Raw genomic sequence first — 93,422 nt, forward strand, 5'->3', positions numbered from 1 at the left:
GGCGGAGGCCCGCCGGGCCGCGTTCGCGGCGCGCGCCGCGCTGTCCGGGCTTGACCCCACCGAACGCAGCCGTATCGCCCGCTGGCTGGCCTGGCTGGAGGTCGCGGCACAGAGCCGCGGCAGCCTCTCGCCCCGGGCCCGTGTTCAGCGCCTTGACGCATCCTTGCATCAGGCCATGCAAGATGCACTCACGCGACTCCCTGGTCAGACGGTGGTCGCGCGTACGGGGAAGCATCGACGTAGTGCGTAACCTTGGCATGGCGAAGTGTCCGCGGACACCGCGCCACGCATGACTTCCGTCAACCAAGCGCGATGACTTCCGGCACTTCGTGTCGTTGGTACGAACCCGCAGGCTTTGCACATTGTCGGAAGATGGCTAAGCGCTTATCCTTTTTAGCCTTTTTCCCGATTCGCATTAGGACCTAAGCAACATGGCGATGAACTTCGAACAGGCGCGAGTGAACATGGTGGAAAACCAGGTGCGCCCCTGGGAGGTGCTGGATGCCCGCGTGCTCGACGTGCTGGGCAGCGTGCGCCGCGAGGACTTCGTTGCCCCTGAGCACCGCAAGCTGGCCTTTGCCGACCTGTGCCTGCCGCTGGGTCACGGCGAAGTGATGATGAAGCCGGTGGTCGAGGGCCGGGTGCTGCAGGCGCTGGAACTCACCCCGAGCGACCAGGTGCTGGAAATCGGCACGGGTTCGGGTTTCCTGACGGCCTGCATGGCCAAGCTCGCTGGTCACGTCACCAGCCTGGACATCCATGCCGATTTCGTCACTGCAGCGGGCCAGCGCCTGGCTGGCGCAGGCATCGCCAACGTGACGCTGGAAGCCGGCGAAGCGGTGAATGGCTGGCAGCCGAACGGATTGTTCGACGCACTGGTTGTCACCGGCGCGGTGTACCAGATCCCGCAGCGCTTCCTGGGCTGGCTCAAGCCCGGTGGCCGCCTGCTGGTGGTGCGCGGCGAGTCGCCGGTGCAGCACGTGCTGCTGCTCACCCACGAGGGCAATGGTCGCTACCGCGAAGAATCGCTGTTTGAGACCGACCTGCCCTATTTGAAGCACGCCGAGCCGCCGCGTCGCTTCGTTTTCTGACCTATTTCCCCATACATGAGGCAACCCATGCGCTTGAAGCTTCTGACCCTCGCCCTGGCCCTGTCGGCATTGCCGCTGGCCGGCCACAGCGAGGACTTGCTGGATGCATACCGAGAAGCCCGCGCCAATGACCCGGTGCTGTCGCAGGCGGAAGCCACGCGCCTTGCTACCGGTGAAGGCGTTGATCAGGCGCGTGCGTTGATGCTGCCGCAGCTCAATGGCAGTTACGGGCTGCAACAGCAGTCGGCGGGCAACAACCTTGCCAACGGCACGGTCACCGGCTCCTCTTTCGGCCATTCGCGCACGCGTGATCTTTCGGCCACGCTGACCCAGACGATTGTCGACCTCAGCCAATGGGCCAACCTCGCGGCAGCGCGATCCGCCGCGCATTCTCAGGACGCCACCTACGACGCCGCGGCGCAGAACCTGTATGTCCGTGTCACCACGGCCTACTTCGGCGTATTGACCAGCCAGGATGCGCTGATATTCGCCAAGGCCAGCGAGGACTCCTTCAAGCAGGCCTACGACCAGGCCGATCAGCGCTTCAAGGTGGGCCTGTCGGCCATCACCGACGTCTACCAGGCCAAGTCGGAATACGAACTGGCCAAGGCCCAGACTGTGGCCGCGCAGAACACCCTCAACGACGCCAAGGAAGCGCTCACCCAGATCACCGGCAAGCCGGTGGGCGAGCTCAAGAAGCTGCGCGAGGATCTGCCGCTGACGCCGCCGAACCCGGCAGACCCGAACGCCTGGGTGCAGGCTGCATTGCAGTCCAACGCCAGCATCCATGCCAGCCAGTACACCGTGCAGGCGGCCGAGCACGACATCGACGCGGCTCGCGCCGGCCACTTGCCGACGATCAACGCCTCGGTGTCGCGCGGCAAGGACACCACCTGGCTCGAGCACGGCAACTACAACGTGCCCGGCAATGGCGCCTATGGCACCACGGTCGGCATCTCGATGAATATTCCGATCTTCTCCGGCGGCGCCACGCAGTCCCGCGTTCGTCAGTCGATCTACCAGCGCGACGAAGCCCAGGACTCGCTGGAGTCGACGCGTCGCCAGGTAGTCCGCGACACGCTGAACTTCTATCGCTCGGTCGCCGCCGGCATCAGCCAGGTGGAGGCGAACAAGGCCTCGGTCGACTCCGGCCAGAAGGCACTGGAAGCCACCCGCGCCGGCTTCGACGTGGGTACGCAGACCATGCTGAACGTGCTCAATGCGATTCAGACCCTGACCCAGGCCGAGAGCAGCTACTCGCAGTCGYGCCACCAGCTGGTGCTCGACCAGCTGCAGCTCAAGCAGTCGGCAGGCTCGATCGACGTGAAAGACGTGGAAATGGTCAATTCGATGCTGCAGTAACGCGCATCGCATAAGCTGCAACCGACAAGGCCGGGCAAGTCCCGGCCTTGTTGYGTCTTGGCCCTGCAGACGTCTGGACGTCTATTCCTGCAGCAGGTCGTCGATCATGCCCATCACGCGCTTGACGGCGCCGCGCTCGCTGTCGAACACGATGCGCGCCGCGTCGCCCATGCGTTGGCGCTGCGGCGGATCGCGCAACAGCTGCAGCACCACCGGACCCAGTTCCTCGGCGCTGTTCACGCGCGACGCACCGCCCTCGCGGATGAGGGTGAGGGTGATTTCTTCGAAATTGAAGGTGTTCGGGCCAACCAGCACCGGCGTGGAAAGTGCGGCGGGTTCCAGCACATTGTGGCCGCCGATCGGCACCAGGCTGCCGCCCACGAAAGCCAGATCGGAGGCAGCGTAGAACGGCATCAGCTCGCCCATCGCATCGATCACGAAGACCTGATGAGCCGCCGACGGCACGCGGTCGGCGCTGCGCGTACCCACCGTGAAACCCAGGCTGCGCGCGGAGTTTTCCACCAGCTTGAAGCGTTCGGGGTGTCGGGGTGCGATCAGCAACAAGGCGTCGGGCCAGCGCGTGAGCACTTCCAGGTGGGCTTCGAGCACCGGCAGTTCTTCGCCTTCGTGCGTGCTGCCCGCGATCCAGACGGGACGCAGATGGCCCCACTGCTGGCGCAGCTCCTCACCCTTGCGCTCAGCGTCGTAGGGCACCGGCATGTCGAACTTCATATTGCCGGTGACCACGATCTTGTCCGGGTCGGCGCCCAGCGCGCGATAACGCGAGGCATCGGTACGCGACTGGGCGGCGATCTGATACACGCAACGCATGGCCTGCGCCACAAGGTTGCCCAGTGGCTTATAGCCGCGCAGCGAGCGCTCGGACAGGCGCGCGTTGACGATCATCAGCGGGATGCTGCGACGCCGGCAGGCCAGGTAGAGATTCGGCCAGATCTCGGTTTCCACGATGATCGCCAGGCGCGGTCGCACGCGCTTGAGGAAGCGCGATACCGAGAACGGCAGGTCGTAGGGCAGATAGACGTGGAACACGCTGTCGCCGAACAGCTGGCGCACCCGTTCGGAGCCGGTGGGCGTCACCGTGGTCACCACCAGCGGCGCGTTCGGATAGTCCGTCTGCAAGGCCTTGATCAGCGGCTCGGCCGCGTTGACCTCGCCCACCGACACGGCGTGCACCCACAGGCTGCCGGTCACGCCCGAGGCCTCGAAGAAGCCGAAGCGTTCGCGCCAGCGCTTGTGGTAGTCGCCGTAGCGCACGCCACGCGCCATCAGCCGCAACACGATCAGCGGCGTCACCAGGTACATGGCGAGGGTGTAGATGTAGCGCAACGGAGAGCCTTTCGATCGCGGTGCGCCAGTATATCGGCTCGGACGCACGGGCCCTGCCCCACGCCGCGGCTCGCCTCGTTTTGGCTTGTTCCCTACAATGCGGGCGATGCCCGGCATGCCTCGTCCCAGCTTCACCCGCTCCCTGCTCTCGCCCACGCACTGGCCCGCCTGGCTGGGTGCCGGCGTGATCTGGCTGATCGCCCGCCTGCCACGCCCCTGGCTGATGGCCTTTGGTCGCGCACTAGGCTGGCTGGTGCAGCGCGTACCCTCGCCGCGGCGACACGTGGCGGAGGTGAATATCGCGCTGTGCTTTCCCGAACTGTCCCAGCAAGAGCAAGCCAGGCTGGTCGATGCGCATCTGCGCGATATCGGCCTGATGATGGCCGAGTTCGCGCTGGGCTGGATGGGCAGCGAGCGCGCGATCGCCAACGTACCGGTGACCATCGAAGGCCTGGAGCATCTCGAAGCGGCGCGTGCGCAGGGCAAGGGCGTGTTGCTGGTGGGCGGCCATTTCTCGCATCTGGAGCTGTGCGCGCGGCTGGTCTCGCAGCGCATCCGCATTTCCGGCATGTATCGCCGCATGGATTCAGCAGTGTTCGAGTGGGTCGTGCTGCGCGCACGACTCGATTACGCCGAGGCGATGTTCGAGAAAGACGATATCCGCGGCACCGTCAAGCATCTGCGCAACGGCGGCACGCTCTGGTATGCGCCCGACCAGGACATGCGCAGCAAGGACAATGTGTTCGTGCCGTTCTTCGGCGTGCCGGCCGCCACCATCACGGCGACCCATCATCTGGCCCGCATGTCCGGCGCCGTGGTGATTCCGTTCTATCACCGCCGCCTGCCCGGCAACGCGGGCTATGCGCTGAAGCTGGGCGCTCCGCTCGAGGGCTTGCCGAGCAAGGATGTGCTCGATGACACCGCGCGCGTCAATGTGTGCATCGAAGACATGGTGCGCGCCGCGCCCGAGCAATACCTGTGGGTACACAAGCGCTTCAAGACGCGGCCGGAAGGCAGCCCGTCGGTCTACTAAGCCTTGCACGAAGCCGTCCTGTTCGCTGACAGATAAATGACAGTCAGTGCGGGTAAAAAGACGGCCGACCATCCCCACGATCCGCCCACCCAACATGACATTCCGGCTGTTTTTGCGCTCGCTGCGCCAACGCCGCGATTGGAGTGGCTCGCCCTCAAAGCGCCTCGCCGCCGGCCTGAAATACATTGCCCGCAGTGTGCGCATGGCGCGTCGCCAGTCGGCGTGGCTGGCCGAGCTGTACGGGTCGCCACGGCTCACGTCGATCCTGGCGCACGATCCGCGCCTGCATGAGCGTTGGCACCATCACTACATCAATCGTCGGATCGGGCGTGCCGAGCGCATGTCGATTGTCAGCCAGCACTATCGCTTTGTGTTTGGTCAACTGCCTGCGGCGATGGTGGATGCGGTTTATCTGCATGGCCACCATCGATGGGGAACGCTCGCCCTGAAGGACGGCAGCGAGCTGCAGCTGGAATTGCGCCGACCGACCGGTCGCAGCCGCGAAGGCGAGCTGGCGCTATGCCTTAGCAATACGCAGGGCCAGGTGTTGTCGTCGGCCATCTTCAGCATCGCCGACCGGGGCCGCACGCTGTTGATCGGCTGCCTGCAGGGCGCCGCCGCCGAATTGGGGCGCGAGGCCGTGCGCGAACTGACCAAGCAGTGCTACGGATTGCGGCCGAAAAACCTGCTGCATTCGCTGCTGCTCGCCTTTGGTTCGTTTGCCGGCGCCACGCAGATCCGCGGCGTCAGCAACCTGGCGCATCCGTTCGCGGGCGAAGCGGACAAGATCAAGGCCGACTACGACGGCTTCTGGGAAGAGTGCCAGGGCGTGCTGCAACCCGATGGTTTTTTCGCCTTGCCGACCAGCGAGCCCGAGCGCAGCGAACTGCAGGTCGAGAGCAAGCATCGCTCCGCCTTCCGTCGCCGCGAAATGCTGCGTCGCGAAGCGTGTGCCCGCTTACTGGCGGCGCTGCGCGACCAGCCGCTGCCGCTGTCGCAGGCAGCCTGACAACAACATCCCCGGCGCAACGCCGGGGATGTCGAGGGACTCCCCTTACTTCACATTGACGAAGGCCTTCCACGCCTTCAGCAAATTATTGGCGTCGACCGAACCCAGGCCCGACGCAAAACTCCAGCCCGCCTGCGCCGCAAACGCTTCCGTATTGGCGTTGTACTTGTTGGCGTTGCTCGAGGTGAGGCCTACCTGGATCGCACCGAGGTAGGAGTTCGGCAGCGTGCCGTAGTAGTAGCAGTCGGGTGTCACCACATCCGGCAGCTGCTGCACGCACTGCGTGGCGATGCTGCCGCGCGTGACATTGTGGAACACGCATTTGCCGGTGCCCTTGGCGCCATTGTCCGAATTGCAGGTCGCCAGCGTGGCCGGCGGGGCGCCTTTCGGACCACCGTATTCATCGGCGGCCAGCGTGTAGAGCGTCGGTGCGGCATTGCCCTGGTTAGGCGACAAGCCCTTGGCTGCCAGCCCTTGATCGATCAGCGCCTGGATGCCGGCGAACATCGGCGACGACAGCGACGTGCCACCGATCAGCGCCGTGCTACCGGTGAATCCCGGTGTGCAGGGATAGTAGTAAGAGCACACGATCACCCAGGTCGAACCACCGTACGAACCACCGAACAACGCCACGTCGGGCACGTCGCGCGACTGGTCCTTGGCAGTGTTGTAGACCAGACGCTGCCATGCCGGCTTGGCATTCACCGACGACGGACCACCGCTGCCCGATTCGGAAGTGATGTAGTAGCCGTAGGGATCGAACTGCAGATAGGCCTTGCAGAACGCCAGCGACGTCGCATAGCCCAGCGACTTGGCTGCCACTTCATTGCCGCAGGATTCGTTCCACGGAATCTCCGGCACATACGACAGTGCCGAGCCGTACTGCGCGTTGAAGGTCGAGCTGAAATACTTCTTCGTGCTGCCGTCGAGGATGTCGGCCGTATCCGTGCCGCCGACCACGGTGTCGTTCGGCGACGTGCCAAACGCATTGGCATCGATGCCCGCGCCATTGATGAAGAAGCCGTTGAAGCTCGGATTGGAGCCCGAATCGCCGCTCGATACGAACACGGAAATGCCTTCCGCATCTGCCTGCGCCCACATCTGGTCGATGGCCGCTTTGCTCGGTGCATCGACGAAGCCTTCGCCGTATCCATAGCTGGCGCTGATGATGTTGGGACGGTTGCTGCCATTGATCAGGTTGGTCGCCGCCGTGACCACGCCGCCGAAGAAGTTGGTGGCGTTGGAATCGTCACAGCTGGCCAGCCAGATGTTGGCGCCAGGTGCCATCGCGGTCGACCATTCGGCATCGAGCAAGGCCTCGAAGTCGTCTTCGCCGGGGAAGTTGATGGTCGGGTCGATGCAGTTGGTGAAGCCGGTCGCCTGTGGCTGGATTTGCTGGAACGTGCCGCCGTAACTGGTCAGCCCGAACTGGCTGACAAAGTTGGTCCAGTCATCGGGCACCATCGAGCTGTCCTCGACCAGCGCAATGGTGATGCCCGTACCGGTCAGGCCGCTCGCATAGAGCTTGTCGGTGCCATAGATCTTCGCCATGTCGTACGGCACCAGGCCGCGCGAGCCATTGGTGAAGTTGACCGCCTGTGGCGTCATGCCAGCGGCTGCGGTTTTCGCTTGCTGCACCTTGAAGCGCTGCGAGCTCGCATCGAACTGGCCCAGCTTCGGCGCCGTGTGCTGTGCCTGGGGATGGATGTCATTGAGGCCGGCCACGCCCGCCACCACGCTTTGCAGAGCCTGTGGAATGCTGATGTCGCTGGCATTGGCCACGTGCGCTGCCTGGTTGATGGTGTACTGGTTCATCTGCGTGTGGAACGCGCGCTTCACCTGCCCTGCGTTGCCACTGAAGTCGATCTGCATCTTGTTCGGATAGACGCCGTTGACCGTGAAGCCCTGCGATTTCAGCCACGCGGTCGTTGCTGCAATATCGGCGTCGGATACGCCGAAGGTCTGCCCGAACTGATCGGGCGTCACCCACTGGCGGAACTTCGACGAGCTCGGGTCGTGCTGGGCGGAAATCAGTGCATCCAGCGCAGCCTGCCGCTTGGCGCTGCGCTGCAGGATCAGGTTCATGTGATTCATGGCGGCCGCATCGTCCATCGCCTTGGTCGGCGTGGAACGGTCGACCAGGCTCAGATGACTGCGCTGTAGAGTCGATGTCGCGCGGCTATCGACCGTCTGCGTCACCCTGGGCGCTTCGGCCGTGTTGATGCCAGCCAATGCTGCGTTTTGCGCAGTGTTCGATTGTGCCGATGCCACCATCGGCAAGCCTGCGAGGACCAGGGTCATGAMCCCCAGCAGGTTCAGGTRCTCGTGTTTCATGCAATGTCTCCCTGATGCGATCCATTGAGAACAAGCCCCCCGTTTTCGATCAGCCACAGCTTTCCCCCGCATGACCTCCTTTGAGATTCGCGCTGTGCGTAAGACGAAGTCGCCCGTCGCGTCACCGTGTTGGCGACGCGATGCCATTGCAGTAAAAGTCACCCTAGAACGGCGCGAGAGAGAGCCAACAAAATCTGCTCGCGATGACACCCCACGAAAACCAGGCGAGTGTGGAAGGCGATCGGCGACGCCACAACGAGCGCGACGCGAAAACGTGCGCCAGATCGTGACGACTTCATGCACGCCATCAGAATCATCACGTTGCAGCGTACTCGCGCGTTGTATCAGCACGACGCCGAGCATGACCCCGTGCGCGCAATTTCGTTCGTCTAAATCCTGGAATTGACGCACGATTCACGGCGCGATGGTGGCACTGCTAAAACGGGCTTTGCATGCAAGTAATTTCGGCATGCAAGAGTTTGCGCCAGCTCGTACAGCTAGCTAAATCCGCGCTGAATTTTTCCGGCAGGCCAACGCATCAAAAGGCTCGCGTCGCGCGACTAATGTTCTTCGCCGCGCGATTTGCGCGATGCCTGCTCCCTCGCCTCATGCAACTTCGCGTACTTGAGGAAGGCGTAGAACGCACCAGTGACGCTGGCGATGAAACCAGCCCAGCCGTTGAGGAAGTAGCGCTTGCCGATGTACTGCCGCAGGAAGAACACCGGTGGATAGAACACCATGCGCAGGCCGGTAAAGCGCTGCCGCGTGCGCAGCTTGTAGGCCACCATGCCGGTGGTGTAACGATTGATCTTTTCCACGCGCGTGGCGATATCGCCATCGCCGTCATTGACGAAGTCCGCACGTCGCAGCGTTTTCACCGGGCCGCGCACTTCCACCGCCGCGTGCACTTCGACATCGTTCATGCCGCCGCGACGACGATCGAACAAGCGCAGGTGGCCGTTGCGCCAGCTCCAGCGATGCTGCACGGTCCAGAACATCCGTTCGCGCCGCGGCAGCCGAAAGCCGGCGTGCCGGGGATGCTGCAAGGCACGTTCGATTTCCTCGCGCGTGCCAGGTGAGAGGATCTCGTCCGCATCGAGGTTCAAGATCCAGTCGTGGCTGGCCATGTCATAGGCGCGCTGCTTCTGCGGGCCGTAGTCGTCGAACGGATGCACAGCGACACGCGCGCCGTGTTGGCGTGCAATGTTGACGGTGTCGTCGGTCGAACCCGAATCGAGCACGACGATTTCGTCGGCCCAGTCGACGCGACTCAAGCACGCGTCGAGCGTGTCCGCGTTGTTGAAGGTGATCACGACTACCGACAGCGGCTCGCGCGTCATGCGGCAGCTCCCTGCGACGATGGATGCACGTAGAGCGCCGCACACCACAGGCCCAGCAGCCATGCGAACAACAAACCCCACCAGGCCGAATAGAAGGCCAGATGCGTATTGAGCGGGAACAGCATCGTGCCCAGGGCGAGCGTGGCCGGGAAGGCGCGCGTACGTGCCGCGGCGCCCACCCTGCGCCACACGATCACCGCCCATCCGATCGCCGCCAGCCAGCAGGCCATGCCGAGCGCGCCGGTTTCCGTGAGTACCTCGAGCAGCCATTGATGGGCATGGCAGGCGCCTTCGCCAACGCCACAGCCGTCGGCGGTGACGACAAAACGATCATTGGCTGGCGCATACGCGGGATACGCATAGCGGTACGCGCGCACGCCGACGCCGTTGATCGGGTGCCCCTCGAACATCGCCACGCTGGTGCGCCAGATATCCAGGCGACCGCTCAGCGCCCAATCGAGCGATTTGTCCGAACCTTGCAGCACCTGCAGCGTGCGATCCATGCGCAGCTGGAAGCGCTCGGAGGTTTTCCAGGCGACGCCGCCGGCGAGCAGGATCACCGCGGCCAAGGCACCGGCGGCAGCCACGAATCGCAGGGGCGAGCCCGACACCCGCCACGCAAAGCCCAGTGCCACCACGGCGTAGCAAACCCACGACGCTCGCGATCCCGACATCAGCACCGGCCCCAGCAGCAGCACGAAGGCGATCAGCAGCCCTTTGAGGCCAAAGCGCCGCAGCGCCGCCCACAGCACGAATGGCGACAGCACCGACAGCGACGGGCCGAGTTTCAGATTGGCGGCGCCAAAGATGCCGGAAATGCGCTCGGGCTCGGCGTGCCCACCCAGGCTCCAGCCGGTCAGGGCCTGCACCCAGGCATCAAGCGCCCAGAACGCCACGACCGCAGCCGTGGCCAGGTAAAGCGCGTCGAGCTTGTCTTCGCGACGGATGGCAAAGCAGGCGTACAAGCCCAACGGGGCGTAGCGCAGCAGTGACGCCACCGTGCCCCAGCTCTTGCCAGGCGCCAGCGAGTCCACCGAGGAGATCAGCGCGGCGCCCACATAAGCCGCCAGCAGCCACAGCAACAGCCGTGCACCGGCGTGCTCGCGCAAGGCGGACGGATGGCGTACGAACAGCAACACCACGCCGATCAGACAAAGGAAGGTCCCCAGCTCGGCGCTGCGCCCGAACGGCAGCAGGGCGATCACCAGCCAGAACGGCAGCAAGGGGGAACGCAGGGCGGCCTTCAGGAATGCAGCAATAGGGCTCATGCGTGGATCAATAAGGGTGACCCGCGCATTGTAGGTGAGTCACCGTACGGGCGACGCTCGACGCTGCGTCAGGCCGCAGTGAGCTCGTCGTACAAGGCCAGGGTGGCCTGCTGCATGTCGGTGAGGCGGTAGTTCTGCAGCATCGGGATGGGCGGCGCCACGCGCAGCAGCTCGGCAGCACGTTCCACCAGGCGCTCGCGATCGGCGGGCGGCACGCGGCCTGCCGGATACAGCTCGGCCAGCAACTCGCCCACGCCACCGTGCGCATAGCCCAGCACCGGGCGGCACAGCGACAGCGCCTCGATCACCGTGCGGCCGAACGATTCGGGCTTGTTCGACAACTGCAGCACCAGCGAGGAGACGGCGTAGATGTCACGCACATCGGAACGCGGCGGCGTCATCACCACCTGCGCTTCGAGCCCGCGCGTGCGCACGAGATGGCGCAGCTCCTCGACGTAGGCCTCGCGACCAGGCTCGATCACGCCCAGCAGCAACAGGCGCACATCGATGCCGCGGCGCTTGAGCTCAGCCACCAGTTCGATGGCGTCATGGTGTCCCTTCAGGCGCGTGCCGCGACCCGGCAGGGTCAGCAGCGGGCCGCCGGCAAGCGCCGGAAACTCGGCGAAAAACGCCTTGACCCAGTTGTCGTCCGGTCGATGCCCGTAGGGAAAGGCGTCCGGATCGATGCCGCGCGGGATCACCCGCACGCGAGCCGGTTCCAGCCAGGGGTAATGGCTGAGCATGAAATCGCGCAGGGTCTGCGATACCGCAATGACGCGCTCGCCACGCAGCAGGATGGCGCTGTAGCGGCCGGGCGAATTGAGGCCGTGCACGGTGGTCACGAAATGCGGCGCCGGCTTCATGCCCTTGATGGCCCACCAGCCCAGCCAGGCCGGCAGGCGCGAGCGTGCGTGCACGATGTCGGGCTTGAGCTCGCGCAGCAGCTTGCGCAGCGCGCCCACCTTCATGAAGGTGCCCAGCGACTTGCGGCCGATATCCAGCGTGATGTGACGGCTGCCTTCGGCTTCCAGCTGCGACACCATGCGGCCACCGGCGGAAATCACGATGGACTGATGGCCGGCCTGCACCAGGGCACGGGCAATCTCCAGCGCAGACCGCTCTGCCCCGCCCGATTGCAGGGCAGGGATCAGCTGGACCACGGTCAGAGACCGCGCTGGTGTAGCGATTGCTGACATGATTTGTTCGAAAGGTGCCTTCATTCCTAGAGGCAAGCAGCAATCGTGCCGAAATGCGCGGCCGATATGGTTTCAGTTGTAACTTTCGAGGTCGAAATCAGTCGCGAAGCACGTAATGCGCGCCGCAATAAGGACATGTGGATTCACCACCGTCCTCCACGATCGGCAAATAGACCTTCGGATGGGAGTTCCACAGCGCCATGCCGGGCATCGGACAGGACAGCGGAAGGTCCGAGCGCGTCACTTCGTAACGATTTTCGGCATTCGCCGGGATCAGCGGGGCAGCCGCAGGGGAACGCGACATGGGGTCAAACTCCATCAGGACACCAGACCCACCATGTTAGCAGGCCAACCCCACATCGCGACGCGGCGGGCAGCGGACTGCGACCTAGGGCATAGTGCGGGCGACCAATGTCGGGGGCCTCCCCGGCGGCCGAGAATGCCCTCGCGTACGGGGAACGAACGGCCCGCGATCCAGCGGTCGGTGGATGGCGGGAACAGGCACATCCTGAAGCAGGAGCCGTCATGGACTTCGGAAAGATCTTCAGTCGCATCAAGGCCATCCTCAGTTCGCCACAGACCGAGTGGCCGGTGATCGCTGCCGAGCCCGCCACCGTCGGCGGCCTGTTCCGCAACTACATCTGCATCGTCGCCGCGCTACCGGTGATCGCCTACTTCATTCGCGGCAGCCTGTTCGGTCACGGCGGCTGGGGCATGCATGTGCACACGCCGCTGGGCCTGGGCTTGCTCGGCCTGATCCTGCATTACCTGCTGACCCTGGTGGTGGTCTACCTAGTCGCCCTCATCGTCAATGCGTTCGCGCCGAGTTTTGGCGGCAGCAAGGACCCCGTGCAGGCGCTCAAGACGGTGGCCTATGCCTGGACCGCAGGATGGATCGCCGGCATCGCCGTGATCATTCCGTGGCTCGGTTGGCTGGTGGCGATTGCCGGCGTGATCTACGGCATTTATCTGCTCTATCTCGGACTGCCGCACACCATGCGCTGCCCACCCGAGCGCGCCGGCGGGTACACGGCCGTCATCGTGATCATCGGGATTGTACTGAGCTGGATCGTGGGCTTGATCATGGCCGGCATCATCGGCACGGCGGCGCTCACCGGCGCGTCGATGGCCGGCATCCACGCGACCAGCAGCGATCGAACCACGGTGACTGTCGATCCAGACAGCATGGCAGGCAAGACCGTGGCGGTGTCGCTATCACCGGAAACCTTGCGTGGCTTCCTGCCCGAGGAGCTCGATGGCATGAAGCGCAGTGACTTCAACGCGCAACGCTCCGGCGCGGTAGGCATGCAGATATCCACTGCCTATGCCACTTACAGCGACGGCAAGGATCGCAACATCAAGATCGAGCTGGCCGACACCGGCAATATGCGGGGCATGATGGCGATGGCCAGCGCAGTGGCGCACTCCACCGAACAGCAGACCGACCACGGTTACGAAAAGACCTATACCGAGCACGAGCGGCTGATGCACGAAGCGTGGAATTCGCAGACCAAGACGGGCGAATTTGGCGTGATCGTCGCCAACCGTTTCTCGGTCAAGGCGAGCGGCAGCGGCGCCAGCATGGATGACCTGAAGCAGGCCGTGAACGACATGGACCTGGACAAGCTGACGTCACTGAAAGACGAAGGCGTCAGCAATCGTTGAGCCCAAAAAGAACAGGCCCGCGCCGTGAGCGCAGGCCTGCTCATGCCCAGCGTTGGGCTTACTTGGCGGCGTCGGCCTTCGGCACCGAAGCCTCGGTGGTGATGTGGATCTTGATCTCGTCGCTGACGTTCGGCACGTAGGCGCCCACGCCGAAGTCGGAACGCTTCAGCGTGGCGGTGGCGTCGAAGCCCACCGTCGCCGTCTTCAGCATCGGATGCTCGCCGCTCTTGTTGAGCGTGGCGTCCAGCGTCACCGGCTTGGTCACGCCGTGCACGGTCAGGTCACCCGTGACCTTGTACTTGTTGCCGCCAGCGGCCTGCACCTTGGTGCTCTTGAAGGTGACGGTCGGGTACTTGTCGGCGTCGAAGAAATCCGGCTTCTTCAGGTGCTCGTCGAGCGCGCTCACGTGCGTGTCGAGGTTGGCCAGCGGCAGGGTGACGTCGACGGACGACTTGGCGGCGTCCTTGTCGTCGAACACGATGGTGCCGTTGCCAAGGCCGAGGTTGGCGGTGGGGTTGGAGAAGCCGAAGTGGTTCCAGCTGAACAGGACCATGGTGTGGCCCGGGTCCATCTTGTAGGTGACCGGAGCGGCCTGGACGGACACGGCAGCGCTGATCAGGCCGGCAAGAACGAGGTAACGAAGTGCACGCATGGGTTGAATCTCCATTGGGTTGGGGGTTGCTGGATCGAGGCCGATGAAGGCGTCAGGCGATCTGGCAAGCTTCTTCGAACGAGAGGCGCGGGCTGCGCGGGAACAGGTCGCGGCTGGCATCGCCGTAGCCGATGTTGACCAGGAAGTTGGACTTCACCGTGGTGCCCGCAAAGAAGGCGTTGTCCACGCCGGCATTGTCGAAGCCGGACATGGGGCCGCAATCGAGGCCGACCGCGCGCGCGGCGAGCATCAGGTAAGCGCCCTGCAGCGAACCATTGCGGAAGGCGGTGATATCGATCAGCGGCTGGTTGCCGGCGAACCAGCTGCGCGCATCGGCATGCGGAAACAGATGGGGCAGCTTTTCGTAGAACTCGTGGTCGGTACCGACGATGGCGGTGACCGGCGCGGCCAGGGTCTTGGCGCGATTGCCATCGGAGAGGAACGGCGCCAGCTTGTCCTTGGCCTCCCTGGATTTCACGAAGACCACACGCATCGGCGAGGAGTTGGCGCTGGTGGGGCCGAACTTGGCCAGCTCGTAGATCGCGTGAAGCTGCGCGTCCGTTACTTCTTTCGGCAGCCACGCGTTATACGTGCGCGCCGTGCGAAACAATTGGTCGAAGGTCGCCTCGGAAAGCTTCTCGCTCATGGGTATCCTGTGGACATGGCGCGCCGGCATCGGCGCAACGACCTCAAGTGTAAGCGGGGTCGCAGGCAAACAGGACCCAGGCCAATGGAACGAACTGTACCGTCCAGGGAAACAATGCGGCGGCCAGGACTATGCTGAAGCCGCGCGGCGACTGCTGGGTCATCACCGATGGCGCGGCCGGCAACCAGCGCCAGGCGCTGGCGCTGGCCGAGCTGCTGGAGATGCCTGTGCGGCACCTGCAGCTTGCGCCCGCCGCACCCTGGTCGTGGCTGGCGCCTCATCTCACGCTTGGCGCCCGGCTGGCGCTCGACCCCACCCAGCGCCAGCAGTTCGCCCCACCGTGGCCGGCCGTGGCGATCGGTTGCGGCCGATCCGCCGCGCTCTATACCCGCCTGCTGCGCTCGCTCAGCGGCGGCGCCTGCTACACCGTGCAGATTCTTGATCCGCGGGTCAATCCGGCACACTGGGACACGGTAATCGCGCCTCAGCACGATCGGCTGACCGGCCGCAACGTGATCCGCCCGCTCGGCTCGCTCAATCCGGTGGACGAGGCCTGGCTGCAGGATGGCCGCGAGGCCGATCCTGCCTTTGCGGCATTGCCGCGCCCGCGGATAGGCGTCTTGCTGGGCGGCCCGCGCAAGGGCGTGACCTTCAACGAGGCTTATATCGACCAGTTGATCAGCGGCCTGCATGCGCGGCGTCGCCAGGACGGCGGCAGCCTGATGGTGCTCGCCTCGCGACGCACACCGGCGGACCTGGTGGAGCGCATGCGCCAGGGCCTGGGCGACGTGCCAGGGCTGGTGTGGGCTGGCAATGATGACGGCGGCAATCCCTATCCCGGCGTGCTGGGCTGGGCCGATCGCCTGGTCGTCACGCCGGACTCGGTCAATATGCTGTCCGAAGCCTGCGCCGTGGGCTGCCCGGTGCACACCTTTGTGCTCGGCTCACTGCCCGACAAACTCGAGCGTTTCCATCACGCCTTGCGCGACGCGGGACTGCTGCATTCGCTCGATGCCAGCAATACACCGCCGGTGCCGCCGCTGCGCATCACCGGCACGATTGCCGCAACGCTGCGCGAGCTCATCGTGCGCCGGCAAAACCAGGCGGCGTGAGCTGCATCAGAAGCACAAGCCCAGCTCCGTCGTCACCTCCTGCACACTGCTGCTGAGGCGGTCGAGTTCGCCGTCACGCGGTGCGATGCGCGAGCGCAGGTCGAGCGTACAGGCCAGTGCGCGATGCAGCAGTTCGGCGTGCGCTTCGGCGAATATGCCGGCCTGCCGCCCGTCCAGCAGGCCGGCGTTCCGGCAGGCTTCGATCAAGCCGGCGTTGGCGGTGATATTGAGCAGGGCGGAACGTTCTGACGCGTGCGCCAGCACCAGGCCTTGAAGTGCGAACTCGATATCCAGCAGACCGCCATGACCCTGCTTGAGATCAAACAGCTGCGCATCGGAGCGATCGCGCTCCGCCCGCCAGCGCTGGCGCATGCTGCTGACTTCCTGCAGCACCGGGGCGCGCTCGCGCGGCACCGCCAGCACGTCGCGGCGAACGGTGGCGAGATCGGCGTGCAGCCCTGCGTCGCCCGCGATAGGGCGGGCGCGCAGCAGCGCCTGATGCTCCCAGGTCCATGCGCGGCTCTTCTGGTAGGCCTCAAATGCATCGAGGCTGCTCACCAGCAAGCCTTTGGAGCCGTCGGGCCGCAGCCGCGTATCCACTTCATACAGGCGCCCCGCACGGGTGAGCACGGTCAGCCAATTCATCACGCGCTGGGCGAGGCGCTGATACCAGCGCGAGCCTTCCAGCGGACGCGCACCATCGCTCATCGCGTGCGCGCGCTTGCTGTCGTAGACAAACACCAGGTCCAGGTCGGAGGCGAACCCCAGCTCCTCGCCACCCAGGCTGCCGTAGCCGAGCACCGCAAAACCGATGCCGTCGCCCGGTAGACGGCCGTGCTGTGCAGCGAGTTCGCGCTCGGCCAGCGCGGTGACGGCCAAGACGATGGATTCGGCCAGTACCGCCAGGCGCCGCGCTGTGGCGACGGCATCGGCGCGTCCGTCGCTGAAAGCCAGGCCGAGACGGAACGCCACGCTCGCCTTGAACTCGTTGAGGCGCTCGAGCTCCGCTTCCGCCTCGCGCTCGTCCAGCGTCGCCAGCACGCGGGTGATTTCTGCGCTGATGTCGGCGCGCTTGAGCGGCAACTGATCGATGCGCGGATCGAGCACGTCGTCCAACAGCAAGGGCTGCGCGATCACGCGTTCGGCGAGGAAGGCGTTTTCCGCAAATAATCGCGCCAAGCGCAGTCGCGCCGCGGGCTGCTCTTCGAGCAGGGCGAGATAGGACGAACGTCGCGCCACCGACTGCACCAGCCGGCACAGGCGAAGCAGGCAGGCGACGGGCGCCACGCTGTTGCGTGCCACGGCCAGCAGCTGCGGCATCAGGCGGTCGAGCTGCTCGCGCGAACGCTGCGACATGGCGCGCACGGAAGCGGCCTGACTGAGTTTCAGCAAAGCCTCCGCCGCCTCACCGCCTGGCGTGAAGCCGGACGCTTCCATCACGCCGGCATTCAGTGATTCAGCGCACGCCTGCTGCCACAAGGCCACATCAGCCACCGGCGCGGCTGCCGTTCGCCCTCCCTGCGGCATCAGCACTTCGGCGAACTCCTCGCTGACCTTGGCGCGATGGGCGGCCAGCTGTTCTTCCAGCTCCTCCCAGCTGCCAAGGCCAAGGCCCAGCGCGATGCGCTCACGACTGAGAGCGTCTGCCGGAATATCGTGCGTCTGCGCATCGCGCAACATCTGCACGCGATTTTCCACGCGACGCAGGAACACATAGGCCTCGCGCAATTCGCGCGCACGCGCGGCGCTGATATGGCCACGCGCTTCGCAGGCGGTGAGCGCAGGCAACAGCCCGCGCACGCGCAGGCTGGGTTCGCGCCCGCCTCGTATCAACTGCACCAGCTGCACGATGAATTCGATTTCGCGGATGCCGCCAGGGCCGAGCTTGAGATTGTCCGCCAGATCCTTGCGCGCCACTTCGGCGTCGATCAGCGACTTCATCTCGCGCAGGCCCGCGAAGGCGGTGTAGTCGAGATATTTGCGATAGACAAAGGGACGCAGCAAATCCTGCAGCTCCTTGCCYGCATGGCGATCGCCCGCCACGGGACGCGCCTTGATCCACGCATAGCGCTCCCAGTCGCGACCTTCGCTCTGGTAGTACTGCTCCATCGCCGAGAACGGCAAAGCCAGCCGGCCGGCATTGCCGAATGGACGCAGGCGCAAGTCCACGCGCGCGCAGATGCCATCGACGGTAGGTTCGTTGAGCAGGCGCACCAGCTGGCGCGCCAGGCGCACGAAGTACTCGCTGTTGTCGAGCGTACGCGCGCCATCGCTCTGCCCGCTGTGCGGATAGGCCAGCACCAGGTCGATGTCGGAGGAAAAATTCAGCTCGCTGCCACCGAGCTTGCCAAAGCCCACCACCACCATGCGCTGCAGTTCGCCGTCGTGGCTGCGGCTATGGCCATAACGCGCGGCCAGCGCGCGTTCGGACCACTGCAGCGAGGAGGCCAGCAGGACTTCGTAGAGCACGCTGGTGGCGGACAGGGTCTCGGGCAACTCATCGAGGCCGTTGACATCGCGAAACACCAGACGCAGCGCCTCGGCGTGACGAAAGCGCCGCAACTGCGTCAGGCACGCTGCCTCGTCCTCGGCGAGCTTCAGCGCATCGATGCGTGCGCTGGCATCGCTGCCCGAGCGCAGGCGCTCGAGTCCTTGCGGCGCAAGCAGCTGCGGTTGGCGCAGCCAGGTATCGAAGGCGAAGTCGCTGGCGAGCAAGGTGCGTCGAATGCGCTCGGCCACGCCGGCGTCGTCGTGCAAGGGCACGCCCATCTGGCGGCATCGCGCGATCAGGTCGCGGTAGCGATCGTCGATCAGCGCGCGCAGCGCCGGGGATTCGGTGGGCCTATGGATCACAGTCATCCGATCATTCTGCCGCAGAGTCCTGCGCCTTGCTGCGCGCGCACTCAAGCCAGGGTTCCGCAGTATGACCGGCGCATGACCGGATACCGCACTGTTTACAGACCGCGTGCACGCCGACGACGCATCGGGCGTTGCCATAGAGGCAGTTACGGACACACGCCTGCTCCACCAACAACTGGTTCAGATCCAGGACATTACATTCCCGTTTCCGAGCCATGACAGCCAACCCACAGGGTGCCATGACCACCTCAACGACTCCAGCCGCGCTGCGTGCGCGCTCCCTGCCCGCCCGGCTTGCGTTGGTGTTCGCGCTGGCCATGGTTTTCACGCTGTTGACTGGTGTGGTCGACGGCGGCATCGGCGTTGGCCCGATGCAGGCGCTCAGCCAACCTCTGTTCCTGGTCGCCAACGCCCTGCCCGGCCTGCTGCTGGCGTCGTTGCTGCTGGTGTTGAGCCGCCGGGCATGTCTGTCGTTCGGCCTCGCCTTCCTGCTGCAGACGGTGCTCTACGCGATCAATGCGCTGAAGGTGAGCAACCTCAATACGCCATTGATGCCCGCCGACTTCCGCATGCTGGGCCAGCTGCGACGCGGCGGCCTGAAGTTGCTCGGCAGCTATCTGCCGACCAGTCCCTGGCCGTATCTGGCACTGCTGGCTGCCATGGCCGTCATCGTCGTCGCATGGCGGATCGAACCGCCCATGTTCGCTCGCCGCACGCGCGGCAAGCGTCTGGTATCGGGTGTGGCTTTGCTGCTGCTGATAGGCACGCTGTTCGCGGGCCTGCCCGGCTGGATGAAGCTCTATGGGGGTCACCATCTGTGGATGGAACCGTGGTCCGCCACGGCCACCGCGGAGCATTCGGGCCTGGTCAGCTCGCTGATGATGTTTCACCTGCATCAGGGCCATGCGCGCAAGAAGCCTGACCCGGCGGCCGCGCTGCAGCTGATCGAGCGCTCCGATCTTGCTCTGCGCGCCTATCTGCAGGCGCCGATACGCAACAACGGCGAGGAACCGGACATCGTCGTGGTGCAAAGCGAGTCGTTCTTCGATCCGTCGATCCTGAAGGGATTCGAGCACGCCGACCTCACGCCGAATCTTCACCGCCTTGCTGCACAGGGCGAGAGCGGCCCGCTGCACGTGCCCACTTTTGGCGGGGGCACCATTCGCACCGAGTTCGAAGTGCTGACGGGTTTGTCGTTGCGCTACTTCGACGACATGCAGTTCCCGTATCTGCAGATGAATCACAAGGTGGTGCCGAGCATGGTGCGCGTGCTGCGTTCGCACGGCTACGAGACCATCGCGGTGCATGGCAACGACCCGCGCTTCTGGAATCGCAACACCGCGTTCCAGGCGCTCGGTTTCGACCGCTTCGTGTCACGCTCGTCCTTCCCCACCCATGCCGCGATGGACGGGCAGTACATGGCCGACAGCGCGATGACTGATGAAATCATGGCGCAGCTCAAGAATGCGGGGCCGCCCCAGTTCCTGTTTGCCATCAGCATCGAAGCGCACGGCCCCTATGACGTGCCCCCGGCGCACGCCGCCGAGCGCGACGCGATCGCCGTGCCCGAAGGCGTCACCGGCCAGAACAAGCTCGAGCTGCAGACTTACCTCTACCACATGCGACATGCCGATCAGGAGCTGGGCCGACTGGCGGACCTGCTCGCGCAGCGCGAGCGTCCCACCCTGCTGCTGTTCTATGGCGACCATCTGCCCGCGCTGACCGATACCTACAACACCACCGGGTTTGTCGACGGCAAGGACATGCTCAGCCAGGCCGGCACCTGGCTGCTGGTCAATCCACGCAATCCCGCGGCGCCAAAGCACGAGGCGCTGGCCTCATGGATGCTGCCCGGCCGTCTGCTTGAACAGGCCGGTGTGCGTGACGATGCGTACTTTGCCCTGACCCAGGTGATCGCACCGCAACTGGCCGCCTTGACGCACGCACCTGGCGCACCGCCGGAAGCCGAAGACAACGCCGAGCACCAGGAAGACGACGATATGGCCAACGTCGCCCTGCTGCGCATGAAGGGCAAGCTCGACGCGCTCTGGCCCAAGGCGGAAGCGCAGACGGCAGGTTTGATCGAAGAGACGCCACTCAATCGGGCGGGCGAGGTCGAGTCGGCGGGCGCCCATCAATAACGGCAATCTAACGTCGCCGATTGAATGGACGTCCAAACGAAATGAGCGTGGCGGCTGTTTTCCACGCTTTTCAAGCGGTACGAAAACGCTTTCTCCGCTGCTTCATAACCGCGATTCAGCGATCTGTCTGCGCGCTAAAGGGAGCCTGTTCGGTTCAGCTTCGGTATGGCGATGTGCGTCTAGCTTCGATTCCAGCCACGAAGCAACGCCTTCGCTGGCATTCCCACACTGGAGGTTTACCTCATGCGCAAGACCATGCTCGCCGCTCTCCTCGTCACCGCCGCCTCCGTCCTGACCGTTCCCGCGTTTGCCCAGGACGCCGCTGCAGCGACGAAGACCGAAGCCAGCGCGACCACCGCCGGCGCGGCAGCGAAGGACACGGCCAAGGCTACCGATCAGGCCGCCAGCAAGACCACCGACACTGCGCACAAGGCTGCCAAGCACAGCGGCCACAAGGCCAAGGCTGCGGCGACGGACGCCACCAAGACCGACGCCGGCAAGACCGAGGCAGCCGCGCCGGCCGCCGCCCAGCAGTAAGTCGCTACGCACGATGTAACCCCAAACCCCGGGAGGCGACTCCCGGGGTTTTTCGTGGGCAACGATCAGAAGTCGTACGTGCCCGACAGCATCACGCTGCGATGCGTGCGCAGCGGCACATAGGTTTCGTTGAAGTCGGCCGAATACAAGTCGCGTGCGAACAGGTTCTTGACGCCCAGCGTCATGCGCCAGCGATCGGTGCGATAGGACACATTGGCGTCGACTTCCGCCTGACCCGGCGAATCGTAGTAAGTGGTGTAGTCGACGCTCTGCCCCAACGATCGGCCACGCGCCTGTACGCCACCGGCGATGCCCCAACCCTGCAGCCCGCCCCCCTGGAACCAGTAGCTGGCCCACAGGTTGAAGCGCTGGCGTGGCGCACCGGTCGGCTGCGTGCCGTCGTGGTTGGTGATCTGGGCGTTGGTGTAGCTGCTGCTGATATCCAGACCGGGCGCCAGGCGGCCGGAGAATTCGATTTCCACGCCGCGATTGGTCTGTCCCGGCCCGAAGCTGGCGACGTTCGGCATGGCTTCGAGAAACAGATAGCTGTGGTCGAGCATGATGCGGTACAGCGACACCGTCAGCCATGCCTGCTCGTGGAACAGGTTGAACTTGGCGCCCGTCTCCAGCTGGCGTGACAGTGCCGGCACCAGCGGGCGACCGTTTTCCCCGAGATAGGACAACGGCTGGAAGCCATTGCTGGTGAAACCATAGACGGCGACATCGGGGGTCAGCTTGTAGACAATCCCGGCATTGGGTACCCACTTGATCCGCTTGGGCGTCCACGGATTGCCTTGCGCATCGGTGGTCGACACTTCGTAGGCGGACCGGCGCAACCCCACCAGCATGTCCCAGCGTTCGCCCAGCGCCAGCTGATCCTGCAGGAACAGCCCGTTGTCCACCGACCACGGCGTGCCCGAGAGCGGGACATTGTCTTCCGGCTGCACGACCGCGGAGACACGTGGCAGCGCGGCGTCAGTGAACAGGTTGTAGGCACCGTCGTTGTACGAATGCCAGAAGTCGTCGGTGTGGCCGACGCGCGAACGCGAATAGTCCATGCCGAGTGTCACCGTATGCGTCACCGGACCCATGCCGAACACTCGAATGAAATCGTTCTGCAGCGAGTAGTAGGTGTCGTTGTAGCGATAGGCTTCGGCATACGGTGAGACGTTGCCGATCGGCGTGGGGTTGTAGAGCGTCCAGCTCTGCAGGTCGTTCTGCTGTTGGACGTACTGCCCGCGGCTGCGCCACGTCCAGGCGTTGCCCAGTTGCTGGTCGAGCAGGTAGTAGAGGCGGTTGGTCTGGTAGTTGGCGTAGTCGTACTCATTGCCAGTGAGCAAGCCGAACGGCGTGGCGCTGGACAGTGTGTCGCCAAGCATCACCACATGGTCGGGTATCGGCAGCCGGTTGACGATGCGCTGCGCGCCCACCACCAGCTGCGTGCCACCGCTGGTCCATCCGATCGACGGCGCGAGATAGCCGCTGCGACGATTGCGATAGCCCTGCGGCGTGCGGTCGGCGTAATCGCCCGACATGACCAGCCGATAGGTAAGCCCCGACACGTGGCCGAGCGGCCCAGTCATGTCCAGGCCGGCCTGCACCATGCCCTGCTGGCCCAGCGTGTAGCTGACCTCGTGCACCGGTTCGCTTTGCGGCTGCTTGGTGGTGACGTTGACCAGGCCGCCAAAGCTGTTGCCGGTGGAATCGCCCAGGATGGACTGCGGCCCCTTGATCACTTCCACGCGTTCCAGGCCGATCAAGGGCGGAAAGTCGCCGGAACCGGCATTGCTGTTGGGCATGCCGTCGATGAGGCCGTTGCCGGTATAGAAGCCGCGGATCTGAAACAACGGCAGGCCGTCGGAGCCTTCGACGAAGGCCACGCCCGCTACGTTGCGCACGGCATCTTCCACGGTGAGCGACTGCTGCGAATCCATCAGCTCGCGCGTCACCACGCTCACCGATTGCGGCACGTCGATCAAGTCCGCGTCGTTGCGCGAACCCACGCTGGTGAGCGAGGCCTTGAAGCCCACGTCGCGGCCGAGCAAGGCATTGGCCTCGACCGGCGTCAGCTGCTTGGCGTCCTGTCGCGGTTTCGACGATGCCGTGTTGCCCGCAGGCGTGGGCAAGGTCACCACCACGGTGCCCTGATCAGTGAACTCGTAGACAAGCCCCGTGCCTTCAAGGAGCTTCGAAAGCGCCGCCGGTGCGCTGAGGTTGCCGGTGGCGCCGAGCGAACGAAAACGCGCAATGGTGCAACCTGCCGTGAGCACCTGCACATTGGCCTGCTTGCCAAAGGCGATCAGCGCGGTGGCGAGTGGTTGCGCGGGTATCGAGAAATCGATGGGCGCAGCATCAGACATGACTGACGCGCGCGCGATGCAAGCGCCCGGCACGGCCAGGCACGCAAACATCCACAGGCCGCCCGACAGCAGCAGCTTCGCACGCTTCCTCATAGTCCCCGCTTCATGGCAAGCGAAAACCGCGAGTTTGACACGCGCAGCGGCCCTTGTGCGCTCACGTCACCGRCGTGAACGCAGACTTTCGAGAGGCTGTCCGATCAGCACGCCGGCGTCATCGTTGGGCCGGTTTTCGTCGTGCATCGGACAGCACCGTTTGGCCGCCGCTGTCATTCACCTGCAGCGGCAACACCTGGGGCAGCGCGTTCAACCAGTCGTCGATGGCGTCGGTCTTGACCGTGCCGGTAAACGTCAGCGCTTTCAGATCGGCATCGGCGATCTGCAGCGGCTGCGCGCGATAGCGATTGATATTGGCCACGACGACCGCCAGCGGTTCGTTGTCGAATTCCAGTCGCTCCTGGCGCCAGGCCGCGGCATTGGCCGGGTCGCTGGCAATCAGGTTCATGGCCGCACGCGAGGGATCGTAGATCACCGACTGTCCGGCCACGGCCTCCAGGCTGTTGTGGGCGCCACCGGTGGCGTCAGCTACACGTACGCGCCCTTCTGCCATGGCGACGGTGACGTACTTGCCCGTGCGGCGAACATTGAACGCCGTGCCGATGTCCTCGATGGTCACATCGCCGGCGCGCACCTCAAAGGGCCGCGCGGYGTCGTGCACCACCTCGAAATAGGCCTCGCCCTCGGCCAGCTCCACCAGGCGGCGCCCGCGACTGAAGCGCGTGCTCAGCTGAGTGGCGCCGCCCAGCGTCACGAGGGTACCGTCTTCAAGCGTGACCTTGCGTTGCGCGGCAAGGGCGCTGACATACGTTTGGGGCGTGGCGCCGCCCTGCCAGGCGCCCCAGCCGACGTAGCCGCCAACCGCCAGCACCAGCGCAGCCGCGGCGGCGGCCGGCAACCACCAGCGACGCGTAGCTACACGCGCTTGCGAAAATTCGGCGATCAGTTGCTCGCGCGAGACCTCGCCCAGCGCATGCAGCCGTGCCGCCAGCTCGGTCACGCGTTCGAAGGCCGCCAGGTGCTCGAGGTCTTCTTCGGCCCAGGCCAGCCACTGCTCGGTCGTCCGGTCCGTGGCAGCGGGATCGCGCAGTCGTACCCACCAGTCGGCGGCGACGCGCAAGGTTTGTTCTTTGGAAGTATTGGCCATCATGGCATCTCCGGTTCGTCCACCCGTGCCCGGCAATGAGCCAGGGCGTTGGCGACGTGATAGCGCACCATGCGCTCGCTGATTTTCATGGCCCGCGCGATCGCACTGATCTCGCGGCCATCGATGACGTGCATGACGAAGGCGCGCGCGGTCTTGATCGGCAGCTCGCGCAACGCCTTGTACAGCTGCTGCAATTGCCCCGCGGCGTGCACGTGGCGCTCGGGAATCGGTGCGAGGTGCAGGTCCTCGTCCGGTGCAAGCAGCGGATGATCGGTGCGCACCTGGCGCGCGCGCAGGCGATCCACCGCCAGGTTGGAGGCGATGCGAAACAGGTAGGCGCGCAGCGAATCCACTTGCTCCGGCCGGTCCATGGTCACCAGGCGCACGTAGGCCTCCTGCGCGACTTCCTGGGCATCCGACATCGAGTTGAGGCGGCACTGCAGGAACGCCACGAGCGCGCGGTTGTGATCGCGAAACAGGTCCGCGATGCGCATCGCGAACGCCGGATCAAGGTTCWCGCCCGCGTTGGCAGGCGTGTTGGAGGGTCTATCCACTAGGCTGCCCTGGTTACGTCGGGGAGCGGCGGCAACGATGCCGGATCGGCCGCTGCCTCCGTTGCATCGCGCCACCACGGTACCGGGCGCAATGCGTCATTCAATAGTTTGACCGCTTCCCAGCGCAGCTCCGCGCGGCGCCTGAACATGGCGCGGCGCTTGCTTTCCGTCTCCACTTCCGTGCGGTGGTGCAACCTGGCCGGCAGCAGGAACCAACCGCCCTGCACGGCGACACCACCCTGCTCCAGCCAATAGGCATCGTAATCGGAAAACATCCGCGTGCGTCCCTGCAGCGGGTGCGCCACGTTGCCGACCGCCAGGATCCGGCGCAGGCCGCACTGGCCCGCGAATGCATACGCCAGTACCAGCAAGAGCTGCTTGGGGCGCATGCCGTGCATCTGGCGCGTGAGCTCGCGCACGACCTCGCGCGCATCCACGCCGGCGGGCCCCTGGATGCAGCCGAGGGCCAGCGTGTCGTCATCGATCAGCGTCATCACCAGGCAATAGAGCGTTCGGTCGTACGCATCGGTCAACTCGACGGTGAGCTCGCCCTCGCATGACTTGAGCACACTCGGGCACAGATGCAGGCGCAGTTCGCTGCCGTCCTTGAGTCGCAGGGAACCAAGCGTGGCGCGGCCGCCCACGTACACCGCCTCGAACAGCTCCGCCGACCAGCGCTGCAGCAACAGCCGGTAGTGCGCCTGCACGGCCAGCACGCGATCCACGCGATGCCACTGACGATTGACGAAACGATGCAGGTGTCGCTCCTGCAGCCGCGGATCGCGGTCCACGCAGGCCTGCAACAGCGGGTCCGAYTGCAGGAACGCGAGGTACCACTGGTGCAACACCGGCATCGATAGCGCGCGTGCCACGTATTTCGCCGCTGCCAGCACGCGTTGCCCCAGATGCCCACGCCAGTCGGTGCGTCCCCACAACGAACGCCACCATACGGACAGCCCAGGGTGGCCTTCCTTGGCCGCACTCTCCTTGGGTCCAGTCACCTGCGGGTCGGGCAAGCCCGCCCACCAGAGTTCGCGCTCCAGGGAGCGTTGCGCCGCGTAAGCGCAGCCGCTAGCGGCGAACACCAGATCGGCGTCCAGGGGTTCCTCTCCTGGCTGAAGATTCCGTTCGTTCAAGGCTCGCCGACCCGCATGGTGACTGTGACAAGGACTAAGACGGCCAGGCGAGTCAAAACGGAAATGGCCGGCGCCACTTTTTTGAATTTTCTTTCCGCCAAAAAGAAAAACCCCGCACGAGGCGGGGTTTTCCTTCTGTTGCGATGCCTGGAGGCGAGGACTTAGAAGTCCATGCCGCCCATGCCGCCCATACCGCCCGGCGAGCCGTGCGAATGGCCTTCGTCCTTCTTCGGCACTTCGGTCACGGCCGCTTCGGTCGTGATGATCGAGCCGGCCACCGAGGCGGCGAACTGCAGGGCCGAACGGGTGACCTTGGTCGGGTCCAGGATGCCGAACGCGATCATGTCGCCGAACTCGCCGTTGGCAGCGTTGTAACCGAAGTTGCCGTTGCCTTCCTTCACCTTGTTCAGGACGACGGACGGCTCGTCACCGGCGTTGGAGACGATGGCGCGCAGCGGCGCTTCCAGCGCACGACGGGTGATGGCGATGCCCAGGTCCTGGTCGGTGTTCTGACCCTTCAGGCCTTCCAGCGCCTTCAGCGAACGGATCAGCGCGACGCCGCCGCCCGGGACCACGCCTTCTTCAACGGCTGCGCGCGTGGCGTGCAGGGCGTCTTCGACGCGGGCCTTCTTTTCCTTCATCTCGACTTCGGTCGCAGCGCCAACCTTGATGACGGCCACGCCGCCAGCCAGCTTGGCCACACGCTCCTGCAGCTTCTCGCGGTCGTAGTCCGAAGAGGTCTCTTCGATCTGCGCCTTGATCTGGCCGATGCGCGACTGGATGCGCTCAGCTTCGCCGGCGCCGTCGATGATGGTGGTGTTTTCCTTGGTGATCACCACGCGCTTGGCGCGGCCCAGGTCGGTGATCGTGGCCTTTTCGAGGGCCAGACCCACTTCCTCGGAGATCACCACGCCATTGGTGAGGATGGCGATGTCTTCCAGGATGGCCTTGCGACGGTCGCCGAAGCCCGGCGCCTTCACGGCGGCAACCTTGACGATGCCACGGATGGTGTTGACCACGAGGGTTGCGAGGGCTTCGCCTTCCACTTCCTCGGCCACGATCAGCAGCGGCTTGCCGGCCTTGGCGACGGCTTCCAGCACCGGGAGCAGCTCACGGACGTTGGAGACCTTCTTGTCGTGGATCAGGATGAACGGGTCGTCCAGTTCAACCTGCTGCGACTGCTGGTTGTTGATGAAGTACGGCGACAGGTAGCCGCGGTCGAACTGCATGCCTTCGACGACGTCGAGTTCGTTCTCGAGACCCGAGCCTTCCTCGACCGTGATCACGCCTTCCTTGCCGACCTTCTTCATCGCGGTGGCGATGATGTCGCCGATGTTGGCGTCGGAGTTGGCGGAAATCGTGCCGACCTGGGCAATCGCCTTGTCGTCAGCGGTCGGGTTGGAGAGCTTCTTCAGCTCGGCAACCGCGGCGTTGACGGCCTGGTCGATACCGCGCTTGAGATCCATCGGGTTCATGCCGGCAGCGACGGCCTTGAGGCCTTCCTGGATGAACGCCTGGGCCAGCACGGTGGCGGTGGTGGTGCCGTCGCCGGCGACGTCGGAGGTCTTGGAAGCGGCTTCCTTGACGATCTGCGCGCCGATGTTCTCGTACTTGTCGGCCAGTTCGATTTCCTTGGCGACGGAGACGCCGTCCTTGGTCACGGTCGGTGCGCCGAAGCTCTTCTCGATCACCACGTTGCGGCCCTTCGGACCCAGGGTGACCTTCACAGCGTTGGCCAGGGTATTCACACCCTTGAGCATGCGTGCGCGGACGTCTTCGCCGAAGCGGACTTCTTTAGCTGCCATTTCGTAATTCCTTCAAATGCGTTGAGTAGGTGGGAAGAGGTGCGGGAGAGGCGCTTAGCCTTCGATCACCGCAACGATGTCGTCTTCCTTGAGGAAGACCAGCTCTTCGCCGTCAATCTTGATTTCCTGGCCGGCGTACTTGCCGAACAGCACGGTGTCGCCTTCCTTCACGGACATCGGGCGGACCTTGCCGTCTTCCAGGATGCGGCCGGAGCCGGCAGCGATGACCTTGCCGCGGGTCGGCTTTTCGGTGGCGCTGTCGGGAATGACGATACCGCCAGCGGAGACGCGCTCTTCTTCGAGGCGCTTGACGATGACGCGATCGTGCAGCGGACGCAGTTTGCTCATGGGTGGGCTCCAGCTTCGTTTGGATGGTTGAACAAGATTCGGGACCCCGGAGCGGCGCCTGGGTGGCGCTTGTTAGCACTCCCCGGAGGTGAGTGCCAATTCTAACGACGCAAATGCCCCCTGCAAGAGGCGCCCGTCCGATGGCTGAGTCTTCCAATGGGGGAGCGGCGGGGGCCTTTCAAGGCGCATTGGGCCGAAAAGTCACCGATCGTGCTATCGACAGAGGCCTGCGGACGGCCGACCATGCCGGCCTGCCCCCCACCAGGACCCGCCCGTGAGCGATGAGCCGACGCTGCGCCAGGAGCTCGTGAACCAGGGTGCCAGGCTGGCCGTGAGCGGCCTCAGCCAAGGCACCTCGGGGAACCTAAGTGCCCGCTGCGGCGAGGGTTTTCTGATCACGCCCAGCGGCACGCCGTATGAGGAGATCACGGTGGAGGGTATCGTGTTGGTGGATCGGGACGGCCAGTGGCCGGGCTCGCAGCGACCTTCCAGCGAGTGGCGCTTCCATCGGGACATCTACCTGGCCCGGCCCGACGCCCAGGCCATCGTCCACGTGCACCCGCCCTATGCCACGGCGCTGGCCATGTGCCGCCGGGACATTCCGCCCGCCCACTACATGATCGCCGTGGGTGGCGGGGACTCGATCCGCTGCGCCGGCTACCACACCTATGGCACCCAGGCCCTGTCCGATGCCGTGGTGGCAGCGTTGGAGGGCCGACTGGCCTGCCTGATGGCCAACCACGGCATGATCGCGCTGGGCAGTTCGCTGGCGCAGGCCATGTGGCGCGCCGTGGAGGTGGAAAATCTCGCCCGCCAGTACGCCCTGTCCTTGCAGGTCGGCACGCCGGTCATGCTCACCGATGAGGAGGTGGCCGCGGTGCTGGAGAAATTCGCCCACTACGGACTGATGTCGAGGTCGTGATGTCTGAAACCGTCCTGCTCTGCTATTGCACCTGTCCCGATGTGGCCAGCGCGCAGCACCTGGCCGAGGCCCTGGTGGGCGAACGCCTGGCTGCCTGCGTGAACCGCATCCCCGCGGTGTCGTCCACCTATCGCTGGAAGACCAAGGTGGTCACCGACAATGAAGAACTGCTGCTGATCAAGACCACGGCCGCGCAGTTCGCCGCGCTCAAAGAGCGCCTGCTCAGCCTGCATCCCTATGAGTTGCCCGAGCTGATCGCGGTGCCGGTGACCGAGGGGCATGCGCCTTACCTCGACTGGGTGCGCAATCCAGGCTGATGTTTGGCGTCGCGCGTGACGGGATTCCCACTGCGCCGCATTGACTAGACAGTCGGCGCCGACTGTCGATGTCCGCGTCACCGGCGCGCCATCGCCGCTCGCCAGCATGCCTCTCCATCAAGGGAGGCGATATGACGTTCGAACTGGCGGTTTTCGATATGGCCGGCACCACGGTCTACGATCCGGACCTGGTGGCGCAGGCGCTGCAGGACGCGCTGGCGCAGGCTGGCTGCCACGCGTCGCTGGCGGATCTGCGAGCCCTGATGGGCTACACCAAGCCGGCCGCCATTCGCAGTTTGCTGGCGGCGCACGACCTGCCGGCGGACGACTCACAGGTGGCGCAGGTGCACGCGGATTTCGTCCAGCGCATGCTCGATTGCTACCGGACACACGACGCCGTGCGCCCGATGACCGGGGCAGAAGAGCTGTTCGCCTGGTTGCGGCAGCAGGGCGTGAAGATCGCGCTCAACACGGCGTTTTCGCAAGACATCGCCGAATGCCTGATCGAACGCTTCGGCTGGCGCCAGCGCGGCCTGATCGATGCCGCGATCTCGGCGGATCGCGTTGCCCAGGGTCGGCCCGCGCCCGACATGATCCGCGCGTTGATGGCGACGTGCGGCGTCAGCGATGCCACGCGCGTCATCAAGATGGGCGATACCGAAGTGGATATTCGCGAAGGTCGCGCGGCGGGCTGCGGCCTGGTGGTGGCGGTGACGACGGGCGCTTATCACCGCGACGAGTTGCTGGCCTATCAGCCCGATGCCGTGCTCGACAGCTTGGATGAGCTGCCCGCTTTGCTCGTTCGTGCCGGCCGGCCGAACCCGGCGTGACGCAACCCATGCGCTTGCCTCCATCGCGCCGGGCGTGGTCGCCCTGGTCGCCCTCGATGCTGCCGCTGGTCGCGGGCTTTGCGGCGTTCTGCACCTACTCGTGCATGTATGCCTTCCGCAAACCGTTCAGCGCCGGCAGCTACGAGGGCATGAGCTGGCTGGGCGTCGACTACAAGATCTGGCTGGTGATCGCCCAGGTGATGGGCTACGCACTGAGCAAGGTGTGGGGCATCCGACTCGTGCCCGAGCTGCAGACATCGCGCCGCGCCGTGGCGATTCTGGTGTTGATCGGCCTGTCGTGGCTGGCGCTGCTGGGTTTTGCGCTGGCGCCGCCGGTGCCGGGCATCGTGTTTCTGTTCCTCAATGGCCTGCCGCTGGGCATGGTGTGGGGCCTGGTGTTCGGATACATCGAGGGTCGGCAGGCGACGGAGCTGATGGGCGCCATCCTCGCCTCAAGTTTTATCTTCGCCTCGGGCGTGGTCAAAGGCGTGGGCAAGGCGATGTTGCTGGCCGGCGTCAGCGAGCACTGGATGCCGTTTCTCACCGGCTTGGTGTTCATCCCGCCGCTGCTGTTGTCGCTGCATGTACTCACGCGCCTGCCGCCGCCCAGCGCCGACGACGTTGCCGCCCGCGCACCACGTGGACGCATGGATCGCGAGGCTCGGCACGCCTTCGTGCGCCGCTTTCTGCCGGGCCTGCTGCTGATCGTGCCGCTGTACGTGCTGTTGACCGTGCTGCGCGATTTCCGCGAGAACTTCGACACCGAAATCTTTCGCGACCTGGGCTACGGCCGCAGCGCCATCGTGTTCGGTGAAGTGGATACGCCGATTGGGATCGGCGTGTTGATGCTTACCGCGTCGCTGACCCTCGTACGGGACAACATGCGCGCCTTCATGCTCAACCATGTACTGATCGGCGGCGGCCTGTGCTGCGCGGGCATCAGCACGCTGCTGTTCGCCCACGGCGAACTGCCACCGCTGTTGTGGATGACGCTGGTCGGTTTTGGTCTCTACCTTGGCTACATCCCGCTCAACGGCATGTTCTTCGAGCGGCTGATGGCCACCTTCCGCATCAGCGGCACCGCGTCGTTCGTGATGTATATCGCCGATGCCTCCGGCTACCTGGGCAGCGTCGCGGTATTGCTGGTCCGCCAGTTCCTCGCCTTGCAGCTCAACTGGACGCAGTTTTTCGAACGCGCCGTGCTGGCAAGCAGCCTGCTGGGACTCGTGCTTACCGCGCTGGCTGCGCGCTGGTTCTGGCGGCATGGCCAACAGAACGGACACGCAGCGGCATCGTTGTCACCTCTTGAGATGGAAAGCAGCCGTCTATGAGCAAGTCGGAAACACGCACCGCGATCGTGATCGGTGCAGGCATCGTCGGGTTGGCCATGGCGCGCGCCCTGGCCGAGGACGGCTACCGCGTCACCGTATTCGATCGCCATGAGCGTGCCGTGGGCGCCTCGGTGCGCAACTTCGGCACCATCTGGCCGATCGGCGTGCCGAACGGGCCGCTGTATGCACGTGCCTTGCGTTCGCGCGAGATCTGGCGCGAATTCTGCAACGCCACCGATACCTGGCAGGCGCCGAGCGGCAGCCTGATCGCTGCGTTCCACGAGGACGAGTGGGCGGTGATGAACGAATACGCGGCGATGAACGAGGGGCTGCGACCATGCCGCATGCTCAACGCTGCACAGGTGCGCGAGCAGGCGCCCGGCGTCGTGGCCGCCGACTTGCGTGGCGCATTGCTGAGCACCGATGAGATGGTGGTCGATCCGCGCGAGGCGATCCGCAAACTGCCAGCCTGGCTGGCGGAGCGCCATGGCGTCGAGTTCCACTGGCGACAGGCGATCACGCGCATCGAGCATCCCTATGTGTGGAGCGGTCGCCGGCGCTACACCGCCGACCTGATCTATGTCGCCAGCGGTACGGATTTCGAAACCCTGTATCCGGAACTGTTCGAACGTCTTGCCATCACCAAGTGCAAGCTGCAGATGCTGCGGCTTGAGGCGCAGCCCGCGCCGTTCAAGCTGGGTCCGGTCGTGTGCGGCGGCCTTACCATGGCGCACTACAGCGGCTTCCACGCCACGCCCAGCATTGACCGCCTGCGCGAGCGCCTTGCTGATCAATACGCCGACCTGCTGGCGCTGGGCATCCACGTGATGGCAGCGCAGAACGGGTTGGGCGAAATCACCGTTGGCGACTCGCATGAGTACGGGCATACGTACGAGCCCTTCGACGAAAGCGCCATCAACCACAAGATCGTCGACTATCTGCGCAGCGTGCTGGATCTTCCGAGCTGGCACGTGAAGCAAAGCTGGCACGGCAGCTACGCCAAGCTCACCGATGGGCAGCGCAGCGAGTTGGTGGTCGAAGCGGAGCCGGGCGTCGTCATCGTCAACGGCGTGGGCGGAGGCGGCCTGGGCATGACGCTGTCGTTCGGCCTGGCCGAAGAAGTGGTGAGCGGGCGCTTGCCTGCCGAGCAGGTTGAAATCCCGTCGACCGATGCGCGATGAACCTCAGCGCTCGGCAGTGGACATCACCAGCTGCACGCGTTCCGCCGCAAAACAGGTCAGCCCGTATTGCACGGGCTGATTCTTGTCGTCGACGTTGAGCGATTCCACGACCAGTACGGGCAGGTCGGGCGATTGCTCCAGTACACGTGCGGTGGTCGTCCCGGCCAGTCGCGCGGTCACGCGGGTGTAGCTGCGGAAATAATCGGCGATGCCGAACTCTTCCAGCGTGCGGCTCACCGAGCCGGTGCGTTGAAACACGTCGCCAAGCTTGGGGAAACGTGCCGCCGGGAACCATGCCTGACCGTGATCGAGCACGCGACCCTCCGCGTGCGCGGAGGACTCGATCCACCACGCGCGCTCGCCGCGCGCCAGGGCCAGCGACTCGGCCACGCGCTGCGGTGGCAAGACCAGCGCCGTGGCCAACACCTTGTTGCCCGAGCTGACGTTGAGGTTATGCATGTTGCGGCTGAAGCTGGTGCGACGACCGATCGGATAGTCGTAGCACTCCTCGCGCACGCGCAAGCCGCGACTGGGGTCGGCAAGAATGGCGCCGCGTTGTTCAAGCGAGTCGAGCGCCCGGCGCACGGTGTGCCGATTCACATTGAGGCGCCGGGCGAGTTCCAGTGCCGAAGGGAGCTTTGCGCCTCCTCGAAGTTCGCCGCTGCGGATCTGCTGCAATACCTGTTGTTCGATCTGCCGCCACACGGGCACATCGCATGACCGATCCAGTGGCTCAAAGTGGTTTGCCATCATTCCTGCATGTTCCTGACACAGACTGCATGGGAAGCGGTGATCGAGCAGGGAGTATGGGCAGGCCAGTTTTCGCAGACATGACATCAGGGCAAGAGCATTCATGGCGCATTGCACGCGCGCGACTGGTGCTGCCCGACCAGGTCATCGTCGGCGGCGCGGTTATCGAGGGCGAACGCATCCAATGGCTCGGGCCGGGCGACGAGTGTCCGCACGACGCCATCGATTTCAAGGGCGATTTCCTGCTGCCGGGCCTCATCGAACTGCACACCGACAACCTTGAGAAGCACTTGCTGCCACGCGCCGGCGCGGCATGGCCCGCCCTACCGGCCATGCTGGCGCACGATGCCCAACTGCTCGCAGCCGGCATCACCACCGTGCTCGACGCCATGTCGTTGGGCGATCTGGAGGAAGACGGCGGCCGCATCGACACGCTGCACCGCGCACTGGCCGCGCTCGATGAAACGCGCAGTCACGGCCTGCTGCGTTGCGAGCACTATCTCCATCTGCGCTGCGAACTGAGCTGGCCAGGCCTGCTCGAGCTGGCTGCGCCCCTGGTCTCCCGCAAGGACTTGCGCCTGCTGTCGTTGATGGATCACACGCCTGGCCAGCGCCAGTATCACGACGTGCGCCAGTACCGTACGTACTACAGCCGCAGCGGCATCACCTGGAGCGATGAGGAATTCACCGCCGTGCTCGAACAGCGTCGCCAGCAGCAGGCACGCCATCGCCACCTGCAGCTGGCTGGCGTGATGAAGCTGGCGCGCCGTCACGGCGTACTGGTCGCCAGCCACGACGATACCGACCTTGAACACGTGGACGAAGCGGTTCTCCTCGGTGCGAGGATCTGCGAATTTCCCACGACGCTCATCGCGGCACAGGCTGCGCGCGAACACGGACTCACTATCGTCGCAGGCGCCAGCAACCTGGTGCGCGGTGGCTCGCACGCCGGCAATGTCGCCGCCATGGCGCTGGCGCGTTGCGGATGTCTGGACGTCCTTTCGTCCGACTACATGCCAACCAGCCTGCTTCCCGGCGCCTTCATCCTGCACCGGCAAGCGGGATGGTCCCTCCCGGATGCCATCGCTACAGTCACCACGACGCCCGCCGCTACGCTTGGCTTCGATGACCGCGGCCAACTTGCCGAAGGCTTGCGCGCCGACCTGCTGCGCGTACGCATGCACCAGGACGAGCCCGTGGTGCGCTCGGCGTGGGTGGCGGGCAGGCAACGGTTGTGACGGTCGTCACGCTCCGTCCTCCGCACAGCGGCCCCGGCTCTGGGCCGCCCCTTCGAAAGCATAGACAGCGGGCATTCGTTGCCTAGTCCGAGTCACGGGCATTTCATCGCCCCTCCCTAGCCTCCCGGCCCGAGTAGCCATAAGCCTGCCGACGCTGGTCGGCGACATCAAACCTCGGGGAGTGCGTCTTGAAGATCAATGCCATCACTTGCGCGGTGCTTGCCGCGCTTGCGGTCACCCGCGTGTCCTATGCCGACGACGCGGCGCCGGCCGCGCCCGCACCGGCGGCACAAAATTCTTCGGTGTCCACGCTGGGATCCATCACGGTCACGGCGCAGCATGCCAACGAGGACATGCAAGACGTGCCGATCACCATGCAGGCGTTCACCGGAACGACGCTGCAGCAGCTCAACGTCAGCACGTTCGACGACATCATCAAATACCTGCCCAACGTCACCTTTGCCGCGAACGGCCCGGGCCAGGGCAACATCTATATGCGCGGACTGAGCACGGGCTTCCTCGGCAACCAGTCGAGCGCGTCGATTGCGCCGTTCCCGAATGTGGCGGTGTATCTCGACGACCAGTCGATGCAGTTCCCCGCGCGCAACCTCGACATCTACATGGTCGACATGGAGCGCGTCGAAGTGCTGGAAGGTCCGCAGGGCACGCTGTTCGGCGGCGGTGCACAGGCGGGCGCGGTGCGTTACATCACCAACAAGCCCAACCTGAACAAGGTCGGCGGCAACGTGGAGGCGAGCACCGGCGTCACGGCCGGCGGCGGTCCGAACAACTCGGCCAGCGCGGTATTGAACTTGCCGATCATCCCCGGCACCTTCGCGCTGCGCGGCGTGATCTACAACGACCACCGCGGCGGCTATATCGACAACGTGCCGAGCACGTTCACGCGCAACAACAGCGACGGCGGCAACTTCTACGCCAACATCAAGCCCACCGGCGGCCTGTGCCCGAACGGCCTGCCCACCCGGACCGGCTACTGCACGGTGCCGGGCAGCCCGGTCGCCAACAATAACGCCGTTGCGAGGAAGGACTGGAACCCGGTCGATTACCAGGGCGCGCGCATCTCCGGCCTCTACAAGATCAACGACGACTGGGACGTGCTGATCGCGCAGAGCTACCAGGAGATGGATGCGGAAGGCCAGTCGTCGACCTATCCGATCGGCTCGGACGGCCAGCAGCTGCAACCGCTGCAGACCACCGTGTTCGTACCGGCGTGGGACAAGGACCGTTACTCCAACACGGCCTGGACGGTGAACGGCAAGATCGGCGATCTCTCCGTCGTCTACACCGGTGGCTACACCGACCGCCACATCAGCCAACAGCAGGATTACACCAACTACGCGCGCGCCGTGGGCGGCTGGTACTACAGCTGCACCGGTGGCACGGGCCTTGGTGCTGGCACCACGCCGCGTTGCTATTCGCCGATCGGCTACTGGAACGACCAGGTCAAGAGCACGCACCAGAGCCACGAGCTGCGCTTCAGCACGCCCGAAGACAGCCGCCTGCGCGCCATCGGTGGCCTGTATTTCGAGGACTTCAAGATCCTCGACGACATGAACTTCAACTACAAGACGATCCCGTCGTGCACGCCGACCAATCTCGCCAGCGCCCTCGCCGGCGGTGCGCCGTGCGTGGCGAACGTGGTGCCCTATCCCGGCACGGCGCAGATGGATCCGGGCCAGCGCAGCGACAGCACCGCGTTCGGCGAAGACGAGCAGCGCGGCTATCGCCAGGTCGCGGCCTTCGGTTCGCTGTCGTACGACATCATTCCCGAAGTGCTTACCGCCACGGCCGGCACGCGTTACTACCACTACTCCGAATATCAGCGTGGTTCGCAGTACGGCACCGGTTCCAACTGCGTGAACGTGCCCAACGGACAATGCACGGGCGGCGATGCCACCAATATGACGGCCGAAGGCCTCAACGGTTCGTATCACGGCTTCAAGAGCCGCGCGAACCTGGTGTGGCATATCTCGCCCGATGCGATGGTCTACTACACCTTCTCGCAGGGCTTCCGCCCCGGCGCTTATAACCGCACCACCAAGGCCGTCGCCGCCGGCCCGGACGGCCCGCAGTACAAGAAGCCGCTCAGCTACGCGCCCGACTCGCTGACCAACAACGAAATCGGCTTCAAGACTGAGTTCTTCGACAACCACCTGCTGTTCAACGGCTCGCTGTACCACATGAAGTGGAACAACGTGCAGATGCAGTTCTTCAACCCGCTGGTGCTTGGCAACACGACGTTTGGCGTCAACGGTCCCGACTACAAGGTGGATGGTATCGAGCTGCAGTTCGACGCCCGCATCACGCAAGGCTTCTCGCTGATGGGCTCGGGGTCGTTCAACCGCTCCAAGCAGACCACCTCGCCGTGCCTGGTGGGCAACATCCCCAATACTCCGTCCTACGGCGCGTGCATCACCGAAGTGACCATCGCCGGCCAGGGTCTGCAGCCGTTCGCCAACCCGTTCGGCGAAGAAGGCAGCGTGCCGGCCTTCTCGCCGCGCTCGCAGTTCAACCTGCGCGCCCGCTACGACTGGGACTTCAACGGCGGCTACAAGGCATTCGCCATGGTGGGTGGCAGCCACATGGGTTCGATGTACAACCAGCCGGCGACCTATCCCAGCGGCGAAGGCGTGATCTACCCGACCACGGTGGACCTGCGCTACCTGCAGGAGGGCTATACCACCTACGACGCCTCGCTGGGCATCGCCAAGGACGCGTGGGACCTGTCCCTCTATGGCACCAACCTGAGCAACAGCCACGCCAGCGTGTTCACCTCGTCGGCACAGTTCATCAAGTCCGAAGTGCCGCTGCGCCCGCGCGTGGTGGGCGTGAAGTTTGGCTACAAGTTCTGACATCTGCCCGTCGCGAGTGCGTCGTTAGCATGGGGTGGGCGCAAGCCCACCCCATCTTCCCCGCAGGCCAGGCATGAACGCAGCGCTCACTGATCCGATCACGATGTCCGTCGAACAGCAGGTGGCGCAACTGCGGCAATTGCAGCAAGAGGGGCAGCACCCGCAGGCCTTGCAACTGGCCTTGGGGTTGGCGCGTGAGCTGCCGGAAAACCGCGACGTGATGCATCTGCTCGCCCGCAGCCAACGTCATCTGGGACAGGTCGACGACGCCCTGCAAACTCTGCTCGTGCTCGAGCAGCACCATCCTGCCTTCAGTCGGCTGCATGAAGAGCGCGGCCACTGCCACGTCGTGCGGCGCGATGCGACGCAGGCGATCGATGCCTTGCTTCGTGCGGTGAACATCAATCCTGCGCTGCCCTCAAGCTGGAATCTGCTCGAGGGGCTCTATCGCATGGCTGGTGACCATGCGAACGCGCAACTGGCCGCCGACCACGTGGCGACGCTAAAACGCCTCGCTCCTGCGGTGGTGCACGCCACCAGTCTGTTCTCTGATGGTGATCTGGTGCAGGCCGAATGGGTCATCCGTGGCCATTTGCAGCGTGTGGGCGACGATGTGGAAGGCATGCGCTTGCTAGCGCGTGTGGCCGTGGCCCGCGAGGTGCTCGACGACGCAGACATCCTGCTGGAAGCCGTGCTGCAGCTCGCCCCCGATCACCACGCCGCACGCTTCGACTACGCCAAGGTGCTGTTCGAACGGCATCGGTACAAAGAGGCTTGCGTGCAGATGGAGCGGCTTCTCGCCATCGATCCGCACCACCTCGACTATCGCGCGCTGCATGCCAGTGCCAACGTCGGCCTGGGCGAACACGATCGCGCCATCGGGCTGTACCGCGAACTTCTGCAAATCGTTCCCGAGGCGGCAGACCTGCATCTGTCGCTTGCCCACTCACTGAAAACCCAGGGACGCCGGGCCGAGGCCATCGACGCTTACCGCGCCGCCATCGCCGCGCGGCCCCATTTCGGGGATGCCTACTGGAGCATGGCGAACCTCAAGACCTACCGTTTCACCGACGGAGAAATCGACGGCATGCTCGCGCAGGTCGCGATGCCGTCTACGTCGCTGGTGGATGGTTATCACCTGAACTTTGCGCTCGGCAAGGCCCTGGAGGACCGCGGCGACTATGCCGCCTCTTGGCAGCATTACGCCAAGGGCAACGCGCTCAAGCGATCGGAAAGCCGCTACCGGCCCGAGATCATCGAAACAAATACGCGCCGGCAGATCGAGGTGTGCACCCGCGAGTTCCTCGCCGAACGCGCCGGTGCGGGAGACCCCAGTGCCGATCCCATCTTCATCGTAGGCCTGCCGCGCTCGGGMTCCACGCTGCTGGAGCAGATCCTCGCATCGCATCCACTGGTGGACGGCACGCAGGAGCTGGCGGACATCCCGCGCATCGTGCTGGAACTGCAGGGCCGCGACCCCGATCTCGACGACCCGCGCTATCCGGGCGTGCTTGCGCAGATGTCGCCGGAGCAATTCCGCGGGATGGGCGAGGCCTACCTGCGCGACACGCGCACTTATCGTGGCGCGGCGCCTTATTTCATCGACAAGATGCCCAACAACTTCCGGCACCTGGGGCTGATCCACCTGATGTTCCCCAACGCGAAGATCATCGACGCGCGACGCGAGCCGATGGCCTGCTGCTTCAGCAACCTCAAGCAACTGTTCGCGACGGGCCAGGAGTTCACTTACAGCATCGAGGACATCGCGCGTTATTACCGCACCTACCTCGATGTGATGGAGCACTGGGACCGCGTGCTGCCCGGCCGCGTACTGCGCGTGCATCACGAAGATGTGGTGGACGATCTTGAAGGCAACGTGCGGCGCATCCTGGATTACTGCGGGCTTCCGTTCGATCCCGCGTGCCTGGCATTCCATGAAACGCGGCGCAGCGTGCGCACGGCAAGCTCCGAGCAGGTACGCCAGCCGATCTTCCGCGACGGCATCGACCAGTGGACGCATTACGCGCCGTATCTGGCATCGCTGCGCGAGCAGCTCGGCGACGCGCTCGAACGGTACCGCACGAATCGCTGACTACTTGTGCGGTATCTGCGGCTTGCCGACGAACACCACCAGGATGGTGGCGGGCTCCGTGCTGCTGGCGTTGGCGCTGACGAGATGGCGGGCGCCTGCCGGCTCGAACCAGTTGTCGCCCGTCGCATAGACCCGCAACGGTTGCCCTTCGACCTGGCTGCGCACGTGGCCGCTCACTACGTAAACATAAGCATCGCGGTCATGCGAGTGCGGCTTGGACGCCTCGCCGGGCGCATAGCTTACTCGCAGCGCTTCCAGCGATTTGCCGGGCGCCTGTGTCAACGCTGCTGTGAGCAGGGTATTGTCCTGCGTCGCTCTGGCGGGCACGGCGGCAGCGAGCATCAACATCGCGGCGAGAAACAGGGTCGTCCGCATGATCAACGCCTCGTGGCCGTGGCCGCTGCCTGTATCGGCAGCACGTCATCGACCGTTTCCGTACGACGAATCACTTTACCCTGCGCATCCAGCACGATCAGCGTCGGTACGTGCATCACGCGGAAGCGTCGGAACAGGGCGCCCGTGTCGTCCAGCGCCAGCGGCATCGCGATCTTGTGCTCGCGCTGGTAATCGGCGAGCTCGTCGTGGCTCGCCCACAGACCCGAGGCGATGCCGAGCCAGCGCGCATGGCTGTCGCGCGCCAGCACATCGGCGCGTTCACGCGCGCTGCGGCAGCTCTGCGCAATGGCCGGACGACTCTTGGCCAGATACGACTCGCACCACGGCGACAGGAACAGCAGCACGGTCGGTCGCGTTGCTTCGAATGCCGGCAGCGATTTCCCATCGAGCGTGTGCAGCTCGAATGCGGGCACGCGGTCGCCCACGTCGTAATGCGGTTCGTCCTTCGGCACGGCGGCAGACGCGAGGTTGGCGGTCGCCGGACGACGTGCCTGCGCCAATGCAGCGTCGAGCTTTTCATCGGCCATATGACCCACATACGCAATGCGTCCGTCACGACCGATCACCACGTGCTGCGGCGTCACGCGCAAGTGGAAGGCCTCGCCCAGCGAACCGTCGTCGAACACGATCGGCATGCCGAGCCCCAGCTGCTTCTGCACTTTGCGCACTTCGTCGACGCTATCGTCGAAACCCACATCGATCGCAATCACCGCCATGTCCGGGCCGGCCTGTTCGTAGGTGCGTTCGAAATGCGGCATCTGTTCACGACAGGGCACGCACCAGGTCGCCCAGAACTTCAGGTAGACCGCCTTCTTGCCGTACAGCGCACCCAGGTCAATGGTCTGGCCATCGATGGTCTTGACCACCATGCGCGGCGCTGGCTGCCCGATCAGGCTGCGCCCGGCCGATTCCGCGCGCGACTGGCCGGACTCGGAAGCATGCGTCGACGCGCAGGCCAGGAGCAGGCAAAGAAGGATCAGATAACGCATGGCGATGCATCCCCGGAAAGATAGGGTCATGTTCCGCTGCCCGGTGGTACTTAAACAGATCCAGTTTTCGCGGAAATGAGAGAACCAGTGCTAAGCCGGGCGATGTGCCTGGAGCAACCGGGCCAGCACGCGCGCGGCCTCGTCCATGCGCGTGGCCGGCATGCCTCCCAGGCCGAACACCAGGCCGTTCGGCCGCGTGCTGCCGATGGCGTAATCGCCCAGCGCTTCGATACGCATGTTCACCGCCTGCGCATCCCTGACCAGCTGGCTCGCCGCAACCGGCCAGCGCAGTTGCACGGCGATGTGCAGCCCGGCATCTGAGGCCAGCGACTGCAGGGCGTCGCCCGCGTGCCGCGCCAACGCTTCGAGCAGTGCCTCGCGCCGCTCCGCATAGATGCGTCGCATCTTGCGCACATGCCGCGCGAGATGACCTTCGTTGATGAACAACGCGAGTGTGTCCTGCGCCAGCACGTCGCTGTGCCGGTCGCCGAGCTGCCGCACGCAGGCCAGTGCGGGCATCGCCCACTCGGGCGCCACCACATAGCCAAGCCGCAGTGATGGAAACAGGCTTTTGGAGAACGTGCCGATGTAGAACACCGAGCCGTCGCGATCCAAGGTCTGCAGTGCATCGAGCGGACGCCCGCCGTAGCGGAATTCGCCGTCGTAGTCGTCCTCGATGATCACCGCGTCGTTTCGTCGCGCGAAGTCGAGCAAGGCCGCTCGACGCGCGGGTGACATCGCCATGCCGGACGGAAACTGGTGCGACGGCGTCACGTAGATCACGCGTGCGTTGCGTGGAATCTGCTCGACCACCAGGCCTTCGTCGTCCACCGGCACGGGCACGATCTGCGCGCCAGCGGCTTCGAAGGTCTGACGCAGCGGCGGATAGCCGGGATCTTCCACCGCCACCACCGTGTGCCCTGGCGTGACCAGAATGCGCGCCAGCAGATCGAAGGCCTGCTGCGCTCCGCCGACCACCATGATGTCCGCCGCGCTGCAGGTGACAGCACGGGTGAACGACACATGCCCGGCAATAGCCTCGCGCAATGCCTCGCGCCCGGTAGCCGCGTCATAGAACGACGGCGTGCGCGACAACGAGCGCAGAGCCCTTGCGGACAATTTGCGCCATGCCTCAAAGGGAAAACGGGCGGCATCGGGCAGGCCCACCCGAAGGTCGTAGCGCGCAGGCGGCAAGGCATTCATCGGCGCGGGAAAGATCGCGTCGCGCCATTGCGGTTGCAGACGCTTTTCCTCACCACCGGTCGAGCGCGGTGCCGTCGACTGCGTTGGCCCCGCATGGGCGACCAGATAACCCGCCCCCTGGCGGGCCACGATATAGCCTTCGCTGAGCAGGCGGTCGTAGGCCGCCACAATGGTGTTGCGGGACAGGCCCAGCGAGGTCGCCAGCGCGCGCGTGGAGGGCAAGGGCTGACCCATGCGAAGACGGCCATCCAGGATCGCCGCCCGCAATTGTCCATGCAGCGCCTGCAGTCGGCCTCGCAGGGGAATATCCAGCGGGAAAGCCAGGGGTTGTTCCATGGCGGTGTCCGATAAGGCTGACTGGTCCTAAAGAATTCCCTTGTTCTGGATCTTTTTCAAGACCAGTGAAAACCCGACACTGTCGCCATCCACTCCACGGAGCCCCCGCCATGATCGAGCTGTACTTTGCCGCCACGCCCAATGGGTTGAAGCTCAAGCTATTCCTTGAAGAGGCCGGCCTGCCGTACTTCATCACCCCGGTGAGCCTGAGCAAGGGCGAGCAGTTCAAGCCCGAATTCCTGGCCATTTCGCCCAACAACAAGATCCCGGCCATCGTCGATCACGCTCCCGCCGGGGGCGGCGCGCCGGTGACGGTGTTCGAGTCCGGGGCGATCCTGCTCTATCTGGCGGAGAAGATCGGCCAATTCCTGCCCAACAACAGCCTCGCCCGCATCGAGGTGCTGGAGTGGTTGTTCTGGCAGGTGGCGGGGCTGGGCCCCATGGCCGGCCAGGCGGGGCATTTCAAGGTGTACGCGCCCGAGCCGGTGCCGTATGCGATCGACCGCTACACCCGCGAAGTCGCACGGCTTTACGGCGTGCTGGATCGCAGGCTGGAAGGACGCGAGTTCATTGCGGGCGAGTTTTCCATCGCCGACATCGCCTGCTATCCGTGGATCGTGCCGCATGAGGCGCATGGCCAGAACCTGGCGGATTTCCCGAACCTGGAGCGTTGGTTTATCGCCATCTCGCAGCGGCCGGCCACGGTGCGCACGTATGAAGGTGTCGAGAATGCGTACACGCCGAAACAGCCGCTGTCGGACGAGGAACGCCGCGTGTTGTTTGGCCAGGGTGCAGCGCCCAAGGCCTGAAGACTGCTGACAGGTTCTGACGCAATGGGCGGCTAGACTTCCAAATCGACAGCCACCTCTCATCCCTCGTCATTCCGGCGCAGGCCGGAATCCAGGAGCGATGAGCAGGGCTTTCGCACGAGGAGCCGGTGTGCGCACTCGCGACAACCAAACCTAATCGCTACTGGATTCCGGCCTGCGCCGGAATGACGAGCAAAGAACTGCCATGAAAACCTCCGACATCACTGCACTCGTAGTTCTGGGAGCCCTATGGGGCGCCTCGTTCCTGTTCATGCGCATGGGCGCGAACGAGTTCGGCGGCATGGCACTGGCCGGCATGCGCGCCATCGGCGCGGCGATCTGCTCGGCCCCGCTGCTGACACGCACACGGGTGACCGAGATGCGCACGCACTGGCGCGACATCGCCATCGTCGGCATCGCCAATTCAGCGCTGCCGTTCGTGCTGTTCTCATTCGCTGCGCAGAGTCTGCCGGCAGGCGTTTCGGCCATCTCCGATGCGATTGCGCCGCTGCTGGTCGCGCTGTCGGGCTGGATGCTGCTGGGCGAGAAGCTGAGCCCGATGCAGGCCAGCGGCCTGGTGATCGGCTTTACCGGTGTGGTGTGGCTGGTGGCCGGCACGGTGGGCTTTGGTGGTGGCACGCATGCCATGGGTTGGGCGATGGCCGCCTGCCTGGGTGCCAATGTCTGCTACACCTTTGGCGCGCACTACAGCCATCGCCGCCTGCGCAGCGGCGTCACGCCGCTCAGTGTCGCCACCGGCAGCCAGCTGGCCGCCGCCGTATTGCTGCTGCCCTTTACCGTCTGGATGTGGCCCGTCAGGACCCCGGGGTTGACGGCACGGCTGGCCGTACTGGGCCTGGCGGCCTTGTGCACATCGCTCGCCTACGTCCTGTTCTACGGCTTGATGGCCCGCGTGGGGGCCTCGCGCAGCATGGTGGTGATGTTTCTTATCCCGGTGTTCGGCGTGGTGTGGGGCCTGATCTTCCTGCATGAACCGGTCACCCTGGCGATGGCCGGCGGATGCATCGTTATCCTGCTCGGAGTGGCACTCACCACCGGTTTGCTGCGTCTGCGCCGTAACCGCGGGCCCGCGTCAAGCGAAGTAGTTGTAGAACACTCCTGAGCTCCGGCGGGTTTTCCCCGGCCCGCCGGCAAGCTGAGCCATAATCCCGGTTCACCTGCGCCCCGGCGCGGGTCTCTCCTTGTTGGAGCTGCAATGCGCCTGATCCACCCTGGCCGACTGGCCGCCCGCTTCCTCAGCCTGCTCTGCCTCTTGCTGGTCGCCTTGCCCGCGCTGGCTCAGGATGATCTGGACGGCCTGCTGCCGGTGACCGAGGCCTATAAGCTGACCGCCGACGCTTCCACGCCCGGCGTGGTGAAGCTGCATTGGACGATTGCGCCGGACTACTACCTCTACCGCGGCCGCATGAAGTTCAAGGCGGCGGACGGGGCGACGCTGGGCGAGGCGCAGCTGCCCGACGGCGAGAAGCACCACGATGAGTATCTCGGCGACGTGGAGACTTATCACCACGGCGTCGACGCGACCGTGCCGTACACCGTCGCGGCAGGCGCCACCGAACTGAAGCTCAGCGTGCAGTACCAGGGCTGCCACGAGGTGGATCCCAAGATCTGCTATCCGCCGCATACCGAGCAGCTGAGCCTGCCGGTGCCGGCCGGTGCGGGCGTGGCCGGCGGCGGCGATGCGATGAGCGCGGCGCTGGGCAAGCTCGGTTCCAGCAAGAGCGGCGGTGGCGCCACCCTCCCCGCCGAACAAGCCTTCCATCTGGAGGCGCTCGCCAAGGACCGCCAGCACCTGCTGCTGCGCTGGACCGTGGCCAAGGGCTACTACCTCTATCGCGACCAGACCGCGCTGAAGTTGAAGGATGCCAACGGCCTGACCCTTGCCAAGCCCGAGTGGCCGGCTGGCGTGGAACATGAGGATGCGCACTTCGGCAAGACCACGGTCTATTTCGACCAGATCGAATTGCCGGTGGCCATTGAAGGCGATACGTCGGCGCTCAAGAGCGTGAATCTGGAAGCCAGTTTCCAGGGCTGCCAGGACGGCGGCATCTGCTATCCGCTGATGACCCGCGCGCTCACCATCGACCTGAGCGCGACGACGCCTACCAGCGGCGCTGCCGCCGAGCCGGCGCCGGAAATGCCTCCGGCCGGCCTGGCCACCACTCCGCTGCAGGTGAGCCTGCTCACCGCGCTGCTGCTGGCCTTGGGCGGCGGCCTGGTGCTGAACCTGATGCCCTGCGTGCTGCCCGTGCTGTCGATCAAGGCGGTGGGTCTGCTGGAAAGTGGCGAGAGCCATACCAAGGCGCGTTCGCACGCCCTCTTCTATACGGCTGGCGTGCTGAGCACGTTCGCGCTGATCGGCGTCGCCATCGTCGCGCTGCGTTCGGCCGGCCATGCGCTGGGCTGGGGCGCGCAGTTGCAGCAGCCGGTGGTGGTGGGCGTGCTCGCCTGCGTGATGGTGGCCGTGGGTCTGTCAATGTCGGGCGTGGTGCAGTTTGGCACTTCGCTGGGCAATGTGGGCTCGGGCCTGGCCTCGCGCTCGGGCCATGCGGGCGACTTCTTCACCGGCGTGCTCGCGGTGGCCGTGGCCAGCCCGTGCACCGCGCCCTTCATGGGCAGCGCGCTGGCTTATGCCTTTGCCGCGCCGATGATCAATGCCTTGCTGGTGTTCCTGACCCTGGGCATCGGTCTGGCCCTGCCGTTCCTGGCGATAGGCTTCGTGCCGGCGCTGGCGCGGATGCTGCCGCGGCCGGGCGCGTGGATGGAAACGCTCAAGCAGGTGCTGGCGTTCCCGATGTACCTCACCGCCGTGTGGCTGATCTGGGTGCTGGCGCATCAGCGCGGCGCCGATGCGGTGGGCCTGGTGCTGGTGGCCGTGGTGCTGCTGTCGGCCACGCTGTGGTGGTTCGAGCGCAGCCGTTCGCGGGGCGCGTTCAGCCGGGTGGCGGTGGTCGTCCTGCTCGCACTCACCGTCGTGCCGCTGTTCTATCTGTCCAAGGTGCAGGCGCCGACGCAGGCTGCAGTCGCAACGGACGGCGTGGTCGCCTATACGCCGGAGAAGCTCGCGGAACTGCGCAAGGCCGGCACGCCGGTGTTCGTCGACATGACCGCCGACTGGTGCGTCACCTGCAAGGCGAATGAGCATGCGGTGCTCGACACCGACGCCTTCCGCGACCTGCTCAAGAAGACCGGCGCGGTCTATATGAAGGGCGACTGGACCGATGTGAACCCGACCATTGCCGCCTTCCTGCAGCAGTACCACTCGCCGGGCGTGCCGCTTTACGTGGTATTCCCCAAGGACGGCGGCGAAGGCCGCATGCTGCCGACGGTGCTCACTTCGTCGCTGGTCGAGGATGCGCTGACCAAGGCCGCCGGCACGCCGGTCGCCGCCAACCCATGATCAGCCGCGGCAACTGGATCATTCTGGGCGCCGCCGTGCTGGTCGCCGGTGTGGGCGGCTGGCTGCAGCACTCCAGCCAGCGCGCCCGTGTGCCGCAAGGCGTGCAGGTCGCCCAGGTGGGAGCAATAGCACCCGACGTGGCCTTGCGCGACCTGGACGGCAAGGAACATCGCCTGTCCGAGTACCGCGGCCGCCGCGTGCTGATCAACTTCTGGGCGAGCTGGTGCGGGCCGTGCCTGAAGGAGATGCCCGCGCTGGTGCAGGCACAGGCCAACGTCGGCGAAAAAGGCCCGATCATCGTCGGCGTCGCTATGGACGATCCGGCCAATGTGCGAACCTTCCTGGCCGCCCATCCGGTGAACTATCCGATCCTGTTGGGCAGCCTCGACAGCCCCAGCACCTCGCTGCGGCTGGGTAACGTCGGCGAAGTGCTGCCGTACAGCGTGCTTCTGGACGAGAACGGCCGTGTGCTGTTCAGTCGCCGGGGTGTCCTGGATGCCGACGACCTCAAGGCCTGGGCCGCGCCAGCCGCGCCCTGACGCGGTTTCGGCACCCATACGTCGCCGCACGGTTTAACGCTAACTTCTCCTTCAAACATCGCCGAACTGCGCCGAACTGGACAACATCCGCCGGGGCGCGCACACTCCGCGCCGGACGCCGGCCCTGCCGGCACAACCCAAGGTTAGGGCGTGGCGAAGATCCTGGTCCTGCACGGACCCAATCTCAATCTGCTGGGCAGTCGTGAGCCGGAGGTTTACGGACGCGACACGCTGGCCGATATCGACGCCTCGCTGATGCAGCGTGCCCAGAGCGCCGGACACGGCCTGGGAGCGTTCCAGTCGAACGCCGAGCACGCCCTGATCGACCGCATCCACCAGGCCCGCCTGGACGGCACGGCGATCATCCTGATCAATCCGGGCGCCTTCACCCACACCAGCATCGCCCTGCGCGACGCGCTGGCGGGCGTGGCCATCCCGTTCATCGAGCTGCATCTGTCCAACGTGCATGCCCGCGAAGCGTTCCGCCGGCATTCCTACCTCTCGGACATCGCCGTGGGCGTGATCTGCGGTTTTGGCGCAGACAGCTACCGGCTGGCATTGGATGCCGCCCTGAACCGGCTGGACCGCGCTGGCGCGTCCGCCTCCTGAATCCCGGGCCTGTCGCCCACATATTCCCATTCCGGCCGCTGCGGCGGCCTCAACGAAAAGGTTTGAACCATGGACCTGCGCAAGATCAAGAAGCTCATCGACCTGCTCGAGGAATCCAACCTCGCGGAACTTGAGATCAAGGAAGGCGAAGAGGTCGTTCGTTTGTCGCGCGTGCCCAAGGGCACCATGACCGCCGCCCCGGTAATGCAGGCCGCCCCGATGGTGGCCGCGCCCGTCGCCGTCGCCGCGCCGGTGGAAGCCGCGCCTGCCGAGGCCGCCCTGCCCGCCGGTCATGTGGTGAAGGCGCCGATGGTCGGCACGTTCTACGCCTCGTCCAGCCCGGGCGCAGCGGCCTTCGTGAAGGTCGGCCAGCAGGTCAAGGCTGGCGAGACGCTGGGCATCATCGAAGCGATGAAGATGTTCAACCAGATCGAGGCTGACGTGGCCGGCACCGTGACGGCCATCCTGCTCGAAAACGGCCAGTCGGTGGAATTCGACCAGCCCATGTTCGTGATCGCCTGAGCCGGCTGACCGATCATGCCCATGCTCGAAAAAGTCGTCATCGCCAACCGCGGCGAAATCGCCCTGCGCGTGCTGCGCGCCTGCCACAGTCTGGGCATCAAGACCGTGGCGGTGCACTCCACCGCAGACCGTAATCTCAAGCACGTAGGCCTGGCCGACGAGTCGATCTGCATCGGCCCGGCGCCGTCCATCGACAGCTATCTCAATATCCCGCGCATCATCGCCGCGGCGGAAATCACCGACGCCCAGGCCATCCACCCGGGTTACGGCTTTCTGTCCGAGCGAGCCGACTTCGCCGAACAGGTGGAACAGTCGGGCTTCATCTTCATCGGCCCCACCGCGGACGTGATCCGTTTGATGGGCGACAAGGTGGAAGCGATCCGCGCCATGAAGGCCGCCGGCGTGCCGTGCGTGCCGGGCTCGGGTGGCCCGCTTGGCGACAATGTGGAAGAGAACATCCGCATTGCGCGCGAGATCGGCTACCCGGTSATCATCAAGGCSGCSGGYGGCGGCGGTGGCCGCGGCATGCGCGTGGTGCRCACCGAGGCTCACCTGGGCAACGCCGTCACCATGACCAAGCAGGAAGCGAAGGCCGCTTTCGGCAACGATCAGGTGTACATGGAGAAGTTCCTGGAAAATCCGCGCCACGTGGAAATCCAGGTGCTGGCCGATGGCCAGGGCAACGCCATCCATCTGGGCGAGCGCGACTGCTCCATGCAGCGTCGCCACCAGAAGGTGGTCGAAGAAGCACCCGCACCGGGCATCACGCCGGAACTGCGCGAGCAGATCGGCAAGGTGTGCGTGGATGCGTGCCTGCGCATCGGCTATCGCGGCGCCGGCACCTTCGAATTCCTGTTCGAAGACGGCCGCTTCTACTTCATCGAGATGAACACCCGTATCCAGGTGGAGCATCCGGTGACCGAGCTGATCACCGGCATCGACCTGGTGCGCGAGCAGTTGCTGATTGCCGGTGGCGAGAAGCTGTCGATCAAGCAGTCGGACATCAAGATCCACGGTCACGCGATCGAGTGCCGCATCAACGCGGAAGATCCCGACTCCTTCTTGCCTTCGCCGGGCACGGTCAAACGTTTCGAGGCGCCGGGCGGCCCGGGCGTGCGCGTCGATACGCACCTGTACGACGGCTACCGCATTCCGCCGAACTACGACTCGATGATCGGCAAGCTGATCGTGCACGGCCCGGATCGCGAAACCGCCATCGCGCGCATGCGCCTGGCGCTCGCCGAGACGGTGATCGAAGGGGTGAAGTGCAATATCCCGCTGCAGCAGCGCATCATGGCCGACGCCGGTTTCCAGCAGGGTGGACAGAACATCCACTACCTGGAAAAGCGCATGGCCGAACAGAAGGAAAAGGCCGCCCACGGCGGCTGATGTGTGGCCGGCGAGTCGTCCCGACGACTCGCCGGTTTGCCTGACCACGATGTCTGCCCTGCTCACACTGCGCGAAGCGATCGACGCCATCACCGAGGCCTTCGACGAAGGCGATGGCTGGGATCGCTATGCCTGGGTCTATATCCGCGGCAAGATCACCGAGCCTTCGTGCAGGCTGTATCTCTCGCACGTCGGCGATGAGGAAGAAGCGCTGATTGCCGATCACGGCGCCGCGCTGCCTGAGTTCGCTGCGCAACATGAGCTGGGCCATTTTCTTGAAGCGGCGGATTTCGCCGAAGTGCTGTTTGTGCAGCCGCGGCAGCAGCCGTCGCCCACACTAGAGGATTTCGCGCGTGCGCTGGAGTATTACCGCAAGCACGATGGTTTTTTGGGTGTGCCGCCCGCAGGCCCCTTGTAGGAGCGCACTTGTGCGCGACCGCAACACCGCACGCTAGCCCCACCATTCAAATTCGCGAACTCGCCGGGCAACCGCGCCACGACCAGCCACCGAGGCGCACCGAAGCTCCGCGGTCGCGCACAAGTGCGCTCCTACAAGGGAGAGAGACACCGTAGCCCCCACTTCGGCGACAATGCACGCCTAATATCGCAGGATCGCCCCATGCCCTGGCTTGAACTCTCCCTCACCGTCCGCGCCGAACAGCAGCCTCGTGTCGAAGAGGCGCTCGATGATCTGGGCGCGCTTTCGATCACGCTGCAGGACGCCGATGCGGAAACGCCGGACGAGCAGGCCATCTTCGAGCCCGGCGTGGGCGAACTGCCGCTGTGGCCGACCATCACGCTCAACGCGCTGTTCGAAGCCGAGACGGATCGGCGCGGCCTGGGCGAAGCCCTGGGCGACCTGCTGCCGTGGCTGGAGCCGGACCAGATGCTGTTCCGCGACGTGGCCGACGAGGACTGGGAGCGCGCGTGGATGGACCAGTTCAAGCCGATGCCGTTCGGCCGGCGCCTGTGGATTTATCCGTGGAACATCGAGCCGCCCGTCGATGAGGACATCGTGGTCGTGCGCCTGGACCCGGGCCTCGCCTTCGGCAGCGGTACGCACCCGACCACGGCGCTGTGCCTGGCATGGCTGGACAGCCTGGATCTGCAGGGCAAGAGCGTGATGGATTTCGGCTGCGGCTCGGGCATCCTTGCCATCGCCGCGCTCAAGCTCGGCGCCGCCGGCGCGGTGGGCGTGGACAATGATCCCCAGGCACTCATCGCCTCGGCCGACAACGCCGAACGCAACGAGGTGGCCGATCGCCTCACCGTGTATCTGCCCGAAGATCTGATTGCAGAACCGGCGGACGTCTTCATCGCCAATATCCTTGCCGGTCCGCTGGGCGAACTGGCGCCGACCTTTGCCGCCGCCGCCAAGCCAGGCGCGCCGTTTGCCATCTCCGGCATCCTGCACGGCCAGGAAGAAGAGCTGCTGGCGCGCTATGCGGAGTGGTTCGAGGACTTGCGCGTGGATACCCAGGAAGACTGGGTGCGCATCAGCGGCCGACGCGCAGGGACGCGCTAGTACAGAGCCACTGAGTGACCGTTCACGATACCGGCATGCCCGCGGGTGATTTGTCTCGCGCGGTGCACTAGGCTTGTTGCAATCCGGTCACCACGGTCCGCATGTACGCCCAATGTCCCGAATGCCTCACCGTGTTCTCGCTGAACACGGAAACGCTTGCGCAGGCGCGCGGCGAGGTCGTGTGCGGACATTGCGAGACGGTATTCGATGCCTTGGCCAGCCTGAGCGACCAGCTGCCGCCGGAGCCGTTCGAGCACCTGCCCCCGCGCATGCCCGAGACGCCACCGCGGCTGGATCTGGCGGTCTATCGGCCATCGGCGGAGCCGGCGGTCGTGGCGGAGGCGCCGGCACCACACGATGTGCTCGACGAATTCGCCCACCTGGTGGTGGCGCCGCGCTTCGCGCGCAAACCGGAGAAGAAGCGCCGCTGGCCCTGGATCACCGCCTGCAGCCTGCTGCTGCTGGCACTGGGCGGGCAGCTGGCATGGGCCAAGCGCGATGCGCTGATCAGCGACGACACGGCGGGCCCGCTGCTGAGAGAGGCCTGCGACACGATGGGTTGCCAGCTGCCTCTCGTGCAGGACATTACGCGGCTGAGCCTGGTCGCGCGCGACGTGCAGGCCCATCCATCGGTGCCGGGCGCGCTGCTGATCACCGCCAACGTGCACAACGACGCGCCGTTCGCACAGCCTTATCCGGTGGTGTCGATCACCTTGTCCGATGCGAACGGCAGCAAGCTCGCCATGCGGCGGCTGCGGCCCAGCGAATACCTCGGCGACAACGCCACTCTGCAAAAAGGCATACCGCCCGATGGCAGCGCGGCCTTGATGCTTGAAGTGGAAGATCCCAGCGGCAAGGCCGTGGCGTTCGAGTTCGATTTCGAATAGACGTCCATTTGATGGCGCGCCATGCAGCGGCCGGCATCGTCTCAGGCCGGTTCGCCGGATTCACACAGGCACATGTCGTGCCACCAATGCAAGTGAATGTCCATAGGACATTTTGGTTGCGTGATCCAAATGCGGTCCCGCCAAACGGGTACTTAAAATTCTCGGCACGCGAGGGTACACTCGCTCCTTCGTCTTGTGCTGCACCCGGCGTTCCATGCGAGCCGCCGCCAGCGGTATTTGCCATAAACACTGCAGCGGCCCACGTAGTCGCTGCGTTAGAACGTGAGGGGAAATGCCCGTGAACGCCGTACGACTGCCTGCCAGCGAGTCTCCGAAAGAGACATCGTCGCAGAGCGCCTTGAGCGAATGCGTCAGCCGCACCGTGCGCCGCTATCTTGCCGATATCGGCGATACGGAATGCGACGAAGGTCTGCACGCGCTCGTCATCCGCGAAGTCGAAGGCCCCCTCCTGCGTGAAGTGCTGGCCTGGCACGACGGCAACCAGAGTCGCGCGGCTGCCGTACTCGGCATCAATCGCGCCACGCTGCGCAAGAAGCTCGCCGCACACGGCCTGCTGTAACACTGCTGCATCATGCGCGCCGGTGGCGCGCATCCCCTTGCATTTGGCCATCCAACTGGCGCACCGCCCGCTTTCAGGCGGCGCCCGCCCCAGGCGGCTATAATGCCCGGCTTCCCCGTCCTGGAAGCCGTCATGCCTGCCTCTGCCGTATCCCCCATTCGTCGCGCGCTGCTTAGCGTGTCCGATAAGACCGGACTGATCGCGCTCGGCCAGCGCCTGCACCAGGCTGGCGTGGAGCTGCTCTCCACCGGCGGCAGCGCCAAGGCGTTGCGTGAGGCGGGCATCCCGGTCAAGGACGTCAGCGACGTCACCGGCTTCCCCGAGATCATGGATGGCCGCGTCAAGACCCTGCATCCCAAGGTGCATGGCGGCCTGCTCGGTCGCCGCGGCACGGACGACGCCGTGATGAGCGAACTGGGCATCGCGCCGATCGACCTGCTGGTGCTCAATCTCTATCCGTTCGAGCAGACCGTGGCACGGGCCGATTGCACGCTGGAAGAAGCGATCGAGAACATCGACATCGGCGGCCCGGCGATGCTGCGTTCTGCCGCCAAGAACTGGAACGACGTGGGCGTGCTCACCTCGCCGGACCAGTACGACGAGGCGCTGGCGGAAATCGAAACGCATGGCGGCCTCACGCGCGCCACGCGCTTCAGGCTCGCCGTCGCCGCGTTCAATCGCGTTTCCAACTACGACGGCGCGATCAGCGATTATCTCTCCGCGCTCAAGCTCAATGACGATTACGACACCATCGCCGGCCATGACGCGTTCCCGGCGCAGGCCAATGGTCGCTTCGTGAAGATGATGGATCTGCGCTACGGCGAGAACCCGCACCAGCAGGCCGCGTTCTACCGCGACCTGTATCCCGCGCCGGGCACGCTGGCCACGTTCCGCCAGCTGCAGGGCAAGGAGTTGTCGTTCAACAACATCGCCGACTCTGATGCCGCGTGGGAATGCGTACGTAGTTTTACCAAGCCGGCCTGCGTCATCGTCAAACACGCGAACCCGTGCGGCGTGGCAGTGAGCCTGGATGGCATCGGCCGTGCTTATGATCTGGCCTACCAGACCGATCCCACCTCGGCCTTCGGCGGCATCATCGCCTTCAACCGCGTGGTGGATGCGGCCACGGCCAAGGCCATCGTGGATAGGCAGTTCGTGGAAGTGGTGCTCGCGCCCGGCTACGAAGACGCAGCGCTCAAGGCCTTCGCCAAGAAGACCAATGTGCGCGTGCTGGAAATTCCGCCGCCGGCCGACGGCGACCTGAGCAAGGCCCATCCCGGCAACGATTGCCGTCGCGTGGGTTCGGGCCTGCTGATCCAGACCGCCGACCGCGCCATGGTCAAGGCCGAGGACCTGAAGATCGTCACGAAGCGCGCACCCACGCCCACCGAGATCGACGACCTGATCTTCGCGTGGAAGGTGGCCAAGTACGTCAAGAGCAATGCCATCGTCTATGCCAGGAACCGCCAGACCATCGGCGTGGGCGCGGGCCAGATGAGCCGCGTGTACAGCGCCAAGATCGCCGGCATCAAGGCCGCCGACGAGAAGCTGGAAGTGCGCGGCTCGGTGATGGCGTCCGATGCGTTCTTCCCGTTCCGCGATGGCATCGACGCGGCGGCTGCCGCCGGCATCCAGGCCGTGATCCAGCCGGGTGGTTCGATGCGCGATGCGGAAGTGATTGCAGCAGCGGACGAGCATGGCATGGCGATGGTGTTCACGGGCATTCGCCATTTCAGGCACTGATTAGCAGTTTTAGCGATACGAAAAGAGGCGCCCCTGGGCGCCTTTTTTCTTGGTGGATACCCACCTGAGACAAATCTGATATCGCCCCAGATCAGACAGTTCTTATGTTTCGCGCAGACCCTCGAGCGGACCATGTGCTTCGTGGACGGCAAGGACGTCCGGCAAGCCAAACGGAAACGGCCATCACTTTCCTCTTCCGCTTAAGGGTCTTGTCATGAACGCCATTTATCGCATTGTGTGGAACGCTGTCACCGCCCGCTGGGTCGTCGCCTCTGAACTGGCCAAGGGCCGCAAGAAGATGTCCAAGGCACGTGGCAGCCGTGCTGTCGCCGTGGCGGCCACCATCGCGGTTGGCCTGATGAGCGCGATCGCATCCACGCATGTCAGCGCCGCCGAATTCATCGGCAACACCGATGCCTGCTCCGGCTCAACCGGGACGATCACCATGACCTACGGCAGCGGCACGGACGCAACGGCGAACTCCGAAGGTATCGCCATTGGCGCCGGCGCCATCGCATCGGCCGCCTGCGCCAGTACCGGTGGTGTCTACTGGGGCTATTCGGCCATCGCCATGGGCACGCATGCGACCAGCCTCAAAGGCGGCATCGCTATGGGTTACGGCTCGTACTCCAACGGCGTCGACAGCCTGGCGCTCGGTGCGGCGGCAGGCGCCACCGGCCGCAGCACCGTCGCCCTCGGCGCGGGTGCGAACGACAATGGACGCAACAACGTGGTTTCCGTGGGTCTGGGCGCTGGCCCGATCGCCCCCAACTACCCGGGCGGCACCACTCCGAATGCCGGCGCTGTGCCGCAGACGCGCCAGCTGATCAATATGGCCGCCGGTACGGCTGCCACCGACGCGGTCAACGTGTCACAGGTCACCCCGGTCGTCACTGCCCTGGGCGGCGGCGCTGCGTTCAACAGCAGCACAGGCGCCGTCACTGGCCCGAGCTATGCACTGGCCAATGCCAACAGCATCAACGGCAGCACGGGCGCCGCTACGGATGTGGGCAGTGCATTCGGCACGGTCGATGCCGCGCTGGGCAAACTCAATACCTCCATGGCTCAGAAGACCAGCGACATCGCCGGCAACACCACCTCGATCAACGACATCACCAATCGGATCAACAACGGTACCGTGGGCCTGGTGCAGCAGGCAGCCGCCGGTGCAGACCTGACCGTGGGCGGCGCTACCGACGGTGCTGCGGTGAACGTCGCCGACAAGAACGGCAACGCCCGCACTCTGAAGAACGTCAAAGCCGGCGTGAACGACAAGGACGCCGTCAACATGTCGCAGCTCAACGCGACCAACGCCGCCGTGACGCAGAACACGGCGAATATCTCCTCGCTGGACCAGCGCGTCACCACCAACGAAGGCGACATCGGCACGATCAACACCAACATCAGCCATATCGATGCCCGCGTCACCCAGAACACCACGGACATCTCCTCGCTGGACAAGCGCGTCACCACCAACGAAGGCGACATCAGCTCGCTCACCACCAATGTCAGCAACATCGACGCCCGCGTCACCCAGAACACCAACAGCATTTCTTCGCTGGATGGCCGCGTGACGAATGTGGAAGGCGGCGTCAGCAACCTCACCAACCAGATCAACAGCGGTTCGGTGGGCATGGTGCAGCAGGCGTCGGCCGGTGCGGACCTGACGGTGGGCAACGCCACCGATGGCGCGGCGGTGGACTTTGCCGACAAGAACGGCAACGCCCGCACGCTGAAGAACGTCAAAGCCGGCGTGAACGACAAGGATGCCGTCAACATGTCGCAGCTCAACGCGACCAATACGGCCGTGACGCAGAACACCACGGATATCTCCTCGCTGGACAAGCGTGTCACCACCAACGAGGGCGACATCGGCACGATCAACACCAACGTCAGCAACATCGACGCCCGCGTCACCCAGAACACCAACAGCATCTCCTCGCTGGACGGACGCGTGACGAACGTGGAAGGCAAAGTCAGCAACCTCACCAACCAGATCAACCAGGGCGAGCTCGGCCTGGTGAAGCAGGACGCCAGCAGCAAGGTGGTGACGGTGGCCAAGGACACCGGCGGCAAGCGAGTGGACATGGCGGGCACCGAGGGCGAGCGCACGGTGACAGGCGTGGCCGAAGGCGACGTGAGCGCGTCCAGCAAGGATGCCGTCAACGGCAGCCAGCTGTTCGCCACCAACCAGCAGGTCGCACAGAACACCGCCGCCATTGCCGGCAACACGGCATCCATCGCCAGCCTGAGCCAGTCGATCAACAACATCACGACCGGCGGCAACGGCGTGAAGTTCTTCCACGCCAACTCAGCAGCCATCGACTCCGTCGCCTCGGGCCGCGAGTCGGTGGCGGTGGGCGGCGGTGCGCAGGCGACGGCGAGCCAGTCGGTGGCGCTGGGTTCGGGTTCGGTGGCGGACCGCGACAACTCGGTGTCGGTAGGTTCGCAGGGCAACGAGCGCCAGATCACCAACGTGAAGGCGGGTACCGCCGATACGGATGCCGTGAACGTGGCGCAGCTGAAGGCCGCTGGCGTGATCAACGGCGACGGCTCGGCCAATGCCGCCGTGACGTACGACCACAACGCGGACGGCTCGGCCAACCATGGCAGCGTCACACTGGGCAACGGTCAGACGGCTGGCGGCACGACCATCCACAACGTGACGGCCGGCGCGGCCGACATGGATGCGGTGAACGTGGCGCAGCTCAACGCGGTCGTATCCCAGGCCACCAGCACGTCGAACGCGATCGCTTCCAACGATGCCGCTGCACCTGCGGCCAAGGCGACCGGCGAGCACTCGGCGGCGATTGGCGGCGGCTCTGTGGCTGACCGCGACAACACCGTGTCGGTGGGTTCGCAGGGCAACGAGCGCCAGATCACCAACGTCAAGGCCGGTGCGACCGACACGGATGCGGTGAACGTCGCCCAGATGAACCAGGCAAGCAGCTCGGCCACCAGCAGCGCCAACAGCTACACGGACCAGCAGGTGGGCAACGTTGCCAAACAGGTCGCCGGCATGCAGCAGCAGATGGACGACCAGTTCCGCAACGTCAACAAGCGCATCAGCGGCAACAACGCCATGAGCACCTCCATGATGACGATGGCGGCCAGCCTCGGCGGCATCGAGACGCAGAACCGCTTCGGTGCCGGCACCGGCTTCTCCAACGGCTCCAAGGCGATTTCCGTCGGCTACCAGCGCGCCATCAGCAAGCGCGCCAACATCACCGTCGGTGCCTCGGTCACCGGTGGCGACAGCTCGGTCGGCGTGGGCGTGGGCATGGGCTGGTAAGCAGGAAATCACGCGGGCAAAAGAAAAGGGCGTCCAGCAAGGACGCCCTTTTTCTTGGCCGGCACCAACGTTGCAGGCCGGCTCCAGCGTTTCAGCTTTCCGCGGCGACACCGACCTTGGGGCTACGCCCTTCCACCCTCTGGGCATACTTCTTCGCCAACACCGCACACGTCATCAGCTGGATCTGATGGAACAGCATGATCGGCAGCACGATGGCGCCCAGCGGATGGCCGGCAAACAGCACCTTGGCCATCGGCACACCGCTGGCGAGACTCTTCTTGGATCCGCAGAAAACGATGGTGATTTCATCCTCGCGCTTAAAGCCCAGTGCACGCGCACCGTAGCGGGTAACGATGAGCGCAATGGCGAGCAGCACGGCGTTGACGATCAGCAGGCCGCCGAGCACGGGCAGTGGGATCTGCTTCCACAAGCCCTGCAGCACCGCCGCACTGAAGGCCGTGTAGACGACCAGCAGGATCGAGCCCTGGTCGACGAAGGACAGCAGCGAGCGGTTGCGTTCCACCCAGCGGCCGATCCAGCGCTGCGCGACCTGGCCGGCCACGAACGGCACCAGCAGTTGCAGCACGATGGCGCCGATGGCATCCCAGTTCATGCCGCCCTGCCCGTGCGATTCCAGCATCACGCCAACCAGCAGCGGCGTGATGAAGATGCCAAGCATGCTCGAGGCGGAGGCGGAACAAATCGCCGCCGGCACATTGCCGCGCGCCATCGAGGTGAAGGCGATCGATGACTGCACCGTCGAGGGCAGCGTGCACAGGAACAACACGCCCAGGTAAAGCGAAGGCGTCACCAGCGGGGACAGCACGGGACGCAGCAGCAGTCCCAGCACCGGGAACAGCACGAAAGTACTGGCCAACACCGTCAGATGCAGGCGCCAGTGCGTCATGCCGGCCACCACGGCTTCGCGCGAGAGCTTGGCGCCGTGCAGGAAGAACAGCAGTGCGATGGCCATGTCGGTGAGCACATTGAACACGCTCGCCGTGGTGCCGCGGCAGGGCAACAGGCTGGCCAGCACCACCGTGACGATCAGGGCGCAGGTGAAGCGGTCGGGCAGGAAGCGACTCAGGGACATGGCCGTGGCACGCGCAAATCGGGGACTGCGCTATTGGACTGCCAGACCATTGATTAATCAAATCGTTTTATCTGATCCACTGATACACTATTGGCATGAATATCAGCCTGCGCCAGCTTCGTGCCTTTCTTGCCGTGGCCCGCCAGCAGCATTTCCGCCGGGCGGCGGAGAGCATGCACCTGAGCCAGCCGGCGGTGAGCCGCCATATCGCGGATCTGGAAGCGGAGCTGGGCATCCGCCTGTTCGATCGCACCACCCGCGAAGTGCTGCCCACCGAGGCGGGCCGCTATCTGGAAAGCGCGATCGGGCGCGTGCTCGACGAACTGGAGGGCGTGCTCTCGCACGTGCACTCGGAAAGTGAGCGCAAGCGCGGCAAGGTGCATGTGGCCTCGGTGCCCACTTTGTCAGCGGGCTTGATGCCCCAGTGCATCGCCGACTGCGCTGCGCGCTATCCCGAACTCACCATCCAGTTGCACGACCAGGCGCAAACCATGGTGCTGGATAGCGTGCGCGGCGGCGAAGTGGATTTCGGCGTGGCGATCGATCCGCCGCTCACCGGCGAATTTGATAGCGAACGCCTGTTGCGCGATCCGTTTGTGCTGGTCTGCCGGCCCGATCATCCGCTCGCGCAGCTCGAACGCGTGCCCTGGCGCAAGTTGCAGGGGCAGCCATTGATCCTGCTCGACTATTCCTCCGGCAGCCGTCGCCTGATCGATCACGCGCTGGCGAGCCGCGGTATCGAGGCCAACATCGTGCAGCAGACTGGCCACACGTTCACTACGTTCCGCATGGTCGAAGCGGGGCTTGGCATCAGCGTGAGCCCCGCACTGGCGCCGCCGCCACCCACCCTGGTGACGCGACCGCTGACGCCGCAGGAAAGTCGCGAGGTGGTGTTGATCAAGCGCCGGCAGCGGTCGCTGTCGCCGTTGGCGATGCTGGTTTGGGAGCGGCTGCGCGAGCTGACCCGCACGATGTAACCGCGCCCTGTGGGAGCGCACCCTGTGCGCGACTGGGCGTCTCGGCTAGAACCGGACGTTCCAGTGTCATGAGGGCTTGTCGCGCACAGGGTGCGCTCCCACAGTTTTTTTGAGGGGGTCGAACGGTGATGATCGAGGCGATGCCGGAATCACGCTTCGTTGAATGCGCAGCACCTAGCCTCGCCCTCTTCTTCTGAGGCTCTCGTCATGCGCTACAAGCTTTACTACTGGAGCGGCATCCAGGGACGCGGCGAATTTGTTCGGCTCGCACTGGAGGATGCCGGCGCCGACTACGACGATGTCGCGCGCGAACAGGGCGACCAGGCCATGATGCCGTTCCTGCACGGCAAACATCCGGGCGCGTTGCCATTCGCGCCGCCCTTTTTATCCGCGGGCAAGCAGGTGATTGCGCAGGCCGCCAACATCCTTGCGTACCTGGGGCCTCGCCATGGCCTGGTGCCCGCATCAGAATCCGCGCAGCGCTATGCGATGCAACTGCAGCAGACGGTGACCGATATCGTCGCCGAGGTGCACGACACGCATCACCCGATATCCGGTGATCTGTACTACGAGCAGCAACGCAGCGAGGCGCGCAAGCGTTCCAACGCGTTCTGCGAAGCGCGCATCCCCAAATTCCTGGGCTATTTCGAGCAAGTGCTCGACCGTGGCGATGGACGCCACGCGATTGGGCGCCGCCACTCCTATGTGGATCTGTCGCTGTTCCAGCTGATGTCGGGACTGGACTATGCGTTTCCCAATGCGATGAAAGCCATCCGCCGTCGCACCACGAAACTCAGTGCATTGCAGGACCGCGTGGCCGAGCGGCCGAATATCGCGGCCTATCTGGCCTCGGATCGACGCATTGCGTTCAACGAGGACGGCATCTTCCGCCACTACCCGGAACTGGACGAGCGCTAGAACACCGCGATGATGATCGCGCCGAGCACGATCAAACCGCCGCCGATCGCCAGCGACCAGCTCAGCTGTTCGCCCAGCAACAACACGCCGAGCACGATGGCGATGGCCACGCTCAATTTGTCGATGGGCGCGACGCGGCTCACCGGACCCAACTGCAACGCGCGGTAATAGCAAAGCCATGAGAGGCCCGTGGCGATGCCCGACAGCACCAGGAAGACCCAGCTGCTGGTGGGCAACCCCGTGGGGCGCGCCCATTCGTTGCGCAGGCTGAGAATGCCGGCCGTGACCAGCAGGATCACGATGGTGCGAATGAAAGTGGCGAGGTTGGAGTTGATGCCCGCCACGCCGAGCTTGCCGAACAATGCCGTCAGCGCGGCGAAGAACGCCGAACCCAACGCAAACAGCAGCCAGCTCTCGCGCAGATTCATTCGGTCCTCGCCGCTGGCAGTCGCACGGACTTACTGGCCGCCGTTGTCCTGGTCTTCGGCGGACTTGCTCTTGCCCCACTCCATCACCTTGTACATCACCGGCTTCACCGGCTCGCCAGCCTGATTGGACCAGGCGCCCTTCTGGTCGACGATATAGGTCTGCGGAATGCCGCTCTTGGGCGTCACCACCACCATGTAGACCTGGCCGCTGCGGCTGTATTCCTGGATGGTCTGGTCGCCCTGCGTGACCACTCTCACCTGCGGCGGCGCATTGCCGTTGGCATCGCGCGGCTGGGCGTCGGAGGTGGCCGGGGAGGAAGTCTCTGGTGCGCTCAGGGTGGCTTCCGTATCCGCGGAGACATTGCCCGATGCCGATTTCTTGGTGGCGGCGGACTTGGGCGCGGGGGCTGTCTTGGGCGCCGGCGGCGGGGGCGTCGCCTTCACACCCGGGTCGTTCATGCCCGGCGGCGGCGGGGCCGGCGGAAACTGGCTGGCGGACGACTGGGCAAGCGCATGGGACGCGATGGCCACACCAAGAACGGCAAGCAAAGCGACGGGTTTCATGATGATGGCCTCCTGTGGAGAGTGGAGCATATCAGCGCCGAACCGCACGGCTCGTGAAGCGTCCCCGGAGCGTCGCGGAGGGACCGGGACGGCGTTGCGCCGCGCCTCAACCCACAGCCGTGCAGCCCGGTGCACGCGTGCGACAATTGCGGCATGGCCAAGCTCATCCTGATCGACGGTTCCTCCTACCTCTACCGCGCCTTCCATGCGCTCCCACCGCTCACCAATTCGCAGGGCGAGCCCACCGGCGCGCTGTTTGGCGTGGTGAACATGCTGCGCGCCACGCTCAAGGCCAAGCCCGATTACGTGGCCTTTGTCAGCGATGCGCCGGGGCCCACCTTCCGCAACCAGCTCTACGACCAGTACAAGGCCAATCGCCCGCCCATGCCGGACGATTTGCGCGCCCAGGTGGACCCCATGCTCGCCATCGTCGGCGCGCTCGGCTTTCCCATCCTGCGCGTGGCCGGGGTAGAAGCCGACGACGTGATCGGCACGCTCACCGAGCAGGCGCACGCGCAAGGTATCGAGGTGGAGATTTCCACCGGCGACAAGGATCTCGCGCAGCTGGTGCGCCCTGGCGTCACCCTGGTCAACACCATGACCAACACCACCACCGACAGCGCGGGCGTAATGGACAAGTTCGGCGTCGAGCCCTCGCAAATCGTGGATTTTCTTTCGCTCACCGGCGACACCGTGGACAACGTGCCGGGCGTGCCCAAGTGCGGCCCCAAGACCGCGGCGAAATGGCTGGCCGAATACGGCACGCTGGATAACCTGATTGCCAACGCCGACAAGATCGGCGGCAAGATTGGCGAGAGCCTGCGCGCCGCGCTGCCGCAGCTGCCGCTGTCGCGCGACCTGGTGACGATCAAGCTCGATGTGCCGCTGGATGAGTCGGTATCGCAGCTGACGTTCCGCGAACGGCATAGCGAGGCATTGCGCGAGTTGTACACGCGCTACGACTTCAAGGCGGCGCTTAAGGAAATGGATGCCGAAGCCGGCGCAACAACCACACCTGTGGGAGCGCACCCTGTGCGCGACGCGGGCGCAGCGGTCTTAGCCGACGCTACCGACACGGCCAGTCGCGCACAGGGTGCGCTCCCACAAGAGCCTGAGCACGCGGCGAATCTTGCGATGGCCGGCCAATACGAACTGGTCACCACGCAGGCGCAGTTCGAAAGCTGGCTGGCAAAGATCGCCACGGCGCCGCTGGTGTCGTTCGATACCGAAACCACCTCGATCGATTCGATGCAGGCCGACATCGTGGGCCTGAGCCTGTCGGTGGAACCGGGCCATGCCTGTTATGTGCCGCTGGCGCACGACTATCCCGGCGCGCCCGCGCAGCTGTCGCGCGAGCAGGTGCTCGCCACGCTCAAGCCGTTCTTCGAGGACGCGACCCGTCCCAAGATGGGACAGCACGCCAAGTACGACATCAATATCCTGTCCAACTACGGCATCCATCTGCGCGGCCTCAAGCACGATTCCATGCTGGAGTCGTATATCTGGAATGCCACGGCCACGCGCCACGACATGGATTCGCTGGCGCGCAAATACCTGGGCGTGGAAACGATCAAGTACGAGCAGGTTGCAGGCAAGGGCGCCAAGCAGATTTCGTTCTCGCAGGTGGATCTGGACACCGCCTGCCGCTACGCCGCCGAAGATGCCGACATCACGCTGCGCCTGCACCACGCGCTGTGGCCGAAGCTGGAGAGCGAGCCGTCGCTGCGCTCGGTCTACGAAAACATCGAGATACCGCTGATTCCCGTGCTCGCCTCGATGGAACAGCGCGGCGTGCTGATCGACGTCAGCGAGCTTCGCATGCAGAGCCAGCAGCTCGGCAAGCGCATGCTGGAACTGCAGCAGGAAGCGTGGAAAGGCGCGGGGCACGAGTTCAACCTTGATTCGCCCAAGCAGTTGCAGGCCGTGCTGTTCGATGAGCTCGGGCTGTCGGCGAAGGTGAAGACGCCGACTGGCCAGCCGTCCACCAACGAGGAAGCGCTGGCCGCCATCGCGGACGATCACGCGCTGCCGCGCCTGATCCTCGACTATCGCGGGCTGGCCAAGCTGCGTTCGACCTATACGGACAAGCTGGCGGAGATGGTCAATCCGCGCACCGGGCGCGTGCACACCAGTTATCACCAGGGTTCGGTGGCCACGGGGCGCGTGTCCTCGTCCGATCCCAACCTGCAGAACATTCCCATCCGCACCGAAGAGGGCCGCCGCATCCGCCAGGCCTTCGTGGCGCCACCGGGTTGGGTGGTGCTGGCTGCCGACTATTCGCAGATCGAGCTGCGCATCATGGCGCACCTGTCCGGCGATGAAGGGCTGGTCAAGGCATTCAAGGAAGGCGGCGACGTGCATCGCGCCACCGCCGCCGAAGTGTTCGGGCTGGCGCCTGAAGAAGTGAGCGCCAACCAGCGCCGCGCGGCCAAGGCGATCAACTTTGGCCTGATGTACGGCATGAGTGCGTTTGGTCTTGCACGCCAGCTCGGCGTGGATCGCGGCGAAGCCAGCGACTATATGGCGCGCTACTTCGCGCGCTATCCGGGCGTGCATGCCTTCATGGAAGCGACGCGCCAGCAGGCGCATCGCGACGGCTATGTGGAGACGCTGTTCGGCCGCCGCCTGTATCTGGAAAACCTGCAGTCGCGCAACCAGGCACTGCGCGCCGGGGCCGAACGCGCCGCGGTGAATGCGCCGATGCAGGGCACCGCGGCGGACATCATCAAGCGCGCCATGCTCGCCGTGCACGACTGGCTGCAACCCCGCGACGACGCGCACATGCTGATGCAGGTGCACGATGAACTGGTCTTCGAGGTGCGTCAGGATGTGGTCGAGGAGGTGCGTGCCGGGGTTGTCTCACGCATGTCGGCGGCCGCGGAGCTGTCCGTGCCGCTGCTGGTGGAGGCTGGGGTGGGCAAGAATTGGGATGAGGCGCACTGAGGGTGAGATGGGGGGCTCCAGCACCCTCTTCCTCCACCTGTGGGAGCGCACCCTGTGCGCGACGACCCATCGGAGAGGTGGCCCTCAGCGCCGCTGTCGCGCACAGGGTGCGCTCCCACAGTTTCGGCGCGGGGCTGCGCAGCGAAATGTTCGATTTTCGTCAAATGAACGCCTGCTAACCAAAATCGGATGCGGCAGTGCAACTTTCGCCGTCTGGCGCGTTCTTATATCTCGGATGCACGCAACGGCATCCGCGGGCTCGCCACCTCCCTGGACGAGCCCAAACGGTAAAGCGAACCTCTCCCCTGGGTTTCGCTTTCCACCCCGGCCCCGAGGATTCCCCCCTAATCCTCGGGGCTTTTTCTTGCCTGGCATCCAGCCCAGACGCATGAAAGGACAGCGAGCACACAAGCCGCTAGGATCTGCGCACTGACTCAAGAGTCACCGCTGCGTGCAGATCAAGGGAAAAGTCACCTCATTCGATATCGCCCACCTGGCCGGGGTCTCCCAGTCCACGGTGTCGCGCGCCTTGCGCGGCAGTCCGCTGGTCAACGAGGAGACGCGCCGGCGCATCCAGGCCGCGGTCGATGAGCTGAACTACAAGGTCGACAAGAACGCCTCGGGCCTGCGCGCCAAGCACACCGGCACGCTGGCCCTGCTGCTGTTCGAGGACCCGACCGCGGACGAGTCCCATATCAATCCGTTCTTTCTTTCGATGCTCGGCTCGATCACCCGCGCCAGCGCGCAGCGCGGCTACGACCTGCTGATCTCGTTCCAGCAGTTCTCGCGCGACTGGCACGCCGACTACGCGGACAGCATGAAGGCCGACGGCATCATCCTGCTCGGCTACGGCGATTACCTGGCCACGCGCGACAAGCTGCAGAAGCTGGTGGACCAGGGCACCCGCTGCGTGCGCTGGGGCGCGGTGCTGCCCGATCAGCCGGATGTATCCGTGGGCTGCGACAACCTCAGCGGCGGCCGCGAGGTCACTGCGCACCTGCTCGAACAAGGCTGCCGCCGCATCGCCTTCCTGGGCGACGCCTCCAGCCACTATCCTGAATTCTTCGATCGCTATCGCGGCTATGCACGCGCCCTGAGCGACGCCGGGCTGCACGTTGAGCCCTTGCTGCAAGTCAATGCGGAAAGCACTGAGCGGTCCGGCTACGACGCGCTGGAAACGCTGCTGTCGCGGGGTGTGAGCTTCGATGCGGTGTTCGCCGCCAGCGACCTGATCGCTTTTGGCGCGATGCGTGCGCTCGCCGACCACGGTCTGCGCGTGCCGGACGATGTGGCGCTGGCGGGTTTTGACGATATCCCGATGGCGAGCTTCGTCAGTCCGCCGCTCACGACGGTATTGCAGGACACCAAGCTCGCAGGCGAGATCCTGGTCGACAATTTGCTCGCGCTGATTCGCGGCGAGCCGGCACAAAGCGGGATGTTGCCGGCGAAGTTGATCGTGCGGAAATCCAGCGTCAAACGCTGAAGAAATCCCACTGTAGGAGCGCACTTGTGCGCGACAACCCGATGGCGATGACGTCTGGTAGTCCGCGGTCGCGCACAAGTGCGCTCCTACATTTTGAGATTAATGCGCTACTACCGGGTCCAACCGCGTCGACGGTTCTGCGACCCGYAACGTGCACAGCCCCGCGATCAGCAGGCTCGCCCCGCCCATCGCCAGCGCCCAGATCGCCTGGCCATGGAAGAACAGCCTCAGCAACAGGCCCAACACACTGGCCGCCATCAGCTGCGGAATCACGATGAAGAAATTGAAGATGCCCATATAGACGCCCATCTTCGACGCCGGCAGGTTGTCCGACAGCAGCGCGTACGGCAGCGACAGGATCGAGGCCCACGCAAAACCCACGCCCACCATCGACAGCAACAGCCACTGCGGATCGCGGATCACCAGGATCGACAGCAGGCCCGCACCGCCCAGCGCGCAATTGAGCAGATGACTGATGCGCAGGCCCCAGCGACGCACCATCCACGGAATGGCGGCAGCCGCCACCGCCGCGAAGGCGTTGTACGCGGCAAACAGCACGCCCACCCAGTTGGCACCTTCGTTATAAGCGGCCGAATGGACATCGGTGGTGCCGTAATGCACTGAAGTCACCGCAGCCGTGGTGTAGATCCACAAGGCGAACAAAGCAAACCAGGAGAAAAACTGCACGACGGCAAGCCGGCGCATGGATTCGGGCATGCCGTAGAGATCGCCCATCACCTGCTTCAGCATGCCGCTGCTGCGTGTGATGGACAGCCATGAAAACAGTGCGCCGAACAGCACCAGGCCGCCCGCCAGCAGATACAGCTCTTTCTCCAGCGCGTAGTGGCGGATCGCCACCAGCAGCGCGGCGCCCGCGATGATCAGCAGCACGCCGAAGCGCCACGCTCCCGACGCGTTCGTCACGGTGGTCTCGACCTGACCATCGGTGAAAGCTTCCAGCTCACCCGGCGGATATTCGCGCGTGGTGAGCACCGTCCACAGCACCGAGCCCAGCAGCACCACGCCGCCGAGATAGAACGCGTATTTCACCGTATCGGGAATGGCGCCCTCGCCCGCCACATTGCTCACGCCGAGCTTGGCCAGCAGCCAGGGCAGCAGCGAGGCCACCACCGAGCCCACGCCGATGAAGAAGCTCTGCATCGCATAGCCCACGGGGCGTTGGCGCGGCGGCAGCTGGTCGCCTACGAAGGCGCGGAACGGCTCCATCGAAATATTGATCGAGGCATCCATGATCCACAGCAGCCCTGCCGCCACCCACAGCACCGGCGAGTTGGGCATGCACAGCAGCGCCAGCGTGGTGAGCACCGCACCGATCAGGAAATACGGACGACGACGGCCCAACTTTGTCCACGTACGATCGGACAAGTAACCGATGATCGGCTGCACCAGCAGACCCGAGAACGGCGCGGCGATCCACAGCGCCGGGATATCGCCGACGTCCGCGCCCAGGGTCTGGAAGATGCGGCTGACGTTCGCGTTCTGCAGGGCGAATCCAAACTGGATGCCCAGGAAACCGAAGCACATGTTCCAGATCTGCCAGAACGACAGCTCGGGCTTGCGCGTCATGGCTTGGCCGTGACCGGCGACGGCGACACCAGCATGGCCTCGACCTTGGTATCGTTGACCGGGCCGCTCGCCCCGCCCTGCTCGCCGGTGTAGTGCGCGTTGTGGCGCAAGTCACTCATGTTGAATCCCTGGTCCAGTCGGTAGCGGCAAATCGCACCCGCCCGCGTCAAGAAGGTGGCCGTGGCGGAGCGCTGCGTGCCCACACTATGCGGCATCACCACCGGTACGCGCTGTGGCGCTGCACCATCGCACGACACGTCCAGCAACTTCACCGCGGCGGTGACGCCGGTGTTGATCGGCCCGTGGTCGTTTACATAGTCGAATGACACGCTGAACGAGCCATCCTTCGGCGCCTTCCACTCCCACGGTCCTGGCCCTGCAAGGCGCGTTTCCTCGCCCTTGCAGGTGGCCATGCTCGGCAAGGATTCCAGACCGTCGTCTCCGACGCGCGTGAGCTGGAAGCACTGGCGCGTGTTGCCCTTGGGCAGCGTGAGGCTGCCGTCGATCGGGCCCACGCGATGGCCGTCCAGATACAACATGCCCTTGCCCTGGAAACCGACCTGCCAGCGATTGCCGTTTTCGGTAACCGCGGGCGCATCGGGCATCTCCGCAGCGAACAGCGGCGCATCGGTGCGCAGCGGCTTTGCGCCGGAATGAATCGCCTTCAGCTGCACGATGGTCTCGTCGCCCTCGCGATGCTGCGACTGGGTCACCAGCAGATCACCGTCGAGCTTGGCCGGACGCACCAGGGTGATGCGCTGGCCGGCCAGATCCAGCGTGATTTTCTGCTTGTCGCCAAACAGCGGCGCTACCCACGACGCAGGCAACTTCGGTTCAATGTGCCCGCCATCGTCGAGACCGAACACACCGCTGATCACCATGTCGAGATAACCCGCCACCGACCACAGCTGACGCGGCGAATTGACCACCGGACCACTGAGCTTGCCCTCGTCGACATGCACGGCCTGGGAGACCAGCTCGTAGTTCTCCATATTGGACGAGGCGAGCGCGGCGCCGCGCAGGATCGAATCCATCTCGTGCGCAATGCGCGTCGAGTCGTTCACCGTGCGCGCGGCGCGCAGCGCGTAGGCACTCACGAACGGCCAGATCGCGCGGTTGTGATAGACCGGCTGATCCTTGCGCTCCGGCCAGATCACCGGGCTGCCCGCCTGCCAGGCGGGATAGTTGTCCAGCGACTGCTTCGCCCTGGGGGTATCGGCCACGCCGCTGGTCACCGCCAGCGAAATGCCGAGCAGGTCGTAACTGTCGACCGGCATGGCTTCGGGACCGAGGTAGCTCATGTACATGCCGCGGTCGGTGCGCCAGAAGTGCGCGTTGATCGCCTGCTTCAGTGCAGCCGCCTGCACGCGAAAGTCCTTGGCCGAAGCATCGTGCTGCTGATCCGCCAGCTGCGCCGCGAGTTGCAGGGCCTGGTAGTGCAACACGTTGGTGGACAGCGCGAACGATTCGCCGATATAGCGCACGTCTTTCTCGGTCCACGCGGGATAGGTCTGTTCGCGCCAGTCGAGGAAGGAGGTTTCGCCGCGATAAAGGCCCAGCTTGCTGTCGAAGACGTAGAGACGATCCTGCGCCAGCGTGTCCTTCAGCGCACGCCAGGTGTCCTCGGCGAACGCCTTTTGGCCCAGCAGATGCCTGGCACCGAGGAACCACACCACGCGATCGGTGCTGATCGGCCAGCTGCCGCCCGAACCGGTGTCCTGCATCACGTAGAGGCCTTGCGTGGCCGCGGGCTCGCGCACATCGGAGAGCTTGAAGCGCAGCGACTCGCGCGCTCGATCCGCATCGATGCGCCACAGTGCGAGGTCAATCGAGTACGAGACGTCGCGCGTCCACACATACGGCCACTTCTCGCCCGTGGCGTAGCAACGGCAGGGAATTTCCTTGCCGTGGTCGTAGGCACCGTCCTTGATGGCAGATACCGCATCGTGGCTGAGATCGTCCTGCGCCATCGCGAACAGGCCATCGAACAGCGGGCTCGCCGTATGCACGGACAACTTCTGAGCGGCAATGCTGCGGTCGCCGTTTGGAGCATGGAGCACGAAGCTGCCGTTGGCCTCGCTGCTCATGCTGGCGGTTTTGCCCTTCCAGCTCACATCGCCGTGGGGCGTGATGGCCTGGGCATGGACAACGCCGGCAAGCAGCGATGCTGCGCAAGCCAGCGCGAGACGCGCACGACGCATGGGCGCGCCACTCACGGCTGCACCGCCGACGTGTTCAGCTGGATGTTCTTTGCCTTGCCCGCTTCCACTTTCACGTACGTCACCTCGCCAAAACGATCACGGCCATGCGCCCAGCCTTCGCTGGTGGATGCGCGCAAGGCATCGAGACTGCCGAGTACCGGCAGCGGCTTGCCATCACTGCTCACGGCGCCGGCCGGAGCGCCGTGGATGGCCAGCACGTAATCCTGCAACGCCGGCTTGAATTTGCCGCTGACCGCCGCTGCATGGAAGTTCACCACGTTACCCTCGCGACGCACCGACAGCGCCTGCAGGAAGTAAGCCCCCTGCTCGTAGCCGTAGGTGTCGCCGTCGTCTTCGTAGACGCTGAAAGCCGTTTCGCTGTCGGACGGGAACACCTGCACATCCAGCGATGTCACTGGCTGCTGGCCGACATGGTCCATCACCGGCTGCTGCGGGATGATGGCGCCTTCGCGCACGAACAGCGGCACATCGCTCCAGTTCGTGGCATCGACGCTCAGCGTGATCTCGCGATCGCCCTCGTACGCCTTGCCATCGAACCAGTTGATCCAGCGTCCGTGCGGCAGCTGCAGATGCTTGACCGTCTGGCCCTGCTCCACCACCGGCGAGACCAGCAGGTAATCGCCGAACATCCATGCGTCGATGCGATCGCGCTGGGCGGGATCGTTCGGATAGACGAACTGCAGCGGACGCACCAGACCCACGCCGTTGGCGTGCGACTGGTACTCATAGCTGTAGATATAGGGAATCAGCGAGTAGCGCAGGCGGATCGCCTCGGCCGCGGCCTTTTCGGCGATCGGCCCGTAGACCCACGGCTGGCGTTTCTGGCCGAAGTCGGCGTGCACGCGGAACACCGGCGTGAACGCGCCGAACTGGATCCAGCGGGCATAGTTCTCGGGCACCGGCATCGGCGCCTTGAAGCCGCCGCCGTCCATGCCCCAGTGCATCGCGCCGACATCGAACGCAGCGAGCATGCGCTGGCGTTGCGCGGCCATGCTGGCGAAACCGCTCTGGATATCGCCGGACCACACGCCATAGGCGTAGCGCTGGGCGCCCAGATAGTAGTTGCGGTTGATGGACCACACGCGTTTATTGCTGATGCCGCGCTGACCGTCGTACAGGGCGCGCTGCATGTTGAGAAATTGCGTATCGACGCCGCTGTCGTCGGCTTCGTCGTTCCACCAGCCCACGATGCCGGTCTCGAAGGAATGCTTGAGCGCATCGTTGAAGAACCACGTGCGCACTTCGGGCTTGTCGAAATCCACGTCGCGCACGGGCTTGTGCGAGAAGTAGTCGGGGGCCAGTTTCGACTGCGCCAGCCAGTAGCCGCGTTCGGTGGCTTCGCGCCCTTCCACCGTGTCCACATGCACGCGCGGCTTCATGATGCCGGTCATGTGCATGCCGCGCTCGTCCATCTGCTGCTTGAGCTTGCCGTCGGGGCCATCCGGGAATTTGTCGGTGTTCCAGCGGAATTCGCCCATGTCCTCGCCCCATGCCTTCCAGTCGAAGTCGAAGGTGAAGTTGTCGATGGGGATGTGCTTGGCCCGGTAGGTGTCCACCAGGGTCAGCGCTTCCTTCTGGTCGATGCCCCACTGGCTGTTGGTAAAACCCATCGCCCACTTGGGAAACATCGGCGCCGCGCCGCTGATCTGGCGCACCTGGGCGAACAGCGCATCGGGCGCGCCCACCAGCAGATAGATGGTGTGCACCGCCGTGTGCGGGGCCTGGATGCCGATGCGGGTGGCCGACAGATCGAACTGCGCCGGCTCCGCGTCGGCGAGCACGCCGTAGCCGGCCGTGCTCCACACGAACGGCGCACCGGTATGGCCCTGCCTCCCTGCAGTCGCGATCTGCTTGCTGTTGCGCAGGAGATTGCCGGTTTGCGCATCGAAGGCATTGAGGCCGCCGATGCCGTACTGCGGATCGCCCTTGGTATGCGCCAGCGACCAGCGGCCGTCCATCGCGTGCGAGAGATCGGCGCTGAGCAGCAAGCGCCCCTTGGGGTCTTCCACCTGAAGTTGCGAGCGGCGCGAATTCCAGCGCATGGTCAGTTGCGCTGAACGCAGGATCTRCTCGTCGCCCTGCGTCTCGCGCATCACCTCGACCGGATCGAAACTGGCCTGCTGATCGATCACCGGGGTGGCCGGCTCGCGCGTGCCGTCCACGCGCAACTGCACGATGCCCGGCGCCAGCAGGCGCAGTTCCAGCTTGCCCTGGGGCAGGCTCAGTTCCATCCGGTCGGCGCTGGCGTCGTTACGCACGGCCATGGCCGCCGGCGTGACGGCCATGGCGCCCAGCAGCGCCAATGCAAGCAGGCGCGGCCGCATCAGCGCACCACGACGGTGCTGTAGGCGGGGAGCTGGAGATGGCCATGGTCCAGTGCGGCGTGGGCTTGGGTGGTCAGTTGCACGGCGGCGTCCTTGGGCAGGAGATCCCCCTTAGGTTTCCACACTGCGCTCTTGCCGGAAAGGTTATGCACCACCAGCAGCTTCTGCTTGCCGTCGTTGCGCCAGTAGGCGACCACGTTGGGCAGGCCGGTGGCGACCACGGTCAGGTCGCCGTCGCGCAGTGCGCCGTTCTGGGCGCGCCAGCCAATCAGCGTGCGATAGGTGTTGTACAGCGAGCTGGCATCGTCCTGCTCGGCCTGCACGGACACGGCCTGCCCCTGGTTCACACTCGAAGGCTTCCAGCGAGACTCGCCCGGGCCTGCTTCACGCGTCCAGCGCATCGGCTCGCGCAAGTTCTCGTCGGGCTTCTTGCCTTCCATGCCCAGCTCTTCGCCGTAATAGATATACGGCCGGCCCGGCAGGGTCAGCAGCAACGCGGCGGCCATGCGCATATGCTCGACGTTGCCGTTGAGGCGGCTCATCACGCGTTCCTGGTCGTGGTTGGACAGGAAGGTGGAGTCGATATGCGGGGTGTCACCAGCGACTTTATAAGCGTCGTAGGTGGCCTTGAGCAGATTGCCCAGCTGGCCCGCACGCTCGCTCTTGGCGCTGACGATCAGCTGCTCGGCCAGCGGGAAGTCGAAAATCGAACCCAGCGGCTTGAGGTAGGGCGCGAGTTCTTTCGGCGAGGTGGCGCTGACTTCGCCCACCAGGGTCACGTTCGGGTGCGTCTTGGCCAGCGCATCGTGGTACTCGGTCCACCATGCCACGTTCTTGTCCAGCGCCTTGGCGCTGTGCACGTCCGACTTGAAGTCGACGTAGATGTGTTTGGCGGCATCGAGGCGGAAACCGTCCACGCCCTTGCCCAGCCAGTACTGGCCCACCTTGATCATCTCCGCGCGCACGGCCGGATTGTCGTAGTTGAGGTCCGGCATATGGCCGCCGAAAACACCGATGTACCAGCCATCGTTGCCGGCGTGCCAGATCGGCGTATCGGTGGCGCTGATGGCCTTGAGATCCGGCTGTTTGGACGTCCAGCTATACCAGTCGCGATGCGCGCCATCGGCCTTCTGCGCGTCGACAAACCACGGATGTTCCTTGGCCGTGTGGTTGATCACCATGTCCATGGTCACGGCGATGCCGCGCTTGTGCGCTTCGGCGACGAGATGCTCCATGTCAGCCGTCGTGCCGTACTGCGGATTGATGCCGTAGTAATCGGTGATGTCGTAGCCGTGATAGCTGGGCGAGCTGTTGATCGGCATCAGCCAGATACCGCTGATGCCCAGCGATTTGAGGTAATCGAGCTTGGCCGTGACGCCGTTGAGATCGCCGATGCCGTCGCCGTTGGTGTCGTACCAGGCGCGCACGAAGATCTCGTAGTAGACGCCGGACGATGGCTGGATATTGGAAGCAGGCGGCGGTGTTGCGTCGGCTGCGCGTGCGCCCATCGGCGCGGCGCCGAGCGCAAGAGAGAGGGCGAGCGCAAGAGAACTGAACAGGCGATTCCGGGACATGCTGAGCTCCATTCGAAGGCGACTGGCCATCGACGGAACGGTACACCGGAACGCAGACATCGCATCGGACCGGAAACCGCTACGCCGGGCCTCGCGGTGTGTGGATGCCGTGCAGAACACACAGCACCGGAAAGCATCGCGCCGGCACTCCTTAAGGAGGCCGGCGCGATCGTGGCTTACAGCTTGAAGTTGACGCCGAGGTAGCTGGTACGACCGAAGTACTGGATCGTGCCGGTCTGTGACGGGTCGGAACCGAAGTAGGTACGGGTCGGCTGATTGCTGAGGTTCAGCATCTGGTAGACCACGCTCCACTGGTCGGTGATGTTGTACGAGGCCTGGAAGTCGTACACCGTTTCAGCGGCGAAGGTGACCATCTGGTTGGTCACCGACATCTGCGTGTCGGAGGCGAACTTCGAGCGGTAGTTGCCGGACAGTCGGGCCGAGAACGGACCGTAGTCATAGAACACCGCCGCACTCGCCACGCGCTTGGACAGACCCGGCAGACCGATATACGAGGTCGGACCGCCCAGCGTGGTCGGGTTGCTCACCGTGCTGTGGGTCAGCGCGAGGTTGGCCTGCACACCCAGACCTTCCCAGATGCCCGGGAAGATGTGGTTCTTGGCGAACGACATTTCCAGGCCGGTGACTTCGCCACCCTTGGCGTTGAATGCCGTCTGGTACTCGCCATTGAGGTACGGCTTGCCCGTGGTCGGATCGGTCGGCACCGGGATGCCTGCCGAGGCGAAGTCGAAGTTGTTGTACGTGACTGCCTGGACGAACGACTTGATGTCCTTGTAGAACACGCCGGCACTGACCAGACCGCTGGAGTCCTGGAAGTAGTGCTCGTACGTCAGGTCATACTGCGTCGCGCGCAGCGGATCGAGCAGCGGGCTGGTGCCGCCCCAGACGTTGTAATAGTTCTGGTTGCCTGCGGTCGACACCCACGAACCCGAACCGGCCAGCATCTGGTTGATCGGCGGACGCGCGAGCACCTTGGCGGCGGCGAAGCGCATCTGATCTTCGTCGGTGAAGTGGTAGATCAGGTTGAGCGACGGCAGCCAGTCGGAATAGGTCTTGCCGACGGTGAGCGGCGCGTAGTCGAGGCTGGTGTTGCCGTTGCCGTCGGTGATCGGAATACCGGCGCCATTGCCCACCTGCTGCAGGCCATTGCTGTACTGCGACTGGTGCGAGTAACGGAAGCCGACGTTACCGGTCAGCTCGTGGCCGAACACGTCCTGCGCATCGATGTCCGCCATGAAGTAGACATCGCGGGTCTTCTCGTCGACCGAGCCGCTCTGGATCTCCGACCAGCTCTGGTCGGTGATGTTCTTCACCGGATTGGCCGTGATGCCATGGGCGGCAAGAATCGCCGGGCCGTTGAGCTGCATGAAGCACGGGTAGCCCGAGAACTTGCCGCTCCAGCAGGTGACCTTGGCGGCGCTGGCCGGAATGGTGAGCGGCAGGGTGCCGCTGCCACCCCACTCATTGCCATACACGTAGACCTCGCGGTCCGCGTTGTAGGTGTGATTGTTGACGTACACACCTGCTTCCAGCGCGGAGAACCAGCCGCTGTTGGGCAGGTCGTACTTCACGTCGGTGCGGAACGCCTTCATCTTGTCGTGATAGATGTAGGGGTACACGCCGTAACGCGACAGCGCCAGGTCGTTGAGGTTGGTGTACGCGCCCGGATTGGCGAACGACACCGTGCCGAGGCTGCGACCAGCCAGCTGGTAGGTGGTGGACTGTCCCATCAGCTGCGGGTTGGCGGTGCCAAGACCCGTGTACGGATCAGCCGTGGTGTCCACGTTGATCTCGTTGCTGGTGGCGCGCGATAGCGACAGGTCGGTGTTGACGTGCCAGCGGTCGTGGTTCCACTTCATGTTCAGGCCACCGGAGAACACGCTGGTGTCGGTGGAGTAGTTGTCGGCCGTGGTCTCGTTGGAGAAGTTGCCGCCGCCGGTGCTGGTGATCGTGCCGCCAGTCATCGTGCCGTAGGGGCCAAGCACGGCATTGGAGATCAGCGCCTGGTTGCCGTACATGTTCTGCGAACGGAAACCGTAGCCGAACGAGGTGTTCTTGTACTTGGAGTAGAACGCATCAGCGCCGAACTGCAGTTCGTCGGTGGCCTTCCACACGATGGTGGCGACTTCGCCGGTGCGGCGCTCGGTGCCGCCGTTCTGCTGCAGCTGAAGACCCTGGGTCAGATACGCCTGCTGACCGCTGGGCAGCGTGACCTTGTTGCCATCAGAGGCTTCGCCCACGAACTGCTCGGCCACGTGCGGCTGGTACATCTGCGCCACGCCCAGGCCCACGCCCAGGGTGTCATTGAGGAACTTGCCCTGCCATGCCGCGCTCACGCGATAGCCGGTGGAATTGGCGCCTGCCACATCGCCCGCCTGGCTGTTGTAGCTGCCGCGCGCGTCGATGTTGAGGTTCTGCTCCTTCGGCGCATTGAGCGGGTTGGCCGTCTCCATGCCGATGGTGCCGCCGACGCCGCCGGTGATCAGCGAAGCCTGCGAGGACTTGTACACCGTGGCCATGTTGATCAGCTCGGACGGGTACTGGTCGAACTGGATGTAGTTGCTGCCGCTGGTGGACGGCTGCTCGCGACCATTGAGCGTGGTCTGGATGAAGTTGCCCGAGAGGCCGCGGATATTGATCTGCGAAGCCTGGCCAGCGATGCGCTCAGCGGACACGCCCGGCAGGCGGGTCAGTGCATCGGCAATGGACTGGTCAGGCAGACCGCCGATGTCGGCCGGGGTGATGACGTTCTGGATCGTATCGGCATAACGCTGATAGTCGATCGCCTTTTCCATGCCCTGGTTGTAACCCGTCACCGTGATGGTGGACAGGCTCTTGGCCAGCTGCTCGTCCTGGGTCGGCTTGCCCTGATCGTCCTTCTTGGTGGACGGATTGGTCTGCGGGCCTGCGTCTTGCGCACTGTTGGCGGCGGCAGTGCCGGTCGCGTTTGCGCCCGCATCCGCCGGCGCTGCATGAATATTCGCCGTCAAACAAAGACCGGACGCCAGCGCCAGGGCCAGCACATTACGTTTCAGTTCCACCGTCTTCCCCTCCCACGGGTTTGCACTTCATCTTTGGTTTTGTAGTTGCCGCAGCGATCCCCACAGACCGCCGCGGGCTACGCGCCAGTGCAAGCCGAGAAATCTTCGGAGGGCCCCGTCGCGTGGCGGCCATGGTAGGGCTGCAAAAAACCCCGAACAGGCCTATGCATACGTATTCATGACCCGGTTTTTTTGTGCACCTTTGACAAAATTCTAAGGGGTGCGAGTCTCACGGCCGTTGTCTGCGTACGGTTGGCCGCCACTGCGCATTGCGCTCGGAAAACGGATGACGGCGCGGCTTGCGGAGCTTCAGCGCACCTCGCCGAGCGCAAGTTTCGCCGCTCCGCGACGAAACCTTTTGCTACCTGCTGCATCGCAATATCCCGATTTTCTGAATACGTATGCAGTCGAAGCGTCCGCTTTGCACTCTGCCTTTAAGCTGCCCCCCGCGCTTCGCAATCGGAGCGATTAGATCTGCGCGCGACGCAGGCATTGGGCGGGAACGGGACAAGCGAATGAGTGAAGCACCCTGGTGGCGAGGAGCCGTCACCTATCAGATCTATCCACGCAGCTTCATGGACACCAACGGCGATGGCGTCGGTGACCTGCCGGGCATCGTCGACAAGCTCGACTATGTCGCGAGCCTTGGCGTGGATGCGATCTGGATCTCGCCGTTCTTCCGCTCGCCCATGGCCGACTTCGGCTACGACATCGCGGACTATCGCGAAGTCGATCCGCTGTTCGGCAGCAATGCGGATTTCGACCGCCTGCTGGCCAAGGCGCACAAGCTCGGCCTGAAGGTGATGATCGACCAGGTGCTCAGCCACACCTCGATGGAGCACGCCTGGTTCAAGGAAAGCCGCGAGAACCGCGACAACCCCAAGGCCGACTGGTACGTGTGGGCTGATGCGAAAGCCGACGGCACGCCGCCCAACAACTGGCTCTCGCTGTTCGGCGGTTGCGCCTGGCAATGGGAACCGCGCCGCGGGCAGTACTACTTGCACAACTTCCTGACCTCGCAGCCCGATCTCAACTACCACAACCCCGACGTGCGCCGCGCCGTGCTCGACGAGGTGAAGTACTGGCTGGACAAAGGCGTCAACGGTCTGCGACTGGATGCGATCAACTTCTGCTTCCACGACCGCGAGCTGCGTGACAATCCGCCCAAGCCCGAGGAAAAGCGCGTCGGCCGCGGCTTCAGCCCGGACAATCCGTACGCGTTCCAATACCACTACTACAACAACACGCAGCCGGAGAACATCGCGTTCCTGGAAGAACTGCGTGCCTTGATGGACCAGTACGAAGATGTCGCCGCGATCGGCGAAATCTCCTCCGAAGACTCGCTCGCCACCACCGCCGAATACACCAGCGGCAATCGCCTGCACATGGGTTACAGCTTCGAGCTGCTCACCGATGATTTCAGCGCGGGCTATATCCGCGGCACGGTGCGCAACCTCGAGGCGCAGATGCTCGAAGGCTGGCCGTGCTGGGCCATCTCCAATCACGACGTGTCGCGCGTGCTCAGTCGCTGGGGCAATGGCCATGCCTCGCCGAAGCTGGCCAACCTGCTGAGCGCCATGGTGTGCTCGCTGCGCGGATCGGTGTGCGTGTATCAGGGCGAAGAACTGGGCCTCACCGAGGCGGACGTGCCGTTTGAGTCGCTGCAGGATCCTTACGGCATCACCTTCTGGCCGACCTTCAAGGGTCGCGATGGATGCCGCACGCCGATGCCGTGGAACGGCGGCATCAACGCCGGCTTCAGCGTGGGCGATCCGTGGTTGCCGGTGCCCGCCGAGCATCGCGCGCTGGCCGTGACGCTGCAGGACGCGACGCCCGATTCCACCCTCAACGGCTTCCGTCAGTTCATGGCATGGCGCAAGACCCAGCCGGCGCTGCGCTGGGGCAGCATCCAGTTCATCGATACGCCCGAACCCGTGCTCGCCTTCACCCGCAAGCACGGCGATGAGACGCTGCTGGTCGCGTTCAACCTGTCCAAGACGGCGGCAGCGCTGCCGCTGGCCGGCCTGGGCAAGCTCACTGCCATCGATGGTCATGGACTGAGCCAGGGCACGGCGACGGCCGATGGCCTGAGCCTGCCTGGCCACGGCGCGCTGTTCGCCCGCGTGGACTGACCTCGCTTTCCCCTCTCGACGGCGGCAGCCATGCTTCACGCCGCCGTCGACTTTTCCCTTTCCCTCTGCTCCTATGGTGGCGCGTCGACGACTTGGCGCGGTTTCACAGCGGCGTGACGCGCTCTGGCGATTCTTCGTCCGTCCACCTTTTCAAGGAGCTTTCCATGCGTGCAGTGCTGATCATCCTCGGCGTCATTTTGCTGGCCGGCGGCATCTGGGTCCTGTTGGGCCATGGCAGCTATCAGACCACCGACACCCTCGTGCAGATCGGCTCGGCTAAAGTCAGCGCCACGCATGACAAGGCGTTGCCGCAGTGGGTGGGTATTGCGGGGATCGTGGTGGGCGCGTTGTTGGCGCTCGGTGGGTTCTTCAAGAAGGGCTGATGCCTCCTTAGCTCGTCATTCCGGCGTAGGCCGGAATCCAGTTGCCGTGCATTCGGTTCTCGCGATGCGTCGAAGATCTCTTACGTTCGCGCGAAGACCGCTGCCCGTCGCTACTGGATTCCGGCCTGCGCCGGAATGACGAGCGTGTAAGCTTTTCGCGCCGCAACCTCTCGGAACGCCCATGGAACGCCGCCAATTCCTGCGCCAAGCCAGCGCCACGCTCGCCGTGGCCTCGACCGCGGGACTGGCCGCCTGCACCGCGCCAGCAGTGAAATCGCGCTCGGCCTCTACCGCCTGCTCCCCATCGCTGGCCCCCATCCGCGCCAGCACCGACCGCATCACCGGCGTCTATGTGTGCACGCGCCCGTTCCGTGCGGCAGGTCCGCGCATCGAACTGGAAAAAATCGGCAAGAAAACGTTGGTGCACAACTATGGCCATGGCGGCAGCGGCTGGTCGCTGTCGTGGGGCTCGGGCACGCTGGCGCTGCAGATGGTGCAGGCGAGCGGCGCACGCGAATTGGGCGTAGTCGGCTGCGGTGCGATTGGACTCACGACCGCCCTGCTCGCCCAGCGCGCCGGGCTGGCCACGCGCATCTATGCCAAGGCCTTGCCGCCGGAGGTGTTCTCCATGCGGGCATCGGGCCTGTGGACACCCGACTCGCGCATCTGCGACGCCGCACACGCCCCCGCCCTGGCGGACCGCTGGGAAATGATGACGCGCATTTCCTACGCGCGTTACCAGAGCCTGCTCGGCCTGCCGGGCCAGCCGATCGAATGGATCGACGGGTATTCGCTGGCCGACGCGCCGTTCGGCAAATTCCACGGTGAGGTGGCGGACGAACCCGAGTACGGCGAATTTGCCGACCGCGTGCGCGATCTCACGCCACGCCCGGTGGAATTATCACTAGGCCAGCATCCGTTCCCCGAACCCTATGTGCGTCGCTACACCACGCTGATGTTCAATATCAGCAGCTATGCGAACTATCTGATGAGCGAATATCTTGCGGCCGGCGGCAAGATCGAGATCCGCGAATTCGAACACGCCGAGCAGCTTCAACAGTTGCCCGAGCACACCCTGGTCAATGCCACGGGCTACGGTGCGCGCGCACTGTTCAACGACGATACGGTGATCCCCGTGCGCGGGCAGACGGCAAGGCTGATTCCGCAGCCCGAAGTCACGTACGGATTGCGTACGCAAAATCTCAGCGTGGTGCCACGCAGCGACGGCATCATGGTCCAGGTGATCGGCGACGGCGGCAACTACAACAACCCGGACATCACGCCGCAGCGCGAGGTTTCCGAAGCGGCGGTGCGCGAACTGGCCGATGTCGTTGCCCAGATGAAACGCGACTGAGCGCACGCTTCCAGCTGAAAACCACCTGACGCGCGTTGACGCCACGGCGACGCCACGCCACAAGGGGCGGTGCATACTTGCCCATCGTCCCCGCCGCATCTGCTTCAAGGAGTCCCGCATGCTCGCCATCGCGTCCACCGTGATGAGCCGTCTCCGTTCGCGGACATGCGCTGCGACGCTGACCCTGATGCTGCTGCCGGCCAGCCTGTGGGCGCAGGCGCCGATCCAGATCACGCCACTGCCGGAGGCCAAGCACGCCACCGTCACCCAGCTGGGCGCATCCGAACTCGACGCCCGCAGCCTGCAGCCCTGGCTCGATGGCGAAATGAACGCCCTGATGCAGAAGGGCGAGGTGACCGGCGCCGTGGCGGTGGTGGTGAAGGACGGCGAAATCCTCTATGCCAAGGGTTATGGCGAGGCGGACGCCGAGGCGAAGAAGCCGGTTGATCCGGCCAGCACGATGTTCCGCGTTGCCTCGATCTCGCAGTTGTTCACGTGGACGGCGGTGATGCAGCTGGTCGAGAAGCACAAGCTCGATCTCGATGCCGACATCAATCGCTATCTCGATTTCGGCATCCCCGCGCGCGATGGCAAGCCGATCACACTGCGCGACCTGATGACGCATACAGCGGGCTTCGAGGATGTGCTGAAGGATCGCTATGCCGCGGATCCCGCATCCCAGATGCCTTATGACGCCTGGTTGAAGCAGTGGGTGCCGTCGCGCATCTATCCCGCAGGCGAAATTCCCGCGTATTCCAGCTACGGCGCCACGCTCGCCGGATACATCGTGCAGCGCGTGTCCGGACAGCCGTTCAACGACTATATGGAGCGGCATATCCTGGCGCCGCTGGAGATGAAGCACGCCAGCTTCCGACAACCGCTGCCGGCCCCGCTGCAGGCGGACATGGCGCTCAATTACGGCAAGCGGGATACGCCGCCGCATCCGTTCGACTTGCGCACGGCGGTACCGGCAGCGGCCTTGTCTGCAAGCGGCGAGGACATGGCGCGCTTCATGATCGCGCACCTGCAGTACGGCCGTTCCGGCAACGCGCAACTGCTCGAACAGGCCACCGTGCAAACGATGCAGAGCTACCAGCGCGCGGCGATTCCCGGTCTTCCTGGTATGGCCCTGGGCTTTGCGCATCTGGATCATGGCGACCAGATCATCCTCGGCTATGGCGGCTCCCATGCCGGCTTCAACGGCCTGCTCGCGTTGTTTCCCGATCATCACACCGGCATTTTCCTCGCCACCGATGGCGGCCAGGGCCACCCTCTGCTGCGCGAGTTGGTGAACCGCTTCTCCGATCGCTATTTTCCGCCGTTGCCGCAATTGAAGCCGGCCACGCTGGCCACCGACAAACAACATGCGGCGCAACTGGCAGGTCGCTATACCTCCAGCATCACCTCGACCGACAACCTGCTCGCGCTGCGCAACCTGTTTCGCCAGACCATCATCAGCATCGCGCCGGACGGCACGCTGCTTACGCCGATGTTCGGCGCAGCGCATTGGCGTGAAGTGAAGCCGTATCTGTGGCTGGATGATGCCAGCGGCCGGCACCTCGGCGCGCTGGTGCGCAACGGCAAGGTGAGCATGCTGTCGGTGGATACGGTGTCGCCGATCGAGGTGTATCTGCCGGCCAGCGGCTGGCCGGCCTCGCGTGTCCTTGGCATGGTCATCGCGATGCTCGGCGCGTTCGCCCTGATCGCCTTGTCGTGGCCCGTCGTGGCGCTGCTTCGTCGGCGCGAGATATCGACGCTCACGGACCAGGACCTGCGTTGGTATCGCCTCAGCCGGCTCACCGCCATTCTCTACCTGCTGTTTGCGGGTGGCTGGTGCCTGCTGCTGCCGCGGCTGGGCGTGGCCCAGCTGGACACGCGGCTGCGACTGCTCCACATGGTCGGCATCCTGGCGGTGCTGGGTACGCTGGGAGTCGCCATGGAATGCTGGCGCGCCTGGCGCCGTGGCGGCAGCTGGTGGCGCCGGATCAGCGCCACAATCCTGCTGTTGACGTGTCTCGCCGCCATCGCGTTCATCGCCTGCTGGCACCTGCTGAGCCCGGGTCTCAACTACTGAGGCCCGACTCGGGCACCCTGGCGGGAACGGCCTTGCCTCCCCCGGTACAATAGGCAGGATGGATGTCTCCCACCTGATCGACAAGCTCAACGACGCGCAGCGCGAAGCCGTATGCGCGCCTCCTGGCCACTATCTCGTGCTTGCGGGCGCCGGCTCCGGCAAGACGCGCGTGCTCACGCACCGCATCGGCTGGCTCACCCAGGTGGTGGGCGTGTCGCCGTGGTCGGTGCTCGCCGTCACCTTTACCAACAAGGCCGCCGGCGAAATGCGCGCCCGCCTGGACCAGCTGATCCCGGGCGGTACCCAGGGCCTGACCGTGGGCACCTTCCACGGCATCGCGCATCGCCTGTTGCGCCGTCACTGGCGCGAGGCGGGCCTGCCGGAAGGTTTCCAGATCCTCGACGCGGATGACCAGCAGCGCATCATCAAGCGCGTGATCGCCGGGCTTGGCCTCGACGAGGCACGCTTTCCGCCGCGCCAGGCGACGTGGCAGATCAACCAATGGAAGGACGAAGGCAAGCGCGCGGACACCATCGAGCATCGCGACCACCCGATGACGCGCACCCTGGTGCAGATCTACCAGGCCTATGAAGAATCCTGCCGCCGAGCCGGCCTGGTGGACTTCGCCGAGCTGCTGCTGCGCGCGCACGAACTGTGGTTGCACAACCCGTCCATCCTCGATCACTACCGCGATCGCTGGCGCCACCTGCTGATCGACGAATTTCAGGACACCAACACGCTGCAGTACGCGTGGATCCGCGTGCTCGCCGGCCACACCGGCCAGGTGTTCGTGGTGGGCGACGACGACCAGGCCATCTATGGCTGGCGCGGCGCGAAAGTGGAAAACGTGCAGCAGTTCCTGCGCGATTTCCCCGGCGCCAAGACCATCAAGCTCGAACAGAACTACCGCTCCACCTCGACCATTCTCAAAGCCGCCAACAGCGTGATCGCCCGCAACGGCGGCCGCCTCGGCAAGCAGCTGTGGACGGATGGCGGCGAAGGCGAGCGTATCGCGCTGTACGCGGCCTACAACGAACAGGACGAGGCACGCTTCGTCATCGAGCGCATCCGCGAGTACGTCGCCGAGCATGGCCAGGCGCGCGATTGCGCGATTCTCTATCGCTCCAATGCGCAGTCGCGCAACTTCGAAGAACAGCTGATGCAGCGGGATATCCGCTTCCGCGTCTATGGTGGTCAGCGCTTCTTCGATCGCGCGGAAATCAAGGACGCGCTGGCCTATCTACGCCTCTCCTCCAACCGGCAGGACGACGCCGCGTTCGAGCGCGCGGTGAACACACCGCCGCGCGGCATTGGTGATCGCACGCTGGATGTGTTGCGCCGTCGTGCCCGCACCGAACGCAGCTCCATGTGGGAGGCCGCGCTCAGCGAACTCAGCGGCGGCAGCGAGCTGGCCGGCCGCGCAAAGAACGCGGTGAAGGCCTTCCTCACCATGATCGAGGACATGGCGCGTGCCTTCGCGGGCGCAGGCGTTGGCGACGCGCTCGCCCTGGCCGAACAGATCGACCACGCCATCACCCACACCGGCCTGCGCGACTTCTACGAAAAGGACAGCCGCGGCAACGCCGAATCGCGCGTGGAAAACCTGGACGAACTGGTCAACGTCGCCAGCCGTTTCGAGCTGACGCCCGATGACGAGGAAGCAGGCCTGAGCGAATTGTCGGCCTTCCTTTCGCACGCCGCGCTGGAAGCCGGCGAAGGCCAGGGCGAAGCCTGGGATGACTGCGTGCAGCTGATGACGCTGCATTCGGCCAAGGGCCTGGAATTCCCGGTGGTGTTCCTGGTCGGCATGGAAGAAGGCCTGTTCCCCAGCCAGCGCTCGGTGGAAGACGAAGGCCGCCTGGAAGAAGAACGCCGCCTCGCCTACGTGGGCATCACGCGTGCACGCGAACGCCTGTTCATCACCTATGCCGAATCGCGCCGCATGCATGGCGTGGAAATGCTCGCGCGCCCATCACGCTTCCTGGCGGAAATTCCGCCCGAACTGATCGACGAGGTCCGCCCGCGCGTGCAGGTGAGCCGCCCGCTTTACGGGGCACGTCCGAACAGCGGATCGAAGTCGCTGGAAGAGAGCATGCCGCTGACGCTTGGCCAGCGCGTGAGCCACCCCAGTTTCGGCGAAGGCATCGTGGTGACGGCCGAGGGCAGCGGCGCGCATATGCGTATCCAGGTCAACTTCGCCAACAGCGGCAGCAAGTGGCTGGTCTATGCCTATGCCAATCTGACACCTCTGTAGCCACGCCCATGAGCGACCAGCCCTCCCTGCGCGACAACCTGCGACGCCTCGTCGACGTCCAGCAGGGCTTGGCTTATGTATACCGCCACCAGCCATGGACGCATCGCCTGGTGCAGGGCTTGTGGTTCGCCTTGCAGGCGCTGCTGGCGGCAAGCAGCGCCTATGGGCTGGGCCTGCTGCTGCATACCCAGCAGGCCTTCTGGGYAGCCATCACGGCCATCGCGGTGACGCAGCAGACCTATCTGGATACGCGCTCGTCCTCGCGCGACCAACTGATCGGCGCGCTGGTGGGCGGCGTCGTAGGTTTCAGCGCCACGTTGTTGCTGGGCGAGCAATACAGCGCCTACGCCGTGGCCATCGTGGTCTCCATCACCGCCTGCTGGCTGCTGGGCGTTGGCAGCGCGGGAAGGCTCAGCGGCACAACCACCACCATCATCATGCTGGTGCCGCATACCGGATCGTTCTGGTTGATCGCCCTCACGCGCGTGGGCGAAGTGGCGCTGGGCATCGTCTGCTCGCTGGCCGTGGTGATGCTGGCCGAGCGCGTACAGCGCTGGTGGGTACGCCCAGGCGACTGAGTCGCCTTATGATCTGGCCGATGAACGCAGGAAGGTTCGACGGGAACCGCCGGCCGATGGCGGGCTCCCATCTTTCGATGCATTCGACCCAGGCCATGCCATGACCGACATCTCCGATAGCAGCCCCGAAAGCCAGCGCGCGCGCCTGGACCACGATATCTGCGTGCATATCTTCACCGCATCGGCCGCGATGGTCGGCGTATGCCTCACCGTGATCGGCATTCTTCGCGTGGTGATTTCGCTGCGCAAAGAGGACCTGCTCGGCGACGACCTGCTGGCCTTCAACTCGATGCTTTATCTCGCCTCGTGCCTGCTCTCGTACTGGGCGCTGCGCACGCGCAGCCTGGGCCGCAACCATCGGCTGGAACGCATGGCCGACACCATTTTCCTGGTAGCCCTGGTGTTCACCGCAATCAACGCCGGCTTCATCACCTGGGCGATCTCGGCCAGTTAGCCGACGTGACAGACCATGGCCGGCGCGCCATGATCTTGCCCGCCGTCAGGGGGAGTGACGGAGAAGCCATAGGTACGTTGCAGGGCCGCAGGGTCCTGCGACGTGGCACCCGACATTCGGCCGGACATTCGAACGCATATGCAGACACCGTGGTTCCTGGATCACCTCGGCCTCACCACCGCGGCCGACGCCGCTGATATCAAGCGTGCATACGCCGCGAGGCTGAAACAGGTCGACCAGTCGACCGACATCGGGGGTTTCACGCGGCTGCGCGAGGCGTACGCCGCCGCCACTGCATGGTGTCGCCGCGCCAGCGACGGCGCAGCCGCGGAAACTGCTCCGCTGGCAGCCGCGCCGGCACCGGCCCAGCTGCCTCCGTCCTCGGCGACGGTTGCTGCCACGACCGAGATGCCGCTGCCCGATCCGCATGCGCCGGTGAACGTGGCGAATCGCGCCTTGCAGCAACTGGCGCAACGGCTGGGCTGCGGCGAACCGTTAGACGTGGTGTTCAGCGAACAGCTGATCGGCCTGCGAGGCGAACACCTCCAGGTCACGGCCATCTTCGAAGCCATGCTGATCGACGGGCTTGCCGCGATGCGCCTGCCGCAACGGCTTGCGCTGTTCGATGCTGCCTGCAACCAGTTCGGTTGGAACGACGTCATCCATGTGAAGCAAATGGGCGCGCGTGGAGGGTGGATTCGTGCAGTACAGGAAGAAGAGATCGCATGGAGGCGGACTGCGACAGCCACCGGTTGCAACGACCTTTTCGATCGCCTTGGCGGCGCACCACCGCTCGATCGCCCCGACCTCGTACCCTCGCACTTCACGCGTGACGCTACCCTTCGCTGGCCGGACATGCAGCAGTTATTGCAGAGCTATCCGCATTACCTCGCGCTGCGCGTCGAGCGCTCAGCGCTGGCGGCCTGGGAACAGGCATTCGCGGCACTACCGCCGCGAGACAAGGCGATGGCGGAGTCGTTCTCCAACCTGCCTTCGCCTGCGGCGTATCGACAGGCAGCTCCGCCACGCACGCGCACAAACTATGGCGGCAGGTTGGGCGCTGTCGTCGGCGTCATCGGGTTGATCAACGTGTTCAGCCATGCGTTCAATAGCGAGCCGCACGCGCCAACAACCGCTACATCGGTGCCAGCGGTCACCGCGCCACTGGTGTCTCGTCCTTCCTTCACGCTGCCCGAGCATGTCGCCATCACCCAAGGCAATTGCGAGCGCATCGAGCATGCTGTGCACGAGCCGGACTGGTCACCACCACTGGATCCAACTCAGTTGCATCGCCTGCGCGATGCCACCTTGTCCTGCCTGCGAGGCGGCCGGTGGCCTCATTGGCGCATGGCCGATCCCCAACTGGCACAGCTGGGAATTCAGACCTGAAGACGATGGATGGCCTGCCGCCCGCTTATTCGGGCAAGCGCGGCACACCGTGTTCGCTGCGCTCTTCCACCGCGATGGGGCGGGTGTCCAGGCGCGCCGAGCGCGCACCCTGCGGCAACGGGGCAACCGCTTCGCCACGCGCCAGCGCCAGGGCATTGCGGTAACAACGCTGGGCCAGCGCGGCATCGTCCTGGCCGGCGTAGACGTCGCCCAGCGATTCCCACGCGCCGCTGCTGGGCGTGAGGGCCAGCGAACGTTCCAGATACTGCGCCGCCTTGCCCCACAGGCCCTGGCGTACGCACATGCGGCCCAGCGTGAGCAGCAGCGCGGCATCGTTGGGATGGGCGTCGAGCCACGACTCGGCGCGACGCAGGCGCGCTTCGATATCTTCACCGCCGAGCGCACCGTAGGTTTCGATCAACAGCGGCGACCACTCGCGACGCAGTGCCGATTCCACTTCGTCCATCGCCGGCAACACCATGCCGAACGATGCCGCCTGGCGCGCATAGGCGTCCACCGCCGCAGGCACGCGACGCTGGGTCTTCGGGAGTTGCGACCACAGGGTGTTGAGCGCAGCCGCGTCGGAGGCTCCGCGCAGTGAAGCGGCCAGCACCTGGCCTTCCAATACGGCAAAGGTCTTCGTGCTGAGCGAGCCACTCTTTTGCAGTGGCTCCAAGGCCTGTCGCGCCCGCCGCGTATCGCCGCTGGCGAGGGCAGCAAGCGCGAGTTCGCGCCAACCACCGGGCGTGAGGCTGCCGGCGTCGGCATCGGCCGCCAGCAGATTCACGGCTTCAGCAGGACGACCCTCGCGACGCAGTACCCGGGCGCGCAGCACGCGGGCGCCACGCGGTGCGACCTGGGCCGCGTCGTCCAGCGTAGCGAGCGCGCGACTGTTTTCGCCGCGACGCGATGCGGCCTCGGCCGCCGCGAGCAAGGCAGGACCACGCAGCACATCCAGACGCGAGGCACGATGCAGATCGCGCTCGGCATCGCCGTGGCGACCTTCCATCAACGCGAGCAGGCCATCACTCATTTTCCGGCGGCTCAGCCGGCGATGGCGACGGGTGAACGCGCCGAACGGCCAACGCACGGCAAACCAGAGCGCGCTCAGCAGGGCCCAGGCCAGCAGCAGGATCACAATCGCGGCAACCGCCGTGGTTTCCGCCTGCCAGCCGCGCAGCTGCACCAGCACGTAGCCTGGATCTTCCGCTACCCAATGCCAGCCGAACGCGGTCAGTGCCGCCACGATCACCAGCAGCAGTATCCAGCGCCACAACGTCATGACTTGGCTCCGGCCGAGCTGCTGGCCGCGGGCTTGAGTGCATGCACGGCGCGCAGATTGCGCAGCTCGCCCAGGGCCGCACCCAGCTGCACCGCCGCACCGGGCGGCTGGGCAAGCAGGCTCGCCAACTGCGTGCGCGCCTGCTGTACCGGCGCGGCGTTGATGTCGAACTGCGCCGCGATGCCGGCATCGGCGCGCTTGAGCGCCGCGATGTAGGCGTCGCGATCGGAGGCCAGCAGCGCCGCCTGCGCTTGTGCCAGATCGATCGAAGCGAGCTCGCGCGCGAAGCGTGCATCGGCCACCGACAGCGGTGCGCCATTCGTGCGCTGCACCTTCACCACTTGATCGAGGGCGCCCATGATGCGCGACCAGCCGCCGGGGGCGCTGTCCGATGCCGCGGCATCCAACGGCTTGAGCGGCAGTTCCATGGTCGCAGCGCGCAGATTGCTCAACGTGTTCAGCGCGGTGTCCACATTCATCGTCTGCGTCTTGCTCAGCGCTTCGCGTTCCGCGCCGACGCTCTGGCGCAGACCGGAGAAGGCGCCGTCGTTGACCGCGGCGAGTGCCTGGTCGGCGAGCGCATAGGCAGCGAGTGCGCCCTGGGCGTCGTGGAACAGGTCGTAGCGTTCCTTGGCCATGCGCAGCAGCGATTCGGTTTCGTCCAGCAACATGGCGTCGTGGCCGGACAGCGTCTTTTCGGACAGCTTGGTCACTGCGTCTTCGAGATTGCGCGTGCGCTCGGACTGGCTCAGCAGCTCCTCGCGCAAGGAGCGATTCACCTGATCGGCATCGCCCAGGCGCTGGCGCAACAGATTGCGCTCACTGTCGCTGGCGCCGAACGCACTCTCCAGGGTATCGACGCGCTGCTTGAGTCCGCTGAGCGCCGCATTGCCGGCGGCATTGCCCTGTTCCTGCCGCCATTGGCGCCAGCCCACATAGCCGGCGCCGCCAAGGGCAAGCAAGGAGATCAGCAGGGCCACCGCCAGGGTGCCGCTGCCGCGCCGGGCTGGCGGCGTCACGCGCTGGGCGCGGGGATGGGTGTCTGAACGCGCGCCCGCAGGCGCACCACGATCGAGGAAGGAGTCGTCTTGGCTCATGCGCGACATGCTAACAGCCCACGCCGGGGGGCTCGCATCAAACGCGCGTGAAGGCGTGGGGTTCCCGCAGGAAAACGCCTAAGAACGGGCTGCGGCTGCCAGCAAGTTGTCCGATAGCGCCGAGGCTGCCACCGCGACGCGCCTGAAGCCGGCAGCATGCGCGGCCTCGGCGAGCCGCTCGCTGCTGGCGATGGCCACCGCCCGGATCAGCTGCGCATACGCATCGGCAGGCAAGCCCTGCTTGAGGTTATCCAGCGCTTCGGCGCTGGACAGCAGCACTCGCGCGTCAACCGGCAATTGGCGGATGGCATCGAGCTGACGACGCTGCCAGCGCGGCGTGCCGCGGCGATAGACATGCACCTCGCGCAGCTGTGCACCACGCGCAAGCAGTTCCGCACGCAGCACGCCGCGACCACCCGGCGCACCGATCAGCGCCACCCGGCGGTCCCGCACCTGAGAAAGCCCGGGTTGTTCCAGCAGACCTTCGCTGTCCTGGCGCGCCAGCGGGGCAAGCGCATCGACACCATGGCGCGCCAATGCCCGCGCCGTGCCCTGGCCTACCGCAAGCACGGTGGCGGTGGTTCGCAACGGCGCCAGCCGGGCGGCAAAACGTACGGCGGCGGGGCTCGTGTAGATCAGCAATTGGTCGCTCAATGCGGCACGCAGCTCGATAGCCGCCGCCTCCGCATCATCGACCGCACGCAGCGACAAACCCGGCAACAACAGCGGCACGCCGCCCATCCGCCGCACCCGCCGCGCCAACGGCGAACCCGTACCGGCCGGGCGCGTGATGACCACGGTGCGTCCGTCCAGCGCGGGCTCGGCAAGGGTCGGGGATCGCGTGCTCATGGGCCTCTCCGGGGGTGCCGGGGAGTGTAGCGGCCCGGGCCGTAGCGGTGCTGTCCCGCCTGGGTGCGTAAACTACGCCTTCCCCCCATGCCTACCCCGCGACGATGAGCAGCACCGAACGACACACTCTTGCACGCAAGCTGGTCAACTTCATGCGCGATGAAATTCCCCTGGCGCAGACCATGGACGTCAACTTGCACGGCTGCGACGAGCAGCAATTCTCCCTCGCCGCCCCCTTGGGCCCGAACATCAACGACAAGGGTTGCGCCTTCGGCGGCAGCCTGGTCAGCGTGATGACGCTCAACGGCTGGGGCCTGGTCGAACTGGAACTGCGCATGCGCGGCCTCGAATGCGACCTGTTCGTCGGCGAATCCACCGTGCGTTACCTGGAACCGGTCTGGGAGGGCTTCGTCAGCGAAGCACGCCTGGCCGAAGGTGCGAACTGGGTCACCTTTTTCGACACGCTCGACTCGCGTGGCCGCGCCCGTATCGAGGTGACCTGCCTGGTACCCGGCACCGGTACCAAGCCCGCCGCGACACTGGAAGCCCGTTTCGTGGCCAAGCGACGCTCCCCCGACGCCGTATGAAAAAGTCTTTCTGCTTGGGCACAATGCAGGCCTAGTCCAAGGGGAATGCCAGATGCGCCGCGTCCTGATCCCGCTCGTCACGCTGTCCGTGCTTGCACTCGGTGGCTGTGCCACCAACAAACGCAACGACGACCTCACCACCACGCTCAATGCGTACGCCAGCGCGGTGCGCTGGGGCGACTTCAACGCCGCCCTGGTGTTCGTGGACCCGAAGGTGCGCGAGGCCCATCCGATCTCGCCCCTGGAGATGTCCCGCTACCAGCAATACAAGGTCAGCGGCTATGACGACGGCAACGGCGTCGTACCCAATGGCCAGCTTGAAGTGAAGCAGACGGTGAAGATCAACCTGGTCAACGTGAATACTCAGGCTGAGCGCACGGTGACGGATCACCAGACGTGGCGTTATGACGCTGAGAGCAAGCACTGGTATCTGGAGACGGGGTTGCCGGATATCAGTGGGAAGCCGATGTAGGGTGAGGTTGATTCGGCCGATGGCCGCGGTGCGGGTTAGTTCGTCGTCCCGGCGGTGACCTTTTTTTTGATCGTCATCCCGGCACAGGGGCTCCTGTTTTTTGCTCGTCCTCTCGGCGCAGGCCGCCCTTTGCTCGTCATTCCGGCGTAGGCCGGAGGCGCTTTTCAACGGCCAAAGGGCTGGTCATCCAGTCTCGTCAGTCTCCGGTCGTCGCCTCGAGGCCAGCGTGCCGCCTGCGCGGCGGGCGTTTCGATCGGCTGCCGCCGACCGAGTCACTTTTCTCTTGCTGGCCCAAGAGATCCCTCGGGACTAGCTTCGCGTCGAAAGTAACCCAAAGAGAATGGCCTGATAACGCCCGCAGCATCGTGTTGGGATAAGCCCGAGCGCTCGAGACGCGCTGTTGCGGGACAACCTCCGAGGGTACACAGGGGATACTTCCAAGCGCTGCGCAACGCGCCCGAATCGCTGAGGACTTAAAGCGGGGCCTCGCTTCGCATCGGCTTTGGGCATCGCTCATTTTCTCTCCAACGCCCGCTTGTCTGTGGGAGCGCACCCTGTGCGCGACAGCCACG

The 93,422-nt window shown here is 65.0% G+C and carries 74 protein-coding genes; 44 read left to right on the forward strand and 30 right to left on the reverse strand.

Going from position 1 to position 93,422, the window contains the following annotated elements; genetic code table 11:
• From AC1DMG_RS02215 to AC1DMG_RS02225, 3 genes are all read left to right on the forward strand, one after another.
• A partial coding sequence (locus AC1DMG_RS02215; RefSeq protein WP_477180146.1) for a hypothetical protein occupies positions 1-250 on the forward strand: 250 nt, incomplete at its 5' end.
• Between the two features lie 181 nt (positions 251-431).
• Positions 432-1,091: a protein-L-isoaspartate O-methyltransferase family protein gene (locus AC1DMG_RS02220; protein ID WP_441604791.1), complete on the forward strand. Its 660-nt coding sequence runs from the start codon at positions 432-434 to the stop codon at positions 1,089-1,091.
• A 27-nt stretch (positions 1,092-1,118) separates the two neighbouring features.
• Positions 1,119-2,453 (forward strand): TolC family outer membrane protein, encoded by a 1,335-nt coding sequence (locus AC1DMG_RS02225; protein WP_477180147.1) that lies wholly within the window; start codon positions 1,119-1,121, stop codon positions 2,451-2,453.
• A gap of 81 nt (positions 2,454-2,534) precedes the next feature.
• Here the strand turns inward: AC1DMG_RS02225 and waaA are convergent, their stop codons facing one another.
• The gene (waaA, locus tag AC1DMG_RS02230; RefSeq protein ID WP_441604793.1) at positions 2,535-3,800 is read right to left on the reverse strand and encodes a lipid IV(A) 3-deoxy-D-manno-octulosonic acid transferase; all 1,266 of its coding nucleotides are present in this window, start codon (positions 3,798-3,800) and stop codon (positions 2,535-2,537) included.
• A 115-nt stretch (positions 3,801-3,915) separates the two neighbouring features.
• On the opposite strand from waaA, the gene lpxL reads away from it, so the two are divergent.
• Both lpxL and AC1DMG_RS02240 read left to right on the forward strand, forming a co-directional pair.
• A complete protein-coding gene (gene lpxL, locus AC1DMG_RS02235) occupies positions 3,916-4,833 on the forward strand; it encodes an LpxL/LpxP family Kdo(2)-lipid IV(A) lauroyl/palmitoleoyl acyltransferase (protein ID WP_441604794.1) in 918 nt (305 codons plus the stop codon).
• A gap of 94 nt (positions 4,834-4,927) precedes the next feature.
• Positions 4,928-5,842, forward strand: a complete 915-nt coding sequence (locus tag AC1DMG_RS02240; protein WP_441604795.1) for a VirK/YbjX family protein — start codon at positions 4,928-4,930, stop codon at positions 5,840-5,842.
• A 45-nt stretch (positions 5,843-5,887) separates the two neighbouring features.
• Here the strand turns inward: AC1DMG_RS02240 and AC1DMG_RS02245 are convergent, their stop codons facing one another.
• From AC1DMG_RS02245 to AC1DMG_RS02265, 5 genes are all read right to left on the reverse strand, one after another.
• Entirely contained in the window at positions 5,888-8,176 is a 2,289-nt protein-coding gene (locus AC1DMG_RS02245) for a S53 family peptidase (RefSeq protein ID WP_477180148.1), read from the reverse strand.
• Between the two features lie 560 nt (positions 8,177-8,736).
• Complete coding sequence (locus AC1DMG_RS02250; protein ID WP_441604797.1) at positions 8,737-9,516, reverse strand: glycosyltransferase family 2 protein; 780 nt, start codon at positions 9,514-9,516, stop codon at positions 8,737-8,739.
• Positions 9,513-10,784: an O-antigen ligase family protein gene (locus tag AC1DMG_RS02255; protein ID WP_441604798.1), complete on the reverse strand. Its 1,272-nt coding sequence runs from the start codon at positions 10,782-10,784 to the stop codon at positions 9,513-9,515. Before AC1DMG_RS02255 ends, AC1DMG_RS02250 begins: the two co-directional genes overlap by 4 nt.
• Before the next feature lie 68 nt (positions 10,785-10,852).
• Positions 10,853-11,980: a glycosyltransferase gene (locus AC1DMG_RS02260; RefSeq protein ID WP_441604799.1), complete on the reverse strand. Its 1,128-nt coding sequence runs from the start codon at positions 11,978-11,980 to the stop codon at positions 10,853-10,855.
• 97 nt (positions 11,981-12,077) lie between these two features.
• Complete coding sequence (locus AC1DMG_RS02265; protein WP_046970205.1) at positions 12,078-12,284, reverse strand: zinc-finger domain-containing protein; 207 nt, start codon at positions 12,282-12,284, stop codon at positions 12,078-12,080.
• A 221-nt stretch (positions 12,285-12,505) separates the two neighbouring features.
• Between AC1DMG_RS02265 and AC1DMG_RS02270 the strand changes: the two genes are divergently transcribed.
• Entirely contained in the window at positions 12,506-13,645 is a 1,140-nt protein-coding gene (locus AC1DMG_RS02270; RefSeq protein WP_441604800.1) for a Yip1 family protein, read from the forward strand.
• Between the two features lie 58 nt (positions 13,646-13,703).
• Here the strand turns inward: AC1DMG_RS02270 and AC1DMG_RS02275 are convergent, their stop codons facing one another.
• Positions 13,704-14,297, reverse strand: a complete 594-nt coding sequence (locus tag AC1DMG_RS02275) for a YceI family protein (RefSeq protein WP_441604801.1) — start codon at positions 14,295-14,297, stop codon at positions 13,704-13,706.
• Between the two features lie 52 nt (positions 14,298-14,349).
• Positions 14,350-14,943: a malonic semialdehyde reductase gene (locus tag AC1DMG_RS02280; RefSeq protein ID WP_441604802.1), complete on the reverse strand. Its 594-nt coding sequence runs from the start codon at positions 14,941-14,943 to the stop codon at positions 14,350-14,352.
• Positions 14,944-15,074: 131 nt separating this feature from the next.
• On the opposite strand from AC1DMG_RS02280, the gene AC1DMG_RS02285 reads away from it, so the two are divergent.
• Positions 15,075-16,055, forward strand: a complete 981-nt coding sequence (locus AC1DMG_RS02285) for a mitochondrial fission ELM1 family protein (protein WP_441604803.1) — start codon at positions 15,075-15,077, stop codon at positions 16,053-16,055.
• A gap of 6 nt (positions 16,056-16,061) precedes the next feature.
• Here AC1DMG_RS02285 and glnE read toward each other — a convergent pair whose 3' ends face one another.
• On the reverse strand, positions 16,062-18,914 hold the full coding sequence (gene glnE, locus AC1DMG_RS02290) for a bifunctional [glutamate--ammonia ligase]-adenylyl-L-tyrosine phosphorylase/[glutamate--ammonia-ligase] adenylyltransferase (RefSeq protein ID WP_441604804.1): 2,853 nt from the start codon (positions 18,912-18,914) through the stop codon (positions 16,062-16,064).
• A gap of 239 nt (positions 18,915-19,153) precedes the next feature.
• Between glnE and AC1DMG_RS02295 the strand changes: the two genes are divergently transcribed.
• Positions 19,154-21,055 carry an LTA synthase family protein gene (locus AC1DMG_RS02295; RefSeq protein ID WP_441604805.1) on the forward strand — a complete coding sequence of 634 codons (1,902 nt, stop codon included), beginning with the start codon at positions 19,154-19,156 and terminating at the stop codon, positions 21,053-21,055.
• A 243-nt stretch (positions 21,056-21,298) separates the two neighbouring features.
• Positions 21,299-21,592 carry a hypothetical protein gene (locus tag AC1DMG_RS02300; RefSeq protein WP_441604806.1) on the forward strand — a complete coding sequence of 98 codons (294 nt, stop codon included), beginning with the start codon at positions 21,299-21,301 and terminating at the stop codon, positions 21,590-21,592.
• A 65-nt stretch (positions 21,593-21,657) separates the two neighbouring features.
• Here the strand turns inward: AC1DMG_RS02300 and AC1DMG_RS02305 are convergent, their stop codons facing one another.
• The 6 genes from AC1DMG_RS02305 to groES all read right to left on the reverse strand — a co-directional run bounded on the left by AC1DMG_RS02305 (position 21,658) and on the right by groES (position 28,996).
• Positions 21,658-24,045, reverse strand: a complete 2,388-nt coding sequence (locus tag AC1DMG_RS02305; protein WP_441611476.1) for a TonB-dependent siderophore receptor — start codon at positions 24,043-24,045, stop codon at positions 21,658-21,660.
• A gap of 118 nt (positions 24,046-24,163) precedes the next feature.
• Positions 24,164-25,156, reverse strand: a complete 993-nt coding sequence (locus AC1DMG_RS02310) for a FecR family protein (protein WP_477180149.1) — start codon at positions 25,154-25,156, stop codon at positions 24,164-24,166.
• Positions 25,153-25,647 carry an RNA polymerase sigma factor gene (locus tag AC1DMG_RS02315; RefSeq protein ID WP_477180150.1) on the reverse strand — a complete coding sequence of 165 codons (495 nt, stop codon included), beginning with the start codon at positions 25,645-25,647 and terminating at the stop codon, positions 25,153-25,155. The genes AC1DMG_RS02310 and AC1DMG_RS02315 overlap by 4 nt, the downstream gene beginning before the upstream one ends.
• A 59-nt stretch (positions 25,648-25,706) precedes the next feature.
• Positions 25,707-26,843, reverse strand: a complete 1,137-nt coding sequence (locus AC1DMG_RS02320) for a VirK/YbjX family protein (RefSeq protein ID WP_441604810.1) — start codon at positions 26,841-26,843, stop codon at positions 25,707-25,709.
• A gap of 161 nt (positions 26,844-27,004) precedes the next feature.
• The gene (groL, locus tag AC1DMG_RS02325) at positions 27,005-28,648 is read right to left on the reverse strand and encodes a chaperonin GroEL (RefSeq protein ID WP_441604811.1); all 1,644 of its coding nucleotides are present in this window, start codon (positions 28,646-28,648) and stop codon (positions 27,005-27,007) included.
• A 54-nt stretch (positions 28,649-28,702) separates the two neighbouring features.
• The gene (gene groES, locus AC1DMG_RS02330; RefSeq protein WP_121883670.1) at positions 28,703-28,996 is read right to left on the reverse strand and encodes a co-chaperone GroES; all 294 of its coding nucleotides are present in this window, start codon (positions 28,994-28,996) and stop codon (positions 28,703-28,705) included.
• Between the two features lie 274 nt (positions 28,997-29,270).
• Between groES and AC1DMG_RS02335 the strand changes: the two genes are divergently transcribed.
• The 5 genes from AC1DMG_RS02335 (at position 29,271) to AC1DMG_RS02355 (ending at position 33,577) form a co-directional block, all read left to right on the forward strand.
• Positions 29,271-29,918 carry a class II aldolase/adducin family protein gene (locus AC1DMG_RS02335; RefSeq protein ID WP_441604812.1) on the forward strand — a complete coding sequence of 216 codons (648 nt, stop codon included), beginning with the start codon at positions 29,271-29,273 and terminating at the stop codon, positions 29,916-29,918.
• Positions 29,918-30,235, forward strand: coding sequence for a divalent-cation tolerance protein CutA (cutA, locus tag AC1DMG_RS02340; RefSeq protein WP_441604813.1), 318 nt, complete (start codon positions 29,918-29,920; stop codon positions 30,233-30,235). The genes AC1DMG_RS02335 and cutA overlap by 1 nt, the downstream gene beginning before the upstream one ends.
• A 131-nt stretch (positions 30,236-30,366) precedes the next feature.
• The gene (locus AC1DMG_RS02345; RefSeq protein WP_441604814.1) at positions 30,367-31,065 is read left to right on the forward strand and encodes an HAD family hydrolase; all 699 of its coding nucleotides are present in this window, start codon (positions 30,367-30,369) and stop codon (positions 31,063-31,065) included.
• Positions 31,066-31,073: 8 nt separating this feature from the next.
• On the forward strand, positions 31,074-32,396 hold the full coding sequence (locus tag AC1DMG_RS02350; RefSeq protein ID WP_441604815.1) for a DUF5690 family protein: 1,323 nt from the start codon (positions 31,074-31,076) through the stop codon (positions 32,394-32,396).
• Positions 32,393-33,577 carry a TIGR03364 family FAD-dependent oxidoreductase gene (locus AC1DMG_RS02355; protein ID WP_441604816.1) on the forward strand — a complete coding sequence of 395 codons (1,185 nt, stop codon included), beginning with the start codon at positions 32,393-32,395 and terminating at the stop codon, positions 33,575-33,577. Before AC1DMG_RS02350 ends, AC1DMG_RS02355 begins: the two co-directional genes overlap by 4 nt.
• Before the next feature lie 3 nt (positions 33,578-33,580).
• Here the strand turns inward: AC1DMG_RS02355 and phnF are convergent, their stop codons facing one another.
• Positions 33,581-34,432: a phosphonate metabolism transcriptional regulator PhnF gene (gene phnF, locus AC1DMG_RS02360; RefSeq protein ID WP_441604817.1), complete on the reverse strand. Its 852-nt coding sequence runs from the start codon at positions 34,430-34,432 to the stop codon at positions 33,581-33,583.
• On the opposite strand from phnF, the gene AC1DMG_RS02365 reads away from it, so the two are divergent.
• The 3 genes from AC1DMG_RS02365 to AC1DMG_RS02375 all read left to right on the forward strand — a co-directional run bounded on the left by AC1DMG_RS02365 (position 34,408) and on the right by AC1DMG_RS02375 (position 40,530).
• The gene (locus AC1DMG_RS02365) at positions 34,408-35,565 is read left to right on the forward strand and encodes an alpha-D-ribose 1-methylphosphonate 5-triphosphate diphosphatase (protein WP_441604818.1); all 1,158 of its coding nucleotides are present in this window, start codon (positions 34,408-34,410) and stop codon (positions 35,563-35,565) included. The genes phnF and AC1DMG_RS02365 overlap by 25 nt on opposite strands.
• Before the next feature lie 188 nt (positions 35,566-35,753).
• Complete coding sequence (locus tag AC1DMG_RS02370; protein WP_441604819.1) at positions 35,754-38,438, forward strand: TonB-dependent receptor; 2,685 nt, start codon at positions 35,754-35,756, stop codon at positions 38,436-38,438.
• 73 nt (positions 38,439-38,511) lie between these two features.
• Complete coding sequence (locus AC1DMG_RS02375; RefSeq protein WP_441604820.1) at positions 38,512-40,530, forward strand: tetratricopeptide repeat-containing sulfotransferase family protein; 2,019 nt, start codon at positions 38,512-38,514, stop codon at positions 40,528-40,530.
• Here AC1DMG_RS02375 and AC1DMG_RS02380 read toward each other — a convergent pair whose 3' ends face one another.
• From AC1DMG_RS02380 to pdxR, 3 genes are all read right to left on the reverse strand, one after another.
• Positions 40,531-40,905 carry a cupin domain-containing protein gene (locus AC1DMG_RS02380; protein WP_441604821.1) on the reverse strand — a complete coding sequence of 125 codons (375 nt, stop codon included), beginning with the start codon at positions 40,903-40,905 and terminating at the stop codon, positions 40,531-40,533.
• Between the two features lie 2 nt (positions 40,906-40,907).
• Positions 40,908-41,915 carry a redoxin domain-containing protein gene (locus tag AC1DMG_RS02385; protein ID WP_477180151.1) on the reverse strand — a complete coding sequence of 336 codons (1,008 nt, stop codon included), beginning with the start codon at positions 41,913-41,915 and terminating at the stop codon, positions 40,908-40,910.
• 90 nt (positions 41,916-42,005) lie between these two features.
• Positions 42,006-43,454 (reverse strand): MocR-like pyridoxine biosynthesis transcription factor PdxR, encoded by a 1,449-nt coding sequence (gene pdxR, locus AC1DMG_RS02390; protein ID WP_441604823.1) that lies wholly within the window; start codon positions 43,452-43,454, stop codon positions 42,006-42,008.
• A gap of 110 nt (positions 43,455-43,564) precedes the next feature.
• Between pdxR and AC1DMG_RS02395 the strand changes: the two genes are divergently transcribed.
• From AC1DMG_RS02395 to AC1DMG_RS02455, 13 genes are all read left to right on the forward strand, one after another.
• The gene (locus AC1DMG_RS02395; RefSeq protein ID WP_441604824.1) at positions 43,565-44,263 is read left to right on the forward strand and encodes a glutathione binding-like protein; all 699 of its coding nucleotides are present in this window, start codon (positions 43,565-43,567) and stop codon (positions 44,261-44,263) included.
• Between the two features lie 205 nt (positions 44,264-44,468).
• Positions 44,469-45,386 (forward strand): DMT family transporter, encoded by a 918-nt coding sequence (locus AC1DMG_RS02400; protein ID WP_441604825.1) that lies wholly within the window; start codon positions 44,469-44,471, stop codon positions 45,384-45,386.
• Between the two features lie 93 nt (positions 45,387-45,479).
• Complete coding sequence (locus tag AC1DMG_RS02405) at positions 45,480-47,684, forward strand: protein-disulfide reductase DsbD family protein (RefSeq protein WP_441604826.1); 2,205 nt, start codon at positions 45,480-45,482, stop codon at positions 47,682-47,684.
• Positions 47,681-48,223 carry a TlpA family protein disulfide reductase gene (locus AC1DMG_RS02410; protein ID WP_441604827.1) on the forward strand — a complete coding sequence of 181 codons (543 nt, stop codon included), beginning with the start codon at positions 47,681-47,683 and terminating at the stop codon, positions 48,221-48,223. The genes AC1DMG_RS02405 and AC1DMG_RS02410 overlap by 4 nt, the downstream gene beginning before the upstream one ends.
• 150 nt (positions 48,224-48,373) lie before the next feature.
• Complete coding sequence (gene aroQ / locus AC1DMG_RS02415) at positions 48,374-48,832, forward strand: type II 3-dehydroquinate dehydratase (RefSeq protein ID WP_477180152.1); 459 nt, start codon at positions 48,374-48,376, stop codon at positions 48,830-48,832.
• 69 nt (positions 48,833-48,901) lie between these two features.
• Positions 48,902-49,354, forward strand: coding sequence for an acetyl-CoA carboxylase biotin carboxyl carrier protein (gene accB, locus AC1DMG_RS02420; RefSeq protein ID WP_441604829.1), 453 nt, complete (start codon positions 48,902-48,904; stop codon positions 49,352-49,354).
• A 21-nt stretch (positions 49,355-49,375) separates the two neighbouring features.
• Complete coding sequence (gene accC / locus AC1DMG_RS02425) at positions 49,376-50,743, forward strand: acetyl-CoA carboxylase biotin carboxylase subunit (RefSeq protein ID WP_477180153.1); 1,368 nt, start codon at positions 49,376-49,378, stop codon at positions 50,741-50,743.
• Positions 50,744-50,792: 49 nt separating this feature from the next.
• Positions 50,793-51,161, forward strand: a complete 369-nt coding sequence (locus AC1DMG_RS02430; protein WP_441604831.1) for a DUF7716 domain-containing protein — start codon at positions 50,793-50,795, stop codon at positions 51,159-51,161.
• A 201-nt stretch (positions 51,162-51,362) separates the two neighbouring features.
• Positions 51,363-52,268 (forward strand): 50S ribosomal protein L11 methyltransferase, encoded by a 906-nt coding sequence (prmA, locus tag AC1DMG_RS02435; protein ID WP_441611479.1) that lies wholly within the window; start codon positions 51,363-51,365, stop codon positions 52,266-52,268.
• A 101-nt stretch (positions 52,269-52,369) separates the two neighbouring features.
• Positions 52,370-53,155 (forward strand): zinc-ribbon and DUF3426 domain-containing protein, encoded by a 786-nt coding sequence (locus AC1DMG_RS02440; protein ID WP_441604833.1) that lies wholly within the window; start codon positions 52,370-52,372, stop codon positions 53,153-53,155.
• A gap of 292 nt (positions 53,156-53,447) precedes the next feature.
• The gene (locus tag AC1DMG_RS02445; protein WP_046970233.1) at positions 53,448-53,735 is read left to right on the forward strand and encodes a helix-turn-helix domain-containing protein; all 288 of its coding nucleotides are present in this window, start codon (positions 53,448-53,450) and stop codon (positions 53,733-53,735) included.
• Between the two features lie 132 nt (positions 53,736-53,867).
• Complete coding sequence (gene purH / locus AC1DMG_RS02450) at positions 53,868-55,478, forward strand: bifunctional phosphoribosylaminoimidazolecarboxamide formyltransferase/IMP cyclohydrolase (protein WP_441611481.1); 1,611 nt, start codon at positions 53,868-53,870, stop codon at positions 55,476-55,478.
• Positions 55,479-55,692: 214 nt separating this feature from the next.
• A complete protein-coding gene (locus AC1DMG_RS02455) occupies positions 55,693-58,770 on the forward strand; it encodes an ESPR-type extended signal peptide-containing protein (RefSeq protein ID WP_441604835.1) in 3,078 nt (1,025 codons plus the stop codon).
• 91 nt (positions 58,771-58,861) lie between these two features.
• On the opposite strand, the gene AC1DMG_RS02460 is transcribed toward AC1DMG_RS02455, so the two are convergent.
• Positions 58,862-59,863: a bile acid:sodium symporter family protein gene (locus AC1DMG_RS02460; RefSeq protein WP_441604836.1), complete on the reverse strand. Its 1,002-nt coding sequence runs from the start codon at positions 59,861-59,863 to the stop codon at positions 58,862-58,864.
• Positions 59,864-59,958: 95 nt separating this feature from the next.
• On the opposite strand from AC1DMG_RS02460, the gene AC1DMG_RS02465 reads away from it, so the two are divergent.
• On the forward strand, positions 59,959-60,840 hold the full coding sequence (locus tag AC1DMG_RS02465; protein WP_441604837.1) for a LysR family transcriptional regulator: 882 nt from the start codon (positions 59,959-59,961) through the stop codon (positions 60,838-60,840).
• Between the two features lie 207 nt (positions 60,841-61,047).
• On the forward strand, positions 61,048-61,758 hold the full coding sequence (locus AC1DMG_RS02470; RefSeq protein WP_441604838.1) for a glutathione S-transferase: 711 nt from the start codon (positions 61,048-61,050) through the stop codon (positions 61,756-61,758).
• Here AC1DMG_RS02470 and AC1DMG_RS02475 read toward each other — a convergent pair.
• Positions 61,755-62,186, reverse strand: coding sequence for an EamA family transporter (locus AC1DMG_RS02475; RefSeq protein ID WP_046970238.1), 432 nt, complete (start codon positions 62,184-62,186; stop codon positions 61,755-61,757). The genes AC1DMG_RS02470 and AC1DMG_RS02475 overlap by 4 nt on opposite strands.
• A 30-nt stretch (positions 62,187-62,216) precedes the next feature.
• Positions 62,217-62,750 (reverse strand): DUF2782 domain-containing protein, encoded by a 534-nt coding sequence (locus AC1DMG_RS02480; RefSeq protein ID WP_441604839.1) that lies wholly within the window; start codon positions 62,748-62,750, stop codon positions 62,217-62,219.
• 153 nt (positions 62,751-62,903) lie between these two features.
• Here AC1DMG_RS02480 and polA point away from each other — a divergent pair, with 153 nt between their 5' ends.
• Positions 62,904-65,693 carry a DNA polymerase I gene (polA, locus tag AC1DMG_RS02485; protein ID WP_441611485.1) on the forward strand — a complete coding sequence of 930 codons (2,790 nt, stop codon included), beginning with the start codon at positions 62,904-62,906 and terminating at the stop codon, positions 65,691-65,693.
• Positions 65,694-66,150: 457 nt separating this feature from the next.
• Positions 66,151-67,176, forward strand: a complete 1,026-nt coding sequence (locus tag AC1DMG_RS02490; protein ID WP_441604859.1) for a LacI family DNA-binding transcriptional regulator — start codon at positions 66,151-66,153, stop codon at positions 67,174-67,176.
• 99 nt (positions 67,177-67,275) lie between these two features.
• On the opposite strand, the gene AC1DMG_RS02495 is transcribed toward AC1DMG_RS02490, so the two are convergent.
• From AC1DMG_RS02495 to AC1DMG_RS02515, 5 genes are all read right to left on the reverse strand, one after another.
• A complete protein-coding gene (locus AC1DMG_RS02495; protein ID WP_441604841.1) occupies positions 67,276-68,763 on the reverse strand; it encodes an MFS transporter in 1,488 nt (495 codons plus the stop codon).
• The gene (locus AC1DMG_RS02500; RefSeq protein WP_441604842.1) at positions 68,760-70,964 is read right to left on the reverse strand and encodes an alpha-L-rhamnosidase-related protein; all 2,205 of its coding nucleotides are present in this window, start codon (positions 70,962-70,964) and stop codon (positions 68,760-68,762) included. Before AC1DMG_RS02500 ends, AC1DMG_RS02495 begins: the two co-directional genes overlap by 4 nt.
• An 11-nt stretch (positions 70,965-70,975) precedes the next feature.
• Positions 70,976-73,309, reverse strand: coding sequence for a glycoside hydrolase family 31 protein (locus AC1DMG_RS02505; RefSeq protein ID WP_477180154.1), 2,334 nt, complete (start codon positions 73,307-73,309; stop codon positions 70,976-70,978).
• Positions 73,309-74,883 carry an alpha-amylase family glycosyl hydrolase gene (locus AC1DMG_RS02510; protein ID WP_441604844.1) on the reverse strand — a complete coding sequence of 525 codons (1,575 nt, stop codon included), beginning with the start codon at positions 74,881-74,883 and terminating at the stop codon, positions 73,309-73,311. Before AC1DMG_RS02510 ends, AC1DMG_RS02505 begins: the two co-directional genes overlap by 1 nt.
• Before the next feature lie 176 nt (positions 74,884-75,059).
• Positions 75,060-77,945: a TonB-dependent receptor gene (locus tag AC1DMG_RS02515; RefSeq protein WP_441604845.1), complete on the reverse strand. Its 2,886-nt coding sequence runs from the start codon at positions 77,943-77,945 to the stop codon at positions 75,060-75,062.
• Between the two features lie 515 nt (positions 77,946-78,460).
• On the opposite strand from AC1DMG_RS02515, the gene AC1DMG_RS02520 reads away from it, so the two are divergent.
• The 8 genes from AC1DMG_RS02520 to AC1DMG_RS02555 all read left to right on the forward strand — a co-directional run bounded on the left by AC1DMG_RS02520 (position 78,461) and on the right by AC1DMG_RS02555 (position 88,563).
• The gene (locus AC1DMG_RS02520) at positions 78,461-80,077 is read left to right on the forward strand and encodes an alpha-glucosidase family protein (RefSeq protein ID WP_441604846.1); all 1,617 of its coding nucleotides are present in this window, start codon (positions 78,461-78,463) and stop codon (positions 80,075-80,077) included.
• Positions 80,078-80,241: 164 nt separating this feature from the next.
• Positions 80,242-80,460 (forward strand): hypothetical protein, encoded by a 219-nt coding sequence (locus AC1DMG_RS02525; protein WP_441604847.1) that lies wholly within the window; start codon positions 80,242-80,244, stop codon positions 80,458-80,460.
• Between the two features lie 181 nt (positions 80,461-80,641).
• Positions 80,642-81,814, forward strand: a complete 1,173-nt coding sequence (locus AC1DMG_RS02530) for an FAD-dependent oxidoreductase (RefSeq protein WP_441604848.1) — start codon at positions 80,642-80,644, stop codon at positions 81,812-81,814.
• Positions 81,815-81,932: 118 nt separating this feature from the next.
• Entirely contained in the window at positions 81,933-83,888 is a 1,956-nt protein-coding gene (locus AC1DMG_RS02535) for a serine hydrolase domain-containing protein (RefSeq protein WP_441604849.1), read from the forward strand.
• Positions 83,889-83,946: 58 nt separating this feature from the next.
• Positions 83,947-86,142, forward strand: coding sequence for a DNA helicase II (uvrD, locus tag AC1DMG_RS02540; RefSeq protein WP_441604850.1), 2,196 nt, complete (start codon positions 83,947-83,949; stop codon positions 86,140-86,142).
• Between the two features lie 8 nt (positions 86,143-86,150).
• Positions 86,151-86,720, forward strand: coding sequence for an FUSC family protein (locus tag AC1DMG_RS02545; RefSeq protein ID WP_477180155.1), 570 nt, complete (start codon positions 86,151-86,153; stop codon positions 86,718-86,720).
• Between the two features lie 100 nt (positions 86,721-86,820).
• Positions 86,821-87,174, forward strand: coding sequence for a hypothetical protein (locus tag AC1DMG_RS02550; RefSeq protein ID WP_441604852.1), 354 nt, complete (start codon positions 86,821-86,823; stop codon positions 87,172-87,174).
• 102 nt (positions 87,175-87,276) lie between these two features.
• The gene (locus AC1DMG_RS02555; protein ID WP_441604853.1) at positions 87,277-88,563 is read left to right on the forward strand and encodes a hypothetical protein; all 1,287 of its coding nucleotides are present in this window, start codon (positions 87,277-87,279) and stop codon (positions 88,561-88,563) included.
• 25 nt (positions 88,564-88,588) lie between these two features.
• Here the strand turns inward: AC1DMG_RS02555 and AC1DMG_RS02560 are convergent, their stop codons facing one another.
• The 3 genes from AC1DMG_RS02560 to AC1DMG_RS02570 all read right to left on the reverse strand — a co-directional run bounded on the left by AC1DMG_RS02560 (position 88,589) and on the right by AC1DMG_RS02570 (position 91,791).
• Positions 88,589-89,845, reverse strand: coding sequence for a heme biosynthesis protein HemY (locus AC1DMG_RS02560; protein ID WP_441611487.1), 1,257 nt, complete (start codon positions 89,843-89,845; stop codon positions 88,589-88,591).
• Positions 89,842-90,942, reverse strand: coding sequence for a uroporphyrinogen-III C-methyltransferase (locus tag AC1DMG_RS02565; RefSeq protein ID WP_441604855.1), 1,101 nt, complete (start codon positions 90,940-90,942; stop codon positions 89,842-89,844). Before AC1DMG_RS02565 ends, AC1DMG_RS02560 begins: the two co-directional genes overlap by 4 nt.
• Before the next feature lie 78 nt (positions 90,943-91,020).
• Positions 91,021-91,791, reverse strand: a complete 771-nt coding sequence (locus AC1DMG_RS02570; RefSeq protein WP_441604856.1) for a uroporphyrinogen-III synthase — start codon at positions 91,789-91,791, stop codon at positions 91,021-91,023.
• 104 nt (positions 91,792-91,895) lie between these two features.
• Between AC1DMG_RS02570 and AC1DMG_RS02575 the strand changes: the two genes are divergently transcribed.
• Together AC1DMG_RS02575 and AC1DMG_RS02580 are read left to right on the forward strand one after the other, a co-directional pair.
• A complete protein-coding gene (locus AC1DMG_RS02575) occupies positions 91,896-92,378 on the forward strand; it encodes a YiiD C-terminal domain-containing protein (protein ID WP_441604857.1) in 483 nt (160 codons plus the stop codon).
• A gap of 52 nt (positions 92,379-92,430) precedes the next feature.
• The gene (locus AC1DMG_RS02580) at positions 92,431-92,850 is read left to right on the forward strand and encodes a hypothetical protein (protein WP_441604858.1); all 420 of its coding nucleotides are present in this window, start codon (positions 92,431-92,433) and stop codon (positions 92,848-92,850) included.
• Positions 92,851-93,422 lie beyond the last annotated feature (572 nt).

The organism is Dyella sp. 01N36 (genome assembly GCF_056399745.1).

Bases quoted from the DNA above. Each gene is read 5' to 3' on its own strand.
- AC1DMG_RS02405 (WP_441604826.1), top strand. From the start codon at position 45,480: ATGCGCCTGATCCACCCTGGCCGACTGGCCGCCCGCTTCCTCAGCCTG.
- AC1DMG_RS02570 (WP_441604856.1), bottom strand. From the start codon at position 91,791: ATGAGCACGCGATCCCCGACCCTTGCCGAGCCCGCGCTGGACGGACGC.
- AC1DMG_RS02530 (WP_441604848.1), top strand. From the start codon at position 80,642: ATGGAACGCCGCCAATTCCTGCGCCAAGCCAGCGCCACGCTCGCCGTG.
- AC1DMG_RS02300 (WP_441604806.1), top strand. From the start codon at position 21,299: ATGCGCAAGACCATGCTCGCCGCTCTCCTCGTCACCGCCGCCTCCGTC.
- AC1DMG_RS02275 (WP_441604801.1), bottom strand. From the start codon at position 14,297: ATGCGTGCACTTCGTTACCTCGTTCTTGCCGGCCTGATCAGCGCTGCC.
- AC1DMG_RS02240 (WP_441604795.1), top strand. From the start codon at position 4,928: ATGACATTCCGGCTGTTTTTGCGCTCGCTGCGCCAACGCCGCGATTGG.
- AC1DMG_RS02400 (WP_441604825.1), top strand. From the start codon at position 44,469: ATGAAAACCTCCGACATCACTGCACTCGTAGTTCTGGGAGCCCTATGG.
- AC1DMG_RS02295 (WP_441604805.1), top strand. From the start codon at position 19,154: ATGACCACCTCAACGACTCCAGCCGCGCTGCGTGCGCGCTCCCTGCCC.
- AC1DMG_RS02250 (WP_441604797.1), bottom strand. From the start codon at position 9,516: ATGACGCGCGAGCCGCTGTCGGTAGTCGTGATCACCTTCAACAACGCG.
- lpxL (WP_441604794.1), top strand. From the start codon at position 3,916: ATGCCTCGTCCCAGCTTCACCCGCTCCCTGCTCTCGCCCACGCACTGG.
- prmA (WP_441611479.1), top strand. From the start codon at position 51,363: ATGCCCTGGCTTGAACTCTCCCTCACCGTCCGCGCCGAACAGCAGCCT.
- AC1DMG_RS02580 (WP_441604858.1), top strand. From the start codon at position 92,431: ATGCGCCGCGTCCTGATCCCGCTCGTCACGCTGTCCGTGCTTGCACTC.
- AC1DMG_RS02395 (WP_441604824.1), top strand. From the start codon at position 43,565: ATGATCGAGCTGTACTTTGCCGCCACGCCCAATGGGTTGAAGCTCAAG.
- AC1DMG_RS02560 (WP_441611487.1), bottom strand. From the start codon at position 89,845: ATGACGTTGTGGCGCTGGATACTGCTGCTGGTGATCGTGGCGGCACTG.
- AC1DMG_RS02430 (WP_441604831.1), top strand. From the start codon at position 50,793: ATGTCTGCCCTGCTCACACTGCGCGAAGCGATCGACGCCATCACCGAG.
- AC1DMG_RS02355 (WP_441604816.1), top strand. From the start codon at position 32,393: ATGAGCAAGTCGGAAACACGCACCGCGATCGTGATCGGTGCAGGCATC.
- AC1DMG_RS02260 (WP_441604799.1), bottom strand. From the start codon at position 11,980: ATGTCAGCAATCGCTACACCAGCGCGGTCTCTGACCGTGGTCCAGCTG.
- AC1DMG_RS02535 (WP_441604849.1), top strand. From the start codon at position 81,933: ATGCTCGCCATCGCGTCCACCGTGATGAGCCGTCTCCGTTCGCGGACA.
- AC1DMG_RS02280 (WP_441604802.1), bottom strand. From the start codon at position 14,943: ATGAGCGAGAAGCTTTCCGAGGCGACCTTCGACCAATTGTTTCGCACG.
- AC1DMG_RS02455 (WP_441604835.1), top strand. From the start codon at position 55,693: ATGAACGCCATTTATCGCATTGTGTGGAACGCTGTCACCGCCCGCTGG.
- AC1DMG_RS02305 (WP_441611476.1), bottom strand. From the start codon at position 24,045: ATGAGGAAGCGTGCGAAGCTGCTGCTGTCGGGCGGCCTGTGGATGTTT.
- polA (WP_441611485.1), top strand. From the start codon at position 62,904: ATGGCCAAGCTCATCCTGATCGACGGTTCCTCCTACCTCTACCGCGCC.
- AC1DMG_RS02410 (WP_441604827.1), top strand. From the start codon at position 47,681: ATGATCAGCCGCGGCAACTGGATCATTCTGGGCGCCGCCGTGCTGGTC.
- AC1DMG_RS02365 (WP_441604818.1), top strand. From the start codon at position 34,408: ATGACATCAGGGCAAGAGCATTCATGGCGCATTGCACGCGCGCGACTG.
- uvrD (WP_441604850.1), top strand. From the start codon at position 83,947: ATGGATGTCTCCCACCTGATCGACAAGCTCAACGACGCGCAGCGCGAA.
- AC1DMG_RS02510 (WP_441604844.1), bottom strand. From the start codon at position 74,883: ATGTCCCGGAATCGCCTGTTCAGTTCTCTTGCGCTCGCCCTCTCTCTT.
- AC1DMG_RS02315 (WP_477180150.1), bottom strand. From the start codon at position 25,647: ATGCGCATCGCGGACCTGTTTCGCGATCACAACCGCGCGCTCGTGGCG.
- AC1DMG_RS02500 (WP_441604842.1), bottom strand. From the start codon at position 70,964: ATGCGTCGTGCGCGTCTCGCGCTGGCTTGCGCAGCATCGCTGCTTGCC.
- AC1DMG_RS02445 (WP_046970233.1), top strand. From the start codon at position 53,448: ATGCCCGTGAACGCCGTACGACTGCCTGCCAGCGAGTCTCCGAAAGAG.
- groL (WP_441604811.1), bottom strand. From the start codon at position 28,648: ATGGCAGCTAAAGAAGTCCGCTTCGGCGAAGACGTCCGCGCACGCATG.
- AC1DMG_RS02480 (WP_441604839.1), bottom strand. From the start codon at position 62,750: ATGAAACCCGTCGCTTTGCTTGCCGTTCTTGGTGTGGCCATCGCGTCC.
- AC1DMG_RS02255 (WP_441604798.1), bottom strand. From the start codon at position 10,784: ATGAGCCCTATTGCTGCATTCCTGAAGGCCGCCCTGCGTTCCCCCTTG.
- groES (WP_121883670.1), bottom strand. From the start codon at position 28,996: ATGAGCAAACTGCGTCCGCTGCACGATCGCGTCATCGTCAAGCGCCTC.
- AC1DMG_RS02475 (WP_046970238.1), bottom strand. From the start codon at position 62,186: ATGAATCTGCGCGAGAGCTGGCTGCTGTTTGCGTTGGGTTCGGCGTTC.
- AC1DMG_RS02470 (WP_441604838.1), top strand. From the start codon at position 61,048: ATGCGCTACAAGCTTTACTACTGGAGCGGCATCCAGGGACGCGGCGAA.
- AC1DMG_RS02270 (WP_441604800.1), top strand. From the start codon at position 12,506: ATGGACTTCGGAAAGATCTTCAGTCGCATCAAGGCCATCCTCAGTTCG.
- AC1DMG_RS02385 (WP_477180151.1), bottom strand. From the start codon at position 41,915: ATGCGTTATCTGATCCTTCTTTGCCTGCTCCTGGCCTGCGCGTCGACG.
- AC1DMG_RS02220 (WP_441604791.1), top strand. From the start codon at position 432: ATGGCGATGAACTTCGAACAGGCGCGAGTGAACATGGTGGAAAACCAG.
- AC1DMG_RS02525 (WP_441604847.1), top strand. From the start codon at position 80,242: ATGCGTGCAGTGCTGATCATCCTCGGCGTCATTTTGCTGGCCGGCGGC.
- pdxR (WP_441604823.1), bottom strand. From the start codon at position 43,454: ATGGAACAACCCCTGGCTTTCCCGCTGGATATTCCCCTGCGAGGCCGA.
- AC1DMG_RS02265 (WP_046970205.1), bottom strand. From the start codon at position 12,284: ATGTCGCGTTCCCCTGCGGCTGCCCCGCTGATCCCGGCGAATGCCGAA.
- AC1DMG_RS02520 (WP_441604846.1), top strand. From the start codon at position 78,461: ATGAGTGAAGCACCCTGGTGGCGAGGAGCCGTCACCTATCAGATCTAT.
- AC1DMG_RS02350 (WP_441604815.1), top strand. From the start codon at position 31,074: ATGCGCTTGCCTCCATCGCGCCGGGCGTGGTCGCCCTGGTCGCCCTCG.
- phnF (WP_441604817.1), bottom strand. From the start codon at position 34,432: ATGAATGCTCTTGCCCTGATGTCATGTCTGCGAAAACTGGCCTGCCCA.
- AC1DMG_RS02285 (WP_441604803.1), top strand. From the start codon at position 15,075: ATGCTGAAGCCGCGCGGCGACTGCTGGGTCATCACCGATGGCGCGGCC.
- AC1DMG_RS02550 (WP_441604852.1), top strand. From the start codon at position 86,821: ATGACCGACATCTCCGATAGCAGCCCCGAAAGCCAGCGCGCGCGCCTG.
- cutA (WP_441604813.1), top strand. From the start codon at position 29,918: ATGTCTGAAACCGTCCTGCTCTGCTATTGCACCTGTCCCGATGTGGCC.
- AC1DMG_RS02465 (WP_441604837.1), top strand. From the start codon at position 59,959: ATGAATATCAGCCTGCGCCAGCTTCGTGCCTTTCTTGCCGTGGCCCGC.
- AC1DMG_RS02565 (WP_441604855.1), bottom strand. From the start codon at position 90,942: ATGAGCCAAGACGACTCCTTCCTCGATCGTGGTGCGCCTGCGGGCGCG.
- AC1DMG_RS02575 (WP_441604857.1), top strand. From the start codon at position 91,896: ATGAGCAGCACCGAACGACACACTCTTGCACGCAAGCTGGTCAACTTC.
- AC1DMG_RS02440 (WP_441604833.1), top strand. From the start codon at position 52,370: ATGTACGCCCAATGTCCCGAATGCCTCACCGTGTTCTCGCTGAACACG.
- purH (WP_441611481.1), top strand. From the start codon at position 53,868: ATGCCTGCCTCTGCCGTATCCCCCATTCGTCGCGCGCTGCTTAGCGTG.
- accB (WP_441604829.1), top strand. From the start codon at position 48,902: ATGGACCTGCGCAAGATCAAGAAGCTCATCGACCTGCTCGAGGAATCC.
- AC1DMG_RS02380 (WP_441604821.1), bottom strand. From the start codon at position 40,905: ATGCGGACGACCCTGTTTCTCGCCGCGATGTTGATGCTCGCTGCCGCC.
- AC1DMG_RS02460 (WP_441604836.1), bottom strand. From the start codon at position 59,863: ATGTCCCTGAGTCGCTTCCTGCCCGACCGCTTCACCTGCGCCCTGATC.
- AC1DMG_RS02345 (WP_441604814.1), top strand. From the start codon at position 30,367: ATGACGTTCGAACTGGCGGTTTTCGATATGGCCGGCACCACGGTCTAC.